Source organism: Chryseobacterium pyrolae (genome assembly GCF_025153485.1).
In the GTDB taxonomy this organism is placed as follows: Bacteria; Bacteroidota; Bacteroidia; order Flavobacteriales; family Weeksellaceae; genus Chryseobacterium; species Chryseobacterium antibioticum.
The window spans coordinates 230,687-346,029 of the sequence record NZ_JANZQH010000001.1; the positions used below are offsets into that span (position 1 = coordinate 230,687).

The window sequence follows — 115,343 nt, forward strand, 5'->3', positions numbered from 1 at the left end:
TGTAGACGGGCTGAACTTATTCAGTGGATCGATGTCATCTTCAGCGGCTTCTATTTTCGTTAAACTGAAAAAAACAGAAGAAAGAGGAAATGTAAGTAATATCAATGACATTATCGGTCAGGTTCAGGGAACACTTTCCCAGGATAAAAGAGCGAATTTCCTTGTGATCAATACGCCTACGGTAGATGGTTTCGGAAACACCAGCGGGATGGAGCTTGTGCTTCAGGACCGTACGAACGGCGAACTTCAGAATCTTGGAAATATCTCCTACGGAATGATGGGTGCCTTGATGCAGAGACCTGAGGTAGCAGTGGCATTTACAACGTTTGATGTAACCTATCCTCAGTTTGAAGTACTGGTAGATGAAGTGAAAGCAGCTCAGCTTGGGGTGAATGTTTCTGATGTATTGGGTGTGATGCAGGGCTATTACGGAAGTATTCAGTCTTCGGATTTCAACAGATTCGGGAAATATTACAGAGTATTGGTTCAGTCTACTCCGGAAATGAGAGAAGATAAAGAATCACTGAATGGTATTTTCGTTAAAAATAATTCAGGCGAAATGGTTCCTATCAACACTCTGGTAAGTCTGAAACAGGTGACAGGAGCAGAAGTGGTAGACCGTTTCAATCTGTTCAACTCTTCCAACTTAACGGTAATGCCGGCTCCGGGATTCAGTACGGGACAGGCGATGGCGGCTATTGATGAGGTAAGCAAGCAGGTACTTCCTCCGGGATATACCTACGATTACAAAGGCATGAGCCGTGAAGAAGTAAGTGCAGGCTCACAGTCGGTGATGATCTTCGGGTTGTGTATTGTATTTGTATTCTTTCTTTTATCGGCGCAGTATGAAAGTTATGTCCTTCCATTTGCTGTACTGATTGCTATTCCTGTAGGTTTATCAGGAGTATTTGTAGGAATTACGATGGCGGATCTTTCCAATAATATTTACGTGCAGATTGCTTTAGTCATGCTGATCGGTCTATTGGCGAAAAACGGAATTCTAATTGTGGAATTTGCCATTCAGCGTAGAAGAGCAGGGAAAAGCCTTATTGCTTCCGCAGTAGAAGGAGCCAAAGCCCGTCTGCGTCCGATTCTGATGACGTCATTAGCATTTATTGCAGGACTTCTTCCATTATTATTTGTGATAGGACCTTCCGCGTTAGGAAACCATTCCATCGGATATGCCGCAGTTTCAGGGATGATCTTCGGAACCGTTTTAGGAATTTTCGTGGTTCCGGTACTTTTTGTAGTCTTCCAGGCTTTACATGAAAGAATGAGCGGAAAAGTAATAACAGAAGCTGACTGGGAATATTAATCCAAATGATTATTAAAATGAATTCAATTAAAAATATAGCATATATCGCATTGATCTCAGGAGTTGCCGTTTCATGCAAAGTTCAGAAATATGAACAGCCTGAAGTGAAAATGCCCAAAGCTTTCAGAAATGACAGTGTCGTTACAGAAACTCAGGACAATATAGCAAAGACCAGCTACAAAGATTTCTTTAAAGATCCTGTTCTTGTCAACCTCATTGATAAAGCCATTGCACAGAATAATGATTTTCTTGTGGCCTTAAAACAGATAGAATATGCCTCCCTTGCTTATAACCAGAGCAAGTGGGGGAATGTTCCCACGATCAGTGCAACCGTTGGGAACGCAAGTATCAGCCGTCCTTCAGATAACAGTATGAACGGGATGATGGCGGGGCAGTTCATGGGAAGAAAATATACGGAAGATTATACTACATCCGTCAATATCTCATGGGAAGCTGACATCTGGGGGAAGATCAAAGGAAGAAAAGAGCAGGCTCTGACGGAATATCTTAAAACCCAGGAAGCGGCAAAAGCTGTGAAAACTCAGCTGGTGGCTTCAGTGGTACAAGGATATTATAATTTGCTGATGCTGGATACCCAACTGCAGATCACAAAATCCAATCTGGAATATTCTGATACCACATTGAAGTTTTTAGCCAAGCAACAGGAATTAGGTTTAACGACCGCTCTTGCCGTACAGCAACAGGAAATCGTGAAAGATCAGATCTTAAAAACGGTTCCTGCCATTGAAAGTTCTATCGCCATTCAGGAAAATGCACTGAGTTTGCTTACGGGTTCCATGCCTGACAAGATTGAGAGAAGTGCAAGTCTGAATAATGTACAATCGCCGGACAGGATTGCAGCAGGAATTCCTTCAGAACTATTAAGCTACCGGCCTGATATCAAAAGCGCAGAGCTTGAAGTACGGAAAAGTGCCGCTGCGATTCATGTAGCGAAAATGAGCATGTATCCTTCCCTGAATATCACAGCCCAGGGTGGCTTGAATGCGTTCCAGGCAAGTCACTGGTTCAGTGTTCCAGGTTCGCTTTTCGGAATGGCAGCAGGAATGATTGCACAGCCTATTTTAAACGGAAAACAGTTGAAAACACAGTATGAGCAGTCTAAAGTGCTGGCAGATCAGGCTGAAATTAATTTCAAACAGTCCGTATTAAAAGCGGTTGGTGAAGTTTCTGATGCGCTGGTACAGATTCAGAAGCTGGAAGAACAGCAGAAAATTGCGGAAGGACTGGCGGTGAAATCCGGTGAAGCCGTAAAGAAGGCTGATATTTTATTTAAATACAATTCCGCGACGTATGTGGAGGTAATTATCGCGCAAAGCAATAAGCTTCAGGCAGAACTGGAGCTGGCTTCCCTGAAAGCACAACGCTTAAATGCCATTACTTCCCTGTACAGGGCGGTTGGTGGCGGCTGGCAATAAAGTAAAATGAAACCTGCTTCGTCTATAAGGATGCAGCAGGTTTTTAAACTATAATCATTATGAAGAATACAAATATACATGAGGGTATTATTCTTATTCCTGATTTCAGCGGGTTTACTGAATTTGTGTTCAATACCAAACTTTATACAGGAGAATATATTGTAAGACAACTACTATCTACACTGATCGATATGAACGATCAATATTTTGATATTTCTGAGATTGAAGGCGATGCCATTTTATTTTACAGATATGATGACAAACCTTCCTATCAGAGTATTTCAACGATGCTTTGGAAAATGCGGAGTGCTTTTAATCAGAAAATTAAAGAATTGAGTAAGGAGCTCAGCACACCCATTGATATGTCGTTGAAGTTCATTGTACACTATGGAAAGTTTTCACAGTATACGATCGGAAATTTTAAAAAGCTTTATGGTAAAACAGTAGTGGAAGCACATCAGATGCTGAAGAATGAATTTGCAGAGCAGCCATCTTACGCTCTGTTCAGTCATTCTTTTTTAGAAAACAGCGGAAATGGAGAGTCAGAAATCAATACACAGAAATATCATCTTCCGGAAGGCGGAATGATCCATTATTTTGAGAATGTCAACTAGCATATCTATTTTTTAATCCTTGTAAATTTGCTATGCGATGCCCGGAGAGATCCGGGCATTTTTTATGTAGTATAATATAATTAAAAAAGATTTTATATCTTTGATACTATCAAATGATACTATCAAGTTTTGAAACCACCTTATACCATTACCGATAAAATCTTATCATTAGTTGCTTCCATCTCTGAAAAGATTGGAGAAATTAATGCACATCATCTTTATAAACCGACAACGGAGCTACGTAAGAAAAACCGTATTAAAACGATTCAGTCTTCATTGGAAATTGAAGGGAATACGCTGACTGAAGAGCAGATCACAGCATTACTGGATAATAAGCGGATCATTGCCCCACAAAAAGATATTCAGGAAGTACAGAATGCCATTGAAGTGTATGCCCGCTTACAACAGTTTAAACCTACTAGTATTAAAGATCTGGAAAAGGCTCATGCTGTTTTAATGAAAGATCTGATAGATAAGGCTGGAAAACTGAGGACTTCTAATGTAGGAATAGTCAAAGGCTCTAAAGTGGAACATATTGCTCCATCTGGAACAATGGTAAAAGGTCTGATGAATGATCTTTTCAAATACCTGAAAAACGATCCTGAACTTATCCTAATAAAAAGTTGTGTTTTTCACTATGAGTTTGAATTTATCCATCCCTTTTTGGATGGTAACGGAAGAATGGGAAGATTATGGCAGACAGTGATACTGATGCAACAGTATCCGGTATTTGAATATCTTCCGGTAGAAAGTCTTATTAAAAAAAATCAGAAGGAATATTATAACAAGCTTTCAGAATCCGATAAAAAAGGAAATTCTACTCCCTTTGTTGAATTTATGCTGGGGATTATTTTAGAAGCTCTTCAACAGGTTTTGCAATCTCAGAATACCAATTTAAATACAAAAGACAGGATATTGATTTTTAAGGAAAAAGTAAAGGGCGAAAAGTTTAGTAGGAAAGATTATCTCCAGTATTTTAAAAATATTTCAGCACCTACAGCCAGCAGGGATTTAAAATGGGCTGTAGAGCAGAAGATTTTAGAAAAATATGGTGAACAGAGATTGACTGAGTATCAATTTATAGTTTTTACGGATTAAATAAAAAAGCAGATCCCGTAGAACCTGCTTTTAAAATTTTATGATTAATGATAATTACTTCAACGTAAACTTCACCTTCGTCTTAATCGCATCCGAAGAATTTCCAATCAGAGCCTCAAAATCTCCAGGCTCAGCCGTCCATTCATGCTTATCTGCATCAAAATAGCTTAATGCTGTTTTATCGATTGTAAAAGTCACTTCCTTCTGCTCACCCGGATTTAAATAGACCTTTTCAAAACCTTTAAGTTCTTTGGCAGGACGTGGTACAGAAGCTTTATTATCACTGATGTATAACTGCGCTACTTCAGCACCGGCTTTTTTCCCTGTATTTTTTACAGTTACGGTGAATGTGATCTTATCGTCCTGGGATATTACTGTTTTATCAGCAGAAGCCTTTCCAAACTCAAATGTGGTGTAACTCAATCCATGTCCGAAACTGAATAAGGGTTTAATCTTTTTCGTGTCATGCCAACGGTAGCCTACAAAAACACCTTCGTTATACGTAATATTGATGGGGTTTTTCTGGTCCTTTCCTTTTCCGGCTGCCAGTTCGTCTTTTTGTCCCGGATATTCACCCAACTGATGGGCTGAATTATCTTCCAGCTTCACAGGAAAAGTAAACGGAAGTTTTCCCGAAGGATTCGCATCACCAGCCAATACAGAAGCGATAGAATTTCCGGCCTCGGAACCAAGATACCAGGACTGTACAACAGAAGGAACTTCTTTAATCCATGGCATAGCCACCGCGTTTCCGGAAACCAGAACAACCGCAAGATTTTTATTCGCTTTTGCTAATGCAGAAATCAAATTGTCCTGATTGTAGGGAAGTCCGTAACTTTTTCTGTCGTTGCCTTCACTGTCCTGGAAGTCAGATTTATTCAATCCTCCTACGAAAATTACATAGTCAGATTTTTTTGCCAATTCTACAGCTTCGTTGAGTAATTCAGTGGCAGATCGGTCGTCTTTTAAGTTCTGTCCGGATTTTACCCCATTGTATTCTCCACCGATATCACCTACATAACCTCTTGCATACTGAACATCAGCCTGTTTTCCGAATCTGGATTTGATTCCGTCTAATGGAAGGGTTTCATATTTTACTTTTAAAGACGAAGAACCACCACCAACGGTCATGATTTTGATAGCATTTTCACCGATAACGGCAATTTTTTTAGCTTTATTAATATCAATAGGAAGTATGTTTCCTTGATTTTTCAACAATACAATTCCTTCTTCCCCGATCTCTTTGGCCACAGCTTTATGTTCTTCAGAAGCAATATTCCCGAAAGGCTTGTTCCTGTTCATCGTAGTTTTGTAAGCTAAACGAAGTAATCTGGTTACTTTATCGTCAAGTTCCTGTGTTCCTACTTTTCCTGCTTTGATAAGATCTAAATATGGTTTTGCTAAATAGTAATTGTCATAGGCATTTTTTGTCCCGGCTGAAAGTCCGTTCGTCCAGCTTCCGAATTCAAGATCCAATCCGTTGTGGATCGCCTGTTCCGTATTGTTGACCGCTCCCCAGTCGGATACGACAACCCCTTTGTAGCCCCATTCTTTTTTCAGAATATCGTTTAAAAGATATTGGTTTTGGCTGGCGTATTGGTTTTTGTACATATCATAAGCGCCCATGATCGTCCATGAATCCCCTTCAGTCACAGCCGCTTTGAAAGGCGGAAGATAGATCTCATACAACGTTCTGTCATCAATATTGACATTGCTCGTATGACGGAACATTTCCTGGTTGTTTAAAGCGAAATGCTTCACGGAAGTCGCTACACCATTGGATTGTACTCCTTTGATATAAGGAACCACCATTTTTGAAGTTAAGTAAGGGTCTTCCCCCATATATTCGAAGTTTCTTCCATTCAGTGGTGTTCTGTAGATATTAACACCAGGTCCCAGGAGGATATCTTTTTTTCTGTATCGGGCTTCTTCCCCCAGAGCTTTTCCGTAATTCCATGACATTTTTTTGTTCCATGTTGCAGAAAGCGCCGTCAGGGCAGGGTAGGCAATGATCGAGTCATTCGTCCATCCGGCCTGATCCCATTCGTCCCACATCACTTCCGGACGTACCCCGTGAGGACCGTCTGTGGTCCAGAATTCAGGAATTCCCAGTCTTGGAACACCTGGAGAACTGAACTTAGACTGTGCATGCAGCATAGCTACTTTTTCTTCCACGGTCATTCTCGAAAGAGCATCCTGAATACGTTGTTCTACGGGTTTCGATTCATCTAAATAAACGGGTTGAGTATGAGTCTGAGCCATATATGAAGCAGCAATAAAAGTGAATAAACTTACAATGGCGGTTTTCTTGAACATAAAATGCCTTTTTATTGATTAACAACAAAAGTAAGTAAAATTTTTATTATCTCAAATTGAGAAAATGTATTTTAATCAATAAGTGGTGAAGTTTGAGTATCGGGTTGTAGAGATTGAGGATTGGAGAGTTTTGTGGTTTTAGAGTTACAAGGTACGGATTTCGTATTCCTAAGTTGGCTGCTTCGTATGTCGGAGTTTGAAAATTTCAGATATGAATTGAAAATAGAAATATTGAATGAAGGACAAAAATCTGGCGGCTGAAGCTCCTGAAGCCACCATTTTCGTCTTCTTATCTGAAAAAATGAGACTTGCTACTTACAACCCGAATTCCGTACCCCGCAACAACTCATCACCTATTACTCATCACCTATTACTCATTACCCATTACTCATGATCTTCCCATCCTTTCACCGCACCGCCTTTGAAGATCTCCTCCGCTTTTTTGGCCACTTCATCAGACTGGTAAGCTTTTACAAAGTTTTTAACTTTGGCGGAATTTTTATTGTCATGCGTGGCAACGATAACATTGACATAAGGTGAGTCTTTATCTTCACTGAATACCCCTTGTTTATCCGCATTTAGTCCTGCCTGTGCTGCAAAATTATTATTGATAATGGCAATAACCACTTCTTTGTCGTCCAGAACTCTTGGAAGCTGTGGAGCTTCGATTTCGAGGATTCTCAACTGTTTTGGATTCTCAATAATGTCGGTAACTTTCGGAAGAAGTCCGGTTCCCTCTTTTAATTTTAAAAGTCCGTTTTTCTGAAGAAGAAGGAGAGAGCGTCCCTCGTTGGTGGGATCATTGGGAATCACTACCGTACTTCCGTTCTGAAGTTGGCTGATTGTTCTGATCTTCTTTGAATAGGCAACAATAGGATAAACAAAAGTATTTCCTACCACAGCCAATTTATAGCCTCTCTGCTTTGATTGTTCATTTAAATAAGGAACATGCTGAAAAGCATTGGCTTCAATATCTCCGTTATTCAAGGCTTCATTCGGAACCACATAATCATTGAACGGAATCAGTTCCACATCAAGATTATACTTTTCCTTGGCTACCTTTTTAGCAGCTTCGGCAATTTCCAGTTCCGGACCGTAGGTAATTCCTACCACGATATGATTCGGATCGTCTTTTTTTCCTGAACATGCATTAAATACGAGAAGTCCGGCCGTTAAAAAGGCTATAATTTTTATCTTTTTCATTAGAGTTTTTTATCATTAAAAAGGTGGCTGAAGCACTCGAAGCCACCTTTTGTTATTTATATTAAATTTAGAGTCCTTTGACTTACCTGTGATCAAACTTTTTTGCCAATTTGTCCCCTGCAAACTGTATGATAAATACCAATGCGACCAACAGCACCAATACTACATTCATAATGACCGCATCATAACCAATATAGCCATACTGATACCCGATCTGTCCTAATCCACCGGCTCCCAGAGCTCCACCCATTGCAGAATAACCTACTAAAGTGATCAGAGTAATAGCTGCATTGTTGATCAATGATGGAAGAGCTTCAGGAAGCAATACTTTCTGGATGATCTGTAAAGGAGATGCCCCCAGAGCTCTTGCTGTTTCAATCAAACCATGCGGAACCTCAAGAAGGCTATTCTCCACTAGTCTGGCGATAAACGGAGCTGCTCCTACACTTAATGGAACCAAAGCCGCATTCATTCCTATGGAAGTGCCTATGATCACTCTTGTGAAAGGGATCATCCAGACAATCAAAATAATAAAAGGAATAGACCTGAAAATATTAACCAGAATAGAGATCGCTCTGTAATACACTGCATTTTCCAGCAGCTGTCCTTTTCTTGTTAAAAATAATAGAATTCCAACCGGAAGACCTAAAACAAATCCAAAAAATCCCGAAACAAAAGTCATATAAACTGTTTCCCAAAGTCCCTTTCCCAAAAGAGCAATTACCGAATCACTAAGCATATCCTTTTACTGTATTTTGAATTTTATTCTGATTAAAATAATAAATGGCTTTCTGGTTTTCTTCAGTTTCACCCTGCAGGTGAAGCAGCAGCTTTCCGAAATTGGAATCACCCAGATATTCTACATCGGCTTTCAGAAGTCTGTAAGGTATTTTGTATTGATCGTAAAGCGTTGAAAGCAATTTTTCAACACTTATATTTTCGTTGAGTTCTATTTCAACCAGCGGAAATAAACCGTCTTGCGGCTCTTTCTGTAGTTTTTTATTGAGTTCCTGAGGAATCGTCATGATGTCTGAATTTATAAATTGTCTGATCACCGGATTTTCTTTATCCGAGATGATCTCGCTTAATGTTCCTTTTGCTAATAATTTGCCTTTGTCTATAACCGCCACATGATTGCAGACTGCTTTGATGACTTCCATCTCGTGGGTGATGAGAAGAATGGTAATGCCAAGTCTTTGATTAATATCCCTTAAAAGCTGCAGGATAGATTGTGTAGTGGCCGGATCCAGTGCGCTGGTAGCCTCGTCGCAGAGAAGGAGATAAGGATCATTCGCTAATGCCCTGGCAATGGCTACTCTCTGTTTCTGCCCTCCCGAAAGACTCCTTGGATAATCATTGGATTTGTCTTCAAGTCCTACGATTTTCAGCAGTTCATTGACTTTTCTGTTGATCTCATCTTTACTGACATGATCCAATTCCAGTGAAAGCGCGACATTGTCAAAAACAGTTCTCGATGAAAGCAGGTTAAAATGCTGGAAGATCATCCCTATTTTCTTTCTTTCACCTGCCAGTTGTTTTGAACTTAGCGTAGTGAAATCCCTGCCGTTGATGATGATCTGGCCTTCATCAGGTCTTTCCAGAAGATTCACGGTACGGATCAATGTACTTTTCCCTGCGCCGGAAAACCCGATGATTCCAACAATATCTCCTTTTTCTACACTGAGGCTTACCTGATCCAGTGCTTTGAAGGACTGCTTTTTCTGATGAAATGTCTTTGAAATGTTCTTGATTTCTATCATTTTTAATGTCTAGTTTTAATTTTAAATAGGCTGATACGGTCGCACGGTCTTATTGACGAATCGTTTCAGTCTTCGTATCTTCACCTTCGAGCGTTTCGAAAGCCTGAAATATTTGGTTACATTGGTAAGAAGTACCCCCAATAATATGACCGATAATCCGTATAGCTGGCTTCCGTTAATCGTTTGTCCTGCTATAATCCAGCCTGCGAATACGGTAACAATAGGGTTGATATAAGTATGCGTACTCACCAAAGCTGCGGGTTTTACAGAAAGCAGCCATATATAAGATAAATAAGCGACGATCGATCCGAAAAATACTAAGAACAGCACACCCACCCATGCCGATACCGGAACATTGGAGAATGAAAAACCGTGCCATTCTTGTCTGAAGGAAGCAATAATAAAGGAAGCAACCCCAGCTGTGATAAGCTGCTGTGCAATATTCATAAACGTTGAATGGGAAGCCGGGTTTTTCTTTGAATACAAAGATCCCAGAACCCAGGCCACAGAACTTAATGCCAATACAATGAATGCAGTGATTCGAAGGTTGCCGTCTGTCGCTGTATGATGTGCACTGGAAACGCTTCCGTTCAGGAATAATATTAATCCTACAAAACCGATGATCAAACCGATGGGAATGAATTTATCTGAAAAATAATACTTCCAGTTTTTCTTATCAATAGCAATGAACCAGAAGGGACCTGTTGCAATGGCAATAGCAGCTTCAGAAGCCGATACATACTGCTCGCCCCAGGCAACAAGGCCTGTTCCGCCGGTAAGAATAAGTATTCCTGTGATGGCATTCTTTTTCCAGTTGATCAGAGAATTGGCTTTTTCACCTTTAGCCAACAGCCAGCCAATCATCAGAAGCCCTGCCGCCAGGAAACGGAATCCGGAAAGAATAAAAGGAGGAAACCCTTTCAGACCAAATGAAATGGCGAGGAATGTAATTCCCCAAATCACGTAAATATTGATAAATGCCACCGGCACCAGCCAGCTGTTTTTAGAAGTGCTCATTCTGTATGTTTTTTGTGTGATGTGTATTAAAATAAAAAGGCCCTACAACGTGGTAAGGCCTTTAGAAATATGTGATATAAAAGTAAGGTCAGCCACGGGATTTCTGATGCATAGGCATACAGTTGCACATCATCATAGTTTTGATGGTCTGTTTCTTCACTGATTGATGTTTAAATCCTTGTTTCATTTTGTTTTCTTTTCCTGAATACGGTTGCAAATATAGAACATATATTTTTATTAGTCCACTAAAATAATAGACTTTTTAGTATTTTTTCTTTTTTGAATGTTTAATTGGTTGTTTTTCAGTGAATTATTTTGTTTTAAGTTTTGTTAATATTCATCGGTTGTTGAAAAATAAAACCTTGTAAGTACTTCGGGCATTACACTCTTAAGAAGAATTCGAGCAATTTATTTACTTGATTTACATTCTTAAATTATTAAGCAAACCTATTTATACCTATTTTAGGCTCTCATTCCTGAGCCAACAACTCTGAAGTAAATTAGCAAAATCCAAAAAAAATCCCGACTTTTGTCCCCCTTCAATAATTCCGAAATTCATGAAACTTTGTATTGCCGAAAAGCCCAGTGTTGCCAGAGATATCGCCAAAGTATTAGGTGCTACAATGCCTAAACAGGGCTATATGGAAGGGAATGGATACTGTGTAACATGGACGTTCGGACATCTTTGTACCCTAAAAGAACCTCACGACTACGGTCCTCAATACAAGTCCTGGAATTTATTTTTATTGCCTATCATTCCAGCTAATTTTGGGATCAAATTAATTCCCAATAAAGGCGTTGAAAACCAGTTCAAAGTCATTGAAAGATTAGTGGAAGAATGTGATGAGGTTATTAACTGTGGTGATGCCGGGCAGGAGGGAGAGCTGATCCAGCGATGGGTTTTGCAGAAAGCAAAATGCAATAAACCTGTTCAGCGTTTATGGATCTCGTCCCTTACGGAAGAAGCAATCAAAGAAGGTTTTGAAAATCTGAAACCGGCTGAAGATTATAAAAATCTGTATCTGGCTGGAAATGCAAGAGCGATTGGTGACTGGCTGTTGGGAATCAATGCAACAAGATTATTTACCAAGAAATTTGGAGGGAATAAAGCGGTTCTTTCTATCGGAAGAGTGCAAACACCTACGTTGGCTATGTTGGTTCAGCGTCAAAAGGAAATCGATGCATTCAATACCGAAGAATATTGGGAACTCAAAACCAAATATCGTGATGTTATTTTCAATGCAGCGATTGACCGTTTAAAAACCTTAGACCGCGCTGAAAAAGGACTTGAATATCTTAAACTGAACTCTTTTGAGATTGTCTCTTTTGAGATTAAAGAAGGCAAAGAAAAAAATCTGAGACTTTTTGATTTGACAGGCCTTCAGGTGGAAGCCAACAAAAAATATGGCTACTCCGCAGAAAGCACTTTAAATTACATACAAAGTCTGTACGAAAAAAAGCACGTGACTTATCCGCGTGTGGATACCACCTATCTATCCGAAAGTCTGTATCCGAAAATAGAAGGCATTCTTCGGAAAATGCATTTTTATCAGGATCTGATCTCCCCGTTATTGGAAGCTCCTATTCCTAAATCAAAAGCCGTTTTTGATGATGCAAAAGTGACCGATCACCATGCAATTATTCCTACTGAAGTTCCACCTTCTCAAAATCTGAGCAGGGAAGAAAAGTTGGTGTATGACCTTATTGCAAAACGTTTTATCTCTGTTTTTTATCCTGAATGTAAAATTTCCAATACATTGGTGGAAGGAAAAGTAGGAACCATTCCATTCAAAACGAGTGGACGACAGGTTCTGGAACCGGGATGGAGAGCGGTTTACGCCAAAGAACCCAAAGAAGAATCTACAGATAAAGAAAAAGAAAAGGAAGAAGAACAGACCATTCCTGAATTTACAGTTGGAGAAACCGGACCACACGATCCGATGATTCATCAGGGAAAAACCACACCACCAAAACCATACACTGAAGCAACGCTGTTGAGAGCGATGGAAACAGCCGGAAAGCAGGTAGAAGACGAGGAATTGCGTGAACTTCTTAAGAATAACGGAATTGGAAGACCGTCAACCCGTGCCAATATCATCGAGACCCTTTTCAAAAGGAAGTATATTGAGAAGAAAAGGAAAAACCTTATTGCGACTCAAACCGGAATTCAGCTGATCGATACCATTGAGGACGAACTTCTGAAAAGCCCTGAATTAACAGGAGAATGGGAATCAAAACTCCGTAAAATCGAAAGCGGGGAATACGAAGCCAATCAGTTTAAAGAAGAACTGATTCAGATGGTAACGGAACTCACCAAAAAAGTGGTGGATGGAAAAGGAAAAGTGATTACACTGTACGAAGAAAAAGAAGAGGTTATAGAAAAGAAAAAACGTGAACCTGCTGTAAAAAAAGAACTTCAATCCTGGGAAGAAACCAAATGTCCAAAATGTAAAGAACATCACCTGATCAAAGGAAAAGCAGCTGTAGGATGTTCCGATTTCAAGAACTGTGGTTTTAAAATCACCTTTGATATTTTTGGAAAAAAACTTTCTGATAAGCAGCTTCTGGATCTTGTTTTAAAAGGGAAAACTTCAAAACTGAAAGGATTCAGCACCCATACTGAAAGTTTAACAGAAGGAGTTCTTGCACTTGGAGAAGATTTTCAGGTACAGCTTTCTTAAGAATTTTAAATTCTAAAAAGCTGTTCAATCATTAAAAATCACAAATCATAAAAGATTTTAGTCCACTTAGTCCCAAACGTAAGATTATAAAAGTTTCTGAAATCAAAATCCTTCACAAGAATAGCAATTGAAGGACAAAAAATTCCCCTACTTCGGAGGGGTGGCGAAAATTCAAAGAATTTTTGACGGGGTGGTATTATATATCACTACATAACCTACTCACAAAAGCTTAATAAAATACATCATATAAATTTCTCCCTAACGTGGAGAATACGGGATTCGAACCCGTGACCTTTTGACTGCCAGTCAAACGCGCCATAGTTTTTTACATATTATGTTTGATCTCAAACCCAGTTCCCTTATGATTTACCTAAACAGCTTACCATACCATCCTCCAATATCTTTTTTTATATCGTCATGATATTTACATAAAACCTGAGCCAATTCAAGTTCTGATCTGTCAGCTTTATAGGTATTTAAAGTCAGATAACCGAAAAAGTTCCCGCCCTGATCAACAATAGCGGGCGGATATGAAGCATAATCGCTCCACGGAGAATAGGTACTGTAGGAACTTCCATAGTTTCCGTAACCGTTCCATATGGATTTTGAGCTGTATACATTTCCATAATCACCATAAGTATTCCAGATTGAATTTTTATCAAAAGTATCACAGTTTAAACAGCCCAGATATTGATCCTGATTGGAACCACCATACAGGTGTAAGGTCTGAGCCTGAAAAAGACAGCAGATCAGGAGGCTAAAAAAGGTGAATATCTTTGTGGTGGTCATACGGATGGATGTTTGTTGCAAAGCTAATATTTTTTGTAACCGTTTTATAAACCACCCCGTCAAAAATTCTTTGAATTTTCGCCCTCCGGAGTAGGGGTATGTTTACCCAGATAGATATTTGAATAATTTTAAACCATTAAGATCAGTGAAGATGATAAGAATAGTTAAGAGAAATCAAATGATTTTTTAAGCTATACTTCTTAAAGCGAAGCTTTACTTAATATTCTTAAAAACTTAAAAAACCTTAATGGTTCAATTTTTTAATCTCCCGCAGATTTCTCAGATGACACAGATTTTTTATCATGATAAATAAAAATCTTAGATTTTTGGGAAAACTTAAGTGTACTTCTTATGCGTTATGTATTTAACTTAAAAATAACTTAAGTGTTAAAAACTTTTGCATCTTTTGTGGTTAAAAGCTTGTTGAACTATTTAAAATTTCAGCATTAAGAAGTAACTTGTCTTCAATTTTGTGGGATTTCTGAAAAACATTGGTGTACTTTGTGTTTACATTCAGATTAAATAAATATTCATGACTCCAGAAAAAAAGAAACTCATCACAGATAGCTTCGGCCGCTCAGAAACATTAAAATTCTACAATGCAGAATTATTGGAAGTAGATACCGATTTCGTCTCCATCAAAATTCCTAAAATGGAAATGATGACCCGGAAAGCCGGAATGTTCAATGGTGCCATGATCGCTTCACTGGTGGATGTTTCTTCCGGATATGCTTCCGTAAGTCATTATAAAGACGATTGCTACGTCGTGACAGTTGAGCTGAAGGTCAATTATCTTCGTCCCGCATTGGGAGATGCTTTGATATCGCGCTCTTACGTTATAAAAGGCGGAGCAAAGATCATCGTTGTAAGGACGGAAATCTATGTTCTTGATGAAGTAAACGGTTCGGAAAGTCATGTGGCGACTTCACTGGTGACCATGATGAGGATAAAATAAAGGACGCCGGAATTAAAAATATTCCGTAAACAAAGAGTCCCACTGTATTTTTTCAATGCAAATGGAACAGGTTTTGCTCAATAAAGACCATAAACATTAAAAAATATAATATGAACTTAATTATCAGGCTGTTTATTACAGCCATCGTTGCGTATCTTTTGACTAAGGTACTACCGGGTGTACATTTCGAAGGATTTTCTTCGGCAATTATTTTTGCCATCGTACTGGGGGTATTAAATATTTTTGTAAAACCTATCCTTGGACTTTTAGGATTACCATTAACGATCATTACGTTAGGGCTATTTGCTTTAGTAATCAATGCGGTAATTATTTTGATTGCAGATTATTTCATAGACAGTATGGTCGTAGACGGCTTCTGGTGGGCACTGATCTTTAGTGTGCTGCTGTCCTTTGTGATTTCACTGGCCAGTTCTATGTTTTCAGATAAAGATTAATGGATTCAATATAAAATTTACATCGTAAGTCTGCTGTTTTTTCGGCAGACTTTTTTATTGCTTTGTTTGGGCTATGTAAAATGTTTTACAGTTATACATGTCATTTTCAAAAATATGTTTGGTGGATGCAGGATAAATCAAAACTTAAATGTTAATTCTTTCGCTCATTTTTATTTTAAATATTAACTTTGGCCATCTTTGAATTAAATAAAAGGAATCTGTGAAATTATAACGCTTTCACAGATCCGTTAAAAATCAATACCAACATATGAAACTTAAGTACAGTCTGCTGGCTCTGGCAGCTCCGCTTTTAATGAATGCACAACAACTAATGACGCCTGAAATTCTTTGGACTTTGAAAAAAGTAGGAGTGCAGGCCGTTTCACCGGATCAGGCTTCCCTAATTTATAAAATTGGGCAGGTAGATCTGAAAACAGAAAAAACAAAAAGTGAGAACTACTTTCTCAATGTTTTAAATAACCAGTCTTCCAAAATAGATTTTGGTAAAAAAGCCCTTATCCAATGGGATAAAAATGGAATTTACGCACAGGAGGGAGATAAGATTTATCTTTCAAAAGATAACGGAAAAACCTGGTCTGAATTTTATACGATCGGTGAAGCTGATAATATCGTAATTTCTCCGGACGGAAAAAAAATTGCTTTCAGCAAGCAGGTTCTGGTAGAAAAATTAATGGGGAAAGATAAATACAGCGATACCCCTAAAACGACAGCTCAGGTATATACAGACCTGAACCACAGACATTGGGATTATTTCAATGAAGGAAAATACAACCACGTATTTGTAGTCAATACCACAGATAAAGCAGAATCTGCAAAAGATCTTTTAGAAGGGAAAACATGGGATTCTCCTCAGCGACCTTTCGGGGGAGCTGAAGATTTTATCTGGAGCCCGGATTCTTCACAGCTTTTGTACGTTACAAAACCTAAAAGCGGAAAAGAATATTCTACAAGCACGAATACAGATATTTTTGCTTACGATATGGCTTCAGGAACCACAAAGAATTTAACAGAATCTAATAAAGGGTACGATGTAAATCCAAAGTTCAGCCCGGACGGAAAATCCCTGATCTGGCAGAGTATGGCCAGAGATGGGTATGAAGCTGACAAAAATGATGTAAAAATCATGGACTGGAAGTCTGGAAAAACAACGAATCTTACTGCTGGCTGGGATGAAAGCGTTTCCGGAGATGTATTCTGGAGCGGTGATTCAAAAGCCATTTATTTTACTGCAGCATTCAGAGGTACAAAGCAGCTTTTCTCATTAGATCCTAAAGCAGCAAAAGTACAGCAGATCACTAAAGGTGATTTTGACGTTAACGAAATCTTTACCGATAATAAAACCTCACTTCTGGTAGGAAGAACAGATGTTAACCACGCAACGGAATTATTCTCTGTTAACGTGAAAAACGGAGAAATGAAGCAGGTGACGGAAGCCAATAAAGAAGCTTATGCTAAACTGGCACAGGGGAAATCTGAACTGAAGATGGTGAAAACATCAGACGGCAAAGAAATGGGCGTATGGTTCCATTACCCACCCAACTTTGATCCTAATAAAAAATACCCTACACTGGTATATTGCCAGGGAGGTCCACAATCTGCACTGACGCAATTCTTCAGTACAAGATGGAACTTCTCTCTGATGGCAGCCAACGGATATATCGTAGTAGCGCCAAACAGAAGAGGAATGCCGGGCTGGGGAACAAAATGGAACGAAGAAATTTCTAAAGACTGGGGCGGACAGCCGATGAGAGATTATCTGGCAGCAACAGATTTTGCGAAAACATTACCTTATGTAGACGGAGAAAGAGTAGCGGCAGTAGGAGCTAGCTACGGTGGTTACAGTGTATTCATGTTAGCCGGAATCCATGAAAACAGATTTAAAACATTCATCGCACACGATGGATTATTCGATATGAAATCGTGGTACCTTACCACAGAAGAACTTTGGTTTGCCAACTGGGATCTTGGTTCTCCATGGGAAAAACCACTTCCAAAAGCTTATACAGAATTCAACCCAAGCAATTTTGTTGAAAAATGGAATAAGCCGATTATGATTTTCCAGGGAGGAATTGATTTCCGTGTGCCTTACGAGCAGGGACAGGAAGCTTTCCAGGCAGCGAAATTAAGAGGTCTGAAATCTAAATTAGTCTATTTCCCGAACGAAAATCACTGGGTGCTTCATCCGCAAAACGGATTGGTATGGCAGAGAGAATTCTTCGACTGGCTGAAGGAAACTTTATAGTTAAGAATTAAAAGTGAATAATGATAAGGAATGTAATTTCTTTTAGTTATTCCTGAAAATATCAATAGAAACGGGCTTTGGCCCGTTTTTTTATGTGGTTATCCAACGGTTTTAGTCCAATTTTATATATTTGAAGATGCAAAATAGAATTTCCTCGTTTCCGCCACTTATTGATTCTCAGTCTGAAATTTTAATTTTAGGCTCAATTCCCGGTGTTCAATCTCTGGAAAAACAGCAATATTATGGGCATCCGCAAAATAAATTCTGGACCCTTATTTTTCATCTGTTCAATGAAGAGTTTACGGAAGACTATACCGAGAGAAAAAATATATTAAAGAAGCATCATCTGGCAGTCTGGGATGTCATCGACTCCTGCGAGAGAAAAGGAAGTCTGGATTCTGAGATCAAAAATGAAGAAGCCAACCGGATTGATGAACTTTTGGAAGAACACCCCAATATCAAAGCTATTTTTTGCAATGGAGGAAAATCATACAAAAACCTTCAGAAGCTTTTAGGAAAGAATTACAGGCTACCAATAGTTCAGCTTCCTTCTACCAGCCCACTTCATACCGTATCTTTTGATAAGAAACTGGAAGAATGGAAGAAGATTTTGGAGCTCTTGGCTTAAAATTTTTTAACCATAAAAGTCACAGAGGTTTTGACGAATAAACGCAATATTGTTAGTCATTGCGAGGAGAGTATCGACGAAGCAATCTCATATTAAAGTAGATTTTCATGTCAGAGAGATTATAAAATTCTTCAGGGAGATTACTTCGCTACGCTCGCAATGACTGATTTTGTAGCAATCTGTGAGATCCGTGGGATAAAATCTAATCAACACGTAGATATTCCCTTAATCCTTTCAGCAGCTCCAGCTGATTTCTCGTTCTATCAAGGTTGTGGTCAGCATATTTTGTAGCGTAGTACGTACTTCCATTCAAATAATCAGTCAAAAAACGGATTGCCTGAATATAGATAACAGTTTGTGCTGCATAATCCAGGTTTTCAAGCTCTTCAAAGGTTAATTTTTCATTTAAATACAGTAAAAATCCGTCTTTTACGGTTCTGTAAATGTGGGGATTGAAATTATTTCCGGCATTTCCATCATCTTCATCCAAAGTATTGCTGTAGGATCTCGCCATGTCACCGAAGTCATATAAAATTGTAGAAACCGTTACCGTATCCAGATCAATAACAGCCAGAGGTTTGGAAGTTTCATCAAAAAGAATATTCCTGACATTAGGATCTCCGTGGATAATTCTTTTAGGCAGAAGTCCGTCTTTTTCAAGGGCGATCCATTTTTGGGGAAGAAAAAGCAACTCATTCATCGTTTCAATTTCCGGGGCAGCATTTTCTAACAGACCTTCGTTTGCCTGTTGTAAAGAAGTTTGATAATCCAGCACCCTTTTTTCAAAATTAATAAAATCGGGAATCGGTATCTGAATATCAGGAATATGTTCAGGGTTTATCATATTTAAAAAACATCCGACGGCTTTTGCAGATTCATAGGCTGTTTTTAGATCAGGAATCTTGAAGAAAGTTTTTGTGTCTTCAATGAAACTGATCATTCTCCATGATTCTCCGTTGTCATCTTTTTGAATAAAACTTCCTGATAAAGTGGCCTTTGGTTTTACGATTTCCAGCGGGTAATTTCCCTCTTCCAGCATCTTGTTGATTAAAAGATGATTTTGGCTGATGATCTCAGGAAACGGAAAAACCTGAGTATTGATCTTTTGAAGGATCCATTTTTCATCAGAATCATGATCTTCCACCCAATAGGTAGTGTTGATCAGTCCATTGGTAATAGGAGTGACCGTACAGTTTTCAGTTCCGGTAAATCCGGTAATGATTTGTTTTAATTCCATAAATCTTCTGGATATCTGTTTTTTTCGATTTCTGATGTCAGAAAATCTTTAATACTGCTTTTATCATCGGCATAGGTAACTCCCATCCACTGCGAAGGAGAAGCTTTAACCCATACTTTTGCCTTTCTCTCGTCAATCATTCTCTGTACGGCAGAAGGGATGTAAAACTCCTGCAACGGCTCCGGATCCGATTGTATAAAATCATTAAAATACAGTTCAAGAGCATCAAAAATATCTGGATGAAAAATAAATAAATTCATAGAAACCAAAGTGTCCGGAGCAATCTCAATATCATTTTCTTTTTCCGTATAAACGATTGAATTCCCAGCTCTTCGGATAGACGTTTGTTCCTCTATTTTTACCAGATAATGGTCATCATCTAAAGTACATATTCCTCTTGCTACATTTCCGTTTCCGCTCAAAGTAGAGACTACCGGATAGGCAGCCATTCCAAACTGTGACCCTGAGATGTGAAAATCAATTTCTTCAGACGCCAGATGATAGGCTTCCTTCCCATAAAAATCATCCGCATTGATCATGACAAAAGGTTCCTGTACTGCGTTTTTTGCACAGAGAACAGCATGGCCGGTTCCCCAGGGTTTTTCTCTTTCGGTGAAGTCAAAATTATGAGGCACAAAACTTTCTTTTTCCTGATATACCCAGTGAAGTTCAAAATGAGCTTTTTTGGATATAGCATTTAATCTTTCAATATAGCTTTGAGGAATCAATCTGTTCACAATAACAACCACTTTACTGAAACCCGCCTCCAACGCATCATAAATAGAATATTCCAGGATCGGCGAACCGTTTTCCAGAATTCCGTCTATCTGTTTCAGACCTTTGTAGCGGCTTCCTAAACCTCCAGCTAATATAAGTACTGTCTTTTTAGAATTCATCAGTCATTCCAAATACGGGTTTACGGGTCTTCCATTTTCCGTTGGTGAAATCAGGAATATCAACAGCCTGACCTCCTTTAGCAATAGATTCCTCACTAAGCGGGGTGATGGAATACCATAGGGCAAGATCATACACATCCATCGGGAATTCTATATTTCGCTTGATGCATTCTATAAAAGTATTCATCACAAAAAAGTCCATTCCTCCGTGACCTGCACCTGCAGCTGTATTTTCAAATTTTTTCCAGATAGGATGATCAAATTCTTTCATCCATTTTTCTGTATTCTCCCATCGGTGGCTGTGATTCATTGTTTTTTCAAAATAAATATGCCCCTGGTTGAAATCTCCCCAGCCGAAATCCTGCCATAGACCTTCCGTTCCCTGTACCCTGAATCCCAGATCATAAGGTCTCTGTAAGCTGGTGTCATGGGTTAAAAGAATGGTTTCTCCATTCGCACAGGCAATCTGTGTGGTCACAACATCGCCCTGGTTGAATTTTACTTTGGCATTAGGATGATTTTCTCCTCCTTTAGGATGTTCCACAATATATTTATGGAGTCCCACAGACTTTGAAGAGAATGATGAAAGTCTGGTCAGACGGTTTCCACGGTTGATATCCATCATAACCGCCACAGGCCCCAATCCGTGCGTAGGATAAAGTTCTCCGTTGCGTTTTACGTAATGTTCCGTTCTCCAATGAGCCTCACTGAAACCCTTTTCACCAAATTCAGCACCCGAATTATAAGGCGTGACACCGTCATTGAAAAGAACACCTCTCAGATCATGCTGATAGCCGCCTCTTCCATGTACCAATTCTCCAAACATTCCTTTGCGGGCCATATTCATAATGGCCATAATATCTCTACGGTAGCATACATTTTCCATCATGAAAATAGGCACTTTCGTTTCCTCATAGACCTTCACAAACTCCCAGCAGTCCTCAAGCTTTATAGCTCCCGAAACCTCCATGCCTACGATCTTTTTCGCGCGCATTGCTTCTGTACCCTGCGGAAGATGCCATTCCCACGGAGTGGCAATCACTACGGCATCGATGGTTTTTAATTTCAAAAGATTCCGGTAGTCGTATTCGCCGTTTGAAAATTCCTGGGCGGCAGATTTATTATGGTCTTTCAGTATTTTTTGAGAAGCTAAAAGCATTCTTTTGTCCGGATCTGCAAAAGCCACAATCTCTACGTCATCGCGTTTCGCCAGAAGTTTTACATGTTCCTGTCCGCGGAGTCCTACGCCGATAAATCCGACACGGACTTTTTTATCTGTTTTAAAATCATTGGAGTAGGCAAATAAAGAATTGGGTAAAACCAATGCGCCAAAGCTAGCCAGGGCTGCAGTCTTAATGAAATTTCTGCGTGAAGAGGTGGTGTCCATCAAAATTTTTTCTTAAATATATTAAAAAGTTGTGGGATGCGGGTTATAAGTTGCGGGTTGGAAGTTGCGAGATTCCGGTTGTAGAGTTTGGGGTTCGGGATGAGAGTGAGTGTTAGTTAAAATTAAAAACGGCTGCCCGGATTTAAGGAGCAGCCATTTTTAGCATCATCAATTTTTAATATATATTATTTCTCTGTGAAATATACTTCTTCGTAAGGTTGGATTAGTACCCATCCGCTTCCTGAGAACTTCATCTGGAATTCTTCGCCACTTCCTCTTCCGATAAGACTTTTGAAAGAAACATTTGTTTTCAGATCAGGACTTAAGTTTCCGGACCATGCCACAGTAGCATTAGGGTCGGTGAAAACAGGACTGTCTGGAGTGACCATCAATGTTAATGGTTCGCCATGAGTGGTGATGGCAATATGCCCGGTTCCTGAAAGTTTTACCTGAAAAAGACCGCCGGCCATCATCCCGGCAACGCTTTTAAGCATGGTAATATCGCTTTTTACACTTTGCTCGTGTGCCAGAACATCATTTCCGTTAACACATACAGCTTCATTGTTCAAATAAAGGATACGTACTTTCTTACCAGAATCTGCCACATACAATTTGCCATTTCCTTCTGCTTTCATCAGTTTGGTTCCTTCACCACTGATTGCTTTCTTTAAAAGATTGCCAATTCCTCCGGCCAGCATTCCCTGTCTTTCGAAATTAATTCCGCCTACATAGCCTACCATGCTTCCTCTTTTCGTCCATACCGCCTGATTATTTAGGTTGATTTCTAAAAGATGTGGAGTTTCAAGCTCAAAATAGTCTCTTTGCTGTGGATTTTCTTTAGTCTCGTTGACGAAAGCCTCCAATGAATATTTGCTCATAAGTGTAAAAGTTTTAAATATTTCCAAAAATAATCTTTTTTTCCTTCATAAATCACCGTAGAATCACGGTTTTATATTTGATTTTAAATAATACTTGACAAAGGGGTATTCAATGTCGTATATTTGCACACCGAAAATTACACTTGTAATTTGAATAATTTTTAAACCGTAATTTAAAAAAATGAAAACATCAGATTTTAATTTTGATCTTCCTGAAGAATTATTAGCAGAACACCCATCTGAACACAGAGATGAAGCCAAACTAATGGTACTTGATAGAAAGACACAAACTATTGAGCATAAGCTGTTTAAAGATGTAGTTGATTATTTCGATGAGAAAGATCTGTTCATTTTCAACAATACTAAAGTTTTCCCTGCACGTCTTTATGGAAATAAAGAAAAAACAGGTGCTAAAATTGAAGTTTTCCTTTTAAGAGAACTTGACAAAGAAACCAGAGTATGGGACGTTCTTGTAGATCCTGCAAGAAAGATCAGAATTGGTAACAAATTATTCTTTACTGAAGATGAATCTTTAGTAGCTGAAGTGATCGACAATACCACTTCAAGAGGAAGAACTTTAAGATTTTTATTCGACGGTTCTTATGACGAATTCAGAACAAAACTGAAGGAATTAGGAGAAACTCCACTTCCAAAATATATCAAAAGAGCAGTAGAGCCGGAAGATGCAGAAAGATATCAGACGATCTATGCAAAAGTAGAAGGAGCAGTGGCTGCACCTACCGCAGGGCTTCACTTCTCTAAGCATTTGATGAAGAAGTTAGAGATCAAAGGAATCGATTTTGCAGAGGTAACACTTCACGTTGGTTTAGGAACTTTCAACCCAATTGAGGTAGAAGATCTTTCTAAGCACAAAATGGAGTCTGAAGAAGTGATTATTGACGAAAAGAATGCCGATATCATCAATAAAGCAGTAGATGCTCACAGAAGAGTTTGTGCAGTAGGGACTACAACGATGAGAGCATTGGAAACTTCTGTTTCTTCAAACAGAAAGATCTCTGCTTTTAACGGTTGGACCAACAAATTTATTTATCCGCCTCATGATTTCGGAGTTGCGAATGCTATGATTACCAACTTCCACACCCCGAAATCAACATTACTGATGATGATCGCTGCGTTTGCAGGAAAAGATTTCATCATGCATGCTTATGAAGAAGCCGTTAAAGAAAAGTATAAATTCTATTCTTACGGTGACGCCATGTTAATCCTATAAATTATGTATTAATGTATAATGTACAAAGTATAATGTATTTTTTAGTGGTTTAAAAACTTAAGATAATACATAAGATTATTACTTTGTACATTGTACATCATACTTTTTACAATAATGAAAGATATCCGAGTTTTATCACTAGACCAGCTTAAAGACTATTTTTTGACTTTAGGGGAAAAACCGTTTCGTGCGAAACAGGTTTATGACTGGTTATGGAGTAAAAATCTCCATTCGATTGATGAAATGACGAATCTTTCGAAAACTCTGCGTGAAAGAATTTCCGAAGAGTACACCATCAATCCGGTTTCTGTAGACCAATTGCAGAAAAGTTCAGACGGAACCATCAAAAACGGCGTGAAACTCCATGACGGACTGTTGGTGGAATCTGTTCTTATTCCAACGGAAACAAGAACCACAGCCTGCGTTTCCTCACAGGTAGGATGCTCATTGAACTGCGAATTTTGTGCAACGGCAAGGCTGAAAAGAATGAGAAACCTTGAAGTCGCTGAAATCGTAGACCAGGTTGCCCTCATCGACAACCAAAGCAAGATGTACTTTAACAGACCGCTTACCAATATCGTCTTTATGGGAATGGGAGAGCCCATGATGAATTACAAAAATGTTGTAGAGGCAATCAAAAAAATTACCCAGCCTGAAGGTTTGGGAATGTCTCCCAGAAGAATTACCGTTTCTACATCCGGAATTCCAAAGATGATCAAAATGCTGGCAGATGATGAGCTTCGTGTAAAACTGGCACTATCACTTCACTCTGCTATTGAGGTCAAGCGTAACGAAATTATGCCTTTTTCGGATAAATTTCCATTGACGGATATTATGGATGCACTTCAGTACTGGTATCAGAAAACCGGTTCTGTCATTACTTTTGAATACTGTGTATGGAAAGGGATCAATGACGGAGATGAAGACATCAAAGCTTTGATCAGATATTGCAAACAGGTGCCTTCCAAAGTAAATCTGATCCAGTATAACCCTATTGGTGACGGGAAATATGACCAGTGCAATAAGAAGGCAGAAGACAATTATGTACGTCAGCTCGAAAATGCAGGAATCACGGTAATGATCAGAAAAAGCCGTGGTGGAGACATCGATGCAGCTTGCGGGCAGCTTGCCAACAAAACGACTGATTAAAATTTCCTTAAAAAAAATCAAAACTTTTCTTAAAAATTCCCTAAAGTCCTACCTTTACATAAACTAATAAGGAATGTTGGACTTCTTCACAGGCGAAGACGGGCTTGAAAATGTCTATGCATGGTCAATTCCGCTTCATGCTGCAGTTATTTTAGCAGAAATGATTTACAGTCATGTTTCTGAGGCTAAGCTGTATAACGGAAAAGATGTGGCAACGAGCATCTACCTTGCATTGATGAACTTCGGCCTTGATCTGATCATGAAGGCTTTTGCCATGGGAGTCATGTTTTTCTTTTACAACCATAAGCTTTTTGCCTGGGATTTTACCGTTTGGTATTGGCTGATCTGCTTTATTATTACAGACTTTGCTTATTATGTTCTGCATTATGTGGATCATCATTCAAGGGCATTCTGGGCGGTACATATTACCCATCACAATTCAGAATATTTCAATCTGACGACTGGTTTTAGAAGCCCGGTATTACAGCCGCTTTACAGATATCTTTATTTTTCTCCTTTAGCTTTTTTAGGCTTTAATCCATGGCATATTATGGTGGTTTATGCGATAGGGCAGGTGTACGGAACCTGGGTGCATACACAGACCGTGAAAAGGATGGGAGTTTTAGAATATATCCTTGTAACTCCATCGCATCACAGAGTACACCACGCCTGTAATATTAAATATCTGGACAGAAACATGGGCATGTGTCTGATCATCTGGGACAAGATTTTCGGAACCTTCGAAAAAGAAGACCCCAATATGCCTGTCAAGTATGGAATATATCCAAAAATGCCTGACAATAAACCTGATACGGTTCTTTTTTATGAATGGAGAAAGATCTGGAAAGATATCAAACAGCCGGGACTGAAAATTTCGGACAGGATTAACTATATTTTCAATTCTCCGGGATGGAGGCATGACGGCACAGGAAAAACGGTTAGGCAATATCAGAAAGACTATTTGGAGAAGCAGGTAAAAAGACAGGAACAAAAACAAAAAATGAAATCTGCCTGATTTATAACTGATTATAGTTTTGCTGTTTTATTAAACCACAAAGGCGCAAAAGTTTTTAACACTTAAGTTTTTTTTAGTTAAATGCTTTGTGCACAGGAAGTACACTTAAATTTTTTGAAAATCTATGATTTTCACGACATCTGTTGTTAATTGGGGAATTATTCCAATCCTTTGGAGAGGTGGCGAAAATTCAAAGAATTTTTGACGGGGTGGTTTCAAAAAATTAGATACTTCCGGTTTTCCTCATTTCCCTTAAACCCTTATTTTTGCTCTATGAAAAAATTCTTTCTTGTTTCTGCCTTTATCATTTTTCAATGGTCATTTTCGCAGCAGACCGATTTTTTGAAAATAAGAAAATTCAGGGTTGCCTATTTGGATGATAAAATCCGGGAAACATCAGGACTGAGTATGCTGAATGGGAAACTGTATACTTTCAATGACAGTGGTAATGCTCCGGAACTTTTTGAGTTGGATGAGACTTCAGGCAACATCAAAAATACGTGGACCATTAATGCAAAAAATAAAGACTGGGAAGCCCTGACTAATGATGGAACGAATTTTTATATCGGAGACTTTGGAAATAACGGAGGAACGAGAAGAGATCTTGAAATCTATAAACTTCCTTTTCGCAGCAACGAACCCGAGAACGATTCTATCGCTAAAATTTCTTTCTATTATCCTGAGCAGACAGAATTTATTCCTCAATATACCAACAATGATTTTGATGCAGAAGCCATGATCTATCTCAACGGAAAATTGCACCTTTTTACTAAAGAATGGAAATCAAAATCAACCTCCCATTATACTATTGATCCCACAACCTCTGAAAAGCAGAAAGCAGAAAAAGTGGAATCTTACAAAACCAATTTTGTAGTCACTGATGCTGCCTATTTTTATAAAAAGTTATATCTGGTAGGCTATACCAAGAAAACAGAGGTTTTTCTGAATGTCTTTACTGAAACAGAACCGGGAATCTTTTTTAAGGAGACTCCCAAACATTATTATCTAGGAAGCGCTTTGGCAGTCGGGCAGATCGAAGGTATTGCTGTTAATGAGACCGGAATCTATATTTCGGGAGAAAAATTTAAATCCAGATTGGGAAGTGCAGAGCCCGCGCTGTATTTTATTCCAAAAGAAGAACTCCAAGATTAATTTTGCCTTAAAATTGCGTGAAAAAAATTATCTTTGTCATAATTAAGAATTATATACTTATCATCCACAGATTTTGGCAAACATCGTAGAAGAAATCAAACAACCGATCAATGAGGAAATGAAACTTTTCGAGCAAAAGTTTTATGAATCTATGCAGAGTAAAGTCCCTTTATTAGATAAGGTAACCCGGTTTATCGTTACTACTAAAGGAAAACAAATGCGTCCTATGTTTGTATTTCTTTGTGCTAAATTAATCGGGGAGGTCAACGAAAAAACATACCGTGGGGCTTCAATGATCGAACTGATTCATACTGCAACCCTGGTTCATGATGATGTGGTAGATGAAAGTTTTAAAAGACGGAATTTTTTCTCTATTAATGCTTTATGGAAGAATAAAATTGCAGTGCTGGTAGGGGATTATCTTTTATCAAAATCGGTTTTATTGTCTACAGATCATAAAGATTACGATCTGTTGGCTGTCATTTCAAGAACGATCCGTGAAATGTCTGAAGGGGAGCTTCTACAGCTGGAGAAAGCTAGGAAACTGGATATTACCGAAGACGTTTACTATGAGATCATTCGTCAGAAAACAGCCACATTAATTGCTGCATGCTGCGAGATTGGAGTTCTGTCCAATAATGCAGATGAAGCACTTGCTAAAAAGATGATGAACTTCGGAACTTACACCGGAATGGCTTTTCAGATCAAGGATGACCTTTTTGATTATTTAAGTTCAAATGTTATTGGGAAACCTGTAGGAATCGATATTAAAGAACAGAAAATGACGCTTCCGTTGATCTATACTTTGAAAAATGCTAGTGAAAAGGAAAGGAAGTATTATTTTAACACCATCAAACGTTACAATAATGATCCTAAAAGGGTTAAGGAACTTATAGACTTTGTCAAAAGTTCCGGAGGCATGGATTATGCCATTAAGGTCATGAAAGATTTCCAGCAGAAAGCTAAAGATCTTCTCAATGAGTTTCCAGACTCTGAAGCCAAAAAATCTTTGTACAGCATGCTGGATTACGTGATTGAACGAAAATTTTAGAACTACAATAAATAAAAAATATGAATGCCTAAAGCATTCATATTTTTTTTGATATAAACTGAAGTTTATATTTTTTGTACCGTAACATTGGTTACATTTCCACTTCCTGTACTTCCCGTTTCAGTAGCTAAAACAGTGGCACTTTGATTGGGTGCTGCCGTAAAACGAACCTGATAACCGGCTGTCGGTATAATGAGTAATGTAGTATAGTTCATTAATTCTCCAACACTCCCAGAGTTAGCAGAAGCGTTATAATGGCTCCCTCTTCCTAAATAATCCGCATCCGGAACAGGTCTTATTCCTAGCAGCAATTGTGTTCCGGCTGGCATATTCGTGAAACTTGCCTGCAGTGTTACCAGATAATTCCCTGCCTGATTAAATGTTAATACCCCTGTTGTATTATTATAACTGTAATAAGGAGAAGTGGCTAGTGGAGCAGAAAACAACAAAGTAGCAATTGTTGTAGTAGCTAAATTTTGGTTATTCGCAAGACGGGCATGAAATAATGAATACGAATTAAAATTGATGGTCTTTAAGACCCCAGTAGCATCAGCTACTACAACTCTATCAGTACCTCCTACTCCAATATTTGAGTTAATGTTTCGGATTCTTGCATTTCCCGAAGCTACATCTAGCTTATCTGTGGGGCTTGTAGTCCCAATACCAACATTGGCAGTATTGGTTACAACAAAATCGTTAGCTTGCTGGGCAGCAGAAGGTATGCCTGATACCGGATTGTCTTTTGCTGCATCAACATGAAAAGTAGCTTGCGGATTGTTCGTGTTTATACCTACTTGTGCATAGATAATGCTTGACGTTAAAAAAACGCCACAAAGCGAAATAATTTTTTTTCTCATCGATTTAATTTTTTTCCTTTTGTATGTTAAAGTTACTTAACATTTCTTTCCGATAATCAATTTTTATACCATTATAGAAAAAATGATTAACGATATGATAATTTTTGATGTTTTTTTGAGAGGATATTACAGAATTCGTAAAAAATATCTCTTTTACTTGATTTAATTTATATGGCGAAACCTCCTGTTATAAGAACAAGCTAGTGACTTATATATCAAAGGAAAAGGAAATGTTGAAAAAGGGAATTATTAGGTTATAGATTTAGTCAATTATTTTCACTGTCACAATAATAACGGCTAAAACAATACAAAATAAAGCGATTAAAAATAGATAATCCGCAATAGTCTCATATCGGGTTTCCAGCTTGTTCTTTTCCGTTCTGATAGCCAGAAAAGAAAAAAAACTGCTAAAGGCAAAAAGAATACATGCAAGTCCGGCAAATTCATCCAAATGAGTATGATCACTCATTTTAGTAATTTTCAGTGAAGTGATGATAATTAAAGAAAATCCTAAAAGATTGCTGGAGGCATTGAGGATATGGGGTGATTTTTTTTCCATCATTTACAATTTTTTACAATATAAAACACAATTTTTTTATTATCAAATGTTTAAAAAAGATTATTGAAAATTAAAATTAGTTTAAAAATTGTATATTAGCGCCATACTTGAAGAATAAAAACTTTTATATCTAGCTATGCAGACAACCTATATTGAAACACAGCAAATTTCTTTCCAGGATTTTAAAAACCAGATACTTGAAGATTACAGGTTAGGAAGGATATCGCGCGAGATGTCTTATCTTGGAAGAAGAGAAGTGCTTACAGGAAAAGCTAAATTTGGAATTTTTGGGGATGGTAAAGAGCTTCCTCAGCTGGCCATGGCGAAAGTTTTCAGAAATGGAGACTTCCGTTCAGGATATTACAGGGATCAGACTTTTGCATTAGCGGTAGATGCTTTAACGGTTGAAAGCTTTTTCGCACAGCTTTATGCAGATACAAGTGTTGAAAGAGAACCGGCATCCGCAGGGAGGCAAATGAACGGTCACTTTGCGACAAGAAGTTTAAATGAAGACGGAAGCTGGAAAGATCTTATGGCACAGAAAAATATCTCCTCTGATATTTCTCCTACAGCAGGTCAGATGCCGAGATTGTTAGGATTGGCTCAGGCTTCTAAAATTTATAAAAGTGTAAAATTTAACGGTTCTGAAAAGTTCTCTAATGAAGGTAATGAAATTGCTTTCGGAACAATTGGTGATGCTTCTACTGCAGAAGGACATTTTTGGGAAACATTGAATGCAGCTTGTGCGCTTCAGGTTCCTATGATTGTTTCTATCTGGGATGATGGTTACGGAATTTCAGTTCCTACTAAAAACCAGAGAGCAAAGGCTGATATTGCCGAAATGTTAAGCGGCTTCCAAAGAAAAGAAGGTGAGAACCAGGGATGTGAGATTATTCAGGTAAAAGCCTGGGATTATCCTGCATTATTGGATGCTTACGCAAGAGCAGAGCAGTTTGCAAGAGTGGAGAGTGTTCCTGTAGTGGTTCACGTGATTGAAGTTACACAGCCTCAAGGTCACTCAACTTCCGGATCTCACGAAAGATATAAAAATGAAGAGCGTCTTTCCTGGGAATCTCAATTTGACGGATTGGTTAAATTCAGAGAATGGGTTTTAAATTATTCCATCGAAATTGAAGGACAAGAGGAAATCATTGCTTCTGTTGAAGAACTGGATGCCATAGATGACGAAGCGAAAAAAATAGTAAAAGCAGGCCAGAAAAATGCCTGGGAAAACTACCAGAAGACCATTACAGATTTAAATCAGTCTGTGCTTCCATTAGTTGAAAAACTTAAAGGTCAGAATGCCGAAATTGAAGGCTATATTGCCCAGTTCAATAAATTGGTTTCTAAGGCTAAAAAAGATATTTTCCATTTAACAAGAAAAGCTTTACTGGCAACAAGAGGAACTACTTCTACGGAAAGAACTCAATTGATGCAGAAGTACAATGAAGTTTTTGAAATAGAAAAAGACAACTATTCTTCTCACTTATATTCGCAGTCTCAGTGGAAAGCTGAAAATGTGAAAGAAATCAAACCGGTCTATTCGGACAGTTCTGAAGATGTGGACGGAAGAGTAGTGGTAAGAAATAATTTTGACAAAATTTTTGAAAAATATCCTGAAACCTTAGTCTTTGGTGAAGATGCCGGAAATATCGGTGATGTTAACCAGGGATTAGAAGGAATGCAGGAGAAATACGGCGAAGTACGTGTAGCAGATACGGGAATCCGTGAAGCTACAATTCTTGGTCAGGGTATTGGTATGGCGATGAGAGGTTTGAGACCTATCGCTGAAATCCAGTACTTAGATTATATTTTATACTGCTTACAGGGGATGAGTGATGATCTGGCGACTGTTCAGTACAGAACCAAAGGAGGTCAGAAAGCTCCTGTGATCATCAGAACAAGAGGTCACAGACTGGAAGGTGTTTGGCATTCAGGTTCTCCAATGGCGGGGATTCTGAATCTTTCAAAAGGGATTCTGGTATTGGTACCAAGAAACTTAACGAAAGCTGCTGGATTCTATAACACGATGCTTCAGAGTGACGATCCTGCTGTGATTGTTGAATGTCTGAACGGATACAGATTAAAAGAAAAACAACCTGATAACTTAGGAGAGTTTACTGTTCCTGTCGGTCAAATTGAAGTGACTAAAGAAGGTAAAGACGTTACATTGGTTACTTACGGTTCTACATGGAGAGTAGTAATGGACGCAGCAGATGAATTGGAAAAACTAGGAATTTCTGCAGAAGTTATTGATGTTCAGTCCTTAATTCCTTTCGATCTAACGAATGAAATTGCTGAAAGCGTGAAGAGAACCAACAGATTGGTCGTAATCGACGAAGATGTGGAAGGTGGAACTTCAGCGTTTATTTTACAGCAGATCCTAGAGAAGCAGAAAGCATTCAGATACCTGGATTCAGATCCGTTGACGATCGCTGCGAATGATCACAGACCTGCGTATGCAAGTGACGGAGATTACTTCAGCAAGCCATCTTCAGATGATATGGTTGAAAAAATCTACGCGATGTTTAATGAAACAAATCCTCAGAAATATCCTGCGATATTTTAATTAGGGCTTTTAGATAAAAATGAGCCGCTTTCTTTTGGAAGCGGTTTTTTTGTGATAATTAATATTCAATTATATTGTCAAAAGTATAAATTTGAACATTTTAGTATAAATTATGAAAGTTACATTGCGCCTGCTTTTAATTATATTATTACTGCACTCTTGTAAAGGGGAAGATTCAAAAGCTACAGTAGTAGAAGAGATAATTCCAAGCCCAGAAGAAGTTTTACGTGATTACGTTATAAAACCAAAAAATGATGATGGACTATGCAGGGAGGATATTTCCAGAGCAAAGGAAGATTTAAAAAAATATGGCCAAATTTACGTCACCACATATTGTTTTGGTTGTGAATCGTTACCTTATGAAGAAGAAGTAATAGAATATGCTACTTACAAAGGTTTCAAGGTGATAAGTTATGGATTTAGTTGCGTAACTATAAATGGGCAGACTCAAGGATGCTACAAGGCATTTATTGATTTAAAGATGGAAGAAATAAATGGAAAATATTTTCGTCAGAAAATTCAAATTGAGGCAGAAAAGTTAATGATTAACAAGCTCAAAAATAGCAATAGATCTTTAAGTATTTATGATTTAAGCGATAATGATAAACCTAAATTAGTTCATGAAACCAATCTCACAAAACAAGGGTATATTCCTACTATAAAAACAATGTTGCCATTAAAATTTGATAGGGATAAGTATCCCTTTGTAGATATAAGTTTCATTATAGAAAAAGATGGTAAAATTAGCAATCTGAAAAGTGAAAATTGGGTAGATGGATATAAGGAAAATAATAAGTACAAGAAAGAGCTTGAAAGTATGGCAAAAAAAGAAATTCTCAATTATTATAATGAATGGATTCCTGGTAAATATAAAAATACCATTGCTCGAGTTGAAAATAATTTTAGAGTTAGTTTCCAGTAAAAAACTAAAACATGAACATCACTAAACTTGCCATTGTGGTCAATTAATAATTCCAGTATAGATTTGCGAATAATTTCTAATCAAAAAATTACTCCTTTTGCCAATATGTTAATTCTAAAATAACTGAAATAAAGAATAATCAGACTTTGACCTCCTTTGTCACTTTCTTATCCAACAACCCACAGCTTTTCTCAGAACTATAATCTTCTGTAGTAAACTTCGCTTCCCATTCCTCCAGCAAATACAAAATCGGCAGCAATGCCAATCCCTTTTCTGTTAGTGAATATTCAACTCTTGGAGGAAGTTCTTTAAACTCTTCTCTGATGATCAATCCGTCGGTTTGCATTTCTCTTAACTGATCGGTCAGCACTTTTCTCGAGATCACATTAATCCGTACGGCTAGCTCTCCGAAACGAAGTTTACGGTCTTTAATAACCAGTACAATGATCGGTTTCCACTTGCTTCCCAGGGCAGACATTGCTTTGCCTAACGGGCAGCTGTATTTCATCAATTCATTCTTTACCATGCGTTACTTTTAAGTTACTAATGTAAGTTACTGCGAAGTTACCACTTTTTTTCTTCATAAGATACAAATACGAACTATTATTAGTTACTTTGTGTAACAATTTAAAAATGTTAAATATAAAATAATTGCAAAATGAGTATAGACGCATTATTTAGTCCATTTAGTTATAAAAATCTTCAACTTAAAAATAGAGTGGTCATGGCTCCCATGACAAGAGCTCAATCTGATAACGGAGTACCCACTCAGCAAATCGTAGATTATTACGCAAGAAGAGCGGCTTCAGAAGTAGGGTTGATTCTTTCTGAAGGAACAGTAATCAACAGACCGGGTTCAAAGAACATGCAAAATATTCCTGACTTTTATGGAACAGAAGCATTAAACGGCTGGAAAAACGTAATTGATGCCGTTCATGAAAATGGCGGAAAAATGGGACCTCAGATCTGGCATGTGGGTGATACCAGAAGTTCTGAAGATTATCCATTAGTTGAAATGGAAAAAGCTTCTACCATGACGTTGGAAGATATCCAGGACACTATTGCACAGTTTGCAGCATCTGCAAAATCTGCAAAAGATTTAGGTTTTGATGTTGTTGAAATTCACGGAGCTCACGGGTACCTGATCGATCAGTTTTTCTGGGAAGTAACCAATACCAGAACCGATGAGTATGGTGGCAAAACATTGAAAGAAAGAAGCAGATTTGCTGTTGATATCGTGAAAGCAATCAGAGCTGCTGTTGGTGAAGATTTCACCATTATTATCCGTCTTTCTCAATGGAAGCAACAGGATTATAAATCCAGATTGGCGGCTACACCTTCTGAAATGGAAGAATGGTTATTACCGCTAAAAGAAGCAGGAGTTGATATTTTCCACTGTTCACAACGTCGCTTCTGGGAACCGGAATTTGAAGGTTCCGATTTAAATTTTGCAGGATGGGCAAAGAAAATTACAGGGCAACCAACCATTACAGTAGGTTCTGTAGGTCTTGAAGGTGATTTCATGGGGGCATTTGCCGGACAGGGAACTGAAAAAGCAGATTTGTCTGAATTAATCAGAAGACTGGAAAGAGGAGATTTCGATCTTGTTGCTGTTGGAAGAGCCCTTTTACAGGATCCTGAATGGGTAAAGAAAGTAAAAGCAGGCAATACGGAAGAGCTTTTAAACTTTTCAGCTGAAAGTTTAGGAGTACTTTACTAAAAGACAATTATGAATTGTGGATGCACTTCACTGCTGGATAACCAGCGCTGTAAATGAATTGACAGTTCACTTATTTATATTTAATTTTCTACCTTATTATTTTTTTAAAGAACCCGCTGCCGGAATTTTCCGGAAGCGGGTTTTATTCATTTTAATCCGGGCATTCCATAGTGTTCAGAACACATCTCCAACGGGAAGGGAAGCCGTTTTTAGGGGGAATATAGCATGCTGTTGTTCCTTCCGGACATTCAGGCGCATTTCCACCGTTAATTTTCTTTAAATCAGATTTGGGTAATTTTCTTAGATTTTTCATAAATAATAATTTGTTGATGTCATATTTTGTATAAAAATTAAAAAACAAATACACCCCAACAGTATTGAAGTGTACTTAGTTTTCTTAATCTGTACAAATTGTGCCATTGGATTCGCAGGTCCAGTAACTAGGAAAACCGTCTTTACGACGATGATAACATGCTGTTGTTCCTGCAGGACATTCAGGTGCGTTTCCACCATTAATTTTCTTTAAATCTGCTTTTAATAATTTTTTTAAATTTTTCATGCGTAATAATTTGTTGATTATTAAAAGTATAATATTTTCACTAAATAGCGAAATAATCTGCGTAAAAATATCAGGAATAATAAAAATAACCGCGCTCCAAAAATTTTGGAGCGCGGTTTTAACAGATTTAAATATCTAAAATTACCGCAGTGAACGGTAACAATGATTTTTGATTATAACCCAATATTTTTAGTAGGTTTCAGCTGCTTCAGAATGCTTTTTGGAACTGCATTTTTATGAATCAAAATAGCCGTTGATTTATACTCAACATAAGGTCTTGTTACATACAGGTATCCCTCGAAATCATTGGTTACTCCCCAAGAGTTTTTAACCATATAATACTCTTTACCGGTTTGGTCTTTCGCCAATCCTACGATATGCATCCCATGATCATCCGTTGTAGAAAGGTTGTTAAGTGCTTTCTGACGCATGTCTTCTGTGATGGTTTTATCTTTTTTAGGCTCTGTGAACAAAGTCTGCTTATTTTCAGGTGTGATTTGGTTCAAATCCATATCCGGAACATAAGCTACCCCATTTTTATAGGAGAAATAAGGTTCAGAAACATCCGTTGCCCATCCTACAGAATATCCTTTAGTTACTGCATTATCAATAATAGCTGTTAAATCCTTCATAGGAACATTCCAGTCAGAATCATGGCTCCAGTTATCAGGAATTGGAACTACGAATTTCTGGTAGTATGGATAATCTTTATACGAGGAAATCTCGATATAATCTTCAGGATTAATTCCTACGACTTCCTTAGCGAATGTTTTTGGGGTGTAATTTTTTCCTTCATAGGTAAAATTAGCAGGAACTTTTCCAAGATATTCATCCAGAATAGAATCTACTGAATCCATCCAGTTATCCGTAAGTTTTCCTTTTGAACCTGCCTGAACAAGACTGTCCAGAACGGGTTTCAGTTTCCCCTGCATTTCCTTAAAATTGTTAAGGCTCTGTCCCGATTTCAGTCCTGTATACACATCCTGAGGTACCGCACCGTATTTTTTGTACATATTGACAACGTCGTGCAATTCACCTCCGTCACCCCAGCTGATTGCTCCGCTGTTCAGTACATATAACTTTGCTTTATCGTGGTAAGAATTTCTTGCCGTGAAAATTTCAGCAAGATCTACAGGTTTTTTACCCATTCTCTGCATTTCAGACTCAAGGAAAGAGTTTCCGGAATAGCTCCAGCAAGTTCCCGATGAACCCTGGTTTTTTACCGAAGTAGCTCCTACGTCTTTTAACGCTGTGAACTGAAAATTAGCATTTTGAGATTGATTGTTTTTTAATTTGTTGATCAAGTCATCTTGGGCAAACATCATACTTCCTGCAGACAAAACAAAAAGTAATGAGGCAATTTTGGTATTTTTCATTACTATAAAAAGATTATTTATATGAATAGTCGTTCATATTAAAGATTTGTTACAAAGGCAAAAGTTAAATTGGGAAGCGAAAAAAGTTGAATTAAACTGAAAAATGGTGGAAACTGAATGGGTTTATTTGTTAATCAATTAATTACTATTTTGCTTTTTATCAAAAAAAAATTAAATGTTTCCAACCCATCCCAAAGTTTATGCATCTATAACAGTATAAAGCCTGACTATGGAAAGAGAATTACTAATAGAATGCCAACGTAGCAACCGCAGCGCACAGCGGAAGGTTTACGAGACAATGGCGGGCAAGCTGTACTCAGTCTGCAGACGCTATCTGAAAAATGATGAAGATATTGAAGAAGTATTGGCAGATACTTTCTATAAAATATTCACGAAGATCACCCAGCTCCAGAATCTAGACACTTTTGAAGGATGGGCCAGAAAAATTGCAGTCAATGAATGTCTTCAGAAACTGAGAGCTACCAAAGCACAGTTCGTTTCCATGGATGATGATTTTGTAGAAACATCCGGAACCTTATCAGAAAGTATTTCGTTTGAAAAAGATATTCTGAGTTTGCTCAACTTCCTTCCCGAAGGTTGCAGAGCGATATTCAATCTTTTTGCGATCGAAGGCTATCCTCACAAGGAAATTGCCTCAATGCTTTCTATAAGCGAAGGAACCTCAAAATCGCAGCTCAATTTTGCGAGGAAGAAACTACAGGAACTTTTGGTGAATCAGAACATTTAAATTTTAGAGCAATGGAAAATAATCAAGACATAGATAAAAGATTCAATGATGCTTCTAAGCTTTCAGAAGAGCCGGCTGTTTTTCCGGGGTTTGATAAAGTTTGGGCAAAAGTTGAAGAAAAATTAGATCAAAAAGAAGAGAGAAAGAGATTACTGCCGGTTTGGTTTCCTTATGGAATTGCGGCAAGTCTGATCCTTGGATTGGGGGTGCTCTATTTTTTGGATAAAAAAGAAACAACAGCTCTCGGGAATCCTGTTATTGCGGAAAAGCCAAAAGATCATCTTCAGAAAAGTCAGATCCAAACCATAGACAGCACAGTAAAATCTAATATTGAAAAAGATCTCGAACCTGTGCCGCCAGCAGTTATTGCCTATGAACCTCATTCAATAGGTGTAGGGCCAGCAGATGTACAAAACTCAGGAATCATTTCTTGCAACCTGCCGATACCGCCTGAAATTCTTGAGGAGCGTAGATATTCCGGGCAAGGAAAAAGAGATACTTTAAGAGAAACGAGTATTGAAGAAGTAGTGGTGACGGGCTTAGGAATTAAGAAAAGATATGAGGCTACAACATCTGCATCAAGTGTTATCATTGCTTCCACAGATAAGGGAGCCGGAAGCTCATCTGTACTGTCTTCTTTAAGTGGCAGAGTAGCTGGACTAAAAGTTTCATCAGGAAAAGGAAAAGATTCCGAAATACGGATAAGAGGAGCTAGAAGTATAAGTATGGATAAACCAGTCTTTGTAGTAGATGGTACCTTATTTGAATCGGAAAAATCCTTATTTAGTGTTCTGGATTCTAAAAATATCAAAGAATTGAGGGTCATAAAAGGAATAGAGGCCACAGCTTTATATGGAAGCAAAGCCAGCAATGGAGTTATTTTGGTAACCACTCGGGGATTATCCAAATCAGAGCTGGAAAAACTTAAAGAATTGGCATCTAAAAAAACGGAGGACATCATAAAAGAAGAGGAAAAAGATTTTTCGAAAGCAGGACAGTTAACTGCTGGAGAAGTCGATGATTTTTCAAAATGGGATTACTGGAAAGATATTGCCGTTCCAACTCTGGATGAATACAAAAGTATCTGGAAGTTTTTTCCTGACAGAAGAGTTTCCGTACAATTGGTCAATAAGAACAGAAAACCTGTAATCGGAGAAAAAGTAAAACTACTGAACGATAAAAAAGAGATCATCTGGGAAGCTGTTTCTAATAATCTGGGAAATGCAGAGCTATGGATAGAGCCTATGAAGGGAAGTAATCCGATTTCTGAAAAATATTATTTAACAGACGGTTCAGGGCAGATCATCAGCAGCAATATCCGGGATTTTAAAAACGGACAGAATCTTATCATGCTGGATAAAGCCTGTATTACAAAAAGAAATCTTGATCTTGCATTTGTAGTGGATGCTACAGGCTCTATGGGAGACGAAATTTCTTATCTGCAGTCTGAACTTCTCGACGTTTTAAAAAAGGTCGAAAGCAATCTGAAAAATACCACAGTAAGATATGGATCTGTTTTTTACAGAGACCAGGGTGATGAATATGTGACCAAAAAGTTTGATTTTTCTGACAAAGCAGAAGAGCTGGTCAATTTTATTAAAAAGCAAAATGCGGGCGGCGGTGGAGATACTCCGGAAGCTGTTGTAGAAGCAATGCAGGTTTCCATAGATGAGTTGAAATGGAGCAACGAAAATTCAGCGAAAATCATGTTTTTGATTCTCGATGCACCTCCACACAGATCAGATGAGAATATCAGTAAACTGTATGAGAAAATAAAATTAGCAGCCAGGAAAGGAATTACAGTTATTCCTTTATCTGCAAGCGATACAGATAAGCAGACGGAATACCTGATGAGAACCTTTGCCTTGCTGACAAATGGGACCTACACTTTTCTTACCAATGACAGTGGAATCGGGAATGATCATATAAAACCTACCATTGATTCCTACGAAGTTGAAAAACTGAACGCTTTATTATTAAGATTGATTCTGCAGAGAGCTACGCTTCCGGAATGCAACGAGGGAATTTCAAATGATCATTTAAACAAAAAGCTTGAAACAGAAGTAAATAATCAGCAGGAATCTAAAACAGTGATCTATCCGAATCCTACAAAAGGAATCATCAATATCAAATCCAGAGATGCTATAGACGAATTGTTTATATACGATCTGGCCGGAAAGATTATTATAAGGAAAGAGAATCTAAGCGAAGGTAAAAACACGATTGACATTACTTCCTATCCCCAGAGTATTTATCTGTTAAGATTGAGATCTAAGGATAAATGGGAAACCTTTAAGGTGATCAAGAATTAACATTTTAAGAAAAGAAATTTCCCCGGAAATTTCTTTTTTTTCTATATTTTTAAAGATATTAATAACGATGAAGAAAATTTATCTGTTGCTATATTGGGAACATTTTGATGGAGGAGAGGCCAAAGTCATCAATCTTGATCTGAAAGTAGAATTTGCAGGAGAATACATCGGAAAGTCTAGCAATGTATATCTTTATTATATGCCGGAAGCGAAATACTGGAATGAAGGACTATCTGTAAAAATTGAGTAATAAATTAAGGTAAGACCTCTTTTGTTATATACTTTAATGTACTACAATAAAAAAGTGGTACATTAAAGCATATTGTTTCTATTTTAATTCCAGTACAGACCGTGTATGGCTGAATGTTTCAAAACTGTATTTACCATGGTATTTCCCCATACCAGATGTTCCTACACCTCCAAATGGCAGGAAATGAGACCCAACATGAATCAGTGTGCTGTTGATTTCAGCATCACCGCTGGTCGTTCTGCTCAATACATCTTCAGCAAAATCCTTGTCTTCTGAGAATATATATAAAGCCAATGGTTTGGGTCTGGAATTGATTTCATTCAAAACAACACTAATATCTGTATAGGTTAAAAACGGAAGGATCGGACCAAATATTTCCTGCTGCATCACCGCATCATCCCAGTTAACGTTATCCATTAATGTGGCTTCAAAGTGACGGCTTTCAACATCATATTTTCCGCCGTACACCACTTTATCTTCGGCAGCATTTAAGTAGCCTGCCAGATGTTTAACCTGTTGCTGAGATACAATTTTTCCAATCTTGCCGAATGAAGAATCCGGATACATTTGATCCAGATAAGCCTTGAATTTCAGAATTAGTTCATCTTTGATAGATTCATGAACATAAATATAATCGGGAGCCACGCAGGTTTGCCCGCAGTTCATCCACTTTCCTCGGGTGATTCTTTCTACTGTTTTAACGAGATCGGCATCTTTATGGACAATGGTAGGCGACTTGCCTCCCAATTCAAGGGTGAGAGGAATAAGCTTTTCGGCAGCAGCTTTCATGACAATCTTTCCTACATTGGGACTTCCTGTGAAGAAAATATAGTCGAAGTCCAGGCTTAGCAAGAGGGTGTTTTCTTCAATCGCTCCCTGAATAACCGCTACATACTCCGGCTGAAATGCTTCCTGTACAATTTTTTCAATGACATTGGCTACGTTAGGTGTGTTTTCTGATGGCTTAATGATAGCGGTGTTTCCCGCTATAAGTGCTCCCACTAAAGGACTGAACGTCAATTGAACCGGATAATTGAAAGGGCCTACTATATAATTGACACCATAAGGCTGAAAAGTAATTTTACTGATCATTTCATTGCCGGAAGAATGTTTAATGGTAGGCTGTTCAATAGGTTTTGCCCAGGTTTCAAGATTGGCAAGGCAATAGTCTAATTCATCTACCACGAGCTTTATTTCAGCATATTCCGCTTCCTGTCTGCTCTTTCCCAAATCCGTAAATAAGGATTCACAAAGAGCATCGGTATGGTCAACAAATACTTTTTTGAAGTTTTCAAGCTGTTTGATTCTAAAACTAATTGATTTGGTTTGATGGGTGGCAAAGAATTTTTTCTGATTCTGAAACACCTGTATAATGTGTTGTTCTAATTGTGTATCCATTTCTCAATGATTATATCATCCTGAACATCAATCATTTTTTATGCCACGGTTTTTAAAACAACAGGATTGGCATAAGTGATTTTCAATGGGAATGATTTAAAAAATTAATAAATAGTAAAAGATCATATTTTTTCAACAAAGACTGGGAGAGGAGAGAAGGAAATAGCATTTAAAAAGAGGCTATCTACCAGAAAAAAAATATAGGATGATGTTAAAAATCAGGTAAGTAAAATTAATTTTCAAAAATTATTGAAAATTCAAAAAATATAATTACATTTGTTACAGAAATAAAAAATGGAGCAACAAATGAAACTTTCAGAAGCAAAAGAAAAGTACATCCAGACATGGGGAACATTCGCTACCAACTGGGGAATCAACCGTACGATGGCACAGGTTCATGCATTGCTTCTAGCCAATGGAAAACCGCTTTCTACTGATGAAGTGATGGAGCAGCTGGAAATTTCCAGAGGAAATGCCAATATGAATTTACGCGCTCTAATAGACTGGGGAATCGTAAAAAAAGAATTTATAAAGGGCGACCGGAAAGAATACTTCATTGCAGAAAAGGATGTATGGTATCTGTTTAAGCAGATCACAAAAGAACGCAGGAAAAGAGAAATAGAACCTGTAATCTCTTTCCTGGAAGAACTGAAAAACATTGAAGATAATGATTCGGAAGAAGCGAAAGAGTTCATCAAACTGATGCAGGATTTCAGCTCAGTAACCGGAAAAATCAGTAATATTATGGATCTGGCCATTAAGAGCGATGATCACTGGCTGGTAGGGAAGATTACCAACCTGTTAAAATAGAAGAGGACTAAAATCCTTTTTTATTTGAATTTAATTTTCAAAAATTACTGAAAATATAATATTTATAAAATGTTTAATATAGTATCATACCTCATTTTCCTTACGGTCAGCTCTTACATTACTATAGATGTGGGAAGAAGATGCTTTCAGGCCGGAAAGTCCTATTTGGAATACCTCCTTCATGATCAGGAGATGTGCCTTACTATCAACAGGATACTTCTCGGATGTTACTACCTGCTGAACCTGGGATATATTGCTGTGAACCTGGCATTTTGGGACCATGTCAGCTCTACGGAAGAAGTTATTGCAGTCACAGCCGTTCGCATCGGATATATAGCTTTGATTCTTTGCGTCTTGCATTATATGAACATTTTTACCCTTTATTTTTTAAGAAACAAATTAACTTTAAAATAATACAGCTATGACCACAACCGTTTTAACCACGACGTACAATTTCTCAGCGTACATGATCTATTTACCTATCGTAATTGCCCTTACCGTATTGGTATCTCAGTTTCTGTTCAAAAATTCAAAAACATTTATGATTGATATTTTTCATCAGAAAAAAGACATCGCAATGGCCACCAATTCTCTATTTAAGATCGGGTTTTATCTCCTGAATATCGGATTCGCTTTGTGCATTATTGAATTCTTTCAGATTGAAACCCTAGAAAGACTGGTGGTGGCTTTAAGCAAAAAGATCGGTGGCTTTTCTATCTACCTCGGAATCATGATGCTTTTAAACTTATTACTTTTCCTAAAAGGGCGTAAACATGCTATGAACAAAGAAAAACTCATCGAAAATGAAAACACTCATCTTTAAGATCTGGATGTATATCACTTTCAGATCCTCCCATAAAAGAACCCGTGGAGATTTCCTAACCTTTTAAAATACATCATCATGAAAACCTTGAAAAACCACACCCTGATCTACGACAATGAATGTCCTATGTGCAATATCTATTCTAAAGGTTTTACAAAATGCGGAATGCTTGATAAAAATGGAAGAGAAGCCTTTTCGGAAATGTCTGCGGGCAATAAAACCCTTATAGATTTCACCCGCGCAAAAAACGAGATCGCATTAATAGATCACAACAGAAAGGAAGTCGTGTACGGATTAGACAGCCTTCTTCTTATCATTGGAAATTCCCTTCCGTTATTGGAAAAAATAGCCAGAGTGCAACCGCTTTACTGGTTTTTTAAGAGGCTGTATTCGTTGGTTTCTTACAACAGAAAACAAATCATTCCGTCAGCTAAAGATGATCATGAAGAATCATGTGTCCCTGATTTTAATATCAAATACAGGATCATTTATATGGTTGGTGTCCTTATTTTCTCAGCTTACATTTTAAGTCTGTTTTCCGGAAAGCTGGGATTTAATTTAAGTCATCATTTTATGAGAGAATTGACAGTCTGCATTGGTCAGATCCTTTGGCAGACAATATTTCTGAGAACGTATCTAAAAGACAGGATCTGGAACTATCTCGGAAATATGATGACCGTCTCTCTGATCGGAACAGTACTTCTGATTCCTGCTTTATTTACGGACTTTACACCCAATTTTTATATCGTGTATTTCGGAATTGTGGTGTTGGTGATGTTTCTGGAGCACCTCAGACGCTGTAAACTCCTAAAATTGAGCTATCTTCCTACCATTTCATGGACCCTTTTCAGAATAACAGCTCTGGCATTTATTATTTGGCTTACCCTTTAAAAAGTTGAAAATATGAACCACCTTGAACTCATCAGAAAAGTAGAATGGAAAGATCTCAGAACGCTTTCCGTTAAAGAAATACTGATCGAAAACAATATCAGTCTGCCATGGTTTTTTATTTCGATCCTATTGGCTTATTATGAATATTACTGGCTGGCGCTTCCATTCTCAGGATTCTATTTTCTGACAGCGCTCAGACAGGTGCATAATGGCTTTCACAATGCTTTGGGAACCGGAAAGTTTCTCACCTGGCTTTCTCTGTACCTGAACAGTATTTTAATGATAGCCTCTATTCATGCCGTAAAATTCAACCATATCAGGCATCACAAATTCTGTCTTTCAGAAGAAGATTATGAGGGGAAATCAGCCTCTATGAAATGGTATGAAGCCGTTCTGTACGGTCCGAAACACATGTTTCTGATCCATTGGATTACTTTCAAAAAAGCCAATAAAAAATATAAGAGAAATATGCTTGCAGAGCTCGTTTCGATCGCGGTTTTTGCTTTCATTGTGTTCTATTTTCAGATTTATTTCCTTATCTATCATGTGCTGATCATGTTTTTGGGCGAATTTCTAATGGCATTCTTTGCAGTGTGGACTGTTCATCACGATACCCATGAAACCCCCAATATCGCGAGAACACAGCGAAGCTCCTGGAAAAATAAACTTACCTTCAGCATGTTTTATCATATGGAACATCATCTTTTCCCTGCAGTTCCCACGATCAAGCTACCGGAACTGGCTGAAAGAATAGATAAAAAACTGCCGGAACTACACAGAAAGCAAACTTTTTAGAAATAAAGAATAAAGAATAAAGAGATCAGGCGTCAAGGTTTTAGATTAGAACCTACCGAACAAATCTTCATGTTTTCAACAGTAACTCGAACCCCGAACCGCACATCTATTATCCCGAACCTACAAAACAAAAACAATGGCTAGAATTTATTTAGAAACCCACATCCAAGCAGATATTCACAAAGTTTTTGACCTCGCAAGAGATATTGATTTACATCAAAAATCAACAAGGAAAACCAATGAAAAAGCAGTGGCAGGAAGAACATCCGGACTTATTGAAGAAAATGAAACGGTAACCTGGAGGGCTAAACATTTAGGTGTTGATCAGACTTTAACAACAAAAATTATAAGTATGGAGAAGCCATTCCAGTTCACGGATATGATGCTCGATGGAGCTTTTAAAACGATGAAACATCAACATATTTTTAAAAAGAATAATAAGGGCACAGTCATGATCGATATCTTTGAATTCGAATCTCTGCTGGGAATGATTGGAAGGTTTTTTAATCATATTTTCCTTAAAAATTATATGAGAAACTTCCTGTTAGACCGAAACGAATTAATTAAGAAAACAGCGGAAGCATCCGATTAATATCAAATCTGTATTCAACACGTCACAACTTTCAACTCGGATCAAACTCCGAAACCCAAAAACTACAAAAATGAACTTCCTAAAAGCCGAATGGCGAAAATTAGCCATCATCAACTACGAAACAGACCCTCAGGTTTTAGAAAAATACCTTCCCGAAGGGACAGAACTCGATTTTTACCACGGAAAATGTTATGTGAGTCTCGTTGGGTTTATGTTTTTAAATACCAGATTATTGGGTGTTTCAATTCCTTTTTACCGCAATTTTGAAGAAGTTAATCTAAGATTTTACGTTAAAAAGAAAGAAAAGAATGTATGGAAAAGAGGTGTCGTTTTTATCAAAGAGATCGTTCCGAAATATGCGCTCAGTTTTGTGGCCAATTCATTTTATAAAGAAAATTATAAAACAATGCCGATGAACAATCAAATCGATGTCAATGGCGATGAGCTGACGGTAAAATACTCATGGAAAGATAAAAGCTGGCATTCCATCCTGATCACGGCTGATAATAATCCTATGCCCATGGAAACCGATTCAGAATTTGAATTTATTACCGAGCACTATTATGGCTTTACCAAAAGAGAAACCAAAACCTCAGAATATGAAGTCTGCCATCCAAAGTGGGATTATTATCTGGTTAAAGACTATCAGCTTGACATAGAATTCAGTGCGCTCTACGGAAAAGAATTTGAATTCCTGAATGAAAAGAAACCCATCTCGGTCATGTTGGCAGAAGGGTCCGAAATTGAAGTGAAAACAAAGAAATATGTTCTGTAACCTTCTAAAAATAAAATAAACGCTTAAGTTTATTTGAAATTTAAATTTTTACAACTAAGAAAGTATGGAATGAAAACAATTGAACTATTAAGGATTTTTAAGTTTTTAAGAATGCTAAATCATTTTATTTTCTTAATACTTCCTATCATCTTCATTGATCTAATGGTTAAAAAAAATGATAACGATCTGTGCCATCTGAAAAATCTGTGGGACATCAAAAATAAAAAGAATAACATAACTCAAACCCCATGAAAATAATAATCGCCGGCGGAACCGGATTTCTAGGTGAAAGCCTATCAGCATATTTTAAAGAGAAAGGCTCTCAGGTTTATATTTTAACCAGAAACCCCAAAGGTGACCATGAAATATATTGGGATGCCCGTACATTAGGGGAATGGAAGAACAGTATTGAAGGAGCCGATGTACTCATCAATCTTACAGGAAAATCTGTAGACTGCAGGTATAATGAAAACAACAAAAAAGAAATCTATTCTTCAAGAATCGATAGCACCAACATACTTCAGCAGGCTGTAGATGAATGTATTATAAAACCTAAGGTTTGGTTAAATGCTGCTTCTGCAACCATTTATGTCCATTCAGAAACACAGCTGAATACGGAAGAAAACGGGATCATCGGCGACGATTTTTCAATGAATATCTGCAAAAGCTGGGAAAAAGAGTTTTTTAAGGTCAACAATGAAGAAGTAAGAAAAGTAGCCCTGAGAACATCTATTGTTTTGGGGAATAATGGGGGTGCATTTCCAAAACTGCGGATGATCACAAAATTGGGACTTGGCGGAAAACAAGGCAGAGGTCAGCAGAAAGTGAGCTGGATTCATATTAATGATTTCTGTAAAGCAGTTGACTGGATTATTGACCATGAAAATATGTCAGGACCTCTCAATATAACGGCTCCAAATCCTGTATCCAACGAAGTTCTCATGAAAAAAATGAGAGAACATCTGAAAATTCCTTTTGGATTAAATGCTCCGGTCTGGCAGCTGGAAATCGCGTCATTGTTTTTGAATACAGAAACCGAGCTCCTGCTCAAAAGCAGAAATGTTTACCCCGATAAACTCCTCAAAAATGGATTCAGGTTTTCCTATCCTGATCTGGATAATGCACTGGATGATCTGCTGAGAAATTAAGGTTTGCTGATTAAGAAAAGGATGATTAAATTAGCAAAAACTAACCTTCTATGCTCATTAAACAGAAAACGAAAACCCTTTTCCTGTCTTCCTTTTTCATTTCCTCAGCTTTTTTTTCGCAGGCGCACAACGTCTCTGCAGGCTATCAAAAACCGGATGATCCGCTTGTCGTTCAGAATCTGGAACAGTGGCAGGATCTAAAATTCGGACTGTTTATGCATTGGGGAACCTACAGTCAGTGGGGGATTGTAGAAAGCTGGAGCCTTTGTCCCGAGGATGAATCCTGGACCCAGAGGAAACCTGAACATGGGCAATCATACAATGAATATGTCAGGAATTATGAAAATCTTCAGACCAGTTTCAATCCGGTAGATTTTAATCCTCAGAAATGGGCAGATGCTGCAAAAAAAGCAGGAATGAAATATGTAGTTTTCACGACAAAACATCATGATGGTTTTACGATGTTTGATACCAAAGAATCTGAATATAAAATAACTTCGGCCAGAACTCCCTTCTCAAAAAATCCAAAAGCAGACGTCACCAAAGAGATCTTCAATACCTTCAGAAAAGACGGATTCAAGATCGGGGCCTATTTTTCAAAACCCGACTGGCATTCCGAGTATTACTGGTGGCCATACTTTCCGCCAAAAGACCGGAACGTTAACTATGATCCCAAAAAATACCCGGAAAGGTGGGAAAGCTTTAAAAAATTCACCTTTAATCAGCTGAACGAGATCACTTCCAATTACGGTAAGGTCGATATTCTGTGGCTGGATGGAGGCTGGGTACGTCCTTTCAAAACCATTGATCCTTCTGTAGAATGGCAACGAACCATTAAAGTAGAACAGGATATTGATATGGATAAAATAGGAACTATGGCCAGAAAAAATCAGCCGGGGATTATTGTGGTAGACCGTACTGTGCCCGGAAAATGGGAGAATTATGTAACCCCAGAACAGGCCGTTCCCGAACATGTGCTTTCCATTCCCTGGGAAAGCTGTATCACCATGGGAGATTCCTTTTCCTATGTTCCCAACGATAACTATAAATCCTCACAAAAAATCATTGAAACCCTTATAAAAATCATCTCAAGAGGCGGAAACTATCTCATGAATATCGCTCCGGGATCTAATGGAGACTATGATCCTATTGTGTATGCAAGATTAAAAGAAATTTCCGTCTGGATGGAGAAAAATCAGTCGGCTGTCTTTGCCACAAGAGCGGCAGAGCCCTATCACGATGGAAGTTTTTATTACACCCAGGCGAAAGACAGTAAAACCCTGAATGTATTCCATATTGACGATAAAATAGACTATAAAAGCCCATTGGTGCTCATTTTTACGCTTCCTGAAAACTTTAAGCCAAAATCACTGAAAGTTCTCGGCTTATCCTCAAAAGTACAATGGAAACAGACTGGAAAGAGGATGGAAATAAAGCTTCCCGAAGAAAGAATACAGCTGAAGTATGCCACCGTAATTCAAATGACGAAATGATGAAACTGAGTTTTGTTAAAATGACAACCATTGTATTGTCTTTCAGTTCAGCTTCCTTTCACGCCCAAAGAGAGAACCCCTTATACAAAGATCCTAAGCAATCCATTGAGATCAGGGTTCAGGATCTGCTGAAAAGAATGACTCCGGAAGAAAAATTCTGGCAGTGTTTTATGATTCCTGGAGATCTGGATAACGTTCCCAAAGACCAGTATAAACACGGGATTTTCGGATTACAGGTAAGTGCCGGAAATCAGGGCGGAGGTGTTGCGGGACAAATGCTGAAATATAATGCCGATGAAGATGCCGAAAGACTGGCGAAAAAGATCAATGTTATCCAAAAATATTTCATTGAAGAATCCAGATTGGGAATCCCCATCATCCCTTTTGATGAAGCTTTACACGGATTAATGCGCGAAGGAGCTACAGCCTTTCCACAGGCCATTGGCTTAGCGGCCTCATTCAATCCGGATCTGATGAAAGAAGTATCTTCAGCCATCGCAAAAGAATCGAGGTTGAGAGGCATCCGCCAGATTCTGACCCCTGTGGTGAACATAGCCAGTGATGTCAGATGGGGAAGAACAGAAGAAACCTACGGGGAAGATCCTTTTCTGACTTCTGTGATGGGAGTACATTTTGTGAGCTCATTTGAAGACCAGGGAATCATTACCACCCCGAAACACTTTTTAGCGAATGTAGGAGAGGGCGGAAGAGATTCGTACCCGATCCACTGGAGCAGAAGATATCTGGAAGAAACCCACCTCGTTCCTTTTTATAAAGCATTTACCACAGGAAAAAGCAGATCTGTAATGACTTCTTATAACCTGCTTGACGGAAGACCTTCTACTGCAAATCATTGGCTGCTCACGGAAAAACTAAAAAAAGAATGGAACTTCAAAGGATTTGTCATCAGCGATGCCAGTGCCGTTGGAGGAGCAAATGTACTGCATTTTACGGCTAAAGATTACGACGATGCTTCTGCACAAGCTATCAATGCCGGGCTGGATGTAATATTTCAGACAGAATACAAACACTATGCATTGTTTATCCCTCCGTTTTTGGATGGAAGAATTTCAAAGGAAAGAATAGATGATGCCGTGGCAAGAGTGCTAAGAGCAAAATTTGAGCTGGGATTGTTTGAAAATCCTTATGTTTCTGACCAGGATATCCGGCAATTGAAAAAGATCAACCATAAACCTTTGGCCGAAAAAGCAGCGGTTGAATCTTTTGTGCTGTTGCAGAATAATAACGAAACACTTCCTGTATCTCCCCATGCAAAGAAAATAGCCCTTATCGGGACAGATGCCGCCGATGCCAGGCTGGGAGGATATTCAGGGCCGGGAAATAATAAAGTTAGCATTCTGCAGGGAATGAAAAACTTCACCCGGGATAAAAATATTGAAATCCTTTATGCGAAAGGTATTACATGGGATACCAAGGAATTTAAAACAGTACCTTCCGATCTCTTATCTTTTGAAAATAAAAAAGGATTACAAGGCCTTTATTTTTCCAACAGCAGCTTAAAAGGCAGTTCAGTTTTTGAAAGACAGGATGAACAGATTAATTTCAAGTGGACTTTGTATTCGCCAGACCCTGAAACATTGCAACCTGACCATTACAGTATTCGCTGGACGGGAAAACTGAAAGCTCCGGATCAGGGGAATTATCAGTTGGGACTGCGTGGAAATGATGGTTTCAGATTGTACTTAAATGGGAAACTCATTGTCGATCAATGGGAGAAACTGGGCTACTCCACGAAAACGGCTGCTGTAGAGTTTGTTAAAGATCAAAAATATGATATAGTCATTGAGTTCCGTGAAAACAGGGGAGAAGCCAATATCGAACTGATCTGGAATTATGGTATTGAGAACTATCAGAAAGACTTTGATGAAGCTTTGAAAATCGCACAGAATGCAGATCACGTCATCATTGCGGCAGGGATTCATGAAGGGGAATTTCAAGACCGTTCTTCGCTGAATCTTCCAGGAAATCAGGAGAAATTCATTCAGGAGGTTTCAAAATTAAATAAACCTGTTACGGTAGTGCTGGTAGGCGGATCTGCTATAAAAACGACCCACTGGAAAGATAAGGCTGGCGCTATTTTAGAGGTCTGGTATCCCGGTGAAGAAGGCGGAAATGCGGTAGCAAAAGTTCTGTTGGGAACAGAAAATCCATCCGGAAAACTTCCGATTACGTTTCCGACCGAAGAAGGACAGCTGCCTCTGACCTACAATCATCATCCCACCGGAAGAGGAAATGATTATTATGATCTCAGTGGAGAGCCTCTGTATCCTTTTGGTTTTGGACTAAGCTATACCACTTTTGAGATTTCAGATCTCATATTAAATAAAACAAAGTATTCAGAAAATGAAACTATCACGGCAAAGGTTCTTATTAAAAATACGGGATTAAAAGCCGGAAGTGAGGTGGTGCAGCTGTATGTAAAAGATGTACTGGCGTCGGTATCCAGACCCGTCATTGAATTGAAAGGTTTTAAAAAGGTCTATTTAAATCCCGGAGAATCAAAACAGGTGACGCTTGAAATTCCAGTCAGAGAACTTAAATTTTTAGATGAAAAAATGGAATGGATCGTAGAAAAAGGGACCTACAGAATTATGGTAGGAAATTCTTCTAAGAACCTGTCACTGAAAAGGAATATTGAGGTAGAATAGGGTTTTGATTATACAAAATTTTAACTTAAATAATAGCTATGGTACGATATATGTAATATTTACTTAAACCAGAATGAATTTAATTGATCATAAGCATCGTTTAAAATCATTCAAAAAAAAGTAAATGTCATGAGAAAGTTATTGATATCAACCGTCGTGTTATTAGGCTTATCGATGAATGTGAATGCCCAGAAACGACCACCGGTACCCCCACACCCATCCAAAAGTGAGCTAATCAGTAGTAAATCGCGTGAGCTGGACAAAAAATACAATACAGAAAAGAAACTGATTATGAATCATCCGCTTGCGACAAAAAAGATGAAAAGAGATCAGATGAAAGCTTTAAATGAAAGATACCGGGCCGAGAAAAGATTACTTAAAAAAATGTAATACTGTAGATAATTATATCGGTTTCTGAAGCTGTTATTTAATTTAAAAGTTTTTGAGAATCCGACTCCATATAAGCTATCTTCGGAAGCAAAATATAAAAAGCCGTCTCACATCCAGTGAAAACGGCTTTCTTCATTTTATTCTATAATTATTCTCAATCTTTTTATCCTCAATCTTAGCTTACGCTCTACCTTAACCTTAGCCTCATCCTCATCCTCTATCAATCTTAATATAATTTCCTCGCCAGCAAAAGATTCAGCATGAAAGTCCCTGTCCAGTTACTGTTATTGGATCCGTTGGCTCCTATAAAGTCAATACGGGAAACCGAAACGGTAAGTCTTGTTTTTCCTGAGACATTCGCAAGACTTACGAACGAAGCCGTAAAAACATCAGGAAAACTGGAATTGTTTCCTGCCGTTAAAATAGGATACATATTGGTGACATTGAAAGGCGTCCCCTGATATTCATAGACGATCGTCATGCGGCTCGCATTGGAATAGCCTGCGGTGTGTGCGTAGGTAGTAGATGCTTTGCTGATTACCCACCACGAATCTGTTCCTGTACCCGTGTCATAAGAGGTTACGGTATGGTTAGTCCAGTCAGTTACTCCCGGAGAGCCCCCCCGTGAGGAGGAATAGAAAGCTGTACTCCATAAATTTCAACGTTGCTCGGTTTAGGAAGAACCGTAAACGACAGATCCCATGTTCCTCCTGTCGTATTGCTGTTGTTCACCACCTCGGCATAAGCTCCGGTAGGAATCACAAAAGACGAAACCGGAGTATTGTCGATTCTTAAAGTATTGCCACTCGATGCCTGAAGCGTAATGCTGGAAGCAGAGATGTTTTTTATTTTATAAATTCTTCCCGTATAACTGGTAGAACCCGTTCCAATGACAGGAAGCGTAAACGTAGCATTGGCAGCGCCGTCATAAGTGATATAATGATCTGTAGCGGTGATGTTATAGGCTGTAGCGGTGATCTGCTTGTAATCTGCCCCCAGAGATCCGGCGACGGCTAAAGTACTGTTTGGCGTTGTTGTTCTAATACCAACTTGTGCGTTTGAAAAAACACTACATAGAAGAAAGATCGAAATAAAGTTCTTTATTTTCATATTGTTATATTTTGGGCAAAAATATGAAAATTATTGTAAAATATTCATTTACAATTGTTTATTTTCGTTTTCTGGTAATCAAATCACTTTATTGTGATTTTGAGTATTGTGTTTAGATTTTTGAGGGGTATTTAATATTTGATAAAAAAAAGATGTTCAGGGTCGTTAGGCTAAGTACTGGCTGGTAAAATGAACTTAGTGTTCAGTGAAATATGAAATGGCAGAACATAAAACATCCAATATTTTTCCTTAAATTCGCATAAAATTTTTAAAATAATGAACTACGATATCATTGTCATCGGAAGCGGTCCTGGCGGTTATGTTACTGCGATCAGAGCAGCACAATTAGGTTTCAAAACTGCAATTATCGAGAAAGAAAACTTAGGAGGTATCTGCCTGAACTGGGGATGTATTCCTACGAAAGCTTTACTGAAGTCTGCTCAGGTTTTTCATTATATCAACCATGCTGAAGACTATGGTCTGAATAAAGTGGAAGCCAGCTTTGAATTTCCAAACGTGATCCAGAGAAGCCGTGGCGTAGCCAGCAAAATGAGCAAAGGAATTGAATTCCTGATGAAGAAGAACAAGATCGACGTGATTCTTGGTACAGCTACAATTCAGAAAGGTAAAAAAGTTTCTGTTACTGATAAAGACGGTAAGGTAACTGAATATGCTGGAAGCAACATTATTATTGCTACAGGAGCACGTTCAAGAGAACTTCCTAACCTTCCTCAGGATGGTAAAAAAGTGATAGGATACAGACAGGCATTATCTCTTCCTGAGCAGCCAAAATCTATGATTGTTGTAGGTTCTGGTGCTATCGGAGTAGAATTTGCTGATTTCTATAATACAATGGGAACTAAAGTAACGGTTGTGGAATTTATGCCGAACATCGTTCCTGTAGAAGATGAGGAAATCTCTAAACACTTAGAGAAATCTCTTAAAAAGACAGGAATCGAGATCATGACCAATGCATCTGTAGAAAGCGTTGATACGAGCGGAGAAGGCGTAAAAGCTACTGTAAAAACAGCCAACGGAACCATTACCCTTGAAGCGGATATTTTACTTTCTGCGGTAGGTATCGCTGCGAATATCGAAAATATCGGATTGGAAGAAGTGGGAATCCAGACAGATAAAGGAAGAGTTTTAGTAAACGAATGGTACGAAACTTCAGTTCCTGGTTACTATGCAATCGGTGATATTATTCCTACTCAGGCTTTAGCACACGTTGCTTCTGCTGAAGGAATCACTTGTGTTGAGAAAATCAAAGGAATGCATGTTGAAAAAATCGACTACGGCAATATCCCTGGATGTACATACTGTCACCCTGAAGTAGCCTCTGTAGGTCTTACAGAAAAGCAGGCTAAAGAAAAAGGATACGAGATCAAAGTAGGTAAATTCCCTCTTTCTGCAAGTGGTAAAGCTACTGCTAACGGAAATACAGACGGTTTCATCAAAGTTATTTTTGATGCTAAATACGGTGAATGGTTAGGATGCCACATGATTGGAGAAGGTGTTACAGATATGGTGGCGGAAGCAGTAGTGGCCAGAAAACTGGAAACTACAGGTCATGAGATCATTAAATCGATCCACCCGCACCCAACAGTGTCTGAAGCGATCATGGAAGCAGCAGCAGCAGCTTACGGTGAAGTGATCCATATCTAATATATATTTAAAAAAAAATATATCAATAATTAAGAAGATAAGATCTCTTTATATACCAACCACAGGCAATTTGTCTGTGGTTTTTTTGTAAATTCAGGCAAAAATTTAACAATGAAAAACAAATATATTGTTTTGGCTCTGTCGCTGGCCGGGCTTCTGTCTGCACAGACGAAAAATGAGTTTGTGAGTCCTAACGAGAATCTCATTGCCGAGAATATTCTGCCTATTCCCAAAACCCTGAATCAGGCTATTAAGAAATATTCTGAAAGCAGGAATGCAGGGATTGCGAGCATTCATCCCAACGGGAAAGAAATCATTGCAGTGACCCGTTTTGCATCCACGAATCAGCTTCATAAAATTTCTGTGCCCATGGGAGCGAGAAAGCAACTTACATTCTTTGATGAACCTGTCAATACAGCCTCCTATGAGCCCGTAAAAGGAGAATATTTGATCTACACCAAAGATACCGGAGGAAATGAATTCGGGCAGCTTTTTAAGCTTGATCTGAAAACCATGGAATCCAAACTTCTTACCGATGGCGGAAGATCCCAGAACGGAGGAATGATCTGGAAAAAAGACGGCTCAGGATTTTATTTTTCATCGACCAAAAGAAACGGTGGCGACAGGGATATTTATTACATGAATCCTTCAAAACCGGAAGATACACAGTTGGTTCTTGAAGTAAAAGGCGGCGGCTGGGGAATCTCTGATCTGTCCGAAGACGGTAAAAAACTATTGATCACTGAATATGTGTCTGCCAACGATTCCTATTTGTATATCTACGATCTGGAATCCAAAAAACTAGAACCAATCACTGATAGAAAAGAGAAAGGTGTGGTCCAGAGTGGTGCTTCTTTCAGTAAAAATCCGGATGAAATTTTTTATGTTACGGACCGGAACAACGAATTCAGCAGATTGGCCGTTTTAAATTTGAAAACCAAAAAGACAGACTATCTTACCACTTCCATTCCCTGGAACGTAGAAGATTACGATCTTTCCAAAGATCAGTCTAAACTTGCTTTTATCACCAATGAAAGCGGAATCAATAAATTGTACATCCTTGATGCGGCTACCAAAAAATATGTGCCGGTAAGCCAGATTCCAATCGGATTGATCGGTGGGGTGAAATTTTCTAACGATGGGAAGTCTCTTTATTTCTCAAGATCCGCAGCAAATTCCGGGTCCGATATTTATAAAATGGATATGGCCACTCAGAATATAGAAAGATGGACAGAAAGTGAGCAGGGAGAAATGCAGCCTGCAGATATGTCCGTTCCTAAATTGATCGAATGGAAAGGTTTTGACAATATGAAGATCTCCGGGTTTTATTATCCGGCGTCATCGAAATTTACAGGAAAAAGACCGGTTATTATTAACATCCATGGAGGCCCGGAAGGGCAGTCTATGGCTTCTTCAATAGGTTCTTCCAACTACTTTACCAATGAAATGGGGGTAGCCATGATCTATCCTAATGTAAGAGGATCTTCCGGCTTCGGAAAGACATTCATCGCAGCAGATAACTGGGATCTGAGAATGAATTCCGTAAAAGATATCGGAAGTCTTCTGGATTGGATTGCAAAACAACCTGAACTGGATAAAGACAGGATTATGATCATGGGCGGAAGTTACGGTGGATTTATGACCTTAGCCACCGCTTATGAATATGCCGATAAAATCAGATGCTCTGTAGATATTGTTGGAATCTCTGATTTTAATACCTTCCTTAAAAATACGGAAGAATACAGAAGAGATTTAAGAAGAGTAGAGTACGGCGATGAAAGAATTCCTAAAATGGCCGAATTCTTCACTAAAATTGCCCCATTGAATAATATTGACAAAATTAAAAAGCCAATGTTTATCATTCAGGGGACCAATGATCCGAGAGTTCCTGTTACGGAAGCTGTTCAGATGAGAGATAAGCTGAAAGCTCAGGGAAAAACAGTATGGTATCTGGAGGCTAAAAACGAAGGCCACGGATTCAGAAAAAAAGAAAATGTAGATTTTCAGCGTCTTGCAGTGATCAGATTCATGCAGGAATATCTGCTGAAATAAATAGAATCTATACTGATATAGGTAAGCCTGAAGTTTTTCAGGCTTTATGTTTTTAGTGATTTATGGATTTTACGGATCGAATCATATAGAATAATTCTAAAATAAAAGATTTATGAAATTTAATCTGAATTTTCCACCCCGTTTTCTTACATTTATTCTATGAATTTTGAGAGAAAAGGGCTGGTTTTGTCAGGCGGCGGTACCAAAGGGATTGCCCATGCAGGAGTGTTAAAATTCTTGAACGAAAAAAACATTGATATAGACGTGCTTTCCTGCTGCAGCGCAGGATCTATTGTGGGATGTCTGTATGCGGTGGGAAAAACACCGGATGAGATCCTGGAGTTCTTCAATTCGATTTATTTCTTCAACTGGAAACATTTTGCTTTCAACCAGCCGGGACTGGTTTCTTCCGTTATTTTCCGGAATTATCTTAAACCCATCTTCCATGATATGAAGTTAGGGGATCTGAATAAGGAAGTGAAAATCGTAGCAACGGAGCTGGTTTCCGGAACTCAGAAAATATTTGATGAAGATTTTAAAGTGGTCGATGCCATTATTGCCTCATGTTCTATTCCGGGAGTGACAACGCCGTACATCATTGGTGAGGAAATGTACTGTGACGGTGGAGTATTGAATAATTTTCCCGCAGATATTATCAGAGAAGAATGCGATAAACTGATCGGTGTTTTTGTTTCTCCTCCCCACGATATTAATATCAAAGATTTAAAATCGATCAAAGCCATTGTTTCCCGTTCGTATGATCTGCTTTCCTATAGAATAGAAAAAGGGAAATTCGATTATTGTGACTGGTTTATTTCTTCCCAGAAACTGTCTTCATACGGAACTTTTGAACGGGGAAAAGACCGGTTGGAAGAGATTTTCAATATCGGGTATATGATGGCTGAAGAAAGCTTTCCCGGCAGCAAGTTTTCTGATCTGAAGATTGTTTGATAAGGTTATTTGACCCAATTAAGGTTGAAGAGCTTTCTTTTTAATACGGCAAAGGAAACTGACACTGGAAGAAAAAAAATTACCTGCATCAGAAATGACAACGAACAGTAACTTCCATCCTCCCTCTTCCAGCTTCCAATCCTTTAAATTTAAATAAATACATCCGTAAACTGAAATTCTTTTCCGTTAAACAACCCCTTATCACTGAGTTTCAGTTCGGGAATGACGAGCAATGCCATAAATGATAAACTCATATAAGGAGCTTTAAGTGTGCTTCCTAATTCTTTAGCGTATTGATCCAGTTTAATATATTGAGCAGCTACTTCCTCAGCATTAAGGTTCGTCATAATTCCGGCAATGGGCAGCTCCAAAACCATTTCCTCATCCTTGGTGGCCAGTGAAATTCCTCCCTGCGCTTTTATGATGGCGTTGACCGCTTTACACATATCATCATCATTGGTGCCTGCAACCACAATATTATGGGAGTCATGGGCTACACAGGATGCTATAGCACCAGATTTAAGTCCAATATTTTTAATAAAAGCAACAGCAGGCTTTTCATCCCTGTACCGGTTGACTACCGCGATCTTTAAGATATCATTTTCAATGTCAGATTCGGCATAGCCATTGACAACTAAAGTAGGTAAGTGGAGTTCGTTGGTGATCAGCTGTCTGTCTAAAACCTCTATCACACGGATGTGGCTGCCTGAACTTTTTAATTGAAAATCAGCAGGCTCTTTGGGGCTGCAATTGAAATTGTTAACTACAGGAGCCGGAACGGATTCGATATGAGATCTATTGTTTTCTGCAACCAGTTGCCCTTTGATATATGTTTTTAAAATCTTAAAACTTTCCGGATTGTCAATCTGAATAAAATCTGCATTGTCACCCGGCTGTAATAATCCGACCGGAAGCTGATAGTGTTTGATGACATTGTATGAGGCAGCCCTCAAAACATCAAACAGATCATAGCCCAAATCCAGTGCACGTTTTACATGGTAATTAATATGAGATTCTATGAGATCATCAGGATGCTTGTCATCACAACAAAACATGATTTGATCAGGATATTCTTTCAGGAGCGGGATAAGGGTGTCAAAATTTTTGGCAGCACTTCCTTCACGGATAAGCACCTTGACACCGAATTTCAGTTTTTCCAGGGCTTCCGGATAACTGAAACATTCATGGTCTGTCGTAATACCAGCGCTAAAATAGGCTTCCATGTTTTCACCCATAAGTCCCGGAGCATGCCCGTCTATGGGTTTTTTATATTTTTTTGCAATTTCTATTTTTTTCAGGACTTCCGGATCTTTGTAAATGACCCCCGGAAAATTCATCATTTCTGCTAAATAGATAATGTCCTCACGGGAGAGCAAATGATCTATATCTGCGGAGTCAATAACAGCACCCGCAGTTTCAAAGTTGGTAGCTGGAACACACGAGGGTGCCCCAAAATAAAAATGAAAGAGAACCTGTTTGGCATTGTCAATCATGTATTCAACTCCGGGAACACCAAGAACATTGGCTATTTCATGCGGGTCCGAAATGGTTCCCACACTGCCATGTTTCACGGCAATCCGTGCAAATTCTGAAGGAAGAAGCATGCTGCTTTCTATATGAACATGAGCATCAATAAAGCCCGGTAAAATATAGGTTTCGGGAGTTTCGTCAATCCTCTTTATGGAAGTAATTTTGCCATGATTGATGGTGACTTCTGCCGGGTAGATTTCTCTGGCAACAACATCTATCAGATTTGATTTTACTGAAAATAGCATTTCTATCAATTTAGTATGATGCTTCAATATAAGGATTAATCACAAAACAATCGTCCAGCAGTCCAGAATTTTTTACTAAGAATAAATTTCACGAAAAGAAATGGTACTGAATTCTAACTATTTAATGAAGCAGAAAAAAAATCCACTCTATAGAATGGATTTCTGTATGTTAATTTTTTACTACTTGTGCGTCCTGGCGTACAATTTCACGATCGTTTTCATCATTTACAGTAAGGGTGTAAGGGGCTTTGGAAGCTGAGTCCGTAAGATAATTCCTCCAAACCTGATAATTGTAACCTTCATTCACAAAATTGAAATAGTAATTGCCTCCCGAACCGTCGGGGATCAATTCACCATCACTGATGATCATACTTGGTTTTGAAGTGATTTTAGCATTAGCAGCCCATGACTGGTAAAGATATTTTCCATTGGGTTGTTTGTCTATTCTGATCTTAAACTTTTTCGTTTTGATGATCACTGTTTTGGGTACCTTTTGAAAAGGCTGTACTTCATTAGATGCATGTTGGGTATTGATTGTCGCAGATGGCTTTTCTGTTGCATAGGCTAAAGAAAACTGAGTCATGCAGAATGCGCCTAGTAAAATCTTTTTGATCATTATCATTGAGTTATTGGTTAGATGCAAACCCAATCAAATATGAAGCCATTTGATGCTTACCTTAAGACTGTCTCATTGATCCATGTGTTCAGTTCCATGGTATTTCTGAGCGTTTTCAGAAACCAGGTATTTGTTTTATAACCTTTAGTATATTGAGGAATATATACATTTAAGCCTTTTCTGAAATTAAAAAAACTGAGATGGATGTTTTTTCTTAAAAATTCAAGACGCCTGTTCAGCCATTTTCTTTCATCCGAAGAACCGGATTGGTGATGCCTGATTAAAACTTCAATGATGGAGGTGTCGATTCTTTCTGAATCTCTAAGCATTTTATCCAGGGCATTCGTCAGCAATTCATCATTAAGAAAATTAATATGAGGCAGGTTATCGTCATTATTCTGAAAAAGGTGTTCAAATTCAATATCGTGAAGCAGGCTGTGCGCTCCATGCATGAGTTCTGAAGCTGAGTTGTAGCCATCATTATCCTTCGCAATAAATACAGCCGGAATGTCCATTTCCAGACGTCTGTAAGCCTCAATTTTATGATGCCCGTCCAAAACAAAAGCACTGCTCATCAGCGGATCCTGATTATAGAGACTGTAAAAGATAACAGGCTTCGGACAGCTTCCTTTTTTAATAAGATCGGTATAATAGTCTACTCGTTTTGGATCAATGCTTTTACCCTCCAGCGTGTACAGGTAATTAAAATCTTCAAAAGGGTAGAACCAACCTGAAAATTTCTGACTACCGTCAGGATTTTCATCAGCAGGTAAAGGCCTGCTCATATAAAAGTTGGAATGTTCAAATGGTATTTTACCAAGATTGACCTGATAGGTGCCGCTTTCAAAGAGATGAAGGAAATCCTCAATACCAGATAAGATTTCAGCTTCTGTTCCTTCGGTAAGCGCCTGGTTAAGATTATCAGACAATATGATTTTATCCTTCTCTGAAAGTTCTGATACCGCATAATATTCACCCACACTTCCCCGGGAATCCGGCCAGTTAACGGCCACAGGACGCCTGATGATCAAGCAGCTGGCGAAACCATCGTACAGAGCTTTGATGATGCCCTGTCCGTGAGTGATGTGAATTTCCATTGAAAATAATTAAGAAACGGCGGTGTAGCTAGCAAAAGCTTCTTCCAAACTGTTAAATCTACCTTTAAATTCATCAATAGGGCAATCCTGAAGAATATTTCCCTTATGAATCAGAATAACCCGTGAACACAAGGCTTCTACTTCCTGCATAATGTGTGTAGAAAGAAGTACCGTTTTTTGCTGTCCGATCTCTTTCACGACATTTCTGATCTCAATGATCTGGTTAGGATCCAGACCGTTAGTAGGTTCATCCAGGATCAACAGGTCCGGCTGGTGAATGATGGCCTGTGCGAGTCCCACTCTCTGTTTGTATCCTTTCGAAAGCTGTCCGATCTTTTTTGATTTCTCAGGAGTGATGCCTACCAGTTCGATCACTTCATCTACTCTGGCTGAAGAAATTTTATGGATATTGGCTACAAACTGAAGGTATTCTTTGACGTACATTTCCAGATACAGCGGATTGTTTTCAGGAAGAAAACCGATCTTTTTCTTGCTTTCAATCTCGTTTTCAGAAATATTCATTCCATTAAAGATGATTTCACCCTGATCAATTTTCAGGGCACCGACAATAGATTTCATCAGGGTAGATTTTCCGGCTCCGTTGGGACCCAGAAGGCCAATGATTTCATTTTTATCAATAGAAATATTGATGTTGTCCAGTGCAGTCTGTTCTCCAAACTTTTTCGTTAAATTGATGATCTGAAGTGGCATAATTCTTAATGTCTTTCTACAAAAGTAAAAATAAAAAACTCATTCGGATGAATGAGTTCAGTATTATTGAGAAATAATCCTGTTATTTCCTTGATTTCTTGTTTTTATTGCTGCTGTTTGAAGCGGGTAGAGCAGTAGATGCCTGGGTTGAACCGGGTTTTGTTCCATTGGTGCGATTGATGGTCGCAGACTTATCATACATCGCTGCTTTTCCGTTGGCCTTTCCAAAAACCTTTTCCACTTGTTTTTGATTTAAAAACTGTGATTTTCCAACATATTTACGGTTTTTATTGATATACTGAATAAACTGAACCGTTGGCTGGCCATAGTTTCTCTCATAGTGAAGCTCAATGATATCGTTGGGAAGTTCCAGGATAATATTTTCGTCCGGAGTGGATATAAAGCCGTCTATGATCAGTTTATACAAACCGGAAACGTCACCATCAAGGTTCTGAAATGAAAAAGATCTGATAGTATTTAGGTTACTGGTATTAAGATCCTGATAATTGATCGTAAACTTATCCGCTTTTTTATATAAACCTACAGAATTATCTTTGCCAATTTCCACCAAACTTTCATTTTTCAGCACTTTAATCTGTGAGAAAACTGAAATGCCGAACATACATGTAATGAGTAGAATTATTTTTTTCATGTAGAGGGGATTTTAATGTTTTAATTAAATTTGTGTTTTTAAAATTACTAATAATAATGCTTCAAAACAATTTTATTAGTTTAAGCAAAAGTAATACTTTTTTTTAATATCCATAATGGCTGTTCTTCTTGTATTATGGATTTCACTGGCTGTGCAGTTCTTTGTAAATCATCTGTTTGTGGACTTATGATCAAGAGAGCTAGTAAAAATGTGGAATATGTTACAGTGATTTCATTAAGTTTCTCATTTATTTAATGTGTTGATTTACAGGTGTTAATTTTTTTGAAGTAAAGTTTCTTTTTAATTTAAATTTAATGTCCATAGCTGACGACTCTTGAAATTTTCCAGCCATCAGAGGTCTTTTTCCAGATGTGAACAAACTTAAAGCTTCCACAATTGATCAATGAACCATTGTCAAGGCGGCAAAACTGATGGATGCCTGTCTGTACAGCGCCATAATCTTTGATGGGATAAACTTCTACAGAACCCGGAACTAGAACTCTTCGGGTATAGCTGTAGTTTTTAGCAACTCTGCTGAAATTATCAACGGTTTCCTGATAGTTGGCCAGACCTCCTACATCGTGGAAGAATTCAAGATCTGGAGTAAAGAAAGTTTTCAATTGATCGATATTTCCGGAGTTAGCAGCACCAAAAAGCAGACTGTCTTTTTCCATGATCGTATCATAGAGTTCTTTTGAAACAGGGGTGTAAGATTTCGACTGGGCAAAAGTTTTTACCCCTAATGAACAGCACAACAGGATTGAAAATAAGTGAATGATAAGTTTTTTTTCATATTTCGAGCTTTTAACCATTAAACAAATTGTAAAAGACTGTTTTTTTGTTGTTCAATTTATTCAAAGATAATTAATTATGGTTCTGATATTATTAAAGGATGAAAGTTTTCTTACTGATCAACAGGACGTTTAAAAACTATCATTCTGAAAGGGTCTGCTTACTTGAAACAGAGGAGATGAAAATCGCTTTATTACGGTTGATGATGGTATATAATTTGTACTTTTACTTCTACTACTATACTTTTTCAATATGAATATTCTCCATCAGGATCAGAACTTTATTATCCGTCAGTTTTTAGCTCAAGAGCAAGCCTTGTTTTGTGACCTTTTTGAAGACGGGGAGGTCACAAAATATCTTCCTTATCGTTCCCGTGAGCAGTATAAGGAAATGTTCGAAGTAGCTCTGGAGGATTATGCTAAAGGTCCGTTCGGTCGCTTTGGAATATTTGATGTTGAAAACAATGATTTTATAGGCATGTGCCTTGCCAGAAACTTTGCGGATGTATCCGGCCAGATTGAAATTGGATATACTTTGAGCAAAAAATATTGGGGTAAAGGAATTGCAACGGAAGTAAGCCGTGCTTTAGTGCAGTATTGTTTGGAAAATACAGAGGAAAATGAAATTGTAGCCGTAACTAACCAAGACAACATCGGCTCACAAAAAGTTTTGGAAAAAGCAGGCTTTAGCCGCATAGATAATCTGAAAAGGTCTGATGGTGAATTGGCTTATTACCTCGTAAAACGCAGTTAGGTGGGTGTTGTTTTATGGATTAAATGGAGCCCTTTGAAACCCTTGCTACAAAAGCATCAAATTCACTTTTATAGCTCCTGCCTACAGGGATATGATAGGACCCCAGCAGTACTTCATGATTGTTAAAAGCAGTAACGAATTGAGAATTGATCATAAAGGAACGGTGAATTCTCACAAATCCTTTCCCGGATAATACAGATTCCATATCGGTTATAGTCCGCTTTGAAATAAGAGTTTCATTGCTGATCAAAACAATTTTGATATCGTTTCCATGACTTTCAAAGTAAACGATTTCCTGAATCAAAACTTTCCGGCTCATTCCTTCTGTTTTGATGATGATAAAATCCTCCCGGGAATCTGTCCTGTGTCTTAAAACCCGCTCCACAGATTTGAAAAAGCGCTCAAAAGTAACGGGTTTCAACAGATAATCCACCGCTTCCAGCTCAAAACCTTCTATGGCAAAATCGCGGTAAGCGGTTGTAAAAATAGTGGGCGGTTTCCGGGTCAGCGACTTCAAAAACTCAATTCCGGTCAGATGAGGCATCTGAATATCCAGAAACATAAGGTCTACAGATTTTGTCTGCAGAAGTTGGTAGGCCTCCATCGCATGTTCAGCTTTTCCGGCCAGTTTTAAATGGTCGATTCTGGAAATATGTTTTTCAAGCAATGCCGCGGCCAGAGGTTCGTCATCTACAATGATACAGTTGATCATAGTGTTGTGGGAGTTTTTATTTCGACTTTAAAAGTATTGTTTTCTTTTGAAACAGTGAGTGTAAAATCATCATGATAATGCAACCGGAGCTGCTTTTCTATATTTTTTAGGCCGATGCCTTCATGACCATTATTTTCGCCATTTTCAAAGGTATTTTCAATCCTGAAAACGGAATAAGGACCCTCAGAAGAACCTTCAATTCTAATCTCTGTCTGATCCGTACTTTTACCGGCTCCATGTTTAAAGGCATTTTCAACCAATGTGAGGTATAGAAGGGGAGGAATTGCTGCAGCAGGACTGAAGCTGGCTGTTTTACTGATCTTCAGCCTTCCTTCGCTGTATCTTAGGCTTTCCAGTTCGATATAATGATCAATAACAGTGAGTTCCTCAGATATGAAAACTTCATTCTTCGAACCTTTGTATAAAATGTAATCCAAAATATCAGAAAGCCTGCTGATGGATTCCGAAGTTTTCTCCGAATGACTGAGCGAAAGAGAATAAATATTATTCAGCGTATTGAACAGGAAGTGGGGATTCAGCTGGGATTTCAGGGATCTTAGCTCCAGTTCTGCTTTTTCTTTTTGCAGTTGTATCGTATTTTCTTTTTCATCTTTATACCGGATCATAAACATCACGGAGACAAAAATAAAGGCTCCGCTGATGATCGGAAAAGTATAACAAGTCAAAAGATAACCGATATCTGTAAAAATACTGAACAGGTTGTCCTGTGGTTCATTGATGAAAAAAGGTTCAGCCAAATAGATGATGAATATTCGATTGACCACAGAGATTACATATAAACTGACAATAAGGTATAATGAAAAAAGAACGTATTTTTTGCGGTCAAAAAAGTTTCTGAACAGAATGTAATAGATGAAATAGGCTCCGATCATCTGAAATATCCAGTGACAGAAGTTGTAAATGATACTATCGGTTGATATTCCGTCATGGTGCGCTCCATAGTTTCTGGCTGTTCCGAATAAGAATAAAGCGGCCCAAAAAAACAGTTGGAAAAAGGTATTCCGCTTTAGATTATTTTCAGCTTTTAATTTCATAGCCTTCAAAAATATAAAATCCTGAGGCAAGCCTGTCATTTTTTGATGAAATGAAGAGAATTAATGCCAGACAACTTCATGAGCAGTGCAGATAGCAGATTGTACTGTTGACACTCATATCCATGGTTTCTGTCATCATCAGCCCAAAAAAGGAGGCTGTTTTACAACATTTGCAGAAAAAAATATGCCTGTGGACCATCATTCTTCTGAGAGACTTTACGGACTGGATCATTTACGAGCTTTAGCGATTCTGTTGGTTTTGATGTATCATTACCGTGCATTTAAACACCCTGCGTGGATTGATACTATTGGAAAATTCGGATGGACGGGAGTAGATCTGTTCTTTGTACTGAGCGGATTTTTAATATCCGGACAGCTTTTTAAAGAAATTGAAAAGAGTGGAAGTATCAGTTTGAAAACATTTTTTACCAAACGTTTTTTCAGGATCATTCCGCCTTATTGTTTTACTCTTTTCCTGTATTTTGCTTTTCCGTTTTTCAGAGAACGGGAATCATTATCTTCCTTCTGGAAATTTGTCACTTTTACCCAGAATTACGGGCTGGATGTCATTAACCGCGGAACATTTTCACATGCCTGGTCTCTGTGTATTGAAGAACAGTTTTATCTTCTTCTGCCTTTAATGCTTTTGATTGCGGTGAAGACCAAAGTGCTGAGGTATACCGTATTCTTTGCAGTGATCCTCATTCTCTTTTCTATGACTGCCCGATTCACCTTATGGGAAAATTCTATTGTTCCAGTGCTGGATACTGAAGATTTTTGGAAGGAATGGTATATGAAAATATATTATCCCACGCATACACGTCTGGATGGCCTGGCAGTAGGAGTTTTGGTTGGTTTTTTCATGCAGTATTCATCGAGGTTTCAAAGAATGGTTCATGACAACGGGAACCAACTTTTTATTTTTGGAGCAGTCCTGTTGGGAATATCATTCCGGATCTGTAATGACCAGGTTTCAAAGGGAGCTTCTGTTTTTGGATTTACTTGTGTGGCGTTCAGTTATGGGATTATTTTGATGTCAGCAGTTTCAAGATCTTGCTTTCTTTTTAAATCGAAATCATATATGACGGCAGAGTTGGCAGGGCTTTCCTATGCCGTTTACCTTTCGCATAAAGGGATGATCCATATGATTCAATATGGTCTTGACAAACTTGGAATGGAAACATCAGACAATATTTGTCTTTTAATTTGTCTTTTGGGATGTATTGCCGGAGGATTATTTTACAGGTTTGTGATTGAAAAACCGTCTTCAAAACTTAAATACAGGATTTTAAGTAAAAAATCAGGCCCCAATTGATTAAATATAATATCCCTGGAGCAGGTGTCCGGGGATATTAGAATCATTTTTTGCTTTAATAATGGGTACATTTGCTCATAGAGATGCTGGGATAGTCAATATATCCTTTGTCACCGCCGTGATAAAAAGTTTCCTCATCCCAATCTGCCAATGGAAGATTATTTTTGATCCGTTCCACCAAATCTGGATTTGAAATATACAGCTGACCGAAAGCCACTAGATTCACAAGTCCGGTCTGCAGGATCTCTTCAGCTGTTTCTACGGTAAAGCCACCTGCAATCATTATGATGTTTTTAAAACGCTTTCGGGCGTTCTGCAGAAAACTGACAGGAATTGAAGGATGTCCATTGGTCATAGCATTAGAAAAATGAACGTACAGAATATCCAGTTTCTGTAGCTCATCAAGGATATATTCATGGGTTGCCAATTCTTCAGGATAAGTTTTCAAATCATAAATTTCCCGGAAAGGCGAAAGTCTGATACCTACCTTGTTCTTTCCCACTGCAGAGACAACTTCACGCATGACTTCGAACAGAAACCGGGTTCTGTTTTCTATACTTCCACCATATTCATCTGTTCGGATATTGCTTAGGGGATTAATAAACTGGTCGATCAGAAAACCGTGGGCAGCATGAATTTCAACACCATCAAATCCTACTTCTACGGCATTGAGCGCAGCCTGTTTAAAAGTATTGACCCAGAATGGAATGTCTTCTGTGCGGATAGAAACGGGTAAGGTCATGGGCTGATAGCTGTTATCGGGAATACGGATGGTTTCATTCACAGCTATGGCAGATGATGATAGTAAAGGTTCGTTATTTTGGATAGCCGGATGCCCCACACGGCCTGCCTGTACCAGTTGGGCAAATATTTTCCCGCCCTTTGCGTGAACGCCTTCAACCACTTTTTTCCAGGCCTGTTTTTGTTCTTCCGTGTATATTCCAGGTGTATTCATATAAGCACCACCATTGGAGGAAACAGCAATGTTGTCTGAAATTAATAACCCGGCACCTGCTCTTTGCTGATAGTAGGTAATCATGGATGATGACGGTATTCCTTTAGCTGCTCTTCGACGGTTCATAGGAGCCATTACAATCCTGCTGGAAAGCGAAATGTTTTCACTGATGAAGGGGACCGTTAATTTTTTGTGTAACATAATTTTTTTGACAAATTTAGCTTAGGCCAATAGGCAAAAACAGGGATATCGAGCGGTTTTTTTTGTACATTTCGGGTAATGAAAGCTAAACATTTACATAAACCCTTAGATATATTGGTTTCAGATATGGAGCACTGGAATGAGCGTCCGCTGATTTACCAGTTCTTCGAAATCGTACAGATCATAGAAGGTGAAGGGACCAGGATTGTTAATGAAAACAAATTTTCATACACTAAAGGGAGTATTTTTTTATTCACTCCATTGGATTGCAGAGGTTTTGAGAGCCTTACCCATACACGGTATTGTTCCATCCGGTTTTCTGAAGTTTTTCTTGAACAGTACAAAAACCAGCATGAAAAAGAGAAAGTCATAGAATGGCTGAAGCAACTGGAAGCTATTTTCACGCATCATAACCGTTTTGAAGAGGTGCTGATCAAAGAGCAGAGAGACTGTGAGATGATCACTTCATTAATTGAAAGTATGGTCGTGGAATACAACGGAAAAGCTTCCTATTTCAATGAAAACTTACAGCATCTGGTGATTCTTGTTTTAAATATTATTTCCCGCAACGTCAATCCTCAGCAGGTAATATCAAACGCAACGATGGATGAACCTCTGATCAATAAAATACTGGTTTATCTGCATCAGCATATACACTGTCCTAAAAATTTAAGGATAAAACATCTGGCGGGGCAATTTAACCTGTCTGCCAATTATATTGGTGAGTATTTTAAAAATCTTACCGGAAACAGTTTACACTGCTATCTGACTCAATATAAGATGAATATGGTAGAACAGCGACTGATGTACAGTGAGCACTCCATAGGACAAATTGCGGATGACTTAGGCTTCTCTGATGAAAGTCATTTAAGCAGACAGTTTAAGAAACACAAGGGAATGACAGCGGTGGCTTTCCGAAAGCAGTTTAAAAGCTAAGTTTTAAAATTCACCTTTAATCATTTTTTTTAGACTAATCCCGTGTGGTGTATAAGTTGTAACTTAGCCATACAAATGGATGCTCGGAGCCGTATTGAAATTGAGACAGATAAGAGAATTTTTATGGAAATAAGTCAGTTCAAATCAGAAGAAGTGCATCAGAAATTTCTTGCCTTGTACCATGATGCCATGAAGAAACTGCCCATACCGCAGGATACATTCGATATAAATACTGCTTATGGGACGGTAAGAGTCTATCGGTTTGGAAATCGGGGAGGGATTCCTATTCTTCTCTTTTCTGGCAGGGCAGCCTCAACTCCTATGTGGGAACCCAATATTACCGGACTCCTTAAGACTCATGATGTGTATTCTATGGATCTGCTGGGAGAACCTGGTTTAAGTATTCAGACAAATCCGATCAAAGATCATAAACAACAGGCCGCTTGGGTAGAAGATGTCCTGATGCAGTTAAACTTAACAAAAGTACATCTGCTGGGTGTTTCTTTCGGAGGATGGACTGTTGTCAATTATGCAGTCTATTACCCAAAATACATTGTATCAATCATTGTACTGGATCCGGCACTGGTTTTTGCGCCCTTTTCTCTAAAGATCATTCTTTTTTCTTTGATTGCCACTCTTCCTTTTGTATCCGAATATTGGCGTCAAAAATCAATGAGCTGGATTTCCGGTGGAGCAGAAGTTGATTCACAAAATTCCACTTCCCGCCTTATTTCGATTGGATTAAAAAACTTTACGATCAAAACACCGGCGCCTAAACAGTTTACCGTTGAACAGTTAAATTCTATTCATGCACCCATACTGGTCATTTTTGCCGGAAAAAGCATAGTGCATGATTCTGCTAAGGCTTTGGTTCGCGCAAAGAGTCTCTCCAATCATGTTGAGGCTGAAGTTTGGCCGGCGGCTTCCCATGCAATTAGCGGAGAATTCCCAAATGAAATCAATGAAAGGGTTAATAAATTCCTTTCAGGTCTGATCTTGTAAATTTTCAGAGAAATATCTTTGGATCATGAATTTTTTATACTTTAAAATTAAAATAATGCAGTACCCACAAAAAATATCTTTAATCTTTGTTTTATTTTCTTCGATCGTCTTTTCACAGGCTTATACAACTTCTTCAACCGCTTTACCCGAAAAGGAGTTTCCGAAAATAAATTCAGAGAGAAAAACAGAATTCCATGTCTATTTTCCGGATGCAAAATCGGTCACTTTAGATGGAGGTGACGGATTGAAAAATATACAATCATCTATTTCAAAAGATAAAAATGGCTTTTGGAATATTTCAACTTCGCCTATGGAAGTAGGGTTTCATTACTACTGGTTGAATGTGGATGGGAAACGCACCAATGATCCCAATACCCAGCTGTATTTTGGGTATGGCCAGCCCACCAGCGGAATTGAAGTTCCTTCGGGGGAAGATTTCTTTTTAAAGAAAAATGTAAAGCATGGCAAAATCGTTAATGACAGTTTAAATTCAAAAATAACAAAAGGCAAGCGAAATTTTAAAGTATACCTCCCACCAAATTACGGATCGAAAAAATTACCCGTTTTATATCTTTATCATGGAACCGGAGAAGATGTTACGGGATGGGAAAAACAAGGGTATATCCTGAATATTCTGGATCATCTTTTTGCGGAGAAAAAAGCTCAGGAAATGATTGTGGTGATGGATTATGGAGTTGCACTGAATCCGGAACAGGAAAAAATGCCGGACAATTATTCCAGAACTGTCCTTTCTTCCAAAAACCTTGACAATATTGTTACTCAGGAACTGATTCCTTACATAGAAAAGAAATATAAAACTTCCAATAAGAAAGCTATTGCAGGACTTTCCCGCGGAAGTTATCAGGCGATGCTTATCGGAGTTAAGAATCCGGAGCTATTTTCGGCCATCGGAGTTTTTAGTCCGGTCATTTATGAAGGGACTAAAACAGATCCTTTTAAAGAACTTCCTATCGGGAATTTATTAAAATCAAAGAAAAAGCCTTACTTTTTTATCGGAATCGGAGAGAAAGAAAGTCCGATGTTTCATGAATTTAATGAGGTATTAACCTCTTTTTTAAATCAAAACAAATATCCCTATTTCTTGTACAAATCTCCGGATACTTACCACGAATGGCTTACCTGGAGAAGATCTTTGTATCAGTTTACACAGCAGATTTTTAAGTAAGAAAGAGATGGATAAGCAGGTAATTTGTGATCTGATCCGGTTGCTTCACCATTGAAATTTTCTGATGTTATGCTAAATAATAGTACTTACCTCTACTTTACTTTTCCCGCTTTGCTGTTTGCTTACCTTAATCTGTACGGGTATCCTTTCTGTCATTTCCTGTACATGAGAGATAACGCCGACTTTGCGTCCCTGGTTATGAAGCCTTTCCAAAGCGTCCATAGCAACATTGAGGGTGGTGGGATCTAGCGAGCCAAAACCTTCATCAATAAACAGTGATTCAACTTTCATCCTGCTGGACGACAAAGAGGCGAGTCCCAGGGCTAATGCCAGCGAAACCAAAAATGATTCTCCACCCGAAAGCGAATAGACCGTACGTACCTCATCACCCATATCCAGGTCTACTACCTGTAGTCCGAGTGTAGCCGGAATTCGTTCAATTTTATATCGGCTCGTGAGCACTTTCAGATGAATATTGGCATAACCCAGAAGGACATCTAGGGTATATTCCTGAGCAATCTGCCTGAATTTTTTACCATCTGCAGACCCTATAATTTCATTCAGTTTACTCCAGTTTTCGGTAATGGAAGCTTGCGCGTCAATGTTTCTCAAGAGATCCCCGATCTTGTTTTTATTCTCCTTGTCCTGTTGCAGCTGAAAGTTGAGTTCTCCTTTTTTATGATTCCTCTGTTCCGCCTCTGATTGGGCTGCTGAGATCAAAGTATTGAGCTCATCGGGAGTACGTTTGGATACGAACTTTTCTTTATGGATGTCCAGCAATTGTTTCCTTTCGGTGAGGATAGATAGAGCCTTGGTTACTTCATCTTCAATAATGTGTAAAGCATTACGTTCAGTTTCTATCCAATCATTGCTTAATACAAGTAATTCATGGAGTTCTTCTATAGTTAAGGATTGATTATTTCTTTCATTATACTGAGTAAGCCAGTTCTGGATTTTTTGAACAGCGGCTGCTGCTTCAGTTTCCAGCCGGGTTAATAAGCCGATTAATTCCTCTTTTTGGGTATCGGCTTTAGCACTATTGATGCTAAGCTGTTGCTGTGTTTCTTTAAGTTGGTCAAACTGTTTCTGCGCATCGGTTATAGCCTGTTTCAGCAATCTTTCTGCTTCTTCTGCTGGCTTTCCGTAAAAAATTGTATTGCGCTGCAGTTGGGTGTCGCGGTAATTTTTGTTGAGTGCATTAAAAGCTTCTGTCTTTTTGGTAACCTCTGCTATCAAACTTTTGGCTTGGTTTTCTAGCTCCTTTAATGTGGCTTCTAGTGCTCCTTTTGCCCGGATGTTTTGTTCCAGTTTTTCTGTATTTTCTTTCCACTTGTGGGCGAATGTCTCAATACGTTCCACAAATATTTCCGGAGCCGTTTTCCAGTTGTCTATCCAGTCAGAAGCACTGAAATAGGGAGCAAGGGTTTTCTCCACTTCGCTGAGGTCCAATGTGGCCTTATCCAGCTCTTTCATTTTCCCGGCTTCCTGCTCATGAAATAAAGATAGGGTGCTTTTCAGGTCTTTGATCTGCCCGGTAACATGATCAATAATCTCTTTGAGCTGATCGATTTTATTTTTGTCAGCATCCAGCTGTTGTTTTTGGATGGAGTAGGTTTGTATCTGTGCCAGCAGACTTGCCTGTTTGTTTTTAAGTGTCTGTAATTTTTCGCTGATCCAGCCTTCTTTATTTTTATCTTCCATAGAATCACATTCCTTGAGCAGACCAAACTGTTCCCAGGCCAGTTTTTTACTATCCAGGGCATCCTGTTTAGTGGCAATAGTTCCGGCCTGGCTTTGGATGGTTTCCTGAAGTAGGACACACGCCTGTTCCAGTGCAGTATGCTGGCGATATCCCGTGAGATAAATACGCTCCTTTTCCTCATAAGCTTTTTCGAGCTTTGCCAACACATTTTCCAGTTGTGGATGATGTTCCTGGTAAGGATGGCTGATGCTGCCGCATACGGGGCAGGGTTCGTTTTCGGTAAGACCAGCTCTCAGGGTTTCTACACTTTCTGCTGATGCCAGGCGTGCATGCTGTAAAAACTGTTCCGCTGTTTCCTTTTGTGCTTTTTTGAGACTTAGCTGTTGGGTGATATTGTGTAAGGTCTCCTGCTTTGTTTTATAATCAGATTGATCTTTTAATTGTTTGTCCTTCAAAGTCTCAAGCTCAATAAAAGAATGATAAAACAGCTGCCAGCTGGCCTGTGCTTTTAGGGTATTCTCAACATCGTTATCTGCTTCAGCCTTATCCATGTTTAACTTCTCAACCGGAACTAACAGGAGTTCTTTAGCCTGGAGATCGTAAGTTTTCTTTAGATTTTCCCATTCAGGCACATGTTTGTTTAAATTGGTTTCTAATTCTAATTTCTGTGCTTCATTCGTTTTAATTGAATTCCGTACCTGATCCAGCCCGCTTACAGAAGTCTGCTGGATTTCCAAAAGTTTCCGAGCATCCTGAAGTTTAGAGAGAATAATATCTCTGTTTTCAGCAATGGGACTGCGTTCTGTATTTTCTGCTTTCCAGTCTTCTATTGTTTTTACCTGAATAGAAAGGTTATTATATTCAGCTTGCTTTTCTGCCAGTAATTTTTGATGCCTGTTATTGTTTTCTGAAGTATTTTCTGCTTCTTCTCTGGCTTTGGTTAACTGTTCTTTTTTCTCTGAAAGAATCGTGTCCAGTTTCCTGGCTTGCTCCAACATGGGTAGAGCATCGGTAAGGTTTTTATTTTTCTCGGCAAGTTCATTTCCTGAGGTCACAAGCTGATCTTCAAGTTTCTGCTTTTGTGCCTGAAGTGTTGTGATGGTTTCTTTTAACGCAGCAAGGGTTTCTGTTTTCTCCTTTTGTTGCTGCTGTGCATGATTGAGTGCATCTGCCCAGCTTCTGGTCTGCTGCACTTGTTCTGCAACAAGTAGTTTTTGCCTGCGTGGCAAAGCATCTGTTTTAAGGTCAGTTGCATTCTGTAATGTCGTACCTGCCAGATCGTAGTTAGCTTGTAGTCCAGCCAGCTGTTTGTGCCAATCAATTTCCTTTGCCAGATCTTCTATTTCCTTCCCTAAGATCTTAATGGTATCCTCCGAATTGCTTTGTTCTTCCTGCAGCGTTTTTAATTCCTCATCGGTTAAGGTGACAATTCCTTCCTTTCTGAAATTAAGTTCGCGGAGCTGTTGTTCCTGGGATTTATAATTTTCATAAATCTTTTTAGAAATCTCCGAGTAAATATGGGTTCCTGTAAGTTTCTCCAGTAATGAAGATTTTTCGTCCTTATTTGCTTTCATAAAGGCCGTAAAATCACCTTGTGCGAGCAATACAGATCGGGTGAACTGTTCAAAATTTAATCCGATCAGCCGTTCGATTTCTTTTAAGGTTTCGGCTTTTTTACCTGGAACATCTGTGTTGGCTGTAATGTTTTTTAAAATGATTGAATCAGACTGCATGCTGCCTTCTGCTTTGTTTCGGGCTCGCCTTACCGTCCAGATTGCCCTGTAGTTTTGTCCGTCAGTACCTGTAAAATCCACCTCGGCAAATCCCTCCGCTGTTCCGTCCCGTAAAATACTGCGGACATCTCCCTGGCTGAGCGTGCTTCCCTGTACATCATAGATTTCTATTCCTGTTTCCTTCGCCTGCAGGTATCTCGGTGTTTTACCATACAAGGCAAGGCAGAGCGCATCTAACAAAGTTGATTTGCCAGCTCCTGTAGCTCCCGTAATTGCGAAAATTCCTGCCGAACGCAAAGGCTCAGTGGTAAAGTCAATTTCGGTATTTCCTTCTAAAGAGGCCAGGTTTCTTATACGTATCGCGAGTATCTTCATTTTATTCGGCAGTTTGATTTACTTCCTCTGCGGCCTGCTTAAAAAGCTTCAACATTGCCTCGGGAACTTCTGTATTGTATCTGGAATGATATACCTTTCCAAATACATCTAACGGTTGTAGTTCACTGAGTTTTTCCTGGGTAATAAATTCAGGATCTTCTTTTGTTGATGGAGGATATTTGGTATCAATTTTGGCGAGTCTTACATTTTTACCCGTTATTGCGGCCTCAATTTTATGTCATAAAGCAGGTTCAGGACCTTCAAGCAGGACCTTGACTTCGAGATAGGGAACGGTTTCCCGTTTACCTTCGGTATTGGGTAGTTGCTCCAATAACGTAATGACTTCATGCAGTGGTTGGTGATTAGCTGGAATTCTCTGAAGCGGTACAAATAGAGGAATCTCTACTGATTTTAGGTTGTTTATTTCTTCATCGAGTTCAAAAACAATCACCTGGTGCTTATAGTTAAGTTCGGAAAATGACATAGGTAGCGGACTTCCGGAATAACGGATATGTTCTTTTCCTCCGACTTTTTGTGCTTTATGGATGTGTCCAAGTGCGACATACTTAAGGTCTTGAGGAAAAGCCGTTGCAGGAAGACATTCTACACCTCCCATAATCAGCCTTTCAGTTTTATCCATATCGGTTATCTCTGCATGATGCGTATGAAGGTGTCCCATAGCAATCAACGTCTGTCCTTCTTCTCTTTTCCGGCTAGCATATTCAAATGCTTCTTTGTATAATGAAGTTACGCCTTCTGTATAAGGATTTTCACTGCCCGGTATCGAAGGGTAGTCGCCCATTCGTAGAAAAGGAACAGCAAGGCACCAGATTTTGGTGCTTCCCGAGGCATCCTTTATCGGGATAAGCAGCTTTTCATAGTCTATATTTCCTTCTGTATCTTTTTCAACCCATCCGACAATATGCACATTGGAAGATTCCAGCAAAGGCTTAGGGGCTTCCAAACGGGAAGCTGAATCGTGATTGCCGGCAGTGATGATGATCTGTAAATCCTTATTTCCCTTAGTTGCCTTGTTCAGGAATGTATAAAACATTTTTATTGAGGCGGCAGAAGGGTTGGAAATATCAAAAACATCCCCACTGATCAGTAAAATATCAATGTTTTCATGGCCTAAGGTCTGAAGCAGCCAGTCCAGGAACTGCTGATGCTCATACGTACGGTCGTATTCGTGAAATAGCTGGCCTATATGCCAGTCGGCGGTATGGAGAACTTTCATAACAGATGAAAATAATTTGGGATGCGTTTAATTACAGGCTTTAATATGATCAAAGGGGAGCTTCAATAAGGATCATCCGATGTCACATTATTCCTTTGTCAAAAATATTAATATTAAAATGAAAAAATTTATGGAAAACCATATTTCTGGTCTGTTTTAGTGGGATCGTTAAAAGTTTTTGTTTTCTTCTGATCAATACTGCTGAAAATAGGGGATGAGGTTTGAGCAGGGAAAGATTATTTTAAACATCCTTGGCAAGGTTTTAAATCTTGCCAAGGATCGCAGGGAAAATTAGTTTCTAATCTTTTTTCCAGCTGCATACGATCAGCTTTTTAAACCAGGTTAGCTTAAATTCGATAATTTTATAGATTTCCTTATTATAGACGGACTAATCCGTATTCCATTGCCAATTTTATGGCAGTGCTTAAGTTAGAGGTTTTGAATTTAACAATCAGATTTTTACGGTGACTTTCTACTGTATGCGGGCTAATGCATAATTTATCCGCTATTTGAATGGTTGTAAGACCTAATGATGCTTCCATTAAAATTTCCTTTTCCCTACGGGTTAATTTAGGGACTGCATTTAATCCGGAATTCGTTTTCATTTCTACAACCCTTTTTGTTTGATCACATAAAAACTTCTCGCCCTTAAGTATCGTCTGTATTCCTAGGATGATTTCTGTGACCAAAGCATTCTTCTGGATGTATCCCATAGCGCCTTCTTCCAGGGTACTATTGATGACTGCAAACTCATTGTGCACACTCAACATGATGATCTGAGTACCAGGATATTTTTTTAATATAGGTTTAATCAAATCGATACTGTTGCCGTCGGACAGATTAATATCCAGTAACAACACATCTAAAATCTGGCTTTCTAATCCTGTAAAAAGCTCACTTGAAGAAGAGTAGCAACCTACTACGGCAAAATTCTCCTGTTGGGAAAGAATATTTTTTAAGCCTTCCAGTAATAATGGGTGATCATCGGTTATCGCAATTTTAATCATGGTTTGTTTATTTGGGAAATTTTATTTCAATATTGGTTCCTATATTAATCTGGGATTCTATTTGTAAGGTACCTTTCAGGAACTCAACGCGTGAACGGATATTATGAAATCCTGCAGAATGTAAATGATTCAAAATATTGATGTCAAATCCCTTTCCGTCATCCTCCACAATAATAACATAATCGGATTCATTTTCGATGAACTGAATAATGATTTGCTCTGCAGAAGCATGTTTTACAGCATTATTGACCAATTCCTGAACAATCCTGTACACCAATAACTGACTTTCCAGAGGCAGCTGATTTGAATAATATAAAAACTGAACATCAACATCCAGATTCGGGGTAGCCATTCGCGAAACATATTCCATCAATGTTTCCTGAAGCCCATACTTCAGCAGCAGATCCGGCATCAGATTATGCGCAACGCGACGAAGTTCGTCCACTGCAATATCGATCTGCGCCATTGATCTCTCTATTTGCGGCTGATGGTGATCATTAGATTTATCTTTTAATAAAAATAGATTCATCTTGGTTCCGGAAAGCAAACTTCCGAGGCCATCGTGCAGATCCCGGGCTATTCTTCCCCGTTCCTGTTCCTGACCTTCCAGCATCAACGTAAGGTTGGATATTTTTGAATTCTGTATCACCTTTTCCATTTCAAGAAGATGTAGTTTTTCTTTTTGCCTGATGCCTTTTGTTCTCTGAAAATAGGCATACAGCAGCAGCATGAGCAGTAAAGAAACAGAGGCCGTCAAACCTATATAAAATGTATTGATTTTCTCCTTATAGTCAACCCGGGCTTTATAGAGATCTACTTCCCGTTTTCTATTAAAGGATTCCAGTTGTGATAAACGAAGCTCCTGGGCTTTTTTACTGTTTTCTATTTCAGTAAATTCCAGTTTTCTAAACTGATTCTCTTTCGATAATTCAAGATTCTCCAGTTTCTGAGCCTGCTGCAGACTATGCCAGCTCATTTCCTTAAGCCGCTGTTCCTGCTTTTCAGAGGCTAACTGTAACCGGAGCAATTGCTGCTTTTGCTTCTCCCTTTCGTATTGAATCTCCAGTTTTTTACCCAAGGCAGCATTTTTTTGATCATAAATTTGTTTAAAGGTTTCTATATATTTCTTTTGGTAAAATATCGCTTCTTTAAAATTATTTTCATTTTGAAATAACTGGGAGAGATTTTCAAAAATAGACAGTTTGATATTCGGATCAGTGACCTTGTCATATTCTGATTCTGCAAGTGCCGTCATCAGATAGTTTTTCGCTTCTTCCTGATGACCATTTTGTAAAGCTATTTCTGCAAGAAGACCATTGGCAGAGGCTACATGATCATGATTTCCTGTAGCAATACCTTGGGTTTTTGCTAAATTGGCATAATACAACACCTTGTCTTTGTAGGATTCAGGGAAATAATTTAAATATAAATTAGCCAGATTGATCGCTACAAAAGAAAGGTTGGAAGGGATAGGCATATGAGCCTTATTGGCTTTATAGGTATCTACTGCTTTGATATAGTAAGACTCGGCTTGGTCGATAAAAGCTTTATTGGTGGTAGACTCATAGCGTTTCTCATACATATAGCCCATGGCCATATAAGAATCAAACAAATTCATGGGATCTTTCTGCTGTAAGGCAATTTCCAATGATAACTTACTGTACTTTTCCTGCAGCTGATACTCATTCCAGTCAGCATAAATACTGTTTAATTCCCGGTATACCGATGCTTTTCTATTATTTAAGCTTTCAGAATTGGGTGCTTTTTCATACATCGACAGGGCTTTTAAAAAATAGCGAACCGCCTCGGCTCCTTTATTATTACGGGCGCGGATCCAGCCAATTCCATAGGCTACATATCCTTTTGTTTCCTGATCTTTTGTTCTTGCTTCGTAAAACTGGGCGAGTCTGGAAGCATTTTCATAGGCTTTGACATTGTCCAGCAATCTGTAGTTGATCGCAGCAATAATATATAAATAGGCAGCATATTTTCCATCCGCTTCCTTTTTGGCATAAGCAATATTTTCATCTAAAATGACAAAAGCTTTATCCTCCTGTTGATTAAAGAAAAGAGCTTGTGCATATTTTCCGGTCATCATCATTCGTTGGGTACTTCCCGGTTTGTATTTTTTGTACAGCTGCTCAGGGCTATTGGGGATTTCCTGGGCGGATGCTGCATGACCAGCTAAGACCAGACATAAAAAGAGAATAGGGAAACGTAAAAAAGGAAAAAAATTGATCCGCATTTTTCAGGTGGTAAAGAAGGCAAAGTTATTACTTTGCTATTTCTCACTGGTTATGTTTCATATTGAATTTAAATAATATTACCATGTGTACTATCGAAGATAAGCCACTTTATAGGTAAAAGCCAAAACTCGTTATTCTTATTCAATTTTTCAATCCCTGTTTTCAGCTAATTTCAGGGATGAAACTATAGTGAATAAATTGGCTGAAAACAGGGATGTTTTGTAATGGTTTTTTTTTACAAATTTGCCTTTAGTAATTGTGGAGACAAAATAGATCATCATTTAAAACTACAGCTGCAGAAAAAATAGAATCAAAAAGGGGATGAAATGAGCTGGAATTTTGATTCAGAAGGTATGCTCATCCTAAGTATAGCATAAACAAGAGAACAAGACAATGAAGAAATTAATTTTTATTTTTTTACCCTTAATGATAATTTCCTGCCAGGATAAAAAGCAGGAAACAAAAAATAAAATAATACATCCTCAGGAGCAGATTCAATCCAATAAAAAATCAACAGATCCGAAGCTGGATCCGGTTGAAGAGACCACGGGAACTTTCAGTATTCTTCTCCCTAAAGAATATCGGGATTTTGGAAAAGAAAATGAAGTCAATGAACTTGCAAAGGACTGGCTGGATTTATATCAAAAGGACGGAAAGTATTATTTTGGTAGAGCTGATTATACCATTACAAGAGGGTATTCTGAATGTTCAGGAGATTCTACGAAAGTAATTAATTCTAAAAATAATACCCTTTTACTGATAGGCAGTTCACGATTGACACAAGGTGAAATAAAGACGGTTAAAATTGTGAAAAATAAAATATGGCCAAAGGAAAAGTTAAAATTTCATTTTGGAAATGAAGACTATACTTTGCGTGCAGAAGGAAAAGTACTTTCATCTGAAAAAGTGCACACCGATGAAGGGGAGGAACTCTATCAGAATGTAAAAGATTATAAACTCTACATCTCTGCAAATAATTCTCAGGAAACATTGTTTTTAGAGGAAGAATCATTTAACGATACTTTTGTGGAATTACTTTTCATAGGAGATATGGATAAAGATGGAAAACCTGACTTTATTTTTGGCGCCAACAGAGATTATGAAGAGGAACGAGTGATTTTATATCTTTCTTCTCAGGCAAAAAAAGGAAAACTGATTAAAAAAGCAGCAGAAGTTGCGATTCAATTTGATTGCTAAAACAAGGAGCATATTTCAAGTTCATAGTACTGAATAACCTCTTTTTAAATTAAGATCTGTAATACTCATGCATACATTTCCCTATTGTAATTTTATTTCGAAACTGTAATAGCACAAATTAGCTGAAAACAGGGATTTTATGCCATTATGATTTTACAGATCTTTGTTTCTGTCATTTCAGAATACAAAAAAACACAATGATGAAATTTTTCTGTCTGTTGGAAAAACAGACGATAAAATGATGAGGAGATTAACTGAAATTACCTATCTAAACCTTTTTTTAAACATGAAAAAATTATTCACATCAGCGGTTCTCGCCCTGATCATAAGCATTCACGCAGGTGCACAGGAAAAAATCTATTTTGATGAAAACTGGGAGAAAACTACTCAGAGCAAAATGGAATTTTATCGGGAAACAGAGCATAAAGGGAAACTTACTTTAATCAGGGATTTTTATAAAAATGGAAAGCTTCAAATGGAAGGTCTCGTTTCAGATGCTACGCCGGGAAGTGAAATCTATGAGGGTAAAATTACCTGGTACAATGCTGATGGTAAAATATCGAGTACGGGGACATTTTCCGGAGGTACCCAGGTTGGCCCGGCTAAGTCTTTTGATGAGCAGGGAAGAGTTTTGGAGGATTTGATTTATAAAGCGGATGGTACTTTTACAGGCACAATCTACAACTATAAAAATCCGGAAGAAATGTCTTATAATAACACGGTTACCACTTATGAAACTCCCGATAGTTTCAAATCAGTTGTCTATGATGAAGATAGTAAAGGAATCCGTTATGAAACCGTGAGCGACAGCAAAACAGGACTGTTTGAAACTAAATTTTATGGCGAAAAAGGAAAATATATTGGCGCCAACAGCTCAGGAACTTCCGGAGATAAGGTGACGGTAGAGTATTATCAGGATCCGATGAAGGTTTCCAAAATTGAAAAACAAAATAAAGACGGAATCGTAACAGAAAGTGTCATCTACTCCAAAAAAGGGGGAATTCTGCAGGAAGAAAAGAAAAACAAAAAAGGAGGCTATCAAAAAACGTATGACGAAACGGGTAAGCAAATAGGGAACCTTACCTTTATTTATGATAAGGAAACTGAGTATTACCAGCCACAGGACGGTGAGGATTATCAGTTCAATTATGATTTTTCCGGTTTCACCTCTATTGATGTTTATAAAAACGGGTCTGTAGTTCTGAATAAATATTTTGATGAAGATGGAAAATTATCTTCCGAGCAGGTATTAAAAGATGAAATAACCCAGGAGATCAGATATTACCATCCGGACGGAAAACCAAAAGGGGCGGTGACTTATAAAGATGATATGCCTTATCATGGTACGCTGTACGAGGGATTGATCGAACAGCATTATAAAGACGGTGTTTTAGTGTACTCGAAGTCTTTAAGACTGGAAGGTGGTTTAAAAACGGAAACGAAAATTAATGCGGATCAGACCGGATACAATTCTACCGTTTATGATGAAAAGGGAGCTGTTGCCTATACCTACAGCCAACCGGTTGAACAGGAGAGTGGGTTTACAGCGCAGATTGTGCAATATGCCAAAGGGAAGGCTGTCAATAAAGCGGTTGTAAAAGACGGTGTCCTTCAAAGTGGAAAACTTAAATACAAATCTGAATATGGTTTCAAAGAACTGGAGCGCAACGGAAAATGGGTTTTGGTCAAAATTTTTAACCCCGAAGGGAAATTACTTCAGGAATCTAAAATCCTTGCAGAAACGGAAGAGACTGATCTTTATAGTCCATTAAATACGTTGATCACAGAAGCTGATCTTCAGTATGAATTTTATGAATCTTTATAAGTATGTTGGTTGAGCATTAACCATCAAAGAATCAATATCCCACAGAATATTTGCAATAGTTCTGTACTTTTTGAAACCATGCCTGAACCAACATCACTAGGATACATAATAAGCTCTTAATTCTATCGCTTTTAGCTGCCCTGTCCATGGTAAGCTGTCAAAACGAGAAAAAAGAACAACCCAAAAACGAAATAACCGGAAAACCATCCCATCATAAAAAAGCCAGCCAACCGCAGGAAAGTCATTTACCAAATCCAAATTTAAATACGAAGGACATCAACGTTTTATCACAAAAACACAGTCCCAATTCAATTTCCTGCGATTTGGATGGAGACCATTTACCGGACACCGTCAACATTGTTCAAAACACAGAAAATAAAAAATACGGTTTGGAAATTATTTTCGGGAATAAAAAAGTGGAATATCTGGGAATGGGCAAAGAGATTTTAGGTCAGGGATTTGATGACTTAGACTGGGTTGGAGTTTTTGAAAAAGCACCCAAAGGCGAAATCTACTGGAATAACGTCAATGAAAATGGAGATATCATGAGCGATGAAGAAGTAAAAGAAGCCGATAAAATAAGACTGCCCCACGACGGAATTTTTATTCATCAGGAGGAAGCTTGTGGCGGCGGCGTCATCTATTTGAAAGACGGAAAATTTGACTGGATACAACAGGAGTAGGGTAGATCTTGATCAATACCATCTATGGGTTTTTATAAGCTGGCTATCAGAAAACCGACAACCTTAAAAACCAACTACAATTTGAAGATCAATTATTTCATTCTGCTGTATATTTTATGCATTCCATTAGGATATGATTTTTCTCTATCTGCTGATGGCAACTTTTCCACTTCCCAGACAATATGTTTTATTATTGCCCTATTAATGACTATTTATGGAGGATTTCTTAATGCGAAATATCAAATGAAATACCGGTCTGTTCTTTGGATATTCTTCGTCAATCTATTATTAGTATCGGGGTATATTATTTCAAATGGAGGCACTGGAAATACTTCTCTATTCGGTGGCAATGATTGGGCATTAGGATTTTTCCTGATGGAGTATTGGCTTAATATGCACTGGACTTATTTAGCTTTTATAAATCTTCCATTGTTCAGCAGTGATTTTACCTTCTTATTGATTGGGATGTGCAGTTCTTTTCTGTTTCCGTCGATTGGCTTTTTGATGGGAAAAATTTGGTACAGAAGACAAACAGTATGACGTAAAGAAAATAGGATAACTGGTCCTTTTAAGTATCCTTACCTTAATAATATTCAAATTCTCTTTCTATTTTTTGCTGTAAAATTCCATGATCATCAAACAATTCTTCATAAACGGAATTGGCATGTGAGTCAATTTTTACGTTTTTATAAATGATTCTGGATTTTTTCTGAGTGATTAAATCCTCAAAAAGCATTTCATTTTTTACGGCATTGATGTACGTATAAATAATGGCATTCTTAATGGGTTTTCCATTAAAAATTCCGGTTTCTTCTGTTTTTATGAGGCGGTTATTTTTGTCAAAATAAAATAACTTGTTGAGCGACATAGAGGGAGTGTCAGAATTTGAAACTCTTTTATACAAAGAATCGGAAATTTTTTCAAAATAGCCTTTTGCTTGTATCTTCTTACTTCCAGGATTAGTGGTTTCGAAATAGCGTTTCGCTTTATCCTTTGAATCATAGGTAATAAGGTCACTTATCAATCTTTTATCAGGAAATCCGCTTTGGGTTGCATTATAGCGCTCAGTTTTTGTCAGAAAACCATCTTTATCAAAATAATACATACTTTTGTTTATGTTCTGGGGTGAAAAAGTGATGATCTCTGTAATTTTTTTGGGATGCCCGGAATAGTTAGAAAATTTCAGATCATTAATGATTGATTTTTCCTGACCGCTTACAAGGGTATATAGTACAATCAATAGATAGCTAAGTATTATTTTCATATTTAATTGTTATTGTTTTCTGAAATTTCTGCTAACGCTCAGTTACATCCATGATCATAGTGTATTTATCAATTCCTTTACTAAATCCATCCTGTACGATTTCTACCGTTCTGAAACCATTCATTTTATAAAATTCCGCGGTATGTTGTGAGGTTTCAATTTTGTACGGCAGGGAAGGGTAGCTCTTTTTTAACAAATCAAGCCTATATTGGGTAAATGCTTTTCCTATTCCTTTTCCATGATGGTCGGCATGAACCATTCCCCAGGATAATCCTGCCACATTATTCTTGGTATCTAAAAAAAATCCACCACATCCTACTACGTGGCCATCAATTTTCACTACGAAGTAGTTCTCTTCGGTATCATCATCCAGAAAGCTTTCAAAAAGTTGCAATTCTTCGATAGCAAAAAATTTAGGCAAATTACTCCTGAAGATTTGGAGGCAATCTTCTCTGAAAATTTTTGTATAATTGATGATTTTCATAAATATTTGTTGAGTAGTACCAAGATACAGCAAATTTTAATTATTACAATTTTGTTGTACGATTGAAAACTTAATAACTGGTGGGTAGAATTCAGTAGTTCAAAGACCAAGCCTTTGAACCATAAAAAAAGACCGTCTAAGGGACAGTCTTAATAAAGGTTTTCAAAGAAATAATATAAGTCATTAAATACAAATCTCTCCGTTAGCAACGCAGTAATAAGGTTGACGCGGAATGCAGCATTTTCTATACCCCGTTAAACAGTTTTGAAGGCATACTTCGATTCCACCATTAATGGAAATAAGTTTTTCTCTGGAAAGTTTTTTCAAATTTTTCATGTGTATTCTTTTTTTTGTGATTATGTACGTTAAAAAAACGTTCTAAAAAGATACTATAAAATTTGATATGATTTGAATATTAACTAAAATATTTTTTTATTCGGGGAACTAAAATAATTACGGGAAAAATTTTAAAAAATTAGCGCAGAAGAGACCAGATGCCAACAGCAATTCCTGCATAAACAGTAACCGTAATAATATCAGCTATGGGTTGTGAAAAGCGTTTTTCTGCAATTTTCTCGCCATTGATCTGGTTCTTGTGGAATTTCAGAATTTTTTTAGGATTACTAATCGGGTGAGCAACAAGACTATCCCTTTCCCACTTGTCAACTATGATTTTATAGGACTTGCCATCAACGTCAATTTTGAATTTTTTATTTGGAGCAAGTGTCTCTTGAACATTGATCGGAACAGGTGTTTGTTGTACGTTTATTTGGGATTCAGCGGTTGTGCTTTTCATTTGCGCGGAAGTATTATTAGCAAGAGCGGCTCTGTTTTTAGAGTTTTCCTTATTGTCGGTCGCCGGATCCACCTGCTTTTTTACCTGGTACGTATAGCAGCTGGTAAGAGAAAATAATATAATGATGAGATAAAGATTCTTTTGCATGAGCCAAATTTAAGAATTAAACGGAATATTTAGAAATTTCTTGTAAAAGATCCTGTTTTAAAAAAAAATCCCGTTGCGTAAAGTCTCCTGACTTTGAAGAAGTAAATAAAAACAATTCCTTAAAATAGGCTCCAAAGTCAGGAGACTTCGGAGTGTGGATGTTCGATAATTTTACTTCATGGCTTTAGTAAACTGTGGGGCAAAAAGTAAACCTTATTTCTTAGAGGAAAATAAAAAGTATGTACAGTGAAAATCCCCAATATTATTCGAGGATTTTGTTTTATAATTGAGAATTTTTATTCTTTTTCATCTTCAACATGAACGTAGACACCTTAAGTCTGCATTCCCAGAACCATTCCCAATAGGTGCTGTCCTGATAAAATCTTCATTACACGTTACAAACGTAAATAACCCAATTTGAGCAGTAATGGAATTTTTTATTTTATTAAAAATTCAAGTTTTTTTTTCAGGATAAATAGAAAAAAAAGAGCGTATGATCTCTTTTTCTTATTGGTAAATATATTGTGCCATGAACCCTAGGTCTATAAATGTTAGACTTTGTAAACCTGGCATTGTTATTTTCCATCCGTTAGGTGTTGGAACCTGAGTAAAATATGTACAACTTGTTCCTGCCATCCCCGCAAAATTACTTATTGTAGTATAAAATCTCATGCCTCTAAATACTACATCCGCTGTAGTACTGCATACCGGCGTTGGAGATGAACCACATACATATGCATGTGTAAGTTGGTTAGCTGGAACTACAACACCAGTATTCATATTTGTAAGAACATTTGAACTTGACAGTTTCAACGGAATCATGTCTCCATCGTAACAACCCATTCCATTAGTTGGACTTGAATAATAAACAAATAAACCTCCTACGTCGTAACTTCCAAAATTATAATAAAAGGTTGGGACTGCCATTGCAAAATTAACTGCGCCAAATACAAGCGCAACTGATAAAAACATCTTTTTCATAATTATTTTTTTAAGTTAAATGCTGTAAGTATAATAGTTTTGTAATCGTTGCCAAATTTATTAATGGCATCTTCCGTATATCCATTTTCCATAAGAAGCTGTTTGCATCTTGGCAGTAATTTCATTGCCATATCTTTTTGCACTTCCTCCTTAGTTAAGCCGGAAACAGAGGAATGATAATCCTTTGTTGTAAAATGTTTGAGAAGATTATCGATTTCTTGCTGAGTTTTGCTTACAGACTTCTTCGATGTTACCACCTGATTCTGGTCTTGAACTTCCTTTTCTTGATGTTGATCGTTTGAGCAACTAGTAAAAACTAGTGTAGTTGCACAAATTAATGTAAAAAGTAATTTTTTCATAAAAAAATATAATTTGGTGTTAATAAAGTGAAGATAATGCATATTGTCGGAATATAAACGTTGTTTATTAACTTTATTCTTAATATTTTACAAAAATAATGTCATGTAAAAGTTGATTGTTTTAAAATTGTTTGACTTCTAATTTATCGTCGTAATCTCTTCGTTTTACTAACCTCGCTACCGTACGATTAAATCGTGTGGCTTTTAATTCCCAAGACTTTCTCAAGAAGTTTTTTATAAAAACATAATTATTTGGGCGTCTATGACAATCTGCCGGAGAGAAATGTCATTAGTCCGTACATTCATTTGACTAAAATGCTGGATGCGGCACATTCTTGAAAGGAGAGGGAAGAAACTCAATGTAACTAACAAATAAAAATTTCATTGACGCAAAGGGTTACTATAATTATGCATAGAGTAGGAGGCAAAGAAGGAATCAATCCTTGATTGCTTCGATAAAGCGAACGTTTTACGAGGCTACTTCATCAGCGGAGAATCTGCAACCTTTTGCTTTCCTTACAATCATAAGGCCTTATAAAACCTTTGCGTTAAAAAAAATAAACTTGATCTACTTTCCAGCTTCACCCTGGATCCAAAAAGCTATTTCCGCAAAGTTGAAAGAATCGGGCAATAAAAACGGCAGGATGATCTTCAAATACTTTTTTAGAAAATCTGGGTGTTATAAGGCAGGGTATTCCCATAGTTCCAAAAAAATCAAATTGGCATTTTTGGTCTCTAAAAATGCAGAGGTACCACAAATAAGCAAAAAGACAGTATTTTTTGATCAACTATTTGATGGATTCACAATAAAAATATACTTTTGCAGCCAACAGCATGAAATCTTGATGGATGGACGTGTTGTTTTACTTAAAAAAACTAAAAACCAAACTAAACTTGAAAACTAATTAAACTATGAAAATAAACAAAACTACACAGTAATTCTACCAATTCATCAAAACGAGTTGTTTCCAACAATGTAGAACAACGGTAAGTCCTCAAAATTTCTTTAAAGCCACAAGTCGTATTTAACCATATGGCTTATTTGATTATTTCCTGAAGTCAGATGGAAAAAATACCGGGTCATAAAAAACACCACAGGTATCCGACTATCGGTTCGGGAAAAGAAATGCCTTGCGAGGCAGGAGGAAGCTTGCTGTTGTTCCAATGATGATGTTACACCATTTAATCCATAAAATATTTTTAAAATCAATGTTGATTCATTGATTAAGGCCTTTGTTTTTGTATGAATTCACCGGATTTGTATTTTATGGAGCTCAGAAACCATTCAGACGAATTTAAGTGTTTAAAAATCAAATACATATTAAATATTAAACTGTTAACTTTTACACTATTATGACAAAAAAACTATTTACGATTGCCTTGACAAGCTTATTCAGCACGACGGCTTTTGCGGCAGACCTCTATGTTAGAAATGGCGGCGCGGGCGGCGCTTATTCTACCGTAAGTGCAGCTATTACGGCTGCTTCCGACGGAGACCGCATCATCATTCAACCCAAAACGAATGGGACTGCATATGTAGAAAACCTTACCATCAACAAATCGCTGACTTTTGTCTCTGAAACCAATTACAACAGATATTTTATTCAGGGAACCGTTACGATCAATCCGGCACCGGGAAGAATAGTGAATATCAGTAGTTTGAGTTCCGGAAACTTTACCATTTACAATGTAGTGGCAAGTGGACCAACAACCGGAGGAAGAACGACCATCAATCTGTATAACTGTTATTTAAATAATGTTAATACCAACCAAACCAATACCACGACAAACATTTCGGGTTCTACAGTGTCGGGAGGTATTAGTTTTTCCCATGGAAGAATTACGGCTAATAAAGCACAGTCGATTTCTGCCAATTCTACCACAACAGATACCGTTCCTGCAACAACCGATGTAGAAATCTATGGAAATAAATCTGATTTTGGGCTGATTTACTCCCAATCCAATTATAATTTTAAGTTCTATAATAATTTTTGCAAAGGGGTGTTTGTTTATGCTATTAAAACAGGCAGCTCAAACGAAATTATTAATAATACCATCTATGATCCTAATGGCGGTGATATAGCGCCATTTTTCATCAACTTAAATAATGGAAACACTGGAAATATTGCCATTATGAACAATGCGGCTTCTTTCGTAGTAGGTCAAACGAATGTTTGCATCAAGAACAATAATAATGCTACGGTGACAGCTTCTTATAATGTATTTACCAATCCGTTTGTGACAGAAGGGACTATGACACAAAGTAACAATTCCGGGCAGGTCAATATGAACTTCAACAATACAGATTACACCATAAGCGGAATGAATGAAAATGCAGGAAATCCTGACGTAAGCTATACCGATTTAGATTTAACAAGAAATGACGCAGGTCACTATGGTGGCTCCAACAGTTGGGCTAACTACTGGCCTGCAGACAGCGGAGGAAAACCTCAGGTAAACTATCTGGTAACTCCAAGAACCATCAGCAGTGGAACTTTGAACATCACCGGTTCAGGGTTTTCCAAATAATTCTTAATGATAGAACAATATGAATAAATATATCTATAGTATAATCGCTTTGCTTATGATCATGTTGTGCCCGGCACAAATGTACGTAAGCCAGGCCGAGTATTTTTGGGATACCGATCCGGGTACAGGAAACGGAACTGCCGTTTTAGCTGCGGATGGGAATTTCAACAGTGCTTTTGAACAACTGACCAAAACGGGGATTGCTACACCAGGTAATGGTTTGCATAAACTCCATATCCGTATCAAAGATAATACTGGGGTTTGGGGACCTGTTTTTACCAATGTCATTGATGTTCAGCAAACTCAGACCTCTTCCTTAATGGCTCTTTCACAAGCCGAATATTTCTGGGATACCGATCCGGGAGCAGGAAACGGAACAGCTGTTCTGGCTGCAGATGGTAATTTTGACCGGGCTTATGAGCAATTGGTAAAGACAGGAATTGCCCTACCATCCATTGGATTGCATACATTTAATATCCGTGTGAAAGATACTAACGGGACCTGGGGACCTGTTTTCAAAAATGTGATTGATGTACAATCCGCAGTTCCGGCAGGTTGTTGGAAGAGCGTTACTGCAGGCGGTAGTCATTCCGTTGGAGTAAAAACAGATGGCACACTTTGGACTTGGGGTCAAAATGGTTATGGACAACTGGGTGATGGAACTAATATTCAACGAAATGTTTCAGTCCAGATAGGTACAGCCAATAATTGGAAAAAAGTGGTTACCGGATTAAGCTATTCAGTGGCCATAAAGACCGACGGAACGCTATGGACCTGGGGGGAGAACCCGGTAGGCCAGCTAGGAGATGGAACCACTGTCACTAGAAACACACCTACAAAAATAGGTACAGCTACCGACTGGGTAGATATTGCTGCTGGAATTAATCATACAATGGCTATAAAAGCAAACGGAACACTTTGGGGCTGGGGCCGTAATATGGGCGGTCAGCTAGGTGATGGAACCTATACTGACAGGAATACACCCACACAAATCGGAACAGCAACCAATTGGAAAAGTATATCATTAGGAGAGAATTTTTCTCTTGGATTAAAAACTGATGGTACCCTTTGGGGCTGGGGTGTAAATGTTTATGGAATCTTGAGTAGCGGTACTGCATCATTCATACTGGTACCTACACAAATAGGAACAGCTACAAACTGGGCAGGTGTATCGGCCGGATACACCCACGCTGCAATAGTAAATACTACTGGGCAACTTTATACCTGGGGAAGAAATCACAAAGGACAACTTGGGGATAATACCACTACAGACCGATCAACATTAACCCTTGTACGTAATGGTATTCAGAGTGTTTCTGCAGGATATTATCAAACCTTAGCGGTAACAACAACCGGAACTTTAATTGCTTCCGGTGCCAATGAGTATGGTCAGCTTGGTGATGGTACCGGTGTTGATAAAAAAAACTGGATTACTGTAGGATCTGCTACCAATTATAAACTGGTGAGTACATCTATGTCAGGATACTATACTTTAGCTTTGGATAATGAGGGCTTCCTGAAAGCATGCGGAAATAATTATACGGGTCAATTAGGTGATGGTACTACTAATAACAGATACACCATCATTTCTATTGCGTGTACTTCAGACTGTACTCCTCCAAGTCAGTTATATACATCTAATATTACTTCTACGACAGCTACGCTTAATTGGTTTCCGGTAACACCAGAGCCAACGGGAGGTTATGTATATGCCTATGGCACTGCTTCTACAATAGGAGGCCCAAGTATTACTACTGTTTCTACAACAGTGGATTTAACAAACCTATCACCTTCCACCACTTATTATTGGTGGGTAGCATCTAAGTGCGGATCTAATCAGGGCAGTTGGGTACCGGGAGGAAGCTTTACTACACTTCCTTTCTCAGGCTGTTTTGATGAAATACAGGCTGGAGGTTTCCGTAGTTTTGCCATTAAACCCGATGGTACCCTTTGGGCCTGGGGAGGAGGCGGAAGCCTTGGCGAAGCTTTAGATGTGGATTATAATATGCCAAAAAGAATCGGAAGCGTCAGCAACTGGAAAAGTATGATCTCAGCAGGACAGCATGCAGCTGCTTTAAGAAAAGATGGTACGATCTGGACATGGGGATTCAATAATTCCGGTCAATTGGGGTATGGCAACACTACGGCTATCTTTACCCCTCAACAAGTGGGTACGGCTACGGATTGGAAGACTATAGCAGCCGGATTTGAAACGACACTAGCTCTGAAAACCGATGGTACACTATGGGCCTGGGGTGGCAACAGCAAAGGGTCTTTAGGAGACGGAACTTTAATCAGTAAATCAGCTCCTGTACAAATTGGTACAGCAACAGACTGGGCCTCGATATCAACAACAGGCCAACATGTCGTAGCTTTGAAAACCGATGGCACGCTGTGGACCTGGGGTAATAATGACAATGGTCAGTTAGGTAACGGAAATACTACCAATGGGTTGATACCGACACAAATAGGGACAGATACCAACTGGAAAGCAGCTTCTGCAGGTTTACAGTATTCAATGGCATTAAAGACAGACGGAACTTTGTGGACCTGGGGAATTAATGCTTACGGACAGTTAGGTGATGGGACTACCACCAGTAAAAGCGTACCTACAAAAATTGGTACAGATACCAATTGGAAAAGTATTGATTGCTATGAAGAACATTCATTGGCTATTAAAACCGATGGTACACTTTGGGCTTGGGGTAAAAATAATTACGGACAATTAGGGGATGGGACGACCACCAACAGAACTGCACCAAAACGTATTGGAGCAGACACCAACTGGTACAGTATCTCAGCAGGAGATTACCATTCACTGGCTTTAAAAACGGACGGGTCTGTGTATTCATGGGGATATAATAGTCATGGTCAGTTGGGTAATGGTACAAATGGATTTCAGGCCGGTTCTTACACACCGATAAGCATCGCTTGCCCTGTAAACTGTCCTGTTCCAAGCCAGTTGTCTACTTCCAATATTACTTCTACAACGGCTACGTTTAACTGGTTATCACCGGCAACAGCACCTGCCGGAGGATATATGTACAAATATGGTACTTCATCAAATGTTGGAAGTAGCAATAGTGCTAATAATACAACTATTTCTACAACAGCCAATGCAAGTAATTTATTACCAAGTACTACCTATTATTGGTGGGTAGCGTCTCATTGCGGATCCACTCAAAGTGATTGGGTATCCGGAGGATCGTTTACGACACTTCCTCCTACAGGCTGCTGGCAAAGTATTGCTGCAGGCAGTACCCATTCTGCCGGGATAAAGTCAGATGGAACACTTTGGGCCTGGGGAACTAATAGCGATGGGCAACTAGGTGATGGAACAAATACCAACAAACATGTTCCAACGCAAATAGGAACAGCAACCAACTGGAAAAAAATTGTGACAGGTGCTCAGTATTCAATTGGACTGAGAACCAACGGAACGCTATGGGCATGGGGGTACAACTCGGTAGGTCAGTTAGGAAACGGAACCACCACTAATACCAATGTACCTGTACAAATAGGAACAGCTACCGACTGGGCAGATATTGGCAGCGGGGTGAACCATACTTTAGCCGTAAAAACCAACGGTACGCTTTGGGGCTGGGGAAATAATGGAAACGGACAATTAGGTGACGGGACTATTTTAAATAAAACAATACCTACGCAAATAGGAACAGCAACGAACTGGAAAAGTGTTACAGGAGGGGACAGCTTTTCTCTGGGTATAAGAACCAACAGTACACTTTGGGCATGGGGCTTGAACAATTACGGACAGCTGGGTGATGGTACAACCACCGATAGAATTCTGCCTACACAAATAGCAATAACAACTAACTGGTCCACTGTTGCAGCCGGATATACCCATTCTGCAGCACTCAACACAGGTGGAGCAATTTATACCTGGGGACGAAATGACAAAGGGCAGCTTGGTAATGGTACCAATACGAACAGCTTGACACCGGTAGGTATAGTTGGCAACATCAAAAGTATTGCTGCAGGAGCGTATCATACCGTAGCCGTAACTACAGCCGGAAAGCTATATGCTTGCGGAGCCAATAATTATGGTCAGTTGGGTAATAACACGACTACTAATAACCCGAACTGGCTTGCCATAGGAAACGACAGCGATTATAGTGTGGTTTCTGCAGGAGCATCCCATACTTTAGCTTTAAATACTGATCGCTTCTTAAAAGCAGTTGGAAATAACGAGGGAGGACGATTAGGTGATGGTACTACGATTCAGAGAAATACATTCGTTTCTATTACCTGTATTCCATGTAACCCTCCAAGCCAGTTATCTACATCCAATATCACTTCTACAACGGCTACACTTAACTGGTCACCACTGGCAACAGCGCCTACCGGAGGATATATATATGCCTACGGTACTTCTTCAACGATGGGAAGCGCTAATGGAAATACGATTGCTACAACAGCCGATATTACCAATCTAATGCCTAATACGACCTACTATTGGTGGATGGCATCTAATTGTGGATCCAGCCAAAGCAGTTGGGTACAGGGAGGATCTTTCACTACGCTCCCTCCAGCTGGTTGCTGGCAAAAAATTATGGCCGGTGAAACGCATTCATTAGGACTCAAATCAGATGGAACACTTTGGGCCTGGGGAAGCAACCAGTTTGGCCAGCTAGGTGATGGAACCACCACTGACAGAAATGTTCCCAAACAGGTAGGAACAGCAAACAACTGGAAAAAAATTATGGCAGGTGCTCAGTATTCAGTGGCACTTAAAACAGATGGAACGCTTTGGTCTTGGGGGTATAACCCGTTAGGACAACTCGGAAACGGAACCACTGTAAATAAAACGACACCTACACAAATTGGAACAGCTGCGGACTGGGCAGATGCTGCGACTGGAAAAAGACAAACATTAGCGGTAAAAACAGATGGAACACTTTGGGCCTGGGGAAGTAACCAGTATGGTCAGTTAGGTGATGGAACGTCTACAGATAAGAATGTACCTACTCAAATAGGAACTGCAACCGATTGGCGAAGTATTGCAGCAGGAACTGATTTTTCTCTTGCGGTAAAAACCGACGGTACACTTTGGGCATGGGGATATAATAACAATGGTCAGCTAGGAGACGGGACAACAACGCAAAGAAACGTACCTAAGCAAATAGGAACAAGTACTGCTTGGGCTAATGTTTCTGCAGGATTTATGCATGCTGCAGCGAGAACTGCGAATGGAATACTGTATACATGGGGAGATAATAGCCAGGGGCAGCTTGGTGACGGTACCTATATCAACAAATTAGTGCCAACACTTGTCTTTGATGGAGTTCAAAGCGTTGATGCAGGAGGACATCATACGGTAGGTATAACCAATACAGGAAATATGTTTGCCTGCGGGTATAATTATTTCGGTCAGTTGGCTAGCAGCACTACCAATAATAATTCAAGCTCGATTTCAGTATCAAATGCAAACGATTTTAGCTTAATCTCTGCAGGAGGATACTATACGTTAGCTTTAAATACGGATGGCTTTTTGAAATCAGCAGGTGCTAATGAAGTTGGGCAGTTAGGTGATGGTACAACGATTCAAAAGAACAGCTTTGTTTCTGTTATCTGCTCTGCAACTTGTAATCCTCCAAGTCAGCTATATACTTCCAATATCACTTCCGGAACGGCTACGCTTAATTGGGTGGCACCAATATCAGCTCCGAATGGAGGTTACCAGTATCTTTACAGTACCAATCCGATTATTGGAGGAATAGATGGAACAACTCCTTCCAATATGGCCAATTTGACCAATTTAATACCTAACACCACTTACTATTGGTGGGTAGCATCAGATTGTGTATCCAGCAAGAGTGATTGGACATCGGGAGGTTCTTTTATCACACTTCCTACATCCGCAACAGGTTGTTGGCAAAGTATGAGCGCGGGATCTGCTCATTCTGTAGGAATAAAAACAGACGGAACACTATGGACATGGGGAAGTAATCAGTATGGACAAATAGGGGATGGAACCACAATTTCAAAAAACACCCCTAAACAAATCGGGACTGCAAATAACTGGCTGAAAATAGCTGCCGGATATCACCATACGGTTGCCCTCAAAACAGATGGAACACTATGGACCTGGGGAGATAATTATTTTGGACAATTAGGAGACGGAACTACCATCAATAGAATGATCCCAATACAGGTAGGAACAGCAACCGATTGGAAAAATATTGCCACTGGTGATGATTATATAGTCGCTATAAAATCAAACGGGACCCTTTGGGCCTGGGGTAAAAATGGTGACGGACAATTAGGAGACGGGACCAACATCAATAAAACTTTACCTGTACAGATCGGAACCGAAAATGACTGGCAAACTATCGCACCCGGATCACAGCAGACGCTCGCCATCAAATCCAATGGAACATTATGGGCCTGGGGATATAATCAAAATGGTCAGCTGGGTGATGGAACTACTACCAGTAGAAATGTACCTACTCAAATAGGAACAGCCACGAACTGGAAAAGTATCGGTGGAGGACACCTTCATTCTATAGGAATCAAAACAGATGGAACGCTTTGGACTTGGGGAAGTAATGCCGAAGGACAATTAGGTAATGGAACCACCATCAGTCAAACGACTCCGATACAGATCGGAACAGCAACCAATTGGAAAAGTACTGCTTCAGGCTATTATCATTCTTCTCTGGCATTAAAAACAGATGGAACACTTTGGGCCTGGGGATATAATAACGTTGGTCAGCTAGGTGACGGGACACTTGTAAACAGAACTGTTCCTGTACAAATAGGAACATCCACAGACAGACAAATTGTTACAACCAATATGTTTAATACATTTGTTATCAATACCAATGGATTCTTATCAGGTACCGGAAGTAATAATTCTGGTCAGATTGGAGATGGGACCAATATTTACAGGAAAATATTAGTTCCTCTTGGTTGTCCTACAGGTATTGTTTTAAGAACTGATGAGGTCTCAACACAGACGGATCAGCTGAAAGTCTATCCGAATCCTGTACATGACATTCTGACGGTTTCTTTTGATCAAAAGATTCTTTCGGTAACAGTTTACAATATGGCGGGACAACAGGTACTTACTAAGGATATCAATGATACGAAAGGAACTATTGATGTTTCCTCATTCGTTTCAGGAATTTATCTGGTGAAAGTAAATGCAGTGAACGGCTTTGTAAAAACGGTAAAAGTGATCAAGCGATAAACATTACAATGGTAGTGCGGAAGCAGGATCTATAAAAAATAGCGCCACTTATTTGTAAGTGGCGCTGTTTTTTTAAAACGAATTGCTATTTTTAAGATATCAAAAAAAACAAAATAATAACCCATTAAAATTTTAAAACCATGAAAAAAATAGGAGTTATTGGTTTCCTTCTCTTCAGCCTTTCCCTGATAAGTGCACAAACGATAGAATCGGGAAGCCGTAGCACAACGGGCTATATCAAATCGGACGGAACCATTGAAAACAGCAGCCGTTCCACCGTAGGGTATATCAAGTCGGACGGAACCATTGAGAATAAAAGCCGCTCAACCATCGGTTATATCAAAAGTGACGGTACCATAGAAAACAAAAGCCGTTCTACCGTGGGTTACGTTAAAAAAGACGGGACTATAGAAAACAGCAGCCGTTCCACCATTGGGTATATCAAAGATGATGGAACCGTTGAAAATAGCAGTCGCAGCACGATTGGCTATGCCAGAGGCATTAAAAAAGAGTGGGCAGCGGTCGTGTATTTCTTTTTTAAGTTGGATTGATCATCTGTGTTGCAGAGAAAATAAAGAATGGGGCAACAATTCCTGTCCATTACATCATATATCCTTTACCCCGTTCATAACCCACTCAAGGGAGTTTGATAAGGGATTGCGCCCCTTGGATAACGGCCTGCAGGCCGTTTGGAAGCCACCTCCACCCCCTTACATAACCGGTTCTACCCCCTTGGGTAAAGGGGTGTCGCCCGTTCCTCAAGGGGTGTAGGTCGTTGGGAAGACCCTCCAGGGGGTTGGGGAAGTACTTGCAGACCCTTCGGAAGGGCCTACAGGATTTGTGGTGGGGTTTTGTTGATGTTTGGATGTTTTTTGAACGTTTGATGTATAATGCTAAAAATTATAGGAAAGGATTCGTGCGGTAGCGGGGCATTTATCTATATTTGTTAAAACCTGATATATGATTGAATTAGACCAATACCCGTATATTTACGAAAATTTGTTAATAGAAATAATTGAATACTTTTCAGCACACCATAGTCTAGGAAAAACGATTTCAAACAGTGAACGGAGAACAATATTAAAATTTTACCAATATTATCAATCGAAGTATAATATTTCTGATATGCCCCCATTTTCTAGCATATCGAGACTATGTGAAATATTAGTTGAAAAAAAATATTTATCTGTTGTAGTTAAGGACACTCCGCATAATTTTGATGATACATATATGTTTTTACCATCAGATGGCGTAGGCGCTTTGTTTCAAAATGAAGTCTTAAAAAGATTGTTAAATGAGAAGCTAAATTGTTTAGTTTTTGGTTTTAAATACATTAATTCTAGCTATAAAGATAATGTTCGACCAATTTGTCATTATATTGATAAAGATCCAGGAATTGGTAGTTCATTCTTATTTCTTGATGGAATCGCAACCGCTAAGCATTGTATCGAGAAAGCAAGAAAATTATCTATTAAAGGAATTCCTAAAGAAGTTCTTAATGCATCAGAATTTCTAATTCATGAGGTAGATGCGATGGATTTGATGTTTATAAAATTTCCGCAAGGACATTCTCAAGGTTTCAAGTTTTTCGAATACGAGGAGGGACAAGTCTTAGATGAAGTTTTAGCCCTAGGATTTCCAAAAATACCGGGGTTTCATACTTTTATGACTGCTGAGAAAGCTGTGATAAGTTCGCGTTATACGTCATCAATTGGGACGGTAGCTTCGCTATCGGAAGATTTTTGGATGAGGCAAAATCTTATGCTAATCACCGCAAAGATTAAAGGCGGAAACAGTGGCGGACCAATAATAAATAATAAAGGTAATGTTGTTGGAATAGCATCTAATATTCCTCAAATAGAGGAGAATTATGATGATTTAGGGTATGGCATCGCAATTCCAATAAAATTTCTTATTGAAATCATCGAAGGAAAGAGCAAAGTATTTAATACAAGTGGAATTGAGTTTATAGATTTTATAGATTAAAACAGCCCTTTAATTGGGGCTTTATATTTTAAAAAATGTAAGTTTCTCTCAGTAAGTCAAAGGCTTTTTTTCCTTTCAAGCCAGCAGTAAGAGCATTTACATATTGTTTTTCATATTCTTGAGGGATAAGCATGAAAAATTCTTCATTATCAGAGATGTTTTCATCATTACTTACTAGTTGAATGTCTCTGTAATTTTCACTGTAAACTTTATATAATGCGCAATGGAAGGCTTTTGCGCTTTCAGAAGCTTGTTTCATTATGTCTCCGAAATTTTCATCCATCTTGTTTTATTTAATAGTTAATTCTTTTCCTTTAAGTGCGAAGAAAAGGTTTTGTAATTGGTGAACATATTTTACGTGAACAGACTCACGATTACTTAAATATAATAATTCAGTGAAATCTCCATTTTTGTCCCAAATTTGAAATCCTTCCAACTCATAAGTATTAGTGGTATATTCGGTTTCAGGCATTAATTTAAAACCAAGCCGAAAAAGATGTTTTTCCGTTAAATTTAAAGGCGAGACCCCTTGAATCATAAACTTTGCGATAACATCTTCTATTTTGTTATTATATTTAATTATAACATCTTCATGAACGATTCCTAATATTGTTGCTTCAAAATTAACAAATAGAAATGTATTTCCAATTCTTAAATCTTTTATATCCATATTTAATAAATTTCTACAATAATATGATGATATCATTTTTTTCATTGTTTGCTAAATCCGACTTACTATTATTCAGTCGGGAACACAATATATGAAACTGAAATTACCCCGCAACGAAAAGTCTCCTGCCTTTGGGCCAATAAATAAAAACAACCCTTTTAAAAACATTCTCCAAAGTCAGGGGACTTTGGAGAACGAGTTTATTTAAATAAAGGGTCATTAAAAAATTCATATAATGGGATTTTTAAAAGTGTACAAAATCTTTTTATGGTGTAAATGGTAACACCTCTTTCGCTTTCAAAACTTTCCCATCTGTTTACTTGTTGTCTGTCAATATCATGAAGTTTAGCGAAATCACTTTGGTTCAATCCGGTAGACTCTCTCAAATCAATTAATCTTTGAGTTATTTTATTTCTAAGTTCAATATCTTCTTTGCTAAGTCTGCTCATTCAACAATTTTAAAATATTTGATAAAAACATTTGTAATCCATTTGGTTTACATTGTGATTTTTGTATATATTTGGAAAAGATTACTTATTAAAGTAATTTTGCGATACTTCAAAGAATATTAGAAGCTATTGCTTAGAATCTCATTCTGAAAACTGGTAATTTTTAACACACGAGATGATAAGCAGGAAGCTCACGACCTAGGCGTGGGCTCTCTTATCTGTGTGTAAGGTATACCAGTACCTCAGAATGGATATTGTAGAGTCCCATGCCGTTTTTATTTAATGCCGTTCTGCTTTTCTACAATTTCTTTTTCTAAGCCAGCTTTACCATATACAGTATCATGATATGTTACAATGGGGTGTACAATCCATTGCGGCTTTAGGGCTTTCAGAAAAACACAAATTCTATCATATTACCCTTGGTTCGTAGGGGCAGGAAGTTTAGGCATTGGCGGGACTTCCTCCTTTACGGCCAGTAAAAAATCGTAAAACAGAAAACAAATAGTATTTAGCTACAGAAAAATTAAAATAAAGCTCAGCGTGCACAAGTATGCTGGAAGTTAGAGCTATGTTTGAACCATACAACCAATTAAAATATAAACCATTAAGGAAAGTGAAGATTTTAAGATAAGTTAAGCTCCATCAAAGATGGATGAAGCAGTTTGCTAAATACATAGCATCAGCTATGATCTTAACGATTCTTAAACCATTGAAAAGCTCTTAATGGTTAAGTAAAACAGTTACATAAAAAAATATAAACCATTAAGGGAATTGAAGATTTTAAGATAAGTTAAGTTCCATCAAAGATGGATGAAAGCAGCTCGCTTCATCCATAGCTTCAGCTATGATCTTAACGATTTTTAAACCCTTAAAAAGTTCTTAATGGTTTAAAAAAAATCACATTTATTTTATCACCTATTAAAAAAATACAAACCCATGAAAAAGAATAGAACAGGCTTTGACACCCGGTTTTGGGCAGTTCGCAGGAAGTACTCCGGAGTACAGCTGATGGAAACCTTTTTTCAGTTCAATGACCTGGCTGCCTCTAAAGGGAAACTCAACAATATTATCAATTGCGCGGTGAAAAGGGATAGTTGGATCAAAGAAGATCCGTCTGTCATCTTTCACTTTCGCCAGTCGATGCAGTCGTTTATCCGTGCAGGTTATCTCATCACACTGAAGGAAAAGAAATGGGCCGCCAATACTCAGTTGGAAGATGTTTCTCCGTTGGTTCTTGGCTTGCTTTCGGAGAAAGAATACCGAAACCCTCTGTTGGTCTTTAAAAAAGCATTCAGAGAATACAGCGTACAGGAATTTGATTATTTTATGTCCGGGATGGTTTACTTCTCTCTGGGCGTCTATGATAATCTGCCGGAAAGGAATATTATCAGTCCGTACATTCATCTGACTAAAATGCTGGATGCGGCGCATCTTATTCTTGAAAGGAGAGGGAAGAAGTAAAGTGACGAATAGAAATTACATTAACGCAAAGGTTTACTATAACTATGCATAGAGTAGGAGGCAAAGAGAGAATCAATCCTTGATTGATTCGATGAGGCGAGCGTTTTATCAGGCGGCTTCATCAGCGGAGAAGCCGCAACTCTTTGCTTTCCTTAAAATCATAAGAATCTTAAAAAAACTTTGCGTTAAAATCTGAATAGAAATTTCATTAACGCAAAGGTTTACTATAATCACGCATAGAGTAGGAGGCAAAGAAGGAAATCAATCAAGGAGTGATTCGATGAAGCTCGCGTTTCGGTCGGCAGCTTCATCAGCGGTGAAACCGCCACTCTTTGCTTTCCTTAAAATCATCAGGATCTTAAAAAAACTTTGCGTTAAAATCTGAATAGAAATTTCATTAACGCAAAGGTTTACTATAATCCTGCATAGAGTAGGAGACAAAGAAGGAATCAATCCTTGATTGATTCGATGAAGCGGGCGTTTTACCATGCTGTTTCATCAGCGGAGAATCCGCCACTCTTTGCTTTTCTTAAAATCATCAGGATCTTAAAAAAAACTTTGCGTTAAAAACTGAATAGAAATTTCATTAACGCAAAGGTTTACTATAATCCTGCATAGAGTAGGAGGCAAAGAAGGAATCAATCAATCAAGGATTGATTCGATGAAGCGAGTGTTTTATCGGGCCGCTTAATCAGCGGTGAAGCCGCCACTCTTTGCTTTTCTTAAAATCATCAGGCTCTTAAAAACCTTTGCGTTAAAAACTGAATAGAAATTTCATTGACGCAAAGGTTTATTATAATCCTGCATAGAGTAGGAGGCAAAGAAGAAATCAATCTTTGATTGATTTGAAGAAGCGAACGTTTTATCAGGCTGCTTAATCAGTGGTCAAGCCGCCACTCTTTGCTTTTCTTAAAATCATAAGAATCTTATAAAACCTTTGCGTTAAAAAAAAGTGATCTTATCTTCAATACAATTAAATAAAGCAATAAGCAAGCGTTTTATCCGATAGTTTAGACTTCGGAGAATGGCAGAAATACGGTATCAGTTCATCGACATGCGTTAATGAAATTCCCGTTTTTCTAATACGCCTTCCCGATACATTTCAGTATAGATCAATGGTCCTTTCTTCCTTGTATTGAATAGGGGTTCTCCTGTTTCTTCATTATATTTTTGCAATAATTTGTAAAATTTCCATGTTCCAACAGGTAAACCATTTTTATATTCGGCTTCCAGATACGTATACGGATCGGTAAATTGCGGATATTTTTGTAAATCCATAGATCCATTGGGTTTGGATTCTATCCATTTTCCTTCTTTATGATGATTTTTCACTATGCCCTGTTCTTCATCATTTTTATAAGGACCATCCTTATCAAAGTATCTGGCAAATTTTCCGGAGGGCAGAATCTGGTATTGACGTGAGGGTTTTAACTGAAAAGGACTTTCAGTCAACTCATAATCCTGCAGAGAAATAATATAATTTTTATCGATATTAAATAGGGTATAGTTGGCAAATCCCATTTCTCCCTGATGATTAAGATAGATTCTCTTCATATCGATAAGCTTGCCGTGTTTAGTTGACATTAAATACATTTTTTCAATAAACGGTTCAGCGTAACGAACAGTATTATAGACCGCCATAAAGTACACTGAATAGTCTCTGTAACACAGAAAATGAGAGGCTATTTTAATGTGGTCATATTTTTCATTGACAGTAGTGCCGAATGGCAGAAGAACATCGTATTCTTCAGGAAGCAATACCAGATCTTTTTGGATTACTTTCTCAAATTTCAATGAATTGATTTCCTTTAATTTATTTTCATCCTGTAGGGCAGACAGAATAGAATCAACAGTGATTCGTTTTGAAATATCCGAATATCCAAATGGCAGACTGATACAATCCGCTTTATTGGTGTTCAAAAAAACTGATCCTTTATCTGTTGAATGTGCTTCTGCTTTTGTCGTCTTATTTTCTATTTGAGCCTTACTGTAGCAGGAAAAAAGGAAAAACAAAACAGTAAAACAGGCGATATTAATTTTAGGCATAGACATCTAATATTGGGGTGAAACCGTGAACATGCAAATGATTATTATGTCTTGGTGTGTCGGTATGGGTGGTATGAGGTAACCGTGTACTGGCATTGTCTGCCGTACTTGCATTTGAGGTGTTGGAAAAATTCTCTGACCGACCTGATCCAAATCCAAAATCAAAAAGAATATTTCGAAGAATGACCTCGTTATCATAATCAAAATTCGCTGCCGTAAGAATGGTATTGACTCCATTTTGCTGAGTCGTTAATAAATTCAAATCTCCCGCTTCTCCATTCACATGTTCTGCGCTGGGATAACATGACGCATCAGAATAAGAAAATCCCTGAGACACGATATAATGATTGTGACCTTCCTGTCTGAATTGTGCCAATGACCCTAAGAAACCGGCAAATAAATCCGGCTGAATGCTTCTTCTTCTGGTATGCTGAAATCCATACCGGATGATAACACCGTTTTGATTATAATTGAATGCTTCAAAAATCTGTGGTCCTACACCCGCATTCTCTAAAATATCCATATTGACCAGCTCGACATTTCCCGGTTGATTAGCATACCATTTGTCGGTGGCTCCATCACCAAGAGTTCCGTTAGCATACACCAATAACTGATGTGCATCTATCTGTTCTCCGGCAGCTCTGTTTGCTGTGAAATCTATTGTTTGTGAAAGAGCTCCTCTTTGAGCCAGCGGCGGAATGGTATTGACTCTTCTTTTTCTGGTTACGCTTTCTTTAGTTCTGGAACATATCCTGTGCTCATTATCGTTTTGGTCGTAATAAAAATAAATAACCTCAGTAGAATGAGCATTCAGAACTTTTTGAATCCTTCTTCTTCTTGCCGGATTTGCACCAATCTCTTGTAAAGTATTGTACGTATTACTGCCATGATGAATGGTATATATATTTTTATTGACCACTCTGAATCTCCCTCTGTCATCATTTAAGAAAATACCTGCTCCATTTACTTCTTCCTGTCCATCTCCATAGGCACAGGGATTATTGTCTGTTCTTTCTACCGCCACTTCCAAATTAATGCTGCTATCTGCCAATCTTCTGGTCCAGTCATCAAAAGTAGCTCTTCCATCAGGCCTTAGTTGTAGCTTAATAATAGCTTTATTGATATGGTCAGCTCGTAAATTAGTGTAATGATCATGGTTACCTTCTCTGTTGTTAAGGGCATCAAAATTTCCTACCTGTACGGTAAACAACCTCTGTGCTTCATATCGGTCAGGGGATACAAAACGCATTAACTGTAAGGTATCTGTATTTTCCGTCATCGTATTTGCTGAAGGTCTTATCACTGCATCTATACTCAAATCGGTCATATTGCTGGTCTCTATGATCAGATACACCGTTTTTCCTAATATAGAATCGTATGGAATATTTTGATTTTGATCATCTTGCTGTACATGAGCAGAATCAATTTTTGTAAAACTGACTCTTGTTCCATTGTCTGTTGTGGTTTTCCTGGCAAAATAAACTTCGGTAACGCGCTGTAACGAGTCATCGGGAGTATCCGGAGCCAATGGACCATTTACGGTTTGGGTTTGCCCTGAATCTGTTATTGTAATACGTGTTGCCATGTTAAGATTTTTCTTTTTTTAATACGGGAGTTTTTGCTATTTCCTGACGGGGATTATCCGAGATTTTATTTTCATGAGGTAAGGCTCAGACATCCAACTGGTCCTGCAGTTCTTCAATCCATCCTATTTTTTTATAGTTCTTCATAGCTAATTTCTTTTATGTGATAGATGATTTTCTTTTGATAGTTTTCTCCCAGGGAAAATTCTATGGTCAGTTTATGCTCCAAAACTTCTCTGGTTTTAAAATCTAATAAAATCTGCCCTTTATATTTGTCCAGTTTTGGAAAATCTGTTTCACTGTTATAAGCTATTTCTTTTCTTTTCATTTCTCCGTAAAACATTTCCCAATTTTTATCAGAAGGGATGTTCCCGGTATACTGTAATAGCAATAATTCATCATCACCACGCATGTCCTCAGTTTTTACACGTTCTTCTATATCTATTACGGTATTGGCCATAAAATTACGGTAACGTACAATATACTTTGTGGTATCTTCCTGCTTATACCTTCCGTAAAATTTATGGAGGATCATTCCAAAATGATTGTTTTTTAAAAAATCCTGACCCACTACATGTTCCTTTTGGTAAAATTCTTTTAAAAATTGGTAAGTATTCTCTGCTTGTTTTCCCACATAGGACCGGGAGAGCTTTTCCACCGTTTTTTCCACTTTATTCTGAAGAACTGACAATCCCTGCACATTTTTTAAGTTTCCGTATTCGTCCGTTATAAGCACTACATCATCATTGATCTCTGCAATTCTGGCTAAAAAATCTTTTTCGGACAGTGAGAGTTCCTTATCTCTGTGAACTCTGTCAAAAATTTCGATATGGTATTCAAACCTTTCTTTTTCTAAAAGCTTCAGCGTAACATGAAAGTTTTTGTTGAGCTCGCTTCTATGCGCTTTTCCGTTGATGGTGGTATATTCATTATAGGAATAGCGATAAAATTTCTTTCCTTCCAAAAGGTTTAATTTAATATCTATAGGAAATACGGGCTCCATAATTTTTCACTCATTTTATAACTTGTTGCTGCCAATTAAACTATTGTTTTTACTTGAAAACTACTTTTCCACCAGAGGAAACCCACTGGTTTTTTTTGTTCCATGATCCATCACAATCCTGTTGCATCTGTTTAATTATTTTTGCTTTTTTTAGGTCAATAATGGCACACGTGTAGTTTTCATGCAGGGTACTGTCTTTAGCACTTTCATGCACATATTCTTTGATGATGCCATCCACTACTACGTATTTTGCATTAGGGGATAGTCGGGAAAAGAGCTCGCTTCCGGTACCATTAAATTCACTTCCTTTACCTACTTTTATTTTCTTCTTTTTATTAATGATATGAAGATTATACCATAGTTTCATATTGCTGTTATAGGAAGCATAATACAACGATACATTATCATTTAAAGCAATTAAGGTGTCTTTCTTTATCGTTTTATTCTGCCCATCATGATGTTTTTGCGAAACCATGTTTCCACAAGTAATAAAAATGATTAAAATCATTAGCATAAATGTCAATTTTTTCATGATGATAAGTTTGCGTTTTTTTGCATTTTTTCATAGCGTTTATCCATATCTGTCCCTCTTCTTTTATTTCCGTAATCATCAAGAATTTCCTGTTCGTATTTACCGTGCATTTCGCCCCATTCGCCAGGGTTTCTTGATGTTTTTTCTAGTTTTTCACCTTCTTTTTTGGTTTTATTTTCTTTGGCGGTGTTCGCATCTTTTTTGGCAAAAAACCGGTCTAATGCAGAGCCGAAATCGTCTTGTACATATCCGGGTCTGTTAATATGATGATCCAATGCGGTTGCCTTACCTAATTTTGATTTTAAATAATCTGACAGTTTATATGAATAGCCTGTAGGCGTTAAAGGAAGTACGACTTCTTTTAATCTCTTAATAAAATCCAGTACTTGTTTTTCCTGAAATACTTTATCAATAACGGCATTTACGATCGGTTGCAGAGGCTTACATTCCACTGTTTTTCCAAATAAAGATTCTTTACAGTTTTCTCTGATTTTGTTTGATAATGTATTTCCTGTAATTTTTTCGGCTTTAGAATCTGCCGGATCTTTATAATACAAAATTCCGGAGTCCACCGTCCATCCGCATGATACAAATAATTCGTCATATTTTTCAGGATACTGCGCTTTAAATTCTTCAATTTGTGTAGTAAATTCACCTTTTCCGGTATGATCCACCGTTTTCTGCATAGCTCCTGCCGTTACTATCATTTGTTCACCTGAAAGGTCCCAGTCATAGGACTGAACAGAATCTAATTTGCCTTCATTTTCAGACATTCCCACCAAAATAGCCTTTTCTTCATCTGTAATTTTCTTGTCTTCAATCAATGTATCCCAATCGGCATAATTTTCAAGTTTTTTCGATCCCCAGTAGGCGGGTCCATATCTTTTACTATATCGGGTACAGGTAATATCATAATTGTTTCCACAATTACAGTATCTGATCTCAAATCTTTCATTGTCTTTATTTAAAAACTCATGCGTCTCATCCGGAAATTTCACTTCATCCTCTGTTCCTGTTACTTCAGCTTTGAAATATAAGAAGGCGTTTCTATCGTCTCTTTTATTAAATTTATCGATCAGTTTTTTTAAATCTTCATCACTTTTGGGACGCATCGTTATTTCTTTGGCGTATACCAATGTTCCGTTGATCGTGAATTCAATTTTGCTTTTCTCTTCCTCGCCATCTAAAAACTTGACAGGATTTTCATATACGTTTTCAGTATTTTTCAATTTATTTTCATGAATCTCAACAGAGAGTTTGCCGCTTGCTCCTTCACAATTGGCGACTACCCATACTTTCTTTTTAATAGTGGTGCTGTTTATTCTCTCGAAATCAAAATCCAGACTGCCATCAGCTTTTTTTGCCTGTACCTCTTCTTCCCAGGTAATTTTTACCGATTCTTTTGCCTTTAATTTTACAGAATCTGCCTGATCGGCCTGGATGTTCCTTCTTCCTTTTTTTTCATACTTCTTTTTGACGTCAGATACCAGACCTCCACCTTTGACCGTATAAGTTTCTTCTTTAGTTTCCCAGGTCATTTTAGGAACCTGTTTCGCAAAATATATTTTCACCACATTCACCTCATGATCTACCTGGTGTGGCATATCATAAACCTTTTGATTGGGATTTACAGAATAATCATCTTTTTGTTGTTCTTCACTCATAACTTCTTATTTTGAGCTGATTATTGAAAATTATTTGAACTATTATACTTTGTTTGCAAGTCTTTAATAATTTTTAATCTTAGTGTTGAGGGTAGGCCTTTTAATGTAATGTTCAGATTATCATTGAGTTTACATTTACCATCTTCTCCACAATAGTATTTTATATGATACAGATAATTTTTACGGTTATAAAATACAATGTAGGAGACTTTTGTATCGTTGTCCCAATTTCCGCAATAGGTAAAAGGTATTAAGACAGCCTGATGTTTACTTACTGTATAAACAGATATATTATTTGTCTTTAAATTGATTAACCCGGATTGTGCATAGGGGTAATTATAAACTATACTATCGTTGTAATTTTTATTTTTAACAGCGGCACTGATAATGGTTACAGCTCCGTCAAATCTCTTTTTTTCAGAGTTGCAGGGATTAATTACTTTTACGGTAAGTTTGTTTGATATGGGTCCGTCTTTAAAATTCTTATTGACAATCAATGAATCCTGATAATACATTTTCAAACTATCGTTCACAGACTTTTGCCCGCAAACAGGAATAAAGAAAAATAATATAAAACTAGTTACTAAGTTTTTCATTTTTTGTATAATAAATTGGTAATTAACCATCTGTGTGATTTCTGTTTTCTATTTTTTCCTGAACATTTGTTTAAGAGTTATTGTTAATAAAAGCCCTGTAATTTTTAATAATAAAAAATGATACTGCAAAAACTAAAATGTTAAAAGGGATAGCGCTTAAAATAGCTAAACCACCCCAGGTTAAACCATAAAACATATCTGAAAATATTTTTTTAAAAAAATCAGATCCTTGGGGAAAGTAGCCTGCATTCATATCAAAAAAAGACCATAAAAGGCCAGAAAAAGCTAAAGAAGGCACGATCCAGAGTATATAAAAAATCAAATAGAAGATGCTGTTATGAATCATCTTTTTGTTTCTTACTAACAACAACATGGTTATCATAAAAAAAACAGCAAATACCATTATAAATGAATAGGGATACGTCCAGTGATAAGCCGATCCCAAAGGAGACCCAACGACTTTATCAACTAATTTATTCAAAATAAAATACAGCAGTGATGTAGCGATGTAAAAAACAACACTACATAAAACGGTATATGATAATCTATTCAATTTCTTGAGGGCTAGCATAAAATTCATGATTTACATTTAAATATTTTACATCGGTATATAAGTTAAAATCCATTCCTTTCTTATAATCTTTTCTCCAATCTCTATATGATTTATTTTCTATTTTATAATAAGTATCCGCTGTAAGTCCATATGGATTTACCGATACTTTGTTTTTTTTAGGTGACCAATCCCCCAAATATTCATCTGCTGTTATAAAATCGAAACTGTCTTTTATATAAACTCCAATTTTTGTTATTTTAACCAGATAATTATTGCTTTTCCTTGTAATTGTCCCAAAAGCAATTACTCTAAATTGGCAACTTGCCAATGCTCCAAATAAATCATCTAAAGGCTCCATGGCAAAAACATTTTTGCTAATATTATAGGAGACACTTTGATAATAAAATCTCTCAAACAATGGCATTATTTCCTGTGCTTTTTGTCCTCCTAATTTAGGTTGTTCGATATTATCAAACTTTTGTATGTCATTTCTAGATACTCCGAAGTTTATAGTTTCGTTATCTTTTTTAGGAAGTTTTAAATTCACACCAGGATTTTTCACCATCTCTTTAATCCTTTTTTTCAGAAGCTTTACAGCATTTACCGATTTCCATTTTTCTGTAATAATTTTATCATATTCGGTTTTCATTCTTGGATATGACAATACCCAATCCATGGATAATAAGTCAACTTTAGGATTAATTAACCAAGGTTTATCATTTTCATTACCATTAAACCATATATCTTGTAACATTTTAGCTTTTGTCCATTTTAATGCTCCTTCTATCTTGGGAACAAATTCAACTGCGTGAATTTTGAGATAATCAGTTTCCTGTGGCAGTTCATAGGTGGTATCTTCAAGTTCAATTTTCGCATATAAATGTAATATGCTTTCCCCTCCTTTTGTAAATAAATCTGCCGTTAAAGGGAAATTAATATAATTTTTTTCAGAGGCAATGGTATAATTTTTTTCATATACATTATCATCATTAATAGGACCTGAATCTGATTCATATACTATAAATGTGATCTTTTTCCCTATTGCTGCTTTATTCGCTTCAAAGAAAAAGTGTAATTTTTCATCCCCGTAAGGATGCAGCTTTATTTTTTGATTCTCTTTATTGACCCAGTGCCCTAAAATTATAGTTGGCTTATTATTTTCAATACTTGATTTTATACTCGTCGCCTTTGGAATTGGTTTCGCAACAGCAGTATTAAAATCAGGATCACAAGTGATAAAAGATTCTTTTACTAAAGTTGTTTGTTCCTGTATAATTGAGGTTCCCAGGTTTTGCCAGGGACTTAATTTTATAACGCTCATACAGGGAGGGGGAGACATGTTTCTGGCAGGCCATTTGGGGTGTCCGCAAGTTCCTTTAAACTGAAGGTTGACCATGTTGTTTCCATCGCCCTTTGTTGCAAATAATTTATCCTGAAGATTTATTTCGTTAGAGGTAACTTTCAGGTCTCCGGACGCCTGAGCATAGGGACATTTTAACTTTGCTCCATGCATGACCATTTCTCTTTTTTCTAAAGGAGAATCTTCGCTGGATTTTTTTTTCTTTTCTGCCCGTTTTTCAGAAAGCTTTTGATCATGCGCTGAAGTATTTTGATCTTCCATGTGTTACTATTTTGGATTTGATTCAATTGCTGAGGTCGGAATTACATTCTTTGGCAACAATTGAAAATTTACTTTCGTCACCCGTCATACATTTAGCCTTTACTTACTTTAACGTCTTTTCCTCCCTGGAATACGGCCAATGATGATCCTCTCAGTTTTAAATCGCCTTTAGATGTCTGTATATCAGCTTCTCCGGAAATACTTTTAAATGTATTACCTGTGCTTTCGGTTTGATCTTTCTTAACGGTAACGCTTTTGTTTTCAGATGTTTGGGTGTATCTCTTTGTGATGGATTCAGTATAGTCGTTTCCAATATGCATGGTGCTGTCCTGCCCAATCTTAGTGGTCATATTCCTTCCCACTGAAATATGCATATCTTCCCCTGCTATAAAGGTCATATTCTTTGGCGCTGTAACCTTAATGTTACCCTGCCCATCCATAAAATAAGTATTTCCGCTTGGATCTTTAATGGTTACACTTTTTTCTGCATCATTCATTAAAACCTTAATTCCGCTTCTTGTCTGTATAGATTTCAAATGATTGTTCGGGCCTCCGCCTAAGGCTACCTGCCCATGAAACATTCCACCCATGGCAAATGGAAAATCGGGATTGTGGTATTCAAATCCCACCATGACCTGATCGCCAATCTCAGGGACAGCTACAAAACCTCTGTTTTGTGTTATGGCATCTGTTCCCCCTGCGTCAGGGCTCATCATTCTGATAAAGTGGGTCGTATCATTTACCTGCCAGTCAAACCTTACCTGTATTCTGCCCTGATTCAATGGATCTACATTGGATATAACTGTGGCTACCTGCGGTTCAGCTTTAGGCATTTCAAAATCAGGTTTTGGCATAAAACCAGTGCCTTCAGCGATGGCTTCAAAGCTTCCTGTATAGTATCCTCTTGCATCCACTTCGTGATTCACCTCTGTAATCATAAGCGTTGTAAAATGTGAGGTTTCATTGCTGCCGGTCTTTCTCATGGCTAGATCTGCAACACAGCCAATATATAGGAACGGAACTGTGGTTTGTCCTGAAACGGTAAAAACCTCTACTGCTTTACTTCCCCTTGCGCTCTTTTGGGAATCATCTACATCACGGAACATATTAGCATTGATGGGAGTAGGAGTCAGTGACCGGGTTGTAAAAATAGTGTCATTCAGTTCATAGGCTTTGGAAGATAATTCTCCTAAATGTTTTATAGGATCATCAACACCAACCATTTTGGTATGGCTGCTGCTGTTATAGCCAAAGTATTCCGGTTTGGTGTGAACGGCTTTCAGCTCAACATTCACATCATTTACATTGCTTCCATACACCAATAGGATAGGTTTTTCAGAAGAGGGGAGCTTCCCGAAATGAAGGACTTCGCCGTCATAATAGAACTGTTCTCCGTAGGCTTCTGCAATCCTTGTAAGGTAATTGTAGTGGGTTTCGTTGTATTGTGCGCTGTAATTAATATAACTTTTGTTTTGGGTATCTATCCTGAAATCAAATTTGTTTGAACCTAAGGTCTCCTTGATAATCCGATCTGCAATAATATTGGTATTCACCCGCTGGCTTCCTCCGAAACTTTGGGTATGTGGAGCAGAATCCATGAGAATAGTGGGACTTTTTCCTTTTAAGATAATATTTCCCAGACTCATTTTTTCCTGACTGAATGCTACTTTGGTAATGAGACCCACAAAGGTTCTTTCGGGGCTTTCACTTTCAGCATCTTTATATTTAAAAACAATGGTAATTCTTTTTCCTAAAAACTTTTGAGCCTGCTCAAGATTGTGATTTTGCGCTTCGCCTAAAGAATCATGAGCCAATACCAGTTCAAAGTCATGGTGCTTTCTAGCACTTTGTTGTAAACGAAAGTGCTTAAAGTGATTGACAGCTTTGCCCTCAACCACAATTTCCAGTTTTACCACACGGTTGATCCCCGAAATATGGTTTTCTGAAACTTTATCAGAATTTGAGGTGTTTTTCATAATATATTGTGCGTTTTTTTTGCTATTATGTCACCTAAGTTAGATAAAAAATATACTACTCAATATTAAATTACATTAAATTTATAAAATTGTAGTAAAACTACGATTGATTGAAAATCCTGCTCAGAGTAGCTTAGATTGATGATCTGAAGAAGTCTTGGAAATTAGGAGAGTCTGGTAATTACGTTTTTTGGAAATATTGTTTTTGATTGCTTGAAATAAAATCTCCAAAGTTGCGAGAATTTTGGAAAGTGGTATTACGGGTTTCTGTAATTAATATGTTGTAATCACCTTTATTTTTGCGGTAAAAAATTATATGGCACTAACCTTAATTACTATCTCATTTGGTATTGGTGAATTTTTTTTCAACAATATTCTTAGAGCCTGTTTAAAAATTAAATTAGAAAAATTTAGCGGATTGCTGAAAAAGTTTATTTTCCGAATTAAATTTTTGTTGCTATAAATCCACATTGAACTAGATTTTAATTATTTATTTAAAACTTTTGTAAACTATTTTATCTCATATTATTCCTGATCATTTGAGTGAAAATTTAAGTGTGGTATGTATATTGCAATTTTGTAAAGGATTTGATAAAATATGGAAAAAGATTAAACCAACATTTATAAAAAAATTACAATGAAATTTAATATAAAAATTGACAGTGCTTCGACTCTAGACGAGATTGAAAACTACTGGAAAAACGAAGATTATACTAACCTTTTAGGACTATTTGACTTTCCGGATGCTCATACTATAAATGCTGAGAATTTAAAGGAGATGCTTTTTATGGCAATCACCGATTTTGAGCCTAATGAAGCAGCGAAAGTTATATTGACTTATAAATTATCAGAAAATTTAAATGAAGGTCAAATCGATCAGATTTCAAATGATATGTTACTGGATAAGATCTGCGAAGAATATCCGGAAATAGGTTTGCATTTCGACTTATTTAATATCAATCAGCTCTTATTTAAAGCCTACAACGGTAAATTCCCAAATGCGAAAGCTACACGGGTAAAATTTTCAATAATATCCGTAGATCAAAATTCGGAGGAACTATCGAAGGAAATCATTTTAAAATCTTTCAGCCGTGGACTTTCTGAAAGTAATATTATCAAAAGGCTATTTTCTGAACAAATGTCTACAGATTTGCGTTTTGAAGAAGCTGAAGATATCGTGTGGAAGTTAGATAAAGAGGAAAATAATAATTTTTCCCTGATCACTTCAGAATACTGGTTGAATAAGGATGAAATAATTGCATCAGAATTCGAGGGAGAATGTTTACTAACAGAAAGTAAGGATCAATAATTTATAAAAACGGATACAAAAAAACTCCTCAATTTCTTGAGGAGTTTGTGGGTCCTGAGAGATTCTCCATAATCTTAATTTTCTCTTTATTCATAGTGTTTTCAAAGTTTTCTTAATTTGGGTATGCCTAAAAGGGTGCCTTTACTATAAAAACTCCTAACACAATAGAGTATTATAAAATCTGTTGATAGTTTCTCCTTTTAACAATGCATAGTTTAGGCGGCAAAGAAGGAATCAATCCTTGATTGATTCGATAAAGCGAGCGTTTCAGTCAGCCGCTTCATCAGCGGGGAAACCGCTATCCTTTGCTTTCCTTAAAATCATAGAGACCTAAAAAAACTTTGCGTTAAAAAAAAGAGAATGTAACTAAAATTCAGGTAATAAAAACCGGCAAATATCTG

The 115,343-nt window shown here is 37.9% G+C and carries 99 protein-coding genes and 1 tRNA gene (1 of these 100 cut by a window edge); 48 read left to right on the top strand and 52 right to left on the bottom strand.

All coding sequences use genetic code 11. The annotated features are described in order from the left end of the window. The 4 genes from NZD88_RS01025 to NZD88_RS01040 all read left to right on the top strand — a co-directional run. Window positions 1-1,315, top strand: the 3' portion of a protein-coding gene (locus NZD88_RS01025; protein ID WP_259826731.1) for an efflux RND transporter permease subunit. It extends 1,826 nt beyond the left edge of the window; 1,315 of the gene's 3,141 nt are visible here — the last part of the coding sequence; its start codon lies off the left edge, out of view; it ends in the stop codon at window positions 1,313-1,315. Window positions 1,316-1,332: 17 nt separating this feature from the next. Then, the gene (locus NZD88_RS01030) at window positions 1,333-2,751 is read left to right on the top strand and encodes an efflux transporter outer membrane subunit (RefSeq protein ID WP_259826732.1); all 1,419 of its coding nucleotides are present in this window, start codon (window positions 1,333-1,335) and stop codon (window positions 2,749-2,751) included. Window positions 2,752-2,810: 59 nt separating this feature from the next. Next, entirely contained in the window at window positions 2,811-3,365 is a 555-nt protein-coding gene (locus NZD88_RS01035) for a DUF2652 domain-containing protein (protein WP_259826733.1), read from the top strand. 129 nt (window positions 3,366-3,494) lie between these two features. Continuing rightward, window positions 3,495-4,463, top strand: coding sequence for a Fic family protein (locus tag NZD88_RS01040; protein WP_259826734.1), 969 nt, complete (start codon window positions 3,495-3,497; stop codon window positions 4,461-4,463). 54 nt (window positions 4,464-4,517) lie between these two features. On the opposite strand, the gene NZD88_RS01045 is transcribed toward NZD88_RS01040, so the two are convergent. From NZD88_RS01045 to NZD88_RS01065, 5 genes are all read right to left on the bottom strand, one after another. Next, window positions 4,518-6,779, bottom strand: a complete 2,262-nt coding sequence (locus tag NZD88_RS01045) for a glycoside hydrolase family 3 C-terminal domain-containing protein (protein ID WP_259826735.1) — start codon at window positions 6,777-6,779, stop codon at window positions 4,518-4,520. A 384-nt stretch (window positions 6,780-7,163) separates the two neighbouring features. Next, window positions 7,164-7,982 carry a methionine ABC transporter substrate-binding lipoprotein MetQ gene (gene metQ, locus NZD88_RS01050; protein ID WP_259826736.1) on the bottom strand — a complete coding sequence of 273 codons (819 nt, stop codon included), beginning with the start codon at window positions 7,980-7,982 and terminating at the stop codon, window positions 7,164-7,166. 82 nt (window positions 7,983-8,064) lie between these two features. Then, window positions 8,065-8,721, bottom strand: coding sequence for a methionine ABC transporter permease MetI (metI, locus tag NZD88_RS01055; RefSeq protein ID WP_259826737.1), 657 nt, complete (start codon window positions 8,719-8,721; stop codon window positions 8,065-8,067). Then, complete coding sequence (locus tag NZD88_RS01060) at window positions 8,714-9,742, bottom strand: methionine ABC transporter ATP-binding protein (RefSeq protein WP_259826738.1); 1,029 nt, start codon at window positions 9,740-9,742, stop codon at window positions 8,714-8,716. Before NZD88_RS01060 ends, metI begins: the two co-directional genes overlap by 8 nt. 21 nt (window positions 9,743-9,763) lie before the next feature. Continuing rightward, on the bottom strand, window positions 9,764-10,759 hold the full coding sequence (locus tag NZD88_RS01065; RefSeq protein ID WP_259826739.1) for an EamA family transporter: 996 nt from the start codon (window positions 10,757-10,759) through the stop codon (window positions 9,764-9,766). A gap of 557 nt (window positions 10,760-11,316) precedes the next feature. Between NZD88_RS01065 and NZD88_RS01070 the strand changes: the two genes are divergently transcribed. Then, the gene (locus NZD88_RS01070) at window positions 11,317-13,440 is read left to right on the top strand and encodes a type IA DNA topoisomerase (protein ID WP_259826740.1); all 2,124 of its coding nucleotides are present in this window, start codon (window positions 11,317-11,319) and stop codon (window positions 13,438-13,440) included. Window positions 13,441-13,704: 264 nt separating this feature from the next. Here NZD88_RS01070 and NZD88_RS01075 read toward each other — a convergent pair. Continuing rightward, window positions 13,705-13,836 (bottom strand) — tRNA-OTHER (locus NZD88_RS01075). Beyond that, on the bottom strand, window positions 13,807-14,229 hold the full coding sequence (locus NZD88_RS01080) for a hypothetical protein (RefSeq protein ID WP_259826742.1): 423 nt from the start codon (window positions 14,227-14,229) through the stop codon (window positions 13,807-13,809). The genes NZD88_RS01075 and NZD88_RS01080 overlap by 30 nt, the downstream gene beginning before the upstream one ends. Before the next feature lie 532 nt (window positions 14,230-14,761). Here NZD88_RS01080 and NZD88_RS01085 point away from each other — a divergent pair. From NZD88_RS01085 to NZD88_RS01100, 4 genes are all read left to right on the top strand, one after another. After that, complete coding sequence (locus NZD88_RS01085) at window positions 14,762-15,184, top strand: PaaI family thioesterase (protein WP_259826743.1); 423 nt, start codon at window positions 14,762-14,764, stop codon at window positions 15,182-15,184. Window positions 15,185-15,294: 110 nt separating this feature from the next. Continuing rightward, window positions 15,295-15,639 carry a phage holin family protein gene (locus NZD88_RS01090; RefSeq protein WP_259826744.1) on the top strand — a complete coding sequence of 115 codons (345 nt, stop codon included), beginning with the start codon at window positions 15,295-15,297 and terminating at the stop codon, window positions 15,637-15,639. Between the two features lie 268 nt (window positions 15,640-15,907). Continuing rightward, window positions 15,908-17,902, top strand: coding sequence for a S9 family peptidase (locus NZD88_RS01095; RefSeq protein WP_259826745.1), 1,995 nt, complete (start codon window positions 15,908-15,910; stop codon window positions 17,900-17,902). 136 nt (window positions 17,903-18,038) lie between these two features. Beyond that, entirely contained in the window at window positions 18,039-18,530 is a 492-nt protein-coding gene (locus NZD88_RS01100) for a DNA-deoxyinosine glycosylase (RefSeq protein ID WP_259826746.1), read from the top strand. A gap of 202 nt (window positions 18,531-18,732) precedes the next feature. Here NZD88_RS01100 and NZD88_RS01105 read toward each other — a convergent pair whose 3' ends face one another. The 4 genes from NZD88_RS01105 to NZD88_RS01120 form a co-directional block, all read right to left on the bottom strand. Further along, window positions 18,733-19,767: a phosphotransferase enzyme family protein gene (locus NZD88_RS01105; protein ID WP_259826747.1), complete on the bottom strand. Its 1,035-nt coding sequence runs from the start codon at window positions 19,765-19,767 to the stop codon at window positions 18,733-18,735. Continuing rightward, a complete protein-coding gene (locus NZD88_RS01110) occupies window positions 19,758-20,663 on the bottom strand; it encodes a sugar phosphate nucleotidyltransferase (protein ID WP_259826748.1) in 906 nt (301 codons plus the stop codon). Before NZD88_RS01110 ends, NZD88_RS01105 begins: the two co-directional genes overlap by 10 nt. Continuing rightward, window positions 20,653-22,050, bottom strand: coding sequence for a Gfo/Idh/MocA family protein (locus NZD88_RS01115; RefSeq protein WP_259826749.1), 1,398 nt, complete (start codon window positions 22,048-22,050; stop codon window positions 20,653-20,655). Before NZD88_RS01115 ends, NZD88_RS01110 begins: the two co-directional genes overlap by 11 nt. 185 nt (window positions 22,051-22,235) lie before the next feature. Further along, entirely contained in the window at window positions 22,236-22,928 is a 693-nt protein-coding gene (locus NZD88_RS01120) for an AIM24 family protein (RefSeq protein ID WP_259826751.1), read from the bottom strand. A 181-nt stretch (window positions 22,929-23,109) separates the two neighbouring features. Here NZD88_RS01120 and queA point away from each other — a divergent pair, with 181 nt between their 5' ends. The 5 genes from queA (at window position 23,110) to NZD88_RS01145 (ending at window position 28,526) form a co-directional block, all read left to right on the top strand. Further along, complete coding sequence (gene queA / locus NZD88_RS01125; protein ID WP_259826753.1) at window positions 23,110-24,159, top strand: tRNA preQ1(34) S-adenosylmethionine ribosyltransferase-isomerase QueA; 1,050 nt, start codon at window positions 23,110-23,112, stop codon at window positions 24,157-24,159. Between the two features lie 114 nt (window positions 24,160-24,273). Beyond that, window positions 24,274-25,308 (top strand): dual-specificity RNA methyltransferase RlmN, encoded by a 1,035-nt coding sequence (rlmN, locus tag NZD88_RS01130; RefSeq protein WP_259826755.1) that lies wholly within the window; start codon window positions 24,274-24,276, stop codon window positions 25,306-25,308. 73 nt (window positions 25,309-25,381) lie between these two features. Next, entirely contained in the window at window positions 25,382-26,323 is a 942-nt protein-coding gene (locus NZD88_RS01135) for a sterol desaturase family protein (RefSeq protein WP_259826756.1), read from the top strand. Window positions 26,324-26,596: 273 nt separating this feature from the next. Then, complete coding sequence (locus tag NZD88_RS01140) at window positions 26,597-27,475, top strand: hypothetical protein (RefSeq protein WP_259826759.1); 879 nt, start codon at window positions 26,597-26,599, stop codon at window positions 27,473-27,475. A gap of 73 nt (window positions 27,476-27,548) precedes the next feature. After that, complete coding sequence (locus NZD88_RS01145) at window positions 27,549-28,526, top strand: polyprenyl synthetase family protein (protein WP_259826760.1); 978 nt, start codon at window positions 27,549-27,551, stop codon at window positions 28,524-28,526. Between the two features lie 65 nt (window positions 28,527-28,591). Here the strand turns inward: NZD88_RS01145 and NZD88_RS01150 are convergent, their stop codons facing one another. Both NZD88_RS01150 and NZD88_RS01155 read right to left on the bottom strand, forming a co-directional pair. Continuing rightward, window positions 28,592-29,383 carry a hypothetical protein gene (locus NZD88_RS01150; RefSeq protein ID WP_259826761.1) on the bottom strand — a complete coding sequence of 264 codons (792 nt, stop codon included), beginning with the start codon at window positions 29,381-29,383 and terminating at the stop codon, window positions 28,592-28,594. Window positions 29,384-29,645: 262 nt separating this feature from the next. Next, window positions 29,646-29,945 carry a hypothetical protein gene (locus tag NZD88_RS01155; protein WP_259826763.1) on the bottom strand — a complete coding sequence of 100 codons (300 nt, stop codon included), beginning with the start codon at window positions 29,943-29,945 and terminating at the stop codon, window positions 29,646-29,648. Between the two features lie 133 nt (window positions 29,946-30,078). On the opposite strand from NZD88_RS01155, the gene NZD88_RS01160 reads away from it, so the two are divergent. Beyond that, the gene (locus NZD88_RS01160) at window positions 30,079-32,511 is read left to right on the top strand and encodes an alpha-ketoacid dehydrogenase subunit alpha/beta (protein ID WP_259826764.1); all 2,433 of its coding nucleotides are present in this window, start codon (window positions 30,079-30,081) and stop codon (window positions 32,509-32,511) included. Window positions 32,512-32,623: 112 nt separating this feature from the next. Further along, complete coding sequence (locus NZD88_RS01165) at window positions 32,624-33,433, top strand: hypothetical protein (RefSeq protein ID WP_259826765.1); 810 nt, start codon at window positions 32,624-32,626, stop codon at window positions 33,431-33,433. 139 nt (window positions 33,434-33,572) lie between these two features. Here NZD88_RS01165 and NZD88_RS01170 read toward each other — a convergent pair whose 3' ends face one another. Further along, window positions 33,573-33,959: a winged helix-turn-helix transcriptional regulator gene (locus NZD88_RS01170; RefSeq protein WP_259826767.1), complete on the bottom strand. Its 387-nt coding sequence runs from the start codon at window positions 33,957-33,959 to the stop codon at window positions 33,573-33,575. A gap of 132 nt (window positions 33,960-34,091) precedes the next feature. Here NZD88_RS01170 and NZD88_RS01175 point away from each other — a divergent pair, with 132 nt between their 5' ends. Beyond that, the gene (locus NZD88_RS01175; protein ID WP_259826769.1) at window positions 34,092-35,153 is read left to right on the top strand and encodes an NADH:flavin oxidoreductase; all 1,062 of its coding nucleotides are present in this window, start codon (window positions 34,092-34,094) and stop codon (window positions 35,151-35,153) included. Window positions 35,154-35,304: 151 nt separating this feature from the next. Here the strand turns inward: NZD88_RS01175 and NZD88_RS01180 are convergent, their stop codons facing one another. The 3 genes from NZD88_RS01180 to NZD88_RS01190 all read right to left on the bottom strand — a co-directional run bounded on the left by NZD88_RS01180 (window position 35,305) and on the right by NZD88_RS01190 (window position 37,088). After that, window positions 35,305-35,466 carry a bacteriocin-like protein gene (locus tag NZD88_RS01180; RefSeq protein ID WP_259826771.1) on the bottom strand — a complete coding sequence of 54 codons (162 nt, stop codon included), beginning with the start codon at window positions 35,464-35,466 and terminating at the stop codon, window positions 35,305-35,307. Between the two features lie 84 nt (window positions 35,467-35,550). Continuing rightward, window positions 35,551-35,712, bottom strand: a complete 162-nt coding sequence (locus NZD88_RS01185) for a bacteriocin-like protein (RefSeq protein WP_259826773.1) — start codon at window positions 35,710-35,712, stop codon at window positions 35,551-35,553. A gap of 173 nt (window positions 35,713-35,885) precedes the next feature. After that, window positions 35,886-37,088 carry a C1 family peptidase gene (locus NZD88_RS01190; RefSeq protein WP_259826775.1) on the bottom strand — a complete coding sequence of 401 codons (1,203 nt, stop codon included), beginning with the start codon at window positions 37,086-37,088 and terminating at the stop codon, window positions 35,886-35,888. A gap of 229 nt (window positions 37,089-37,317) precedes the next feature. On the opposite strand from NZD88_RS01190, the gene NZD88_RS01195 reads away from it, so the two are divergent. The 3 genes from NZD88_RS01195 (at window position 37,318) to NZD88_RS01205 (ending at window position 40,398) form a co-directional block, all read left to right on the top strand. Further along, the gene (locus tag NZD88_RS01195; RefSeq protein WP_259826776.1) at window positions 37,318-37,836 is read left to right on the top strand and encodes an RNA polymerase sigma factor; all 519 of its coding nucleotides are present in this window, start codon (window positions 37,318-37,320) and stop codon (window positions 37,834-37,836) included. Between the two features lie 11 nt (window positions 37,837-37,847). Beyond that, a complete protein-coding gene (locus tag NZD88_RS01200) occupies window positions 37,848-40,148 on the top strand; it encodes a T9SS type A sorting domain-containing protein (RefSeq protein ID WP_259826777.1) in 2,301 nt (766 codons plus the stop codon). Window positions 40,149-40,215: 67 nt separating this feature from the next. Next, window positions 40,216-40,398, top strand: coding sequence for a hypothetical protein (locus tag NZD88_RS01205; protein WP_259826779.1), 183 nt, complete (start codon window positions 40,216-40,218; stop codon window positions 40,396-40,398). 78 nt (window positions 40,399-40,476) lie between these two features. Here the strand turns inward: NZD88_RS01205 and mdlD are convergent, their stop codons facing one another. Then, window positions 40,477-41,796 (bottom strand): NAD(P)-dependent benzaldehyde dehydrogenase MdlD, encoded by a 1,320-nt coding sequence (mdlD, locus tag NZD88_RS01210; RefSeq protein WP_259826781.1) that lies wholly within the window; start codon window positions 41,794-41,796, stop codon window positions 40,477-40,479. Between the two features lie 306 nt (window positions 41,797-42,102). Here mdlD and NZD88_RS01215 point away from each other — a divergent pair, with 306 nt between their 5' ends. Next, window positions 42,103-42,606 (top strand): GbsR/MarR family transcriptional regulator, encoded by a 504-nt coding sequence (locus NZD88_RS01215; RefSeq protein ID WP_259826783.1) that lies wholly within the window; start codon window positions 42,103-42,105, stop codon window positions 42,604-42,606. An 84-nt stretch (window positions 42,607-42,690) separates the two neighbouring features. Here NZD88_RS01215 and NZD88_RS01220 read toward each other — a convergent pair whose 3' ends face one another. Further along, on the bottom strand, window positions 42,691-42,966 hold the full coding sequence (locus tag NZD88_RS01220) for a hypothetical protein (protein ID WP_259826784.1): 276 nt from the start codon (window positions 42,964-42,966) through the stop codon (window positions 42,691-42,693). Between the two features lie 61 nt (window positions 42,967-43,027). Between NZD88_RS01220 and NZD88_RS01225 the strand changes: the two genes are divergently transcribed. The 9 genes from NZD88_RS01225 to NZD88_RS01265 all read left to right on the top strand — a co-directional run bounded on the left by NZD88_RS01225 (window position 43,028) and on the right by NZD88_RS01265 (window position 52,182). Next, complete coding sequence (locus NZD88_RS01225) at window positions 43,028-43,429, top strand: hypothetical protein (RefSeq protein ID WP_259826786.1); 402 nt, start codon at window positions 43,028-43,030, stop codon at window positions 43,427-43,429. 78 nt (window positions 43,430-43,507) lie between these two features. Next, window positions 43,508-44,320, top strand: coding sequence for a DCC1-like thiol-disulfide oxidoreductase family protein (locus tag NZD88_RS01230; protein ID WP_259826787.1), 813 nt, complete (start codon window positions 43,508-43,510; stop codon window positions 44,318-44,320). 12 nt (window positions 44,321-44,332) lie between these two features. Continuing rightward, the gene (locus tag NZD88_RS01235) at window positions 44,333-45,115 is read left to right on the top strand and encodes a fatty acid desaturase (protein WP_259826788.1); all 783 of its coding nucleotides are present in this window, start codon (window positions 44,333-44,335) and stop codon (window positions 45,113-45,115) included. A gap of 136 nt (window positions 45,116-45,251) precedes the next feature. Then, window positions 45,252-45,707 carry an SRPBCC family protein gene (locus NZD88_RS01240; RefSeq protein ID WP_259826790.1) on the top strand — a complete coding sequence of 152 codons (456 nt, stop codon included), beginning with the start codon at window positions 45,252-45,254 and terminating at the stop codon, window positions 45,705-45,707. 70 nt (window positions 45,708-45,777) lie between these two features. Further along, on the top strand, window positions 45,778-46,482 hold the full coding sequence (locus NZD88_RS01245; protein ID WP_259826792.1) for a YqjF family protein: 705 nt from the start codon (window positions 45,778-45,780) through the stop codon (window positions 46,480-46,482). A 248-nt stretch (window positions 46,483-46,730) separates the two neighbouring features. Further along, complete coding sequence (locus NZD88_RS01250) at window positions 46,731-47,630, top strand: TIGR01777 family oxidoreductase (protein WP_259826793.1); 900 nt, start codon at window positions 46,731-46,733, stop codon at window positions 47,628-47,630. Window positions 47,631-47,680: 50 nt separating this feature from the next. Further along, entirely contained in the window at window positions 47,681-49,123 is a 1,443-nt protein-coding gene (locus NZD88_RS01255) for an alpha-L-fucosidase (RefSeq protein ID WP_259826794.1), read from the top strand. Beyond that, complete coding sequence (locus NZD88_RS01260) at window positions 49,033-51,792, top strand: glycoside hydrolase family 3 N-terminal domain-containing protein (protein WP_259826796.1); 2,760 nt, start codon at window positions 49,033-49,035, stop codon at window positions 51,790-51,792. The genes NZD88_RS01255 and NZD88_RS01260 overlap by 91 nt, the downstream gene beginning before the upstream one ends. Window positions 51,793-51,921: 129 nt before the next feature. After that, window positions 51,922-52,182, top strand: a complete 261-nt coding sequence (locus tag NZD88_RS01265) for a hypothetical protein (RefSeq protein ID WP_259826798.1) — start codon at window positions 51,922-51,924, stop codon at window positions 52,180-52,182. A 226-nt stretch (window positions 52,183-52,408) separates the two neighbouring features. Here NZD88_RS01265 and NZD88_RS01270 read toward each other — a convergent pair whose 3' ends face one another. Both NZD88_RS01270 and NZD88_RS01275 read right to left on the bottom strand, forming a co-directional pair. After that, on the bottom strand, window positions 52,409-52,663 hold the full coding sequence (locus tag NZD88_RS01270) for a hypothetical protein (RefSeq protein WP_259826801.1): 255 nt from the start codon (window positions 52,661-52,663) through the stop codon (window positions 52,409-52,411). 122 nt (window positions 52,664-52,785) lie between these two features. Further along, window positions 52,786-53,292, bottom strand: a complete 507-nt coding sequence (locus NZD88_RS01275; RefSeq protein WP_259826802.1) for a hypothetical protein — start codon at window positions 53,290-53,292, stop codon at window positions 52,786-52,788. Window positions 53,293-53,568: 276 nt separating this feature from the next. Between NZD88_RS01275 and lpdA the strand changes: the two genes are divergently transcribed. From lpdA to NZD88_RS01290, 3 genes are all read left to right on the top strand, one after another. Further along, window positions 53,569-54,957, top strand: coding sequence for a dihydrolipoyl dehydrogenase (gene lpdA, locus NZD88_RS01280; RefSeq protein ID WP_169233769.1), 1,389 nt, complete (start codon window positions 53,569-53,571; stop codon window positions 54,955-54,957). 111 nt (window positions 54,958-55,068) lie between these two features. Then, complete coding sequence (locus NZD88_RS01285) at window positions 55,069-57,009, top strand: S9 family peptidase (protein ID WP_259826806.1); 1,941 nt, start codon at window positions 55,069-55,071, stop codon at window positions 57,007-57,009. Between the two features lie 159 nt (window positions 57,010-57,168). Next, complete coding sequence (locus NZD88_RS01290; RefSeq protein ID WP_259826808.1) at window positions 57,169-57,960, top strand: patatin-like phospholipase family protein; 792 nt, start codon at window positions 57,169-57,171, stop codon at window positions 57,958-57,960. Between the two features lie 149 nt (window positions 57,961-58,109). Here the strand turns inward: NZD88_RS01290 and ade are convergent, their stop codons facing one another. The 6 genes from ade to NZD88_RS01320 all read right to left on the bottom strand — a co-directional run bounded on the left by ade (window position 58,110) and on the right by NZD88_RS01320 (window position 63,623). Continuing rightward, window positions 58,110-59,735: an adenine deaminase gene (gene ade / locus NZD88_RS01295; protein WP_259826810.1), complete on the bottom strand. Its 1,626-nt coding sequence runs from the start codon at window positions 59,733-59,735 to the stop codon at window positions 58,110-58,112. A gap of 169 nt (window positions 59,736-59,904) precedes the next feature. Beyond that, a complete protein-coding gene (locus NZD88_RS01300) occupies window positions 59,905-60,351 on the bottom strand; it encodes a hypothetical protein (RefSeq protein WP_259826813.1) in 447 nt (148 codons plus the stop codon). Between the two features lie 56 nt (window positions 60,352-60,407). Then, window positions 60,408-61,448, bottom strand: coding sequence for a hypothetical protein (locus tag NZD88_RS01305; protein ID WP_259826815.1), 1,041 nt, complete (start codon window positions 61,446-61,448; stop codon window positions 60,408-60,410). A gap of 9 nt (window positions 61,449-61,457) precedes the next feature. Further along, window positions 61,458-62,159, bottom strand: a complete 702-nt coding sequence (locus tag NZD88_RS01310) for an ABC transporter ATP-binding protein (RefSeq protein WP_259826817.1) — start codon at window positions 62,157-62,159, stop codon at window positions 61,458-61,460. An 82-nt stretch (window positions 62,160-62,241) separates the two neighbouring features. After that, window positions 62,242-62,811, bottom strand: coding sequence for a hypothetical protein (locus NZD88_RS01315; RefSeq protein WP_259826819.1), 570 nt, complete (start codon window positions 62,809-62,811; stop codon window positions 62,242-62,244). Between the two features lie 311 nt (window positions 62,812-63,122). Next, the gene (locus NZD88_RS01320) at window positions 63,123-63,623 is read right to left on the bottom strand and encodes a nuclear transport factor 2 family protein (RefSeq protein WP_259826821.1); all 501 of its coding nucleotides are present in this window, start codon (window positions 63,621-63,623) and stop codon (window positions 63,123-63,125) included. A 232-nt stretch (window positions 63,624-63,855) separates the two neighbouring features. Between NZD88_RS01320 and NZD88_RS01325 the strand changes: the two genes are divergently transcribed. Then, the gene (locus tag NZD88_RS01325) at window positions 63,856-64,356 is read left to right on the top strand and encodes a GNAT family N-acetyltransferase (RefSeq protein ID WP_259826822.1); all 501 of its coding nucleotides are present in this window, start codon (window positions 63,856-63,858) and stop codon (window positions 64,354-64,356) included. 19 nt (window positions 64,357-64,375) lie between these two features. Here the strand turns inward: NZD88_RS01325 and NZD88_RS01330 are convergent, their stop codons facing one another. Further along, a complete protein-coding gene (locus tag NZD88_RS01330) occupies window positions 64,376-65,068 on the bottom strand; it encodes a LytR/AlgR family response regulator transcription factor (protein WP_259826823.1) in 693 nt (230 codons plus the stop codon). Next, on the bottom strand, window positions 65,065-66,123 hold the full coding sequence (locus NZD88_RS01335; RefSeq protein WP_259826824.1) for a sensor histidine kinase: 1,059 nt from the start codon (window positions 66,121-66,123) through the stop codon (window positions 65,065-65,067). The genes NZD88_RS01330 and NZD88_RS01335 overlap by 4 nt, the downstream gene beginning before the upstream one ends. An 85-nt stretch (window positions 66,124-66,208) precedes the next feature. Between NZD88_RS01335 and NZD88_RS01340 the strand changes: the two genes are divergently transcribed. Then, window positions 66,209-67,438, top strand: coding sequence for an acyltransferase family protein (locus NZD88_RS01340; RefSeq protein WP_259826825.1), 1,230 nt, complete (start codon window positions 66,209-66,211; stop codon window positions 67,436-67,438). Between the two features lie 55 nt (window positions 67,439-67,493). Here the strand turns inward: NZD88_RS01340 and NZD88_RS01345 are convergent, their stop codons facing one another. Further along, window positions 67,494-68,594, bottom strand: coding sequence for an alkene reductase (locus NZD88_RS01345; protein WP_259826826.1), 1,101 nt, complete (start codon window positions 68,592-68,594; stop codon window positions 67,494-67,496). Window positions 68,595-68,672: 78 nt separating this feature from the next. Between NZD88_RS01345 and NZD88_RS01350 the strand changes: the two genes are divergently transcribed. From NZD88_RS01350 to NZD88_RS01360, 3 genes are all read left to right on the top strand, one after another. Then, window positions 68,673-69,530 carry an AraC family transcriptional regulator gene (locus tag NZD88_RS01350; RefSeq protein WP_259826827.1) on the top strand — a complete coding sequence of 286 codons (858 nt, stop codon included), beginning with the start codon at window positions 68,673-68,675 and terminating at the stop codon, window positions 69,528-69,530. A 123-nt stretch (window positions 69,531-69,653) separates the two neighbouring features. Further along, the gene (locus NZD88_RS01355) at window positions 69,654-70,532 is read left to right on the top strand and encodes an alpha/beta fold hydrolase (protein ID WP_259826828.1); all 879 of its coding nucleotides are present in this window, start codon (window positions 69,654-69,656) and stop codon (window positions 70,530-70,532) included. Between the two features lie 55 nt (window positions 70,533-70,587). Then, window positions 70,588-71,718: an alpha/beta hydrolase-fold protein gene (locus NZD88_RS01360; RefSeq protein ID WP_259826829.1), complete on the top strand. Its 1,131-nt coding sequence runs from the start codon at window positions 70,588-70,590 to the stop codon at window positions 71,716-71,718. Between the two features lie 72 nt (window positions 71,719-71,790). On the opposite strand, the gene NZD88_RS01365 is transcribed toward NZD88_RS01360, so the two are convergent. The 4 genes from NZD88_RS01365 to NZD88_RS01380 all read right to left on the bottom strand — a co-directional run bounded on the left by NZD88_RS01365 (window position 71,791) and on the right by NZD88_RS01380 (window position 80,017). Further along, window positions 71,791-75,528: an AAA family ATPase gene (locus NZD88_RS01365; RefSeq protein WP_259826830.1), complete on the bottom strand. Its 3,738-nt coding sequence runs from the start codon at window positions 75,526-75,528 to the stop codon at window positions 71,791-71,793. A gap of 238 nt (window positions 75,529-75,766) precedes the next feature. Then, a complete protein-coding gene (gene sbcD, locus NZD88_RS01370; RefSeq protein ID WP_259826831.1) occupies window positions 75,767-76,765 on the bottom strand; it encodes an exonuclease subunit SbcD in 999 nt (332 codons plus the stop codon). A 377-nt stretch (window positions 76,766-77,142) separates the two neighbouring features. After that, a complete protein-coding gene (locus NZD88_RS01375) occupies window positions 77,143-77,772 on the bottom strand; it encodes a response regulator transcription factor (protein ID WP_259826832.1) in 630 nt (209 codons plus the stop codon). 7 nt (window positions 77,773-77,779) lie between these two features. Next, the gene (locus NZD88_RS01380; RefSeq protein WP_259826833.1) at window positions 77,780-80,017 is read right to left on the bottom strand and encodes a sensor histidine kinase; all 2,238 of its coding nucleotides are present in this window, start codon (window positions 80,015-80,017) and stop codon (window positions 77,780-77,782) included. 427 nt (window positions 80,018-80,444) lie between these two features. Here NZD88_RS01380 and NZD88_RS01385 point away from each other — a divergent pair, with 427 nt between their 5' ends. From NZD88_RS01385 to NZD88_RS01400, 4 genes are all read left to right on the top strand, one after another. Beyond that, on the top strand, window positions 80,445-81,215 hold the full coding sequence (locus NZD88_RS01385) for a hypothetical protein (RefSeq protein ID WP_259826835.1): 771 nt from the start codon (window positions 80,445-80,447) through the stop codon (window positions 81,213-81,215). Between the two features lie 286 nt (window positions 81,216-81,501). Next, complete coding sequence (locus tag NZD88_RS01390) at window positions 81,502-83,040, top strand: toxin-antitoxin system YwqK family antitoxin (protein WP_259826837.1); 1,539 nt, start codon at window positions 81,502-81,504, stop codon at window positions 83,038-83,040. Between the two features lie 146 nt (window positions 83,041-83,186). Then, on the top strand, window positions 83,187-83,723 hold the full coding sequence (locus NZD88_RS01395) for a hypothetical protein (protein ID WP_259826839.1): 537 nt from the start codon (window positions 83,187-83,189) through the stop codon (window positions 83,721-83,723). 24 nt (window positions 83,724-83,747) lie between these two features. Continuing rightward, window positions 83,748-84,263, top strand: a complete 516-nt coding sequence (locus NZD88_RS01400) for a hypothetical protein (protein ID WP_259826840.1) — start codon at window positions 83,748-83,750, stop codon at window positions 84,261-84,263. Between the two features lie 43 nt (window positions 84,264-84,306). Here NZD88_RS01400 and NZD88_RS01405 read toward each other — a convergent pair whose 3' ends face one another. From NZD88_RS01405 to NZD88_RS01430, 6 genes are all read right to left on the bottom strand, one after another. Continuing rightward, window positions 84,307-84,987 carry a hypothetical protein gene (locus tag NZD88_RS01405; RefSeq protein ID WP_259826842.1) on the bottom strand — a complete coding sequence of 227 codons (681 nt, stop codon included), beginning with the start codon at window positions 84,985-84,987 and terminating at the stop codon, window positions 84,307-84,309. 31 nt (window positions 84,988-85,018) lie between these two features. Then, on the bottom strand, window positions 85,019-85,471 hold the full coding sequence (locus tag NZD88_RS01410; protein WP_259826844.1) for a GNAT family N-acetyltransferase: 453 nt from the start codon (window positions 85,469-85,471) through the stop codon (window positions 85,019-85,021). 183 nt (window positions 85,472-85,654) lie between these two features. After that, entirely contained in the window at window positions 85,655-85,807 is a 153-nt protein-coding gene (locus tag NZD88_RS01415) for a bacteriocin-like protein (protein ID WP_259826846.1), read from the bottom strand. A 139-nt stretch (window positions 85,808-85,946) separates the two neighbouring features. Continuing rightward, window positions 85,947-86,414, bottom strand: a complete 468-nt coding sequence (locus NZD88_RS01420) for a hypothetical protein (RefSeq protein ID WP_259826848.1) — start codon at window positions 86,412-86,414, stop codon at window positions 85,947-85,949. A 507-nt stretch (window positions 86,415-86,921) separates the two neighbouring features. Further along, window positions 86,922-87,395, bottom strand: coding sequence for a hypothetical protein (locus NZD88_RS01425; protein WP_259826851.1), 474 nt, complete (start codon window positions 87,393-87,395; stop codon window positions 86,922-86,924). A 2-nt stretch (window positions 87,396-87,397) separates the two neighbouring features. Beyond that, a complete protein-coding gene (locus NZD88_RS01430; RefSeq protein ID WP_259826853.1) occupies window positions 87,398-87,754 on the bottom strand; it encodes a hypothetical protein in 357 nt (118 codons plus the stop codon). 1,353 nt (window positions 87,755-89,107) lie between these two features. On the opposite strand from NZD88_RS01430, the gene NZD88_RS01435 reads away from it, so the two are divergent. From NZD88_RS01435 to NZD88_RS01450, 4 genes are all read left to right on the top strand, one after another. Continuing rightward, window positions 89,108-90,283 carry an autotransporter outer membrane beta-barrel domain-containing protein gene (locus NZD88_RS01435; protein ID WP_259826854.1) on the top strand — a complete coding sequence of 392 codons (1,176 nt, stop codon included), beginning with the start codon at window positions 89,108-89,110 and terminating at the stop codon, window positions 90,281-90,283. A 19-nt stretch (window positions 90,284-90,302) separates the two neighbouring features. Continuing rightward, window positions 90,303-97,493, top strand: coding sequence for an RCC1 domain-containing protein (locus NZD88_RS01440; protein ID WP_259826855.1), 7,191 nt, complete (start codon window positions 90,303-90,305; stop codon window positions 97,491-97,493). Between the two features lie 140 nt (window positions 97,494-97,633). Further along, window positions 97,634-98,044: a 5-fold beta-flower protein gene (locus NZD88_RS01445; RefSeq protein ID WP_259826857.1), complete on the top strand. Its 411-nt coding sequence runs from the start codon at window positions 97,634-97,636 to the stop codon at window positions 98,042-98,044. Window positions 98,045-98,453: 409 nt separating this feature from the next. Next, complete coding sequence (locus tag NZD88_RS01450; RefSeq protein ID WP_259826859.1) at window positions 98,454-99,479, top strand: S1 family peptidase; 1,026 nt, start codon at window positions 98,454-98,456, stop codon at window positions 99,477-99,479. A gap of 28 nt (window positions 99,480-99,507) precedes the next feature. On the opposite strand, the gene NZD88_RS01455 is transcribed toward NZD88_RS01450, so the two are convergent. From NZD88_RS01455 to NZD88_RS01465, 3 genes are all read right to left on the bottom strand, one after another. Further along, window positions 99,508-99,762: a hypothetical protein gene (locus tag NZD88_RS01455; RefSeq protein ID WP_259826860.1), complete on the bottom strand. Its 255-nt coding sequence runs from the start codon at window positions 99,760-99,762 to the stop codon at window positions 99,508-99,510. A gap of 6 nt (window positions 99,763-99,768) precedes the next feature. Beyond that, entirely contained in the window at window positions 99,769-100,149 is a 381-nt protein-coding gene (locus NZD88_RS01460) for a hypothetical protein (RefSeq protein ID WP_259826861.1), read from the bottom strand. 200 nt (window positions 100,150-100,349) lie between these two features. Then, complete coding sequence (locus tag NZD88_RS01465; RefSeq protein ID WP_259826863.1) at window positions 100,350-100,598, bottom strand: helix-turn-helix transcriptional regulator; 249 nt, start codon at window positions 100,596-100,598, stop codon at window positions 100,350-100,352. Between the two features lie 936 nt (window positions 100,599-101,534). On the opposite strand from NZD88_RS01465, the gene NZD88_RS01470 reads away from it, so the two are divergent. Further along, window positions 101,535-102,059, top strand: a complete 525-nt coding sequence (locus NZD88_RS01470) for a hypothetical protein (RefSeq protein ID WP_259826866.1) — start codon at window positions 101,535-101,537, stop codon at window positions 102,057-102,059. Window positions 102,060-103,118: 1,059 nt separating this feature from the next. Here NZD88_RS01470 and NZD88_RS01475 read toward each other — a convergent pair. The 9 genes from NZD88_RS01475 to NZD88_RS01515 form a co-directional block, all read right to left on the bottom strand. Further along, window positions 103,119-104,105, bottom strand: a complete 987-nt coding sequence (locus NZD88_RS01475) for a hypothetical protein (RefSeq protein ID WP_259826868.1) — start codon at window positions 104,103-104,105, stop codon at window positions 103,119-103,121. Beyond that, window positions 104,098-105,690, bottom strand: coding sequence for a hypothetical protein (locus NZD88_RS01480; RefSeq protein ID WP_259826870.1), 1,593 nt, complete (start codon window positions 105,688-105,690; stop codon window positions 104,098-104,100). Before NZD88_RS01480 ends, NZD88_RS01475 begins: the two co-directional genes overlap by 8 nt. 131 nt (window positions 105,691-105,821) lie before the next feature. Next, window positions 105,822-106,691, bottom strand: a complete 870-nt coding sequence (locus NZD88_RS01485; RefSeq protein WP_259826872.1) for a hypothetical protein — start codon at window positions 106,689-106,691, stop codon at window positions 105,822-105,824. A gap of 49 nt (window positions 106,692-106,740) precedes the next feature. After that, complete coding sequence (locus NZD88_RS01490) at window positions 106,741-107,199, bottom strand: hypothetical protein (RefSeq protein ID WP_259826873.1); 459 nt, start codon at window positions 107,197-107,199, stop codon at window positions 106,741-106,743. A gap of 20 nt (window positions 107,200-107,219) precedes the next feature. Further along, window positions 107,220-108,887: a hypothetical protein gene (locus NZD88_RS01495; RefSeq protein WP_259826875.1), complete on the bottom strand. Its 1,668-nt coding sequence runs from the start codon at window positions 108,885-108,887 to the stop codon at window positions 107,220-107,222. Between the two features lie 20 nt (window positions 108,888-108,907). Continuing rightward, window positions 108,908-109,483 (bottom strand): hypothetical protein, encoded by a 576-nt coding sequence (locus NZD88_RS01500; protein ID WP_259826877.1) that lies wholly within the window; start codon window positions 109,481-109,483, stop codon window positions 108,908-108,910. A gap of 70 nt (window positions 109,484-109,553) precedes the next feature. Next, window positions 109,554-110,063, bottom strand: coding sequence for a hypothetical protein (locus NZD88_RS01505; RefSeq protein ID WP_259826879.1), 510 nt, complete (start codon window positions 110,061-110,063; stop codon window positions 109,554-109,556). Then, window positions 110,029-111,657: a DUF4280 domain-containing protein gene (locus tag NZD88_RS01510; RefSeq protein WP_259826881.1), complete on the bottom strand. Its 1,629-nt coding sequence runs from the start codon at window positions 111,655-111,657 to the stop codon at window positions 110,029-110,031. Before NZD88_RS01510 ends, NZD88_RS01505 begins: the two co-directional genes overlap by 35 nt. A 92-nt stretch (window positions 111,658-111,749) precedes the next feature. After that, window positions 111,750-113,633 (bottom strand): type VI secretion system Vgr family protein, encoded by a 1,884-nt coding sequence (locus NZD88_RS01515; RefSeq protein WP_259826883.1) that lies wholly within the window; start codon window positions 113,631-113,633, stop codon window positions 111,750-111,752. Between the two features lie 637 nt (window positions 113,634-114,270). Between NZD88_RS01515 and NZD88_RS01520 the strand changes: the two genes are divergently transcribed. Further along, complete coding sequence (locus tag NZD88_RS01520; protein ID WP_259826884.1) at window positions 114,271-114,942, top strand: hypothetical protein; 672 nt, start codon at window positions 114,271-114,273, stop codon at window positions 114,940-114,942. The last annotated feature ends 401 nt before the right edge of the window (window positions 114,943-115,343 follow it).

Coding starts and splice junctions, on each gene's coding strand:
- NZD88_RS01030 (WP_259826732.1), top strand. CDS start 1,333: ATGAATTCAATTAAAAATATAGCATATATCGCATTGATCTCAGGAGTT.
- NZD88_RS01035 (WP_259826733.1), top strand. CDS start 2,811: ATGAAGAATACAAATATACATGAGGGTATTATTCTTATTCCTGATTTC.
- NZD88_RS01045 (WP_259826735.1), bottom strand. CDS start 6,779: ATGTTCAAGAAAACCGCCATTGTAAGTTTATTCACTTTTATTGCTGCT.
- metQ (WP_259826736.1), bottom strand. CDS start 7,982: ATGAAAAAGATAAAAATTATAGCCTTTTTAACGGCCGGACTTCTCGTA.
- metI (WP_259826737.1), bottom strand. CDS start 8,721: ATGCTTAGTGATTCGGTAATTGCTCTTTTGGGAAAGGGACTTTGGGAA.
- NZD88_RS01060 (WP_259826738.1), bottom strand. CDS start 9,742: ATGATAGAAATCAAGAACATTTCAAAGACATTTCATCAGAAAAAGCAG.
- NZD88_RS01065 (WP_259826739.1), bottom strand. CDS start 10,759: ATGAGCACTTCTAAAAACAGCTGGCTGGTGCCGGTGGCATTTATCAAT.
- NZD88_RS01070 (WP_259826740.1), top strand. CDS start 11,317: ATGAAACTTTGTATTGCCGAAAAGCCCAGTGTTGCCAGAGATATCGCC.
- NZD88_RS01080 (WP_259826742.1), bottom strand. CDS start 14,229: ATGACCACCACAAAGATATTCACCTTTTTTAGCCTCCTGATCTGCTGT.
- NZD88_RS01085 (WP_259826743.1), top strand. CDS start 14,762: ATGACTCCAGAAAAAAAGAAACTCATCACAGATAGCTTCGGCCGCTCA.
- NZD88_RS01090 (WP_259826744.1), top strand. CDS start 15,295: ATGAACTTAATTATCAGGCTGTTTATTACAGCCATCGTTGCGTATCTT.
- NZD88_RS01095 (WP_259826745.1), top strand. CDS start 15,908: ATGAAACTTAAGTACAGTCTGCTGGCTCTGGCAGCTCCGCTTTTAATG.
- NZD88_RS01100 (WP_259826746.1), top strand. CDS start 18,039: ATGCAAAATAGAATTTCCTCGTTTCCGCCACTTATTGATTCTCAGTCT.
- NZD88_RS01105 (WP_259826747.1), bottom strand. CDS start 19,767: ATGGAATTAAAACAAATCATTACCGGATTTACCGGAACTGAAAACTGT.
- NZD88_RS01110 (WP_259826748.1), bottom strand. CDS start 20,663: ATGAATTCTAAAAAGACAGTACTTATATTAGCTGGAGGTTTAGGAAGC.
- NZD88_RS01115 (WP_259826749.1), bottom strand. CDS start 22,050: ATGGACACCACCTCTTCACGCAGAAATTTCATTAAGACTGCAGCCCTG.
- NZD88_RS01120 (WP_259826751.1), bottom strand. CDS start 22,928: ATGAGCAAATATTCATTGGAGGCTTTCGTCAACGAGACTAAAGAAAAT.
- queA (WP_259826753.1), top strand. CDS start 23,110: ATGAAAACATCAGATTTTAATTTTGATCTTCCTGAAGAATTATTAGCA.
- rlmN (WP_259826755.1), top strand. CDS start 24,274: ATGAAAGATATCCGAGTTTTATCACTAGACCAGCTTAAAGACTATTTT.
- NZD88_RS01135 (WP_259826756.1), top strand. CDS start 25,382: ATGTTGGACTTCTTCACAGGCGAAGACGGGCTTGAAAATGTCTATGCA.
- NZD88_RS01140 (WP_259826759.1), top strand. CDS start 26,597: ATGAAAAAATTCTTTCTTGTTTCTGCCTTTATCATTTTTCAATGGTCA.
- NZD88_RS01150 (WP_259826761.1), bottom strand. CDS start 29,383: ATGAGAAAAAAAATTATTTCGCTTTGTGGCGTTTTTTTAACGTCAAGC.
- NZD88_RS01155 (WP_259826763.1), bottom strand. CDS start 29,945: ATGATGGAAAAAAAATCACCCCATATCCTCAATGCCTCCAGCAATCTT.
- NZD88_RS01160 (WP_259826764.1), top strand. CDS start 30,079: ATGCAGACAACCTATATTGAAACACAGCAAATTTCTTTCCAGGATTTT.
- NZD88_RS01165 (WP_259826765.1), top strand. CDS start 32,624: ATGAAAGTTACATTGCGCCTGCTTTTAATTATATTATTACTGCACTCT.
- NZD88_RS01170 (WP_259826767.1), bottom strand. CDS start 33,959: ATGGTAAAGAATGAATTGATGAAATACAGCTGCCCGTTAGGCAAAGCA.
- NZD88_RS01175 (WP_259826769.1), top strand. CDS start 34,092: ATGAGTATAGACGCATTATTTAGTCCATTTAGTTATAAAAATCTTCAA.
- NZD88_RS01180 (WP_259826771.1), bottom strand. CDS start 35,466: ATGAAAAATCTAAGAAAATTACCCAAATCTGATTTAAAGAAAATTAAC.
- NZD88_RS01185 (WP_259826773.1), bottom strand. CDS start 35,712: ATGAAAAATTTAAAAAAATTATTAAAAGCAGATTTAAAGAAAATTAAT.
- NZD88_RS01190 (WP_259826775.1), bottom strand. CDS start 37,088: ATGAAAAATACCAAAATTGCCTCATTACTTTTTGTTTTGTCTGCAGGA.
- NZD88_RS01195 (WP_259826776.1), top strand. CDS start 37,318: ATGGAAAGAGAATTACTAATAGAATGCCAACGTAGCAACCGCAGCGCA.
- NZD88_RS01200 (WP_259826777.1), top strand. CDS start 37,848: ATGGAAAATAATCAAGACATAGATAAAAGATTCAATGATGCTTCTAAG.
- NZD88_RS01205 (WP_259826779.1), top strand. CDS start 40,216: ATGAAGAAAATTTATCTGTTGCTATATTGGGAACATTTTGATGGAGGA.
- mdlD (WP_259826781.1), bottom strand. CDS start 41,796: ATGGATACACAATTAGAACAACACATTATACAGGTGTTTCAGAATCAG.
- NZD88_RS01215 (WP_259826783.1), top strand. CDS start 42,103: ATGAAACTTTCAGAAGCAAAAGAAAAGTACATCCAGACATGGGGAACA.
- NZD88_RS01220 (WP_259826784.1), bottom strand. CDS start 42,966: ATGCAAGACGCAAAGAATCAAAGCTATATATCCGATGCGAACGGCTGT.
- NZD88_RS01225 (WP_259826786.1), top strand. CDS start 43,028: ATGACCACAACCGTTTTAACCACGACGTACAATTTCTCAGCGTACATG.
- NZD88_RS01230 (WP_259826787.1), top strand. CDS start 43,508: ATGAAAACCTTGAAAAACCACACCCTGATCTACGACAATGAATGTCCT.
- NZD88_RS01235 (WP_259826788.1), top strand. CDS start 44,333: ATGAACCACCTTGAACTCATCAGAAAAGTAGAATGGAAAGATCTCAGA.
- NZD88_RS01240 (WP_259826790.1), top strand. CDS start 45,252: ATGGCTAGAATTTATTTAGAAACCCACATCCAAGCAGATATTCACAAA.
- NZD88_RS01245 (WP_259826792.1), top strand. CDS start 45,778: ATGAACTTCCTAAAAGCCGAATGGCGAAAATTAGCCATCATCAACTAC.
- NZD88_RS01250 (WP_259826793.1), top strand. CDS start 46,731: ATGAAAATAATAATCGCCGGCGGAACCGGATTTCTAGGTGAAAGCCTA.
- NZD88_RS01255 (WP_259826794.1), top strand. CDS start 47,681: ATGCTCATTAAACAGAAAACGAAAACCCTTTTCCTGTCTTCCTTTTTC.
- NZD88_RS01260 (WP_259826796.1), top strand. CDS start 49,033: ATGGAAACAGACTGGAAAGAGGATGGAAATAAAGCTTCCCGAAGAAAG.
- NZD88_RS01265 (WP_259826798.1), top strand. CDS start 51,922: ATGAGAAAGTTATTGATATCAACCGTCGTGTTATTAGGCTTATCGATG.
- NZD88_RS01270 (WP_259826801.1), bottom strand. CDS start 52,663: ATGACGATCGTCTATGAATATCAGGGGACGCCTTTCAATGTCACCAAT.
- NZD88_RS01275 (WP_259826802.1), bottom strand. CDS start 53,292: ATGAAAATAAAGAACTTTATTTCGATCTTTCTTCTATGTAGTGTTTTT.
- lpdA (WP_169233769.1), top strand. CDS start 53,569: ATGAACTACGATATCATTGTCATCGGAAGCGGTCCTGGCGGTTATGTT.
- NZD88_RS01285 (WP_259826806.1), top strand. CDS start 55,069: ATGAAAAACAAATATATTGTTTTGGCTCTGTCGCTGGCCGGGCTTCTG.
- NZD88_RS01290 (WP_259826808.1), top strand. CDS start 57,169: ATGAATTTTGAGAGAAAAGGGCTGGTTTTGTCAGGCGGCGGTACCAAA.
- ade (WP_259826810.1), bottom strand. CDS start 59,735: ATGCTATTTTCAGTAAAATCAAATCTGATAGATGTTGTTGCCAGAGAA.
- NZD88_RS01300 (WP_259826813.1), bottom strand. CDS start 60,351: ATGATCAAAAAGATTTTACTAGGCGCATTCTGCATGACTCAGTTTTCT.
- NZD88_RS01305 (WP_259826815.1), bottom strand. CDS start 61,448: ATGGAAATTCACATCACTCACGGACAGGGCATCATCAAAGCTCTGTAC.
- NZD88_RS01310 (WP_259826817.1), bottom strand. CDS start 62,159: ATGCCACTTCAGATCATCAATTTAACGAAAAAGTTTGGAGAACAGACT.
- NZD88_RS01315 (WP_259826819.1), bottom strand. CDS start 62,811: ATGAAAAAAATAATTCTACTCATTACATGTATGTTCGGCATTTCAGTT.
- NZD88_RS01320 (WP_259826821.1), bottom strand. CDS start 63,623: ATGGTTAAAAGCTCGAAATATGAAAAAAAACTTATCATTCACTTATTT.
- NZD88_RS01325 (WP_259826822.1), top strand. CDS start 63,856: ATGAATATTCTCCATCAGGATCAGAACTTTATTATCCGTCAGTTTTTA.
- NZD88_RS01330 (WP_259826823.1), bottom strand. CDS start 65,068: ATGATCAACTGTATCATTGTAGATGACGAACCTCTGGCCGCGGCATTG.
- NZD88_RS01335 (WP_259826824.1), bottom strand. CDS start 66,123: ATGAAATTAAAAGCTGAAAATAATCTAAAGCGGAATACCTTTTTCCAA.
- NZD88_RS01345 (WP_259826826.1), bottom strand. CDS start 68,594: ATGTTACACAAAAAATTAACGGTCCCCTTCATCAGTGAAAACATTTCG.
- NZD88_RS01350 (WP_259826827.1), top strand. CDS start 68,673: ATGAAAGCTAAACATTTACATAAACCCTTAGATATATTGGTTTCAGAT.
- NZD88_RS01355 (WP_259826828.1), top strand. CDS start 69,654: ATGGAAATAAGTCAGTTCAAATCAGAAGAAGTGCATCAGAAATTTCTT.
- NZD88_RS01360 (WP_259826829.1), top strand. CDS start 70,588: ATGCAGTACCCACAAAAAATATCTTTAATCTTTGTTTTATTTTCTTCG.
- NZD88_RS01365 (WP_259826830.1), bottom strand. CDS start 75,528: ATGAAGATACTCGCGATACGTATAAGAAACCTGGCCTCTTTAGAAGGA.
- sbcD (WP_259826831.1), bottom strand. CDS start 76,765: ATGAAAGTTCTCCATACCGCCGACTGGCATATAGGCCAGCTATTTCAC.
- NZD88_RS01375 (WP_259826832.1), bottom strand. CDS start 77,772: ATGATTAAAATTGCGATAACCGATGATCACCCATTATTACTGGAAGGC.
- NZD88_RS01380 (WP_259826833.1), bottom strand. CDS start 80,017: ATGCGGATCAATTTTTTTCCTTTTTTACGTTTCCCTATTCTCTTTTTA.
- NZD88_RS01385 (WP_259826835.1), top strand. CDS start 80,445: ATGATAATTTCCTGCCAGGATAAAAAGCAGGAAACAAAAAATAAAATA.
- NZD88_RS01390 (WP_259826837.1), top strand. CDS start 81,502: ATGAAAAAATTATTCACATCAGCGGTTCTCGCCCTGATCATAAGCATT.
- NZD88_RS01395 (WP_259826839.1), top strand. CDS start 83,187: ATGGTAAGCTGTCAAAACGAGAAAAAAGAACAACCCAAAAACGAAATA.
- NZD88_RS01400 (WP_259826840.1), top strand. CDS start 83,748: ATGGGTTTTTATAAGCTGGCTATCAGAAAACCGACAACCTTAAAAACC.
- NZD88_RS01405 (WP_259826842.1), bottom strand. CDS start 84,987: ATGAAAATAATACTTAGCTATCTATTGATTGTACTATATACCCTTGTA.
- NZD88_RS01410 (WP_259826844.1), bottom strand. CDS start 85,471: ATGAAAATCATCAATTATACAAAAATTTTCAGAGAAGATTGCCTCCAA.
- NZD88_RS01415 (WP_259826846.1), bottom strand. CDS start 85,807: ATGAAAAATTTGAAAAAACTTTCCAGAGAAAAACTTATTTCCATTAAT.
- NZD88_RS01420 (WP_259826848.1), bottom strand. CDS start 86,414: ATGCAAAAGAATCTTTATCTCATCATTATATTATTTTCTCTTACCAGC.
- NZD88_RS01425 (WP_259826851.1), bottom strand. CDS start 87,395: ATGAAAAAGATGTTTTTATCAGTTGCGCTTGTATTTGGCGCAGTTAAT.
- NZD88_RS01430 (WP_259826853.1), bottom strand. CDS start 87,754: ATGAAAAAATTACTTTTTACATTAATTTGTGCAACTACACTAGTTTTT.
- NZD88_RS01435 (WP_259826854.1), top strand. CDS start 89,108: ATGACAAAAAAACTATTTACGATTGCCTTGACAAGCTTATTCAGCACG.
- NZD88_RS01440 (WP_259826855.1), top strand. CDS start 90,303: ATGAATAAATATATCTATAGTATAATCGCTTTGCTTATGATCATGTTG.
- NZD88_RS01445 (WP_259826857.1), top strand. CDS start 97,634: ATGAAAAAAATAGGAGTTATTGGTTTCCTTCTCTTCAGCCTTTCCCTG.
- NZD88_RS01450 (WP_259826859.1), top strand. CDS start 98,454: ATGATTGAATTAGACCAATACCCGTATATTTACGAAAATTTGTTAATA.
- NZD88_RS01455 (WP_259826860.1), bottom strand. CDS start 99,762: ATGGATGAAAATTTCGGAGACATAATGAAACAAGCTTCTGAAAGCGCA.
- NZD88_RS01460 (WP_259826861.1), bottom strand. CDS start 100,149: ATGGATATAAAAGATTTAAGAATTGGAAATACATTTCTATTTGTTAAT.
- NZD88_RS01465 (WP_259826863.1), bottom strand. CDS start 100,598: ATGAGCAGACTTAGCAAAGAAGATATTGAACTTAGAAATAAAATAACT.
- NZD88_RS01470 (WP_259826866.1), top strand. CDS start 101,535: ATGAAAAAGAATAGAACAGGCTTTGACACCCGGTTTTGGGCAGTTCGC.
- NZD88_RS01475 (WP_259826868.1), bottom strand. CDS start 104,105: ATGCCTAAAATTAATATCGCCTGTTTTACTGTTTTGTTTTTCCTTTTT.
- NZD88_RS01480 (WP_259826870.1), bottom strand. CDS start 105,690: ATGGCAACACGTATTACAATAACAGATTCAGGGCAAACCCAAACCGTA.
- NZD88_RS01485 (WP_259826872.1), bottom strand. CDS start 106,691: ATGGAGCCCGTATTTCCTATAGATATTAAATTAAACCTTTTGGAAGGA.
- NZD88_RS01490 (WP_259826873.1), bottom strand. CDS start 107,199: ATGATTTTAATCATTTTTATTACTTGTGGAAACATGGTTTCGCAAAAA.
- NZD88_RS01495 (WP_259826875.1), bottom strand. CDS start 108,887: ATGAGTGAAGAACAACAAAAAGATGATTATTCTGTAAATCCCAATCAA.
- NZD88_RS01500 (WP_259826877.1), bottom strand. CDS start 109,483: ATGAAAAACTTAGTAACTAGTTTTATATTATTTTTCTTTATTCCTGTT.
- NZD88_RS01505 (WP_259826879.1), bottom strand. CDS start 110,063: ATGAATTTTATGCTAGCCCTCAAGAAATTGAATAGATTATCATATACC.
- NZD88_RS01510 (WP_259826881.1), bottom strand. CDS start 111,657: ATGGAAGATCAAAATACTTCAGCGCATGATCAAAAGCTTTCTGAAAAA.
- NZD88_RS01515 (WP_259826883.1), bottom strand. CDS start 113,633: ATGAAAAACACCTCAAATTCTGATAAAGTTTCAGAAAACCATATTTCG.
- NZD88_RS01520 (WP_259826884.1), top strand. CDS start 114,271: ATGAAATTTAATATAAAAATTGACAGTGCTTCGACTCTAGACGAGATT.